Annotated in this window: 114 protein-coding genes and 2 pseudogenes (1 of these 116 running past the window's edge); 57 read left to right on the forward strand and 59 right to left on the reverse strand. The window is 47.7% G+C overall.

Going from position 1 to position 114,341, the window contains the following annotated elements; translation table 11 throughout:
* Positions 1-251: 251 nt before the first annotated feature.
* The gene (locus tag NOG12_RS13355) at positions 252-653 is read right to left on the reverse strand and encodes an integrase core domain-containing protein (RefSeq protein WP_418055302.1); all 402 of its coding nucleotides are present in this window, start codon (positions 651-653) and stop codon (positions 252-254) included.
* A gap of 52 nt (positions 654-705) precedes the next feature.
* On the opposite strand from NOG12_RS13355, the gene tnpA reads away from it, so the two are divergent.
* From tnpA to NOG12_RS05870, 4 genes are all read left to right on the forward strand, one after another.
* Positions 706-999, forward strand: coding sequence for an IS66 family insertion sequence element accessory protein TnpA (gene tnpA, locus NOG12_RS05855; protein ID WP_313932688.1), 294 nt, complete (start codon positions 706-708; stop codon positions 997-999).
* The gene (gene tnpB / locus NOG12_RS05860; RefSeq protein WP_313932689.1) at positions 996-1,352 is read left to right on the forward strand and encodes an IS66 family insertion sequence element accessory protein TnpB; all 357 of its coding nucleotides are present in this window, start codon (positions 996-998) and stop codon (positions 1,350-1,352) included. The genes tnpA and tnpB overlap by 4 nt, the downstream gene beginning before the upstream one ends.
* Positions 1,353-1,468: 116 nt before the next feature.
* Positions 1,469-3,091, forward strand: coding sequence for an IS66 family transposase (gene tnpC, locus NOG12_RS05865; RefSeq protein WP_313932690.1), 1,623 nt, complete (start codon positions 1,469-1,471; stop codon positions 3,089-3,091).
* Positions 3,092-3,311: 220 nt separating this feature from the next.
* Positions 3,312-4,712 (forward strand): hypothetical protein, encoded by a 1,401-nt coding sequence (locus NOG12_RS05870; protein WP_313932691.1) that lies wholly within the window; start codon positions 3,312-3,314, stop codon positions 4,710-4,712.
* A 129-nt stretch (positions 4,713-4,841) separates the two neighbouring features.
* Here NOG12_RS05870 and NOG12_RS05875 read toward each other — a convergent pair whose 3' ends face one another.
* Entirely contained in the window at positions 4,842-5,714 is an 873-nt protein-coding gene (locus tag NOG12_RS05875) for an acyl-CoA thioester hydrolase/BAAT C-terminal domain-containing protein (protein WP_313932692.1), read from the reverse strand.
* A gap of 495 nt (positions 5,715-6,209) precedes the next feature.
* On the opposite strand from NOG12_RS05875, the pseudogene NOG12_RS05880 reads away from it, so the two are divergent.
* Both NOG12_RS05880 and fic read left to right on the forward strand, forming a co-directional pair.
* Positions 6,210-7,140, forward strand: a pseudogene (locus tag NOG12_RS05880) (IS256 family transposase).
* 398 nt (positions 7,141-7,538) lie between these two features.
* On the forward strand, positions 7,539-8,621 hold the full coding sequence (gene fic / locus NOG12_RS05885; RefSeq protein WP_313932693.1) for a protein adenylyltransferase Fic: 1,083 nt from the start codon (positions 7,539-7,541) through the stop codon (positions 8,619-8,621).
* 64 nt (positions 8,622-8,685) lie between these two features.
* Here fic and NOG12_RS05890 read toward each other — a convergent pair whose 3' ends face one another.
* Complete coding sequence (locus NOG12_RS05890) at positions 8,686-9,192, reverse strand: YecA family protein (protein WP_313932694.1); 507 nt, start codon at positions 9,190-9,192, stop codon at positions 8,686-8,688.
* Positions 9,193-9,524: 332 nt separating this feature from the next.
* On the opposite strand from NOG12_RS05890, the gene NOG12_RS05895 reads away from it, so the two are divergent.
* Both NOG12_RS05895 and NOG12_RS05900 read left to right on the forward strand, forming a co-directional pair.
* A complete protein-coding gene (locus NOG12_RS05895; RefSeq protein ID WP_313932695.1) occupies positions 9,525-10,298 on the forward strand; it encodes a type IV toxin-antitoxin system AbiEi family antitoxin domain-containing protein in 774 nt (257 codons plus the stop codon).
* 6 nt (positions 10,299-10,304) lie between these two features.
* Positions 10,305-11,231 (forward strand): nucleotidyl transferase AbiEii/AbiGii toxin family protein, encoded by a 927-nt coding sequence (locus NOG12_RS05900; protein WP_313932696.1) that lies wholly within the window; start codon positions 10,305-10,307, stop codon positions 11,229-11,231.
* A 532-nt stretch (positions 11,232-11,763) separates the two neighbouring features.
* Here NOG12_RS05900 and NOG12_RS05905 read toward each other — a convergent pair.
* Entirely contained in the window at positions 11,764-14,379 is a 2,616-nt protein-coding gene (locus NOG12_RS05905; RefSeq protein WP_313932697.1) for a TonB-dependent receptor, read from the reverse strand.
* Between the two features lie 153 nt (positions 14,380-14,532).
* The gene (locus NOG12_RS05910) at positions 14,533-14,634 is read right to left on the reverse strand and encodes a DUF2891 domain-containing protein (RefSeq protein ID WP_258306660.1); all 102 of its coding nucleotides are present in this window, start codon (positions 14,632-14,634) and stop codon (positions 14,533-14,535) included.
* On the opposite strand from NOG12_RS05910, the gene NOG12_RS05915 reads away from it, so the two are divergent.
* Together NOG12_RS05915 and NOG12_RS05920 are read left to right on the forward strand one after the other, a co-directional pair.
* On the forward strand, positions 14,633-14,767 hold the full coding sequence (locus NOG12_RS05915) for a hypothetical protein (protein WP_313932698.1): 135 nt from the start codon (positions 14,633-14,635) through the stop codon (positions 14,765-14,767). The two genes, NOG12_RS05910 and NOG12_RS05915, sit on opposite strands and share 2 nt — an antisense overlap.
* Positions 14,768-14,860: 93 nt before the next feature.
* Complete coding sequence (locus tag NOG12_RS05920) at positions 14,861-16,381, forward strand: catalase (RefSeq protein WP_313932699.1); 1,521 nt, start codon at positions 14,861-14,863, stop codon at positions 16,379-16,381.
* Positions 16,382-16,435: 54 nt separating this feature from the next.
* On the opposite strand, the gene NOG12_RS05925 is transcribed toward NOG12_RS05920, so the two are convergent.
* On the reverse strand, positions 16,436-17,038 hold the full coding sequence (locus NOG12_RS05925) for a nitroreductase family protein (RefSeq protein WP_153827275.1): 603 nt from the start codon (positions 17,036-17,038) through the stop codon (positions 16,436-16,438).
* A 286-nt stretch (positions 17,039-17,324) separates the two neighbouring features.
* On the opposite strand from NOG12_RS05925, the gene NOG12_RS05930 reads away from it, so the two are divergent.
* The 6 genes from NOG12_RS05930 (at position 17,325) to NOG12_RS05955 (ending at position 21,015) form a co-directional block, all read left to right on the forward strand.
* Positions 17,325-17,543 carry a hypothetical protein gene (locus tag NOG12_RS05930; RefSeq protein WP_110076866.1) on the forward strand — a complete coding sequence of 73 codons (219 nt, stop codon included), beginning with the start codon at positions 17,325-17,327 and terminating at the stop codon, positions 17,541-17,543.
* Between the two features lie 225 nt (positions 17,544-17,768).
* Positions 17,769-18,119 carry an ArsR/SmtB family transcription factor gene (locus tag NOG12_RS05935; protein WP_313932700.1) on the forward strand — a complete coding sequence of 117 codons (351 nt, stop codon included), beginning with the start codon at positions 17,769-17,771 and terminating at the stop codon, positions 18,117-18,119.
* The gene (arsH, locus tag NOG12_RS05940) at positions 18,116-18,832 is read left to right on the forward strand and encodes an arsenical resistance protein ArsH (RefSeq protein ID WP_313932701.1); all 717 of its coding nucleotides are present in this window, start codon (positions 18,116-18,118) and stop codon (positions 18,830-18,832) included. Before NOG12_RS05935 ends, arsH begins: the two co-directional genes overlap by 4 nt.
* 49 nt (positions 18,833-18,881) lie before the next feature.
* On the forward strand, positions 18,882-19,904 hold the full coding sequence (gene arsB / locus NOG12_RS05945; RefSeq protein WP_110076892.1) for an ACR3 family arsenite efflux transporter: 1,023 nt from the start codon (positions 18,882-18,884) through the stop codon (positions 19,902-19,904).
* 7 nt (positions 19,905-19,911) lie between these two features.
* Positions 19,912-20,346: an arsenate reductase (glutaredoxin) gene (arsC, locus tag NOG12_RS05950; RefSeq protein ID WP_092593989.1), complete on the forward strand. Its 435-nt coding sequence runs from the start codon at positions 19,912-19,914 to the stop codon at positions 20,344-20,346.
* A gap of 3 nt (positions 20,347-20,349) precedes the next feature.
* Positions 20,350-21,015: an NADPH-dependent FMN reductase gene (locus NOG12_RS05955; RefSeq protein WP_313932702.1), complete on the forward strand. Its 666-nt coding sequence runs from the start codon at positions 20,350-20,352 to the stop codon at positions 21,013-21,015.
* Positions 21,016-21,017: 2 nt separating this feature from the next.
* Here the strand turns inward: NOG12_RS05955 and NOG12_RS05960 are convergent, their stop codons facing one another.
* The 3 genes from NOG12_RS05960 to NOG12_RS05970 form a co-directional block, all read right to left on the reverse strand.
* The gene (locus NOG12_RS05960; RefSeq protein WP_313932703.1) at positions 21,018-21,365 is read right to left on the reverse strand and encodes a DUF3024 domain-containing protein; all 348 of its coding nucleotides are present in this window, start codon (positions 21,363-21,365) and stop codon (positions 21,018-21,020) included.
* A 345-nt stretch (positions 21,366-21,710) separates the two neighbouring features.
* A complete protein-coding gene (locus NOG12_RS05965; RefSeq protein WP_313932704.1) occupies positions 21,711-22,355 on the reverse strand; it encodes a response regulator in 645 nt (214 codons plus the stop codon).
* A 32-nt stretch (positions 22,356-22,387) separates the two neighbouring features.
* Entirely contained in the window at positions 22,388-23,608 is a 1,221-nt protein-coding gene (locus tag NOG12_RS05970) for a sensor histidine kinase (protein WP_313932705.1), read from the reverse strand.
* A gap of 72 nt (positions 23,609-23,680) precedes the next feature.
* Between NOG12_RS05970 and NOG12_RS05975 the strand changes: the two genes are divergently transcribed.
* The 3 genes from NOG12_RS05975 to NOG12_RS05985 all read left to right on the forward strand — a co-directional run bounded on the left by NOG12_RS05975 (position 23,681) and on the right by NOG12_RS05985 (position 26,216).
* On the forward strand, positions 23,681-24,415 hold the full coding sequence (locus NOG12_RS05975) for a hypothetical protein (protein WP_313932706.1): 735 nt from the start codon (positions 23,681-23,683) through the stop codon (positions 24,413-24,415).
* Between the two features lie 21 nt (positions 24,416-24,436).
* Positions 24,437-25,354 carry a tetratricopeptide repeat protein gene (locus tag NOG12_RS05980; RefSeq protein WP_313932707.1) on the forward strand — a complete coding sequence of 306 codons (918 nt, stop codon included), beginning with the start codon at positions 24,437-24,439 and terminating at the stop codon, positions 25,352-25,354.
* A gap of 346 nt (positions 25,355-25,700) precedes the next feature.
* Positions 25,701-26,216 carry a hypothetical protein gene (locus tag NOG12_RS05985; protein WP_313932708.1) on the forward strand — a complete coding sequence of 172 codons (516 nt, stop codon included), beginning with the start codon at positions 25,701-25,703 and terminating at the stop codon, positions 26,214-26,216.
* 40 nt (positions 26,217-26,256) lie between these two features.
* Here NOG12_RS05985 and NOG12_RS05990 read toward each other — a convergent pair.
* Positions 26,257-26,484, reverse strand: a pseudogene (locus tag NOG12_RS05990) (hypothetical protein); the annotation flags it as partial.
* Positions 26,485-26,704: 220 nt separating this feature from the next.
* Between NOG12_RS05990 and NOG12_RS05995 the strand changes: the two are divergent.
* The gene (locus NOG12_RS05995) at positions 26,705-27,469 is read left to right on the forward strand and encodes an HNH endonuclease family protein (protein ID WP_313932709.1); all 765 of its coding nucleotides are present in this window, start codon (positions 26,705-26,707) and stop codon (positions 27,467-27,469) included.
* A gap of 20 nt (positions 27,470-27,489) precedes the next feature.
* Here NOG12_RS05995 and NOG12_RS06000 read toward each other — a convergent pair whose 3' ends face one another.
* From NOG12_RS06000 to NOG12_RS06010, 3 genes are read right to left on the reverse strand one after another with little or no spacing between them, the layout of a single operon-like run.
* Complete coding sequence (locus tag NOG12_RS06000; protein WP_313932710.1) at positions 27,490-27,654, reverse strand: DUF5655 domain-containing protein; 165 nt, start codon at positions 27,652-27,654, stop codon at positions 27,490-27,492.
* Between the two features lie 52 nt (positions 27,655-27,706).
* Entirely contained in the window at positions 27,707-28,303 is a 597-nt protein-coding gene (locus NOG12_RS06005) for a response regulator transcription factor (RefSeq protein ID WP_110076876.1), read from the reverse strand.
* Positions 28,300-29,415, reverse strand: coding sequence for a sensor histidine kinase (locus NOG12_RS06010; protein ID WP_313932711.1), 1,116 nt, complete (start codon positions 29,413-29,415; stop codon positions 28,300-28,302). The genes NOG12_RS06005 and NOG12_RS06010 overlap by 4 nt, the downstream gene beginning before the upstream one ends.
* A gap of 152 nt (positions 29,416-29,567) precedes the next feature.
* Between NOG12_RS06010 and NOG12_RS06015 the strand changes: the two genes are divergently transcribed.
* From NOG12_RS06015 to NOG12_RS06025, 3 genes are read left to right on the forward strand one after another with little or no spacing between them, the layout of a single operon-like run.
* The gene (locus NOG12_RS06015; RefSeq protein WP_313932712.1) at positions 29,568-30,293 is read left to right on the forward strand and encodes an ABC transporter ATP-binding protein; all 726 of its coding nucleotides are present in this window, start codon (positions 29,568-29,570) and stop codon (positions 30,291-30,293) included.
* The gene (locus NOG12_RS06020) at positions 30,286-31,023 is read left to right on the forward strand and encodes an ABC transporter permease (RefSeq protein ID WP_313932713.1); all 738 of its coding nucleotides are present in this window, start codon (positions 30,286-30,288) and stop codon (positions 31,021-31,023) included. Before NOG12_RS06015 ends, NOG12_RS06020 begins: the two co-directional genes overlap by 8 nt.
* Positions 31,024-31,043: 20 nt before the next feature.
* Positions 31,044-32,303 (forward strand): amidohydrolase family protein, encoded by a 1,260-nt coding sequence (locus tag NOG12_RS06025; protein ID WP_313932714.1) that lies wholly within the window; start codon positions 31,044-31,046, stop codon positions 32,301-32,303.
* 163 nt (positions 32,304-32,466) lie between these two features.
* Here the strand turns inward: NOG12_RS06025 and NOG12_RS06030 are convergent, their stop codons facing one another.
* Positions 32,467-33,264 (reverse strand): SDR family NAD(P)-dependent oxidoreductase, encoded by a 798-nt coding sequence (locus tag NOG12_RS06030; protein ID WP_313932715.1) that lies wholly within the window; start codon positions 33,262-33,264, stop codon positions 32,467-32,469.
* A gap of 41 nt (positions 33,265-33,305) precedes the next feature.
* Positions 33,306-34,133, reverse strand: coding sequence for a DODA-type extradiol aromatic ring-opening family dioxygenase (locus NOG12_RS06035; protein ID WP_313932716.1), 828 nt, complete (start codon positions 34,131-34,133; stop codon positions 33,306-33,308).
* A gap of 133 nt (positions 34,134-34,266) precedes the next feature.
* Here NOG12_RS06035 and NOG12_RS06040 point away from each other — a divergent pair, with 133 nt between their 5' ends.
* Positions 34,267-35,157 (forward strand): LysR family transcriptional regulator, encoded by an 891-nt coding sequence (locus NOG12_RS06040; protein WP_313932717.1) that lies wholly within the window; start codon positions 34,267-34,269, stop codon positions 35,155-35,157.
* 254 nt (positions 35,158-35,411) lie between these two features.
* Entirely contained in the window at positions 35,412-36,806 is a 1,395-nt protein-coding gene (locus tag NOG12_RS06045; RefSeq protein WP_313932718.1) for an amidohydrolase family protein, read from the forward strand.
* A 62-nt stretch (positions 36,807-36,868) separates the two neighbouring features.
* Here the strand turns inward: NOG12_RS06045 and NOG12_RS06050 are convergent, their stop codons facing one another.
* Positions 36,869-37,957, reverse strand: a complete 1,089-nt coding sequence (locus NOG12_RS06050; protein WP_313932719.1) for an NADH:flavin oxidoreductase/NADH oxidase — start codon at positions 37,955-37,957, stop codon at positions 36,869-36,871.
* Positions 37,958-38,172: 215 nt separating this feature from the next.
* On the opposite strand from NOG12_RS06050, the gene NOG12_RS06055 reads away from it, so the two are divergent.
* Both NOG12_RS06055 and NOG12_RS06060 read left to right on the forward strand, forming a co-directional pair.
* Positions 38,173-38,910, forward strand: coding sequence for an endonuclease/exonuclease/phosphatase family protein (locus tag NOG12_RS06055; RefSeq protein ID WP_228759506.1), 738 nt, complete (start codon positions 38,173-38,175; stop codon positions 38,908-38,910).
* 25 nt (positions 38,911-38,935) lie between these two features.
* Entirely contained in the window at positions 38,936-40,342 is a 1,407-nt protein-coding gene (locus NOG12_RS06060; protein ID WP_313932720.1) for an amidase, read from the forward strand.
* A gap of 26 nt (positions 40,343-40,368) precedes the next feature.
* Here NOG12_RS06060 and NOG12_RS06065 read toward each other — a convergent pair whose 3' ends face one another.
* Positions 40,369-41,055, reverse strand: a complete 687-nt coding sequence (locus tag NOG12_RS06065) for a hypothetical protein (RefSeq protein ID WP_313932721.1) — start codon at positions 41,053-41,055, stop codon at positions 40,369-40,371.
* Positions 41,056-41,235: 180 nt separating this feature from the next.
* Here NOG12_RS06065 and NOG12_RS06070 point away from each other — a divergent pair, with 180 nt between their 5' ends.
* On the forward strand, positions 41,236-42,285 hold the full coding sequence (locus tag NOG12_RS06070; protein WP_313932722.1) for a lipoyl protein ligase domain-containing protein: 1,050 nt from the start codon (positions 41,236-41,238) through the stop codon (positions 42,283-42,285).
* On the opposite strand, the gene NOG12_RS06075 is transcribed toward NOG12_RS06070, so the two are convergent.
* Both NOG12_RS06075 and NOG12_RS06080 read right to left on the reverse strand, forming a co-directional pair.
* Positions 42,282-44,603, reverse strand: coding sequence for a DUF2309 domain-containing protein (locus NOG12_RS06075; RefSeq protein WP_313932723.1), 2,322 nt, complete (start codon positions 44,601-44,603; stop codon positions 42,282-42,284). The two genes, NOG12_RS06070 and NOG12_RS06075, sit on opposite strands and share 4 nt — an antisense overlap.
* Position 44,604: 1 nt before the next feature.
* Positions 44,605-46,029, reverse strand: a complete 1,425-nt coding sequence (locus NOG12_RS06080) for an NADH-quinone oxidoreductase subunit L (RefSeq protein WP_313932724.1) — start codon at positions 46,027-46,029, stop codon at positions 44,605-44,607.
* A 167-nt stretch (positions 46,030-46,196) separates the two neighbouring features.
* On the opposite strand from NOG12_RS06080, the gene NOG12_RS06085 reads away from it, so the two are divergent.
* A complete protein-coding gene (locus NOG12_RS06085; protein ID WP_313932725.1) occupies positions 46,197-47,087 on the forward strand; it encodes a LysR family transcriptional regulator in 891 nt (296 codons plus the stop codon).
* A gap of 142 nt (positions 47,088-47,229) precedes the next feature.
* Here the strand turns inward: NOG12_RS06085 and NOG12_RS06090 are convergent, their stop codons facing one another.
* The 7 genes from NOG12_RS06090 to NOG12_RS06120 form a co-directional block, all read right to left on the reverse strand.
* Positions 47,230-48,219, reverse strand: a complete 990-nt coding sequence (locus NOG12_RS06090; RefSeq protein ID WP_313932726.1) for a sensor domain-containing diguanylate cyclase — start codon at positions 48,217-48,219, stop codon at positions 47,230-47,232.
* Positions 48,216-49,040, reverse strand: coding sequence for an alpha/beta fold hydrolase (locus NOG12_RS06095; RefSeq protein WP_162014515.1), 825 nt, complete (start codon positions 49,038-49,040; stop codon positions 48,216-48,218). Before NOG12_RS06095 ends, NOG12_RS06090 begins: the two co-directional genes overlap by 4 nt.
* A gap of 101 nt (positions 49,041-49,141) precedes the next feature.
* The gene (locus tag NOG12_RS06100) at positions 49,142-50,467 is read right to left on the reverse strand and encodes an NAD(P)/FAD-dependent oxidoreductase (protein ID WP_313932727.1); all 1,326 of its coding nucleotides are present in this window, start codon (positions 50,465-50,467) and stop codon (positions 49,142-49,144) included.
* Positions 50,468-50,517: 50 nt separating this feature from the next.
* Entirely contained in the window at positions 50,518-51,129 is a 612-nt protein-coding gene (locus NOG12_RS06105) for an SAM-dependent methyltransferase (protein ID WP_110075644.1), read from the reverse strand.
* Entirely contained in the window at positions 51,126-51,818 is a 693-nt protein-coding gene (locus tag NOG12_RS06110; RefSeq protein ID WP_153826587.1) for a cupin domain-containing protein, read from the reverse strand. Before NOG12_RS06110 ends, NOG12_RS06105 begins: the two co-directional genes overlap by 4 nt.
* A 72-nt stretch (positions 51,819-51,890) precedes the next feature.
* Complete coding sequence (locus NOG12_RS06115) at positions 51,891-53,066, reverse strand: ABC transporter permease (protein WP_110075646.1); 1,176 nt, start codon at positions 53,064-53,066, stop codon at positions 51,891-51,893.
* Positions 53,063-53,977 (reverse strand): ABC transporter ATP-binding protein, encoded by a 915-nt coding sequence (locus NOG12_RS06120; RefSeq protein ID WP_110075647.1) that lies wholly within the window; start codon positions 53,975-53,977, stop codon positions 53,063-53,065. The genes NOG12_RS06115 and NOG12_RS06120 overlap by 4 nt, the downstream gene beginning before the upstream one ends.
* 315 nt (positions 53,978-54,292) lie before the next feature.
* Here NOG12_RS06120 and NOG12_RS06125 point away from each other — a divergent pair, with 315 nt between their 5' ends.
* The 3 genes from NOG12_RS06125 to NOG12_RS06135 all read left to right on the forward strand — a co-directional run bounded on the left by NOG12_RS06125 (position 54,293) and on the right by NOG12_RS06135 (position 58,420).
* Positions 54,293-56,281: an oleate hydratase gene (locus tag NOG12_RS06125; RefSeq protein ID WP_110075648.1), complete on the forward strand. Its 1,989-nt coding sequence runs from the start codon at positions 54,293-54,295 to the stop codon at positions 56,279-56,281.
* 240 nt (positions 56,282-56,521) lie between these two features.
* Positions 56,522-57,727 carry an IS256 family transposase gene (locus tag NOG12_RS06130; RefSeq protein ID WP_313932728.1) on the forward strand — a complete coding sequence of 402 codons (1,206 nt, stop codon included), beginning with the start codon at positions 56,522-56,524 and terminating at the stop codon, positions 57,725-57,727.
* A 48-nt stretch (positions 57,728-57,775) separates the two neighbouring features.
* Complete coding sequence (locus tag NOG12_RS06135) at positions 57,776-58,420, forward strand: glutathione peroxidase (RefSeq protein WP_313932729.1); 645 nt, start codon at positions 57,776-57,778, stop codon at positions 58,418-58,420.
* A gap of 79 nt (positions 58,421-58,499) precedes the next feature.
* Here NOG12_RS06135 and NOG12_RS06140 read toward each other — a convergent pair whose 3' ends face one another.
* Positions 58,500-60,038, reverse strand: a complete 1,539-nt coding sequence (locus tag NOG12_RS06140) for a leucyl aminopeptidase family protein (protein WP_313932730.1) — start codon at positions 60,036-60,038, stop codon at positions 58,500-58,502.
* Between the two features lie 158 nt (positions 60,039-60,196).
* Between NOG12_RS06140 and NOG12_RS06145 the strand changes: the two genes are divergently transcribed.
* Both NOG12_RS06145 and NOG12_RS06150 read left to right on the forward strand, forming a co-directional pair.
* The gene (locus NOG12_RS06145) at positions 60,197-61,357 is read left to right on the forward strand and encodes an alanine racemase (protein WP_313932731.1); all 1,161 of its coding nucleotides are present in this window, start codon (positions 60,197-60,199) and stop codon (positions 61,355-61,357) included.
* An 85-nt stretch (positions 61,358-61,442) separates the two neighbouring features.
* Positions 61,443-63,053 (forward strand): serine hydrolase, encoded by a 1,611-nt coding sequence (locus tag NOG12_RS06150; protein ID WP_313932732.1) that lies wholly within the window; start codon positions 61,443-61,445, stop codon positions 63,051-63,053.
* Between the two features lie 73 nt (positions 63,054-63,126).
* Here NOG12_RS06150 and NOG12_RS06155 read toward each other — a convergent pair whose 3' ends face one another.
* The gene (locus NOG12_RS06155) at positions 63,127-65,556 is read right to left on the reverse strand and encodes a S9 family peptidase (protein WP_313932733.1); all 2,430 of its coding nucleotides are present in this window, start codon (positions 65,554-65,556) and stop codon (positions 63,127-63,129) included.
* 235 nt (positions 65,557-65,791) lie between these two features.
* Here NOG12_RS06155 and NOG12_RS06160 point away from each other — a divergent pair, with 235 nt between their 5' ends.
* Entirely contained in the window at positions 65,792-66,223 is a 432-nt protein-coding gene (locus tag NOG12_RS06160) for an META domain-containing protein (protein ID WP_313932734.1), read from the forward strand.
* Between the two features lie 25 nt (positions 66,224-66,248).
* Here NOG12_RS06160 and NOG12_RS06165 read toward each other — a convergent pair whose 3' ends face one another.
* Positions 66,249-66,884, reverse strand: a complete 636-nt coding sequence (locus NOG12_RS06165) for a peroxiredoxin (protein WP_470384919.1) — start codon at positions 66,882-66,884, stop codon at positions 66,249-66,251.
* A 374-nt stretch (positions 66,885-67,258) separates the two neighbouring features.
* Here NOG12_RS06165 and NOG12_RS06170 point away from each other — a divergent pair, with 374 nt between their 5' ends.
* From NOG12_RS06170 to NOG12_RS06185, 4 genes are read left to right on the forward strand one after another with little or no spacing between them, the layout of a single operon-like run.
* Positions 67,259-68,230 carry a CsgG/HfaB family protein gene (locus NOG12_RS06170; RefSeq protein WP_313932735.1) on the forward strand — a complete coding sequence of 324 codons (972 nt, stop codon included), beginning with the start codon at positions 67,259-67,261 and terminating at the stop codon, positions 68,228-68,230.
* Positions 68,230-68,553: a hypothetical protein gene (locus NOG12_RS06175; RefSeq protein ID WP_313932736.1), complete on the forward strand. Its 324-nt coding sequence runs from the start codon at positions 68,230-68,232 to the stop codon at positions 68,551-68,553. The genes NOG12_RS06170 and NOG12_RS06175 overlap by 1 nt, the downstream gene beginning before the upstream one ends.
* 22 nt (positions 68,554-68,575) lie before the next feature.
* Complete coding sequence (locus NOG12_RS06180; RefSeq protein ID WP_313932737.1) at positions 68,576-68,929, forward strand: DUF4810 domain-containing protein; 354 nt, start codon at positions 68,576-68,578, stop codon at positions 68,927-68,929.
* A gap of 2 nt (positions 68,930-68,931) precedes the next feature.
* The gene (locus NOG12_RS06185; RefSeq protein WP_313932738.1) at positions 68,932-69,615 is read left to right on the forward strand and encodes a DUF799 domain-containing protein; all 684 of its coding nucleotides are present in this window, start codon (positions 68,932-68,934) and stop codon (positions 69,613-69,615) included.
* Here the strand turns inward: NOG12_RS06185 and NOG12_RS06190 are convergent.
* From NOG12_RS06190 to NOG12_RS06230, 9 genes are all read right to left on the reverse strand, one after another.
* Positions 69,605-70,219, reverse strand: coding sequence for a 4'-phosphopantetheinyl transferase family protein (locus tag NOG12_RS06190; protein ID WP_313932739.1), 615 nt, complete (start codon positions 70,217-70,219; stop codon positions 69,605-69,607). The two genes, NOG12_RS06185 and NOG12_RS06190, sit on opposite strands and share 11 nt — an antisense overlap.
* Before the next feature lie 25 nt (positions 70,220-70,244).
* Positions 70,245-71,840: an ABC-F family ATPase gene (locus tag NOG12_RS06195; RefSeq protein WP_110075662.1), complete on the reverse strand. Its 1,596-nt coding sequence runs from the start codon at positions 71,838-71,840 to the stop codon at positions 70,245-70,247.
* Positions 71,841-71,989: 149 nt separating this feature from the next.
* Positions 71,990-72,919: a YeiH family protein gene (locus tag NOG12_RS06200; RefSeq protein WP_313932740.1), complete on the reverse strand. Its 930-nt coding sequence runs from the start codon at positions 72,917-72,919 to the stop codon at positions 71,990-71,992.
* Positions 72,919-73,149, reverse strand: coding sequence for a DUF2798 domain-containing protein (locus NOG12_RS06205; protein WP_313932741.1), 231 nt, complete (start codon positions 73,147-73,149; stop codon positions 72,919-72,921). Before NOG12_RS06205 ends, NOG12_RS06200 begins: the two co-directional genes overlap by 1 nt.
* A 40-nt stretch (positions 73,150-73,189) precedes the next feature.
* The gene (locus tag NOG12_RS06210) at positions 73,190-74,059 is read right to left on the reverse strand and encodes an MBL fold metallo-hydrolase (RefSeq protein ID WP_313932742.1); all 870 of its coding nucleotides are present in this window, start codon (positions 74,057-74,059) and stop codon (positions 73,190-73,192) included.
* Between the two features lie 156 nt (positions 74,060-74,215).
* Positions 74,216-74,926, reverse strand: coding sequence for an OmpW/AlkL family protein (locus NOG12_RS06215; RefSeq protein WP_313932743.1), 711 nt, complete (start codon positions 74,924-74,926; stop codon positions 74,216-74,218).
* A 116-nt stretch (positions 74,927-75,042) separates the two neighbouring features.
* Entirely contained in the window at positions 75,043-75,474 is a 432-nt protein-coding gene (locus NOG12_RS06220; RefSeq protein ID WP_313932744.1) for a c-type heme family protein, read from the reverse strand.
* A gap of 4 nt (positions 75,475-75,478) precedes the next feature.
* Positions 75,479-76,018: a response regulator transcription factor gene (locus NOG12_RS06225; RefSeq protein ID WP_313932745.1), complete on the reverse strand. Its 540-nt coding sequence runs from the start codon at positions 76,016-76,018 to the stop codon at positions 75,479-75,481.
* Positions 76,011-77,087: a sensor histidine kinase gene (locus tag NOG12_RS06230; RefSeq protein ID WP_313932746.1), complete on the reverse strand. Its 1,077-nt coding sequence runs from the start codon at positions 77,085-77,087 to the stop codon at positions 76,011-76,013. Before NOG12_RS06230 ends, NOG12_RS06225 begins: the two co-directional genes overlap by 8 nt.
* A gap of 149 nt (positions 77,088-77,236) precedes the next feature.
* Here NOG12_RS06230 and NOG12_RS06235 point away from each other — a divergent pair, with 149 nt between their 5' ends.
* The 4 genes from NOG12_RS06235 to NOG12_RS06250 are packed head-to-tail and all read left to right on the forward strand — an operon-like array spanning position 77,237 to position 79,734.
* Positions 77,237-77,605, forward strand: coding sequence for a hypothetical protein (locus NOG12_RS06235; RefSeq protein WP_313932747.1), 369 nt, complete (start codon positions 77,237-77,239; stop codon positions 77,603-77,605).
* A gap of 39 nt (positions 77,606-77,644) precedes the next feature.
* Complete coding sequence (locus tag NOG12_RS06240) at positions 77,645-78,598, forward strand: TonB-dependent receptor domain-containing protein (RefSeq protein ID WP_313932748.1); 954 nt, start codon at positions 77,645-77,647, stop codon at positions 78,596-78,598.
* Complete coding sequence (locus tag NOG12_RS06245; RefSeq protein WP_313932749.1) at positions 78,571-78,966, forward strand: TonB-copper family protein; 396 nt, start codon at positions 78,571-78,573, stop codon at positions 78,964-78,966. The genes NOG12_RS06240 and NOG12_RS06245 overlap by 28 nt, the downstream gene beginning before the upstream one ends.
* 48 nt (positions 78,967-79,014) lie before the next feature.
* Positions 79,015-79,734 carry a YebC/PmpR family DNA-binding transcriptional regulator gene (locus NOG12_RS06250; RefSeq protein WP_313932750.1) on the forward strand — a complete coding sequence of 240 codons (720 nt, stop codon included), beginning with the start codon at positions 79,015-79,017 and terminating at the stop codon, positions 79,732-79,734.
* Between the two features lie 97 nt (positions 79,735-79,831).
* Here NOG12_RS06250 and NOG12_RS06255 read toward each other — a convergent pair whose 3' ends face one another.
* A complete protein-coding gene (locus tag NOG12_RS06255; protein ID WP_418055304.1) occupies positions 79,832-81,925 on the reverse strand; it encodes a S9 family peptidase in 2,094 nt (697 codons plus the stop codon).
* Between the two features lie 316 nt (positions 81,926-82,241).
* Here NOG12_RS06255 and NOG12_RS06260 point away from each other — a divergent pair, with 316 nt between their 5' ends.
* Positions 82,242-84,290 (forward strand): diguanylate cyclase domain-containing protein, encoded by a 2,049-nt coding sequence (locus NOG12_RS06260; protein WP_313932752.1) that lies wholly within the window; start codon positions 82,242-82,244, stop codon positions 84,288-84,290.
* A gap of 88 nt (positions 84,291-84,378) precedes the next feature.
* Here NOG12_RS06260 and NOG12_RS06265 read toward each other — a convergent pair whose 3' ends face one another.
* Both NOG12_RS06265 and NOG12_RS06270 read right to left on the reverse strand, forming a co-directional pair.
* A complete protein-coding gene (locus NOG12_RS06265; RefSeq protein ID WP_313932753.1) occupies positions 84,379-86,526 on the reverse strand; it encodes a prolyl oligopeptidase family serine peptidase in 2,148 nt (715 codons plus the stop codon).
* A 29-nt stretch (positions 86,527-86,555) separates the two neighbouring features.
* On the reverse strand, positions 86,556-87,125 hold the full coding sequence (locus NOG12_RS06270) for a glutathione S-transferase family protein (protein ID WP_110075673.1): 570 nt from the start codon (positions 87,123-87,125) through the stop codon (positions 86,556-86,558).
* A gap of 54 nt (positions 87,126-87,179) precedes the next feature.
* Between NOG12_RS06270 and NOG12_RS06275 the strand changes: the two genes are divergently transcribed.
* Positions 87,180-87,791, forward strand: coding sequence for a DUF502 domain-containing protein (locus NOG12_RS06275; protein ID WP_110075790.1), 612 nt, complete (start codon positions 87,180-87,182; stop codon positions 87,789-87,791).
* Between the two features lie 5 nt (positions 87,792-87,796).
* The gene (locus NOG12_RS06280) at positions 87,797-88,456 is read left to right on the forward strand and encodes an alpha/beta hydrolase (protein ID WP_153826569.1); all 660 of its coding nucleotides are present in this window, start codon (positions 87,797-87,799) and stop codon (positions 88,454-88,456) included.
* On the opposite strand, the gene NOG12_RS06285 is transcribed toward NOG12_RS06280, so the two are convergent.
* Genes NOG12_RS06285 through NOG12_RS06300 form a run of 4 tightly spaced genes read right to left on the reverse strand, consistent with a single transcriptional unit; the run spans position 88,453 to position 91,406 of the window.
* Positions 88,453-89,541, reverse strand: coding sequence for a 5-(carboxyamino)imidazole ribonucleotide synthase (locus NOG12_RS06285; RefSeq protein ID WP_110075675.1), 1,089 nt, complete (start codon positions 89,539-89,541; stop codon positions 88,453-88,455). The genes NOG12_RS06280 and NOG12_RS06285 overlap by 4 nt on opposite strands.
* Positions 89,538-90,029, reverse strand: coding sequence for a 5-(carboxyamino)imidazole ribonucleotide mutase (gene purE / locus NOG12_RS06290; RefSeq protein ID WP_313932782.1), 492 nt, complete (start codon positions 90,027-90,029; stop codon positions 89,538-89,540). The genes NOG12_RS06285 and purE overlap by 4 nt, the downstream gene beginning before the upstream one ends.
* Before the next feature lie 59 nt (positions 90,030-90,088).
* Entirely contained in the window at positions 90,089-91,111 is a 1,023-nt protein-coding gene (locus tag NOG12_RS06295; RefSeq protein WP_313932754.1) for a diguanylate cyclase, read from the reverse strand.
* Complete coding sequence (locus NOG12_RS06300) at positions 91,098-91,406, reverse strand: hypothetical protein (RefSeq protein ID WP_313932755.1); 309 nt, start codon at positions 91,404-91,406, stop codon at positions 91,098-91,100. The genes NOG12_RS06295 and NOG12_RS06300 overlap by 14 nt, the downstream gene beginning before the upstream one ends.
* 136 nt (positions 91,407-91,542) lie before the next feature.
* Between NOG12_RS06300 and NOG12_RS06305 the strand changes: the two genes are divergently transcribed.
* Positions 91,543-92,091, forward strand: coding sequence for a hydrolase (locus NOG12_RS06305; protein ID WP_153826566.1), 549 nt, complete (start codon positions 91,543-91,545; stop codon positions 92,089-92,091).
* Between the two features lie 213 nt (positions 92,092-92,304).
* Positions 92,305-92,511: a cold-shock protein gene (locus NOG12_RS06310; protein WP_034733468.1), complete on the forward strand. Its 207-nt coding sequence runs from the start codon at positions 92,305-92,307 to the stop codon at positions 92,509-92,511.
* Between the two features lie 121 nt (positions 92,512-92,632).
* Here the strand turns inward: NOG12_RS06310 and cysE are convergent, their stop codons facing one another.
* Positions 92,633-93,427, reverse strand: coding sequence for a serine O-acetyltransferase (cysE, locus tag NOG12_RS06315; protein WP_313932756.1), 795 nt, complete (start codon positions 93,425-93,427; stop codon positions 92,633-92,635).
* A gap of 206 nt (positions 93,428-93,633) precedes the next feature.
* On the opposite strand from cysE, the gene NOG12_RS06320 reads away from it, so the two are divergent.
* Positions 93,634-94,908, forward strand: a complete 1,275-nt coding sequence (locus NOG12_RS06320) for a metal-dependent hydrolase family protein (RefSeq protein ID WP_110075681.1) — start codon at positions 93,634-93,636, stop codon at positions 94,906-94,908.
* Positions 94,909-94,938: 30 nt separating this feature from the next.
* Here NOG12_RS06320 and NOG12_RS06325 read toward each other — a convergent pair whose 3' ends face one another.
* From NOG12_RS06325 to NOG12_RS06335, 3 genes are all read right to left on the reverse strand, one after another.
* A complete protein-coding gene (locus NOG12_RS06325) occupies positions 94,939-95,421 on the reverse strand; it encodes a DUF2489 domain-containing protein (RefSeq protein ID WP_313932757.1) in 483 nt (160 codons plus the stop codon).
* The gene (gene yihI, locus NOG12_RS06330) at positions 95,408-95,866 is read right to left on the reverse strand and encodes a Der GTPase-activating protein YihI (RefSeq protein WP_313932758.1); all 459 of its coding nucleotides are present in this window, start codon (positions 95,864-95,866) and stop codon (positions 95,408-95,410) included. The genes NOG12_RS06325 and yihI overlap by 14 nt, the downstream gene beginning before the upstream one ends.
* 582 nt (positions 95,867-96,448) lie before the next feature.
* Positions 96,449-97,075, reverse strand: coding sequence for a c-type cytochrome (locus NOG12_RS06335; RefSeq protein ID WP_110075683.1), 627 nt, complete (start codon positions 97,073-97,075; stop codon positions 96,449-96,451).
* A 112-nt stretch (positions 97,076-97,187) separates the two neighbouring features.
* Between NOG12_RS06335 and yihA the strand changes: the two genes are divergently transcribed.
* Both yihA and NOG12_RS06345 read left to right on the forward strand, forming a co-directional pair.
* Positions 97,188-97,859: a ribosome biogenesis GTP-binding protein YihA/YsxC gene (gene yihA / locus NOG12_RS06340; RefSeq protein ID WP_110075684.1), complete on the forward strand. Its 672-nt coding sequence runs from the start codon at positions 97,188-97,190 to the stop codon at positions 97,857-97,859.
* Entirely contained in the window at positions 97,852-98,760 is a 909-nt protein-coding gene (locus NOG12_RS06345) for a DMT family transporter (protein WP_153826561.1), read from the forward strand. Before yihA ends, NOG12_RS06345 begins: the two co-directional genes overlap by 8 nt.
* A 226-nt stretch (positions 98,761-98,986) precedes the next feature.
* On the opposite strand, the gene polA is transcribed toward NOG12_RS06345, so the two are convergent.
* Entirely contained in the window at positions 98,987-101,767 is a 2,781-nt protein-coding gene (gene polA / locus NOG12_RS06350) for a DNA polymerase I (protein WP_313932759.1), read from the reverse strand.
* Between the two features lie 604 nt (positions 101,768-102,371).
* Between polA and NOG12_RS06355 the strand changes: the two genes are divergently transcribed.
* Entirely contained in the window at positions 102,372-102,650 is a 279-nt protein-coding gene (locus NOG12_RS06355; protein WP_153826559.1) for a hypothetical protein, read from the forward strand.
* A gap of 5 nt (positions 102,651-102,655) precedes the next feature.
* Here the strand turns inward: NOG12_RS06355 and aroE are convergent, their stop codons facing one another.
* A complete protein-coding gene (gene aroE / locus NOG12_RS06360; RefSeq protein ID WP_313932760.1) occupies positions 102,656-103,501 on the reverse strand; it encodes a shikimate dehydrogenase in 846 nt (281 codons plus the stop codon).
* Here aroE and NOG12_RS06365 point away from each other — a divergent pair.
* Positions 103,500-103,916, forward strand: coding sequence for a group II truncated hemoglobin (locus NOG12_RS06365; protein WP_153826557.1), 417 nt, complete (start codon positions 103,500-103,502; stop codon positions 103,914-103,916). The genes aroE and NOG12_RS06365 overlap by 2 nt on opposite strands.
* On the opposite strand, the gene hemF is transcribed toward NOG12_RS06365, so the two are convergent.
* The 6 genes from hemF to NOG12_RS06395 are packed head-to-tail and all read right to left on the reverse strand — an operon-like array spanning position 103,913 to position 108,544.
* The gene (hemF, locus tag NOG12_RS06370; RefSeq protein WP_153826556.1) at positions 103,913-104,830 is read right to left on the reverse strand and encodes an oxygen-dependent coproporphyrinogen oxidase; all 918 of its coding nucleotides are present in this window, start codon (positions 104,828-104,830) and stop codon (positions 103,913-103,915) included. The genes NOG12_RS06365 and hemF overlap by 4 nt on opposite strands.
* 2 nt (positions 104,831-104,832) lie before the next feature.
* Positions 104,833-105,396, reverse strand: coding sequence for an L-threonylcarbamoyladenylate synthase type 1 TsaC (gene tsaC, locus NOG12_RS06375; protein ID WP_110075691.1), 564 nt, complete (start codon positions 105,394-105,396; stop codon positions 104,833-104,835).
* 30 nt (positions 105,397-105,426) lie between these two features.
* Positions 105,427-105,822: a DNA topoisomerase family protein gene (locus NOG12_RS06380; RefSeq protein ID WP_110075692.1), complete on the reverse strand. Its 396-nt coding sequence runs from the start codon at positions 105,820-105,822 to the stop codon at positions 105,427-105,429.
* Complete coding sequence (locus NOG12_RS06385) at positions 105,823-106,296, reverse strand: DUF494 family protein (RefSeq protein WP_110075693.1); 474 nt, start codon at positions 106,294-106,296, stop codon at positions 105,823-105,825. It lies immediately after the preceding gene.
* A gap of 2 nt (positions 106,297-106,298) precedes the next feature.
* Positions 106,299-107,351: a DNA-processing protein DprA gene (dprA, locus tag NOG12_RS06390; RefSeq protein ID WP_153826555.1), complete on the reverse strand. Its 1,053-nt coding sequence runs from the start codon at positions 107,349-107,351 to the stop codon at positions 106,299-106,301.
* A 50-nt stretch (positions 107,352-107,401) separates the two neighbouring features.
* Positions 107,402-108,544, reverse strand: a complete 1,143-nt coding sequence (locus NOG12_RS06395) for a LysM peptidoglycan-binding domain-containing protein (protein ID WP_313932761.1) — start codon at positions 108,542-108,544, stop codon at positions 107,402-107,404.
* An 81-nt stretch (positions 108,545-108,625) separates the two neighbouring features.
* Here NOG12_RS06395 and def point away from each other — a divergent pair, with 81 nt between their 5' ends.
* Genes def through trkA form a run of 4 tightly spaced genes read left to right on the forward strand, consistent with a single transcriptional unit; the run spans position 108,626 to position 112,772 of the window.
* Positions 108,626-109,132, forward strand: a complete 507-nt coding sequence (def, locus tag NOG12_RS06400) for a peptide deformylase (protein WP_110075696.1) — start codon at positions 108,626-108,628, stop codon at positions 109,130-109,132.
* Positions 109,122-110,105, forward strand: a complete 984-nt coding sequence (gene fmt / locus NOG12_RS06405; protein WP_313932762.1) for a methionyl-tRNA formyltransferase — start codon at positions 109,122-109,124, stop codon at positions 110,103-110,105. Before def ends, fmt begins: the two co-directional genes overlap by 11 nt.
* Positions 110,098-111,399, forward strand: coding sequence for a 16S rRNA (cytosine(967)-C(5))-methyltransferase RsmB (gene rsmB, locus NOG12_RS06410; protein ID WP_153826553.1), 1,302 nt, complete (start codon positions 110,098-110,100; stop codon positions 111,397-111,399). The genes fmt and rsmB overlap by 8 nt, the downstream gene beginning before the upstream one ends.
* Positions 111,396-112,772, forward strand: coding sequence for a Trk system potassium transporter TrkA (gene trkA / locus NOG12_RS06415; RefSeq protein ID WP_110075699.1), 1,377 nt, complete (start codon positions 111,396-111,398; stop codon positions 112,770-112,772). The genes rsmB and trkA overlap by 4 nt, the downstream gene beginning before the upstream one ends.
* 21 nt (positions 112,773-112,793) lie before the next feature.
* On the opposite strand, the gene NOG12_RS06420 is transcribed toward trkA, so the two are convergent.
* Both NOG12_RS06420 and NOG12_RS06425 read right to left on the reverse strand, forming a co-directional pair.
* The gene (locus NOG12_RS06420) at positions 112,794-114,245 is read right to left on the reverse strand and encodes a TrkH family potassium uptake protein (RefSeq protein ID WP_162014511.1); all 1,452 of its coding nucleotides are present in this window, start codon (positions 114,243-114,245) and stop codon (positions 112,794-112,796) included.
* Positions 114,245-114,341: the 3' end of a YigZ family protein gene (locus NOG12_RS06425; protein ID WP_313932763.1), read on the reverse strand. Its footprint extends 527 nt past the window's final position; 97 of the gene's 624 nt are visible here — the last part of the coding sequence; the start codon falls outside the window, past its right edge; its stop codon occupies positions 114,245-114,247. Before NOG12_RS06425 ends, NOG12_RS06420 begins: the two co-directional genes overlap by 1 nt.

Consider the following 114,341-nt stretch of genomic DNA (forward strand, 5'->3'; position numbering starts at 1 on the left):
ATTTTGGTTGATATTTAAGAGCAATATGTTGTTTGGCACAATCAGAAAGCTGCGCACGATAAGGTCTGAGCATTCTAGACACCTTTTATTCTCAAGGAGAAGCTAGGCCCTCTAAAGTAGCTAAGAAAGCTGACTGGGGCCTGTCGGTTTACAACGATTAGCTGAGAAAAACTTCATGGTATTTTCTCTCGACATTCGCGACTTTGACAGGCCCCCATCATTAAAACCACTCGCTGAATGAATTGAGCTGTTCAATTTCCAACGGATGCCACAAACTGCGAGGGTGGCAGATTATTTGAAGCCCGGTGAGGGCAACTCTTGTTATAGTCATCCCGCCAAGCTTCGATTTTTAATTTAGCATCGGTTAGTGATTCGAAACAGTGGCAGTTAAGACATTCATCACGAAAACTTCCGTTTAGTGACACGATATACGCATTGTCAGTCGGCTTGCCTAGACGCGAGAAGGCTAGCTTCACTTTGTTCGCATAAGCCCAGAGGGCTATCATTTGGCCTGCAAACTCGCCGCCGTTTATGCAATAAATACGTGCTGGAGCGCCTCGCTGACGACAAAGTTGGATTAGTGTAGCGACTACATTTCCTAAACGTAATCGAGCCCCAATATCGTAACCGTAACAGCAACCACACCTAGGCATGTTTTTGCAGATGGCCTAATTTATCACCACGTTTCAACTAACGAGGTGATTTATGAGTCGTACCCATCGCAGCCATGCCCAATGGCTTGAACTGTTCGAAGCATTTGAGCAAAGCGGTCAAACCCAAGCAGCATTTTGTGCAGAACGAGATTTAAACCCAGCGTACTTTAGTAAGCGTCGTCGTGAGCTGCTCGAGGAAAACGATAACGGTTTTGTGCAAGCGCAACAAGTGATGCAGACTAACCATCATTCGCTGACGCTAAATTATGGCGGCCTAGCACTTACCTTGCCGCTGCACGTTGAGCCACATTGGTTGGCGCAGTTAGTAAAATCGCTTGCTGCATGAAAATGTTCGTAGAGCCATCGGCGATTTATTTGTACAAGCAGCCAGTGGATTTTCGGAAAAGTATCAATGGCCTCAGTGCCATTGTTGAAGCCGAAATGGAGCTGCCGGTGTTTAGCGGTGCGCTGTTTGTATTTTGTAATCGCCAGCGCGACAAAGTCAAAGCACTGTACTGGGATAAAACCGGTTTTTGCTTGTGGTACAAACGCCTTGAGAAAAACAAGTTTAAGTGGCCGCGTAAGCTCAACGGCAGTGTGTTAAACCTGTCACCACAACAGTGGCAATGGCTACTTGAAGGCCTTGATATTACGCTCATGAAAGGCCATCAACCGCTGCATTTTAACAGCACCATATGATCGCTTAATAGCCTTATAAGGATCCTGCATAACAGCTGATGATCGAACACCAATCGGTCTAAGAGAACCCTTTAAAATAGCGGTTTACAGCAGGTAGATGGGGTATAATGTGCCCCATGAAAACACACGATAAAAAGCCACTTCCAGATGATGTTGAGAGCCTGAAAAAAATGGTTCTCAAACTGCAATCTGAAAATCAAGGGTTACAGCAAAAGCTACGCCACATGATGGAGCAATGGCAATTATCGCTACAAAAGCGTTTTGCCGCGAGTACGGAAGGTTTACCTGGTCAAGGCTCGTTGTTTAACGAACTTGAAGCATTGCTTGAACCTGAAGTAGATGAAATCGCCGCTGACGCAACCATTACTTACACGCGTAAGAAAACACGCCGGCCAAGCATTGATGCTTCATTGCCGCGTGAAGACGTGCTTCACGATATTCCTGACGAAGATAAAGTCTGCGATTGCTGTGGCCATGACTTGCACCGTATGGGTGAAGAAACCAGCGAAGAGCTTGAATTTATTCCGGCGACCATTAAAGTGCTGCGCCACGTGCGGCCGAAATACAGCTGCCGCTTATGCGAAAAGCACGGCACTGAAACGACCATTAAAATCGCACCGGTGCCGCTAAGCATTTTACCCAAGAGCATTGCCAGCCCAAGTTTACTTGCACAAATTATTAGTGCCAAGTTCCAGTTTGGCTTACCGCTTTATCGCCAAGAAGCCTTATTTAAGCAGTTCGGTATTGAACTGAATCGCCAAACCATGAGCCGTTGGCTCTTAAAAGTGAGTGACAAGCTCAGGCCGGTGCACCAGCGAATGCATGACATACTACTTGAGCAACCGATGCTGTGGGCGGATGACAAAACTGTAGGAACAGTTTTGGACAGCTCTGCTGGCCCCGTGAGGGGTGAATCACATGGATGTGATTCACAAACGACGGTGAATGTGCTCGATGTCGATAAATCCAAGTGTTACATGTGGGTGTATGGTTGTGGCACCGACAAACCTAAACCCGACGGATCACCCAATATCGTTTTGTACGACTACCAAGATGGTCGTGGCAGCTCACATCCAGTTCACTTTTTGCAAGGCTACCAAGGCCCGTTGCAAGTGGACGGTTATCAAGGCTATGAGAAAACCGATGCACAGCTTGCTGGTTGTTGGGCGCATGCTCGGCGTAAGTTTATTGAAGCCAAGGCCGTACAAGGCAAAAATAAAACCGGTAAAGCTGACCAAGCGTTGAGTTTTATCCAAAAGCTCTATGGTATAGAGCAGCGCATTCGCGACTACACCATTGAAGCCAAGCATGCAACCCGGCAAGAGCTGTCGCTGCCAATCATGAATAAACTTAAAGACTGGCTCGACAAGTCAGCACTTAGCGTCAATAACCAGTCGCTGCTCGGTAAAGCCATTCATTACACGCTCGGGCAATGGAGCAAGTTACAGATTTATTTAGCCAACGGCGCTGTCGCTATCGACAACAATCGTGCAGAACGCGCCATTAAACCGTTCGTTATTGGCCGCAAAGCTTGGCTGTTCTCAAAATCACGCGGTGGTGCACAAGCCAGCGCCATACTCTATAGCGTGGTTGAAACCGCCAAAGCCAACGGCCTCATGCCGGTGGATTACCTCATGGCTCTGTTCAAGCAATTGCCACTGATAAGCCATGGCGATGATCTAGACCATTTACTGCCGTGGAATATCTCACTAAGCATGAATATGGCGGCAACGGAATAAAACTGATCCACCTCAGCGACAATTACTTGGCCGGTTAAATGGCCAACAAAATTGACCCACCCAAGAAAACAAATTACCGTTAATGTGTGCTATTAGTTACGCTTACTTTTGACGTGTCGCTATTTTTAGTGGTAAAGATGCTTAGTAGCAACGCATCGGATTAATTTTTTGGTTGAGCGGAACTCCTCCGCCATTCCACTTGAAGCAGAAAAGGAACATCATGCTCACTCACTTTCTATTCGCGGTGACCGTATCGCTCGCGCCTGTAGCAGAACACGACGCTGGACAGCAAAACGAAACGCAAAAGGAATTGCTTCAGTTCGCGACAACGACACAAGAATCACATCGTCACTTTGCCTCGGTTTGGCCAGGTTTTTGGGCCGAGAACACGCCATTTATTGTCTATAACCATGAGGGTCAAGCCGTTTTATATACGACAAAGGAGCCTATACCTGGTGAGCAAAAATTAGCAGCTAATTACTATTACTACTCCGAACGTTTACCGAATTTAACCGACTTCCCTTTCGATATTAACTACCCTCTACCAAACAACCAGGTCGCTACCGCTGTTCGCGTAGGTAGCGGGGATGACGCCACTGACCGCCGTGACACCCTTTTACATGAAGCTTTTCATGGTTATCAGAGAGCCGAGTTTGCAGACGTTGGTCGCTCTGAATTCCTTGACCCTAAACACCTTGATGAAGCTGAAATTCGCGCCATGCTTCAGTTGCAGTTCGCTCTTGCAAAACAAGCACATGAAAGCCGCGAGGAGGAGGATATCCGCGATTGGCTAACCGTTCGAGTGGCGTTAAGCGAAGTCATCGCCTCGGAAGTCTCAGTCTATCTCGGTGACGTAGAACGCTATGAAGGAACTGCGCATTGGGTGGGTATTCAAGCAAGTTCAGCAGGACATTACCGCGATAATCTCAACAACTTTTCCAACAATTTCCCAGAACTCTTTGATACCACCTTTGCAATCCGCTCTTCTGCCTATGTCACCGGAGCGCTTTTGATAGATCTTGTTAGTGACTTCTCTGATTCAGACAACAACTGGCGCGACGCAATCGAACAGGGCAAAACGCCATACGAGTTAGCCGTGCAGATATTTGGTATTTCGACCGAAGAAGCAATTGCGCGATTTAATGACGTCATCGCGCAGCATGGCTTCTCTGACTATATGGCTCGCGCGCAAACGACTACATCTGACCTCGTTACGGTAGCGGATATTGAAGCCTCGTACCCGTATCGGTTAGATATCACCCTGAGTGTGGTCATAAATGACGGTCGTGCAGAGCTCCCTATGTCTTTTTTTGGCGGTGACAAGGGCTTTCATCAACTTGAGGAGAATTTGCTGTTCCTGCCAAATGCAGAAACGTTCCAATTAACCATGCCGGACAGCATGATTGATGTTCGCAACGCACCAGTACTTGCCGACATGCGTAAACTGGGGGAGCGCGAAGTGACATACAGCTTCTGGAGTCAATCACCCATAATCACCATTGATGCTTTAGAAAGCATGAACGATTTAAAGCTGCAATTTGGTCAATCTATTATTCAGTCACCGGCGGGTTGGACCTTAGACTCAACCTCAACGAATGAACACCTTCGGATTACTTTCTAGCCTATGTCAGGTGATGATAGGTACAAGTACTCTTCACTTAATTATTTCATAAGAAACGTCATTAATTGGGATGCATAATTCATCTTAAACCACCTAACAAAACGACTTGGTCTTTATTAATGTGGCGGCTTATTCGATTTTCTCCCGTAATCTGGATGTATCGCTTGAATAACGAAAACCCTGGTCAAGTCCCAGCATCATTTCCAATTCTACGTTTGTTGCGCCACCGGCAATAATTTCTTCAACCTCTTGCCGGGTTCGTTCGGGGTCCACACTTTTATCATCTGCCGACTGCATGACGAGCACAGGCGCGTCGATTTCTCTAAGTGGTTGGAGCAAGTCTCGCGCTAGAGCATCCTTCCAGAACGCATAACCGTGACCGCTCACTTCAACCGGAAACGGCTCATCACTATTCTTTATTTGTTTTACGAATTGCCGGAAGCCGGTCAGAACCTCATCAAGGTGCTCCGTCGGAACGGTCTGTTGGATGCTAAACTCCACGTCATGTTGGAAGCTGGATGAGCATGAATTTAACGCGAGCACTGCATGGAAGTTTGAGATTTGTGAAGCGACGCCGATGGCAATGGAGCCGCCTTCGCTGCCGCCTGCTAAGGTAATTTCACGATAGGAAGACCTCAAAGCCTCAATGAGTTGAACTCCATCGTTAATTCGTTGTGCCATTGTATCGTACTGAAGATAGTCAGCGGGGCAGTCATCCCGTTCGCCGGAAGCGTAAGCTAAGCTGTCGTCGATACCGTATTTCTCTATGGTTAGTAGCGCCGAATCTGTATCGAATGCTTCCCATATCGTATTGACCGATTTCATATGGCGGACACTGTTACAGTCAGAACCTTGGAATATAACCAACAAGTTTTCGGCGTCAGCATTATCCAAATAATAACGGATTTCAGTTCCATCCTCGCGGTAATACCGCTCATTAGCGGCGGCTGCAGGAGCGCTTAAAAACGTTAAAACGACGAGCAGTAAATAGGCTTTCATCATGTCATAACTTGTATCTTTTGAATTCAGTTAGTGGCGAGCGGACAATAAAAGTTCCCACACGAGTGCCTCGAGGGGCCATGCGGTCTAAATGTAAGTTAGTTTTAATTGCCTTCGATAATTATTCTATCACATAGAACCAGGTACTTTCTGAACTGTCATTTTTAGGGTTAAAGGAGGCTTAAATCAGTATCTGGGCCGGTAAAGTTGGGTGTTTTTCTGGCTAAATGTCCATTTTGGCATAGTAAAATGTGGCAAGTTTTGCAGCGTTTTGATTTGTTACGTGGGGCAATAGGCTTGCTATCTGGCTAAATGGCCTCGTTGAAATCGCTCTGCAGGCCACGTCATACCTAATAGCACCGGTTTTTGGAGTTTACCCCGATTTAATCCAGTTTCGTGGGGGTACCCTCCGGAGGCAGAGGTCACAGGTTCGACTCCTGTCGGGTGCGCCATATAACAGGAATATCAAAGCGATAGTGTCCGCTAACTAAATGTTTTATGGGACCACATTGGGACCAGTTTATCGATCAGCTGCTTGATGGCTGTGATTCCCCAGAAGACATCTTAGGCGAAGCCGGCCTACTCAAACAGCTTACCAAGAAGGTGGCAGTGCGGGTGCTAGAGGCTGAAATGGAAGCTCATTTAGGCTACGCACCAAATGACTCAGCCGGCAACAACAGCGACAACTCTCGCAACGGCAAAACTAAGAAAACGGTTCGCAGCACCAACGGTGATGTCGAAGTTTCACCCGCGTTCATTTCTCAGGTGATCAATGCGGTGATGGATGAAGTCAAAGCCTGGCAGCACAGGAAAGCTATACCCTGTAGTTTATTTGGACTGTCTGGTGGTTCGCAGTCGTGATTCTGGCGTTGTGCAGAACGAGCTCAAAAACCGCGGCGTCGATGACATATTCATTGCCTGTTGCGATGGCCTCAAAGGCTTCCCGGAAGCGATTGAGACGGTTTACCCGAAAACTCAAGTGCAACTGTGTATCGTACATCAAATTCGTCACTCGCTGCGGTACGTAAACTAGAAACAGCGCAAGACTATTGCCGCTGATTTAAAACTCATTTATGGCGCGGCCACTCGCGCTGAAGCGGAGCAAGCGTTGGAAGACTTCGCTGTAAAATGGGACGCTGAGCATCCCACCATCAGCCGCTCATGGCGCGCGAACAGGGAGCGTTTAAGCGTGTTTTTCGACTACCCAGTCGAGATACGCAAAGCTATCTATACCACCAATGCGATTGAGTCGCTGAACGCGTCACTGCGAAAAATCACCAAAACTCGCCGTTCGTTCCCGAATGATGAAGCGGTCATGAAAGTGTTGTACTTGGCCTTGCATCAGGCTTCAAAAAAGTGGACGATGCCCATACGCAACTGGAAACCGGCCATGGCGCAGTTCGAGATTATGTACCAGGATCGGATTTAACAGTGCAACTAGCCATTTACACAAAATCTTTTACAGTCTCACCTTTGCAGAAACAATGCTGCAAATAACTACTGCAATAACACCACCAATGATCCCACTTAAAACACCAGAATCCATTTTTCCTCTCTCATTTATTTTACTTATTGTGGGGGATTATCCCCCCACATTACACATGCATTGATAAAGTGATTAGTTGTAATATTCAAGGTCATTTTAAATAGGAAATCCAGCTCCACTCCTGTGATACCCATCATCACCTACATATTCTGTACATACTTGAGAAACCCACCATGTCGATAAAGCAATAAATAATCGACAAATAAACTTGTCGTGTCGATAGAATCGACATACACTGCAACTAACATCACAGTGTGTCTAAATTTTCAAGGAATTTAAAGATGACGTGGCGAGCTGACCAACCCTATAACGATTTGCCGGTGTTACCGCCAAAATTAGAGCTCATCGAAACGCGCGATGTATTGAAAGCATGCATCTCTGCTCGCGCTGCGCTTGCCGAATTGAAACAAGCTGGCGCGCTACTCCCTAATCAAAGTATGCTGATCAATTTGCTTCCTCTGTTAGAAGCTAAAGACAGTTCGAAGATTGAAAATATTGTCACCACAACCGATCAGCTATTTCGATATGCACAACAAGACAGCGGTGCTGATCAAGCAACCAAAGAAGCGCTTCGTTATCGCACAGCACTTTATCAAGGCTTCATGCAGTTAGAGCACAAACCTCTATGTACCACAACAGCCATTGAAGTGTGTAGTACGTTGAAGACTACGGCGATGGAATTACGGAAGCTACCTGGCACCATTATTGGTAATCACACCACAAATGAAGTGGTTTATACACCACCGGTTGGCGAACAGGTTATTCGCGATTTACTCAGTAACTGGGAGCAGTTTCTGCACAGTACCGATACTATCGATCCGCTGATAAAAATGGCGGTGAGCCACTATCAGTTTGAAGCCATTCACCCTTTCTATGATGGCAATGGCCGTACTGGCAGAATTCTAAATGTCCTCTATTTGATTGAGCAGAAGCTTTTGACACTGCCGATATTGTACCTTAGCCGTTACATTGTTGCGCACAAGCAAGATTACTACCGATTACTGAATCAAGTAACTCAGAAACAAAACTGGGAAGACTGGCTGGTATTCATGTTGCGTGGTGTTGAGCAAACGTCGCTTTGGACTTGTGAGAAGATCGCTGCTATTCGAGCGTTAATGGAGCAGACTACAAACAGGATTCGCGAGCAGTTACCGAAAATATACAGCTATGAGCTTGTTCAAGTGATTTTTGAGCAGCCTTATTGTCGAATTAGTAATTTAGTGGAACGCGAAATAGCCAAGCGTCAAACCGCTTCGGTTTACCTTAAACAGCTCGTTGAAATTGGCATATTAGAAGAGACAACTTCAGGTAAGGAGAAGCTATTTGTGAATCCTCGCCTGATGAAACTCATGACATCAGCTTAAACCGCTGTTATGCGCAGCTGGAACGAACTCCACCTGATGGTTGAGTGCTTAAACTTATAAACTTTCAAACCGAAACGTTTGCACCGGCGAACTCGCTTATGCTGATATGTGTTAGGTAATCGGACGTGGGCAGTTCAGACCAAAATTCAGTGGCTTGCTTCACAATAAACGTTGGTAAATTCCCTTTCGATGTAGCTTTAAACTTACCACCGTTTTCCATAGCTACATTAATTATTAGCTCTAAGTAACGCACAACCGGACAATGGCTGAATACAGTCGGCGTCTCAACCGTACGCCCTTGCAACTGATTCATTGGCGCGTAAAGCCAATTCTGCATCAGGTTGGGTGAAAGACCACAGAAATCGTCGACAGGTTTATTATTCCGATCATTCATCATTCGCTCAGCCACTAAGTTAAGCTCATCGAGGGAAAGATTGGGGATCATGGCTAACGTTTGCTCTAGCTCGTCGTAAATTTCATTATGCTGCTTGCCTACAGCGTCTATACAGCATTTTTTGAAATTCTTACCGCTGCCACAAAAGCATGGATCATTTCTACCGATTCTGGCCATGTGATATTTGCGCATCAGGAAAACTTGAGTGCCAGTCTAACAAACATTCGGTACTTTGGAGAACATCTTTGAGTTACAGGTCTTTTGGAATAAGGTCTGTAGTGTATATACCCCGCGAAAGCATACAGCTAAATGAGCACTATTTATGTCGGCTGCACTATTTATGTCGGCTGCACGATGTTATTGAGCTCAATCAGTTTGAAAAGCAACAAATATACGTTGTTTATCGACGTGTTTAGCTTTATTGTCAAACCAAATTAGTTTGATTAATGTCGAGTTCACGTCAATAATTAACGTATATAACTAATATTGTGAACCTAAAAGAGCATCACATGCTAAATCACGAAGCAGGAAAAACGCTAAAACAAAAACTTCCGCTTGGTATGGTCGCAACGAAACGTTGGCTACAAGAGCAGGGGTTAAGTTTGCATTACATCGACAATGCCGTTCGAAGAGGAGCCTTAGTCGTAGCCGTTCCCGGTGTTTATTATCGAGATGAAGCCCGCCCGACTTGGCAGGGCGTGGTCGCTTCACTGCAACAAATGGCTAAGCTGCCTGTTCATGTCGGTGGGTTGAGTGCGTTAGCGGTAAACGGCGTAAGCCATTTCGTAAATAAACGTGGTAATCCTGTAATTAACTTATACTCTCCCGGTAAGCTCCCTGCATGGGTTAATAAGATAGATGTGGGAGCTACTTTTGCATGGCATGGCACGAAGCGCCTGTGGCCTGAGTCATTACTGCTTGATCAAAGTGTGTTTCGTCATTATGAATGGGCAAAAGGCTTGCCGGAAATAACGTATTCATGTGTTGAAAAAGCTTATCTGGAAATAATTAATGAGGTGCCTAAGCATGTAAGTTTTGAGCATGCTGATGCGCTGCTTGAGGGGTTACATAACTTATCCCCCCGGAAGTTAGATACGCTGCTAAAGAACTGTCTTAATGTAAAAGTGAAACGGTTATTCTTTTGGCTAGCGGAGCGCAATCAACAGCCCTGGTTTAAATACTTGAAGTCAGAGGATTACGATTTAGGAGCAGGTAAGAGAGTCGTAGCGGTAAATGGTCGCCTAGAAAACAAATGGCAAATTACGGTTCCCAAGGAGATGTAAATTATCATGGATAGAAATAGTATTTATTATCGCCAGGTTCAGTTGCTTATGCAGGTGCTACCATTTGTTGCTGCTCATGACTGTTTTGCGCTCAAAGGCGGTACAGCGATTAACCTATTTGTCAGAGATTTTCCAAGGTTGTCCGTTGATATTGACCTCGTCTTTTTACCTATGATGGATCGGGATGAGGCACTTCAAACAATCACAAGTCACCTAGAGCAAATAGCGGGAAACCTCACAGCAAAGCTGCAAGATGTTACTGTCATACGCTCATTTGAAGTTAAAAAGGACGCGCTCCGTTTATTGGTGGAGCGTGATGTTGGCGGTAGAAAGGTTCAGATAAAAATAGAGCTGTCACCTGTTCTTCGAGGAACGGTCTACGAATCAACCGCTTTGAGTGTTACTGAAGCGATTGAAAATGAATTCGGGTTCGCGGAAATTTCAGTGGTCAGTTTTGCCGACCTCTATGCTGGTAAAATTTGCGCCGCTCTCGATCGGCAACATCCTAGGGACTTGTTTGACGTCAAACTACTCTTGGATAATGAAGGCCTCACGGATGATATACGTAAAGCGTTAATTGTTTATACGCTCAGCCACCCGCGCCCTATTTCAGAATTATTACGACCTAAATTTAAAGATATTACCGGCCTCTATGAAGGGGAGTTTAAGTCGATGGCGGACAATGATATCCCATTAGCCGAGCTTGTGGCTGCGCGCGAGGAAATTGTAGAGCGCATGCATGCGGCATTTACTGACGAGGAGAGGTCCTTTCTTTTGACGTTTAAGTCACGCAAACCGGATTGGTCATTACTCGGACTTGCCAATGTTCAGCAGTTGCCTGCTGTTCGTTGGAAACTGAATAACCTTGAAAAAATGAGTGAGGAAAGGCATCGGCTAGCTTATAACAAACTTAAGGAAGCTCTTTCATCTTGAGCCCCTCGTACCGAAGGCTGGTTTTAAAGTTCTCGATATTTGGAACAAAGCGCTCTCGTTTGTTGCCATGAGTTTTTGTGGTTTTCATTACCATGTCCCTCATATTGAAATGATTAAATCATAGGCTACTCTACGTACCCAAAGTCCAGTTTAAAGGTGGAATTTTTTCCACCTAAAAACTCAGGTTTTTCGGAAGGTTCAAAATTTTTTGTCGCGAGGCAAAGGTCAAAAATTGAAATTTCAGAGTCGGTATCCTGTGACCAATTTTGTCATTAAACGGTCTCAAAAGTGTCGATTTCGACGCAAAATTAAAAGCCACAACACCGCTTAACCCCTTGCCACGCCTAGCTTTAACGATTTACCACCGAACCCGTGACTGCCCTCCGGAGGCAGAGGTCACAGGTTCGACTCCTGTCGGGTGCGCCACATAACAGGACTATCAAAGCGATAGTTTTTTTACTAAATAATTGACCGCGTAAGCTTAGAGAGATCTATCAACTCAATCGACTCAGATCTAGCTCGTCAATTGTGCTTAAAATTGATAGCTCACAGCTACATCAATGGAGCGGCCGCGCGCATTGTACTGAGTGATATCGTAAAAGTACGCGCCTGCTGCTGGGTCAAAGGGCGGCTGACGATCGGCTAGATTTTGTACGGTGACGCTGACCACTGTGTCCTGCCATCCCGCGTAACTGACTTTGGTATTCAATGCGGTATAGCTACTGACTTCTGGCCGCAGCCCTGGATTACTCGATGCAGTCGCAACGCGCTGTTGGTAGCTATGGGTGTAATCAGCACTGAGTGCGAGCGTCCAATGGTTCCGCTGCCACTTGGCCACGGTACGCCCTTGCCAACTTGGCAGTGCACCGAACTGGTTACTACCAGCACCATCAATCGGCGTTACACCGACCACTAATGCTTGCTCGTAATCTAGCAAATGCGACCAATTCGAGACAATTTCAGCTGCTCCACCAAAGGCTGCAAAGCGATAGCTTAAGTCCACGTCGATGCCAGATACTGTGCGCGTTCCTTGGTTGGCATATTGATTGGTAATGATCTGCAAGCGCCCTGCCTCATCGCGTTGCACACGATCCGCAAACGCTGCCTCATTGTTGATAATGTACTGGGCATTGTCTGGCGAAATAATGTCGTCTTGTTCAATTTTGAAGTAATCAATGGCGGCACTGAACGCGCGCGTCGGTGACCAGACGGCGCCAAAATTAACGTTGGTTGAACGCTCTGCCTCTAAATCAGCATTGCCGCTGCGCAATTGCGTAAAACCGCGGCGCACGCCCGGTTCAACCGGATCATTTGGGTCAATGACAGAACCATAACTAATGGTGTTACTTTGTGAGATTTCTGGCAATCCCGGAGCGCGGAAGCCGCGTGACCATGAACCACGGAACAACCATGCGTCATTGAGTAAGTAGTAGGCCGATACTTTTGGCGAAACCGCACTACCAAAATCATCGTAGGAATCTGCGCGCACGGCAGTATTCACATTCAGTCCGGCAGCTAAAGGAAGATCAAGTTCGACATAACCGGCAATCACTTCGCGTTCGCCATTTATCAAGTTAATCGCCGGGCGTAATTCGGTACCAGACAAGACCTCTTCAGATGTGCCAGCATCCATTTGCTCGTTCCGCCAATCAATTCCGGTAGCAAACCCTACGTCGCCATGTGGCCAATACGCCAAGACGCGAGAGGCCGTCAGGTTAGCCGATTGCAGTTGATAAAACCCTGGACGGCGAGTTGCGATGCGCAGCGCAGCAATCGACTCCGCACTATTTTCACCACCAAAGAAATCGTACTCACCACTGGCTAAATAGTCTTCGAACGTGTAACGATTGACAAAATTACTTGCGTATTCACGCTGACGACTCTGCGACTGCAAGACGTTCAAATTAACATCCCAAACATTTCCAGAGTAGCGAGCACCAACTAAGAAGCGGTTAAAGATCTGATGATTGGACTTCAATCGCGCACCGACATCAAAAAAGGTATGTTCAAACGGCAATGGCGCGTCGGTGGGGTTGTCAGGGTGACCCACTGGCAGCTCTACCGGAATATTCACTAAAGTGCCCGTTGCGCGGTCGTAGGCACGTAAACCTGCGCCGACGCTAAGTGGCGCACCAAAGGTGTGACTGGACTTGTTATCGCTGTAGAGAACTTCACCGACCAATTCAAGCTCACTGTTGACCAAATACGTACTTTGCACCGACAGTTGCCGACGGCTCACTTCGGGTTGCAAGGTATTGTAGGGCTGCGCATTAAACGCACAAACTTGACCGTCACGATTAGGCGTGAAATCACTCCAGTCGCGTAGCTCTGATTCACCGGGACACTCGGCAAACGGCCGTGGTTGCTGCGGATCATCCAAATAGTTGCCACCTTGGGTAGACCACCCCGCAAGACGCCCACCCGGTTGATCACGAAAATCGCCGCTACGCGTCAGCTCGCGTTCACTGGCATTCAGCTCGTCACGCTCCAACGCATCCAGACTCAGGGTGATGTTGTAACCATCAGCATTGAGCGAACCGAAACCCGTCACGATCCCCGCGCTGTATTGATTCAAGCCGCCTTCTGTGGCTGTCCCTGCCGAAGCAGAAACTTGTGTGCCCTGATGATCGCGCCGCAAAATAATGTTGACCACGCCAGCTATCGCGTCGGAACCATAAGCGGCTGAGGCGCCGTCTTTGAGTACTTCAATACGCGCCACGGCGCTGAGTGGCAAGGCGTTCAAATCGACAAAGGTATCTTGCGTACCCAACGCAAAGCCATAGTTTGACACCCGTTGACCATTCACCAATAACAAGGTGTTTTTGGGGCTCAACCCACGTAAGGCAATCGACGCTGAGCCAGCCGAAAAACTACTGGTAAATTGCTCGTCGTAGCTATTGCCTGTATTGACCGTTAAATCACGTAACACATCCGTTAACGTAACTTTTCCGCTTAATGCGATATCTTCCGCCGACACCACTTGCAACGGTGTAGCATCCTCATTGTGGGTACGGCGAATGTGCGAACCCGTGACCTGAATACGCTCAACTTTGGCTTCATTCTGATTTGCTAAAGACAGTGGAGATGCTGCTGCAGCAGCGACGCCTACAATCGACACAGCTAGGTAGGACGTAAAACTCTTAGACATTGAAAACCTCTTCTTTAGTGAATTGCGACAACATTATTAGACGTTTAGGCGTTTGGACGTCTAAATGTACATTAGCTTTTCAACTAAAGAAACCCCTTTTAATAATTTTTGTGATTAACAAATAGGGGAACAACGACGAGGCATTTTTGTGCCTCACGGTTGTAATGCCGCTTGGTTCAGCGCTTGAATCGCAAAGCTACCCAACCAATGCCCGCCTTCATAGCTATCGCCAATCAGGTTCGGGTACGAAATCATGGCACGCCTATATAGCAGTGCTATTGATGAGCAGTTGCCAGCTTCGGCACTGAAGCAGCACGCTCATTTGCGTATTTTGGTCGATGCCGAGGCAGCGGAACTTTTACCGACGCACATCAAACAAGTCGTGTAATTGAGGCGGAATTCCTACTAATTATCACAATAATGTGCTAATTCTTAACGATGCAGTTGTTGCATTGTAACCTCAACATGAAGGAGTCATGGAATGAGTGATAAAAAGTGTCCATTTGATCCTACGCCGTTAACTACCAATGCGGGTGCTCCGGTTCCGGATAACCAAAATAGCTTAACGGCTGGGCAGCGTGGTCCGTTATTAACGCAGGATCTATGGTTGAATGAAAAGTTGGCCAACTTCGTTCGCGAAGTTATTCCAGAGCGTCGGATGCACGCTAAAGGCTCGGGTGCATTTGGCACTTTTACGGTCACCAATGACATCACCAAGTACACTTGCGCAAAAATTTTTAGTGAAGTGGGCAATAAAACGGAGATGTTTGTTCGCTTTAGTACTGTCGCAGGAGAACGCGGGGCAGCAGATGCCGAGCGTGATATTCGTGGCTTCGCGATGAAGTTTTACACCGAAGAAGGGAACTGGGATTTGGTCGGGAACAACACCCCAGTGTTCTTTTTGCGCGACCCGTTAAAGTTTCCTGATTTAAACAAAGCAGTGAAGCGTGACCCACGTACTAACTTGCGTTCCGCAACCAATAACTGGGATTTCTGGACCTTGCTACCTGAGTCTTTCCACCAGGTAACTATTGTTATGAGTGACCGCGGTATTCCAGCTTCCTACCGTCACATGCATGGCTTTGGTTCGCACACCTACAGCTTCTGGAACGAGCAGGGCGAACGCTACTGGGTGAAATTCCACCTGCGTACGCAGCAAGGTATTAAAAACCTGACCGACGCAGATGCAGCAGCGGTAGTTGCGCAAGATCGTGAAAGTCATCAGCGTGATTTGTACGAAGCCATTGAGCGGGGTGACTTCCCGAAATGGAAGATGTACGTACAAGTTATGCCTGAGCAAGATGCGGAAAAAGTGCCTTATCATCCGTTTGACCTTACCAAAGTGTGGCCCAAAGGCGATTATCCACTGATTGAAGTCGGTGAGTTCGAGCTTAATCGTAACCCTGAGAACTACTTCGCTGATGTGGAGCAGGCAGCGTTCGCACCGAGTAACGTAGTACGTGGTATTGGTGTGTCACCGGATAAAATGCTGCAAGCGCGTCTGGTCAACTATGCTGACGCACAACGTTATCGGGTTGGGGTTAACCATTATCAAATCCCGGTTAACCAAGCGCAGTGCCCAGTTCATAGTAACGCGCGTGATGGCCAAGGGCGAGTGGATCAAAACTATGGTGGGCGTCCGCATTATGAGCCGAACAGCTTTGCGCAATGGCAGGAACAACCGAAGTACCATGAACCACCATTACGGATTAACGGCGATGGAGCACGGTATAACTTCCGTAAAGACGACGATGACTACTTCAGTCAACCACGCGCCTTGTTTAATTTAATGAGCGATGCACAAAAACAAGCGCTCTTTCAGAACACTGCGGCAGCAATGGGTGATGCGGAGAATTTCATCAAGTATCGTCATATTCGCTTGTGTCATCATTGTCACCCTGACTATGCCGAAGGGGTTGCCAATGCATTAGGATTAACGGTTGCCGATGCGCTACAAGCACGCGACACTGATCCGGCCAAGCATTTGGAAAGCTGCTTCTAAGAAAAAACCCCCAGTAGCTATGGGCTACTGGGGGTTGTGCGCTGTGATAAATGCTTAAGAAAAAATCAGGAAACGTTCATCATCGTTCATGAATTCTTTGGTGCCAAACTCGCCTTCATTTGAACCGAAAGGCATTTGTGCGCGTAAGACCCATGACGCTGGGATACTCCATTCTTTTGCGGCTGCTTCATCGACGACTGGGTTGTAGTGTTGCAAGCTCGCACCAACATTTGCTTCTGCTAATGCAGTCCACACCGCGAACTGTGCGATAGCAGTTGAATGTTCAGACCAAACTGGAAAGTTATCTGCGTAAAGTGGGAATTGCTCTTGTAAGCCTTTGACCACGTTTTGGTCTTCGTAGAACAGCACCGTACCCACACCCGCTGCAAATGATTTCAATTTATTTTCGGTCGCACTAAATGCCTCAGCTGGCACCAATGGGCGCAACGCTTCTTTGGTCAATTCCCAAAACTTGTCACTTTGCTCACCGAACAGAATCACCGCACGTGAGCTTTGTGAGTTGAATGAAGAAGGCGCTTGACGCACAGCTTCTTTAATCAATTGTGTTAATTGCTCTTGGCTAAGTTCAACGTTCTTGCCTAAAACATATTGGCTTCTACGCTTCGTAAATAACTTAATGGCTGAATTATCAATCATGTAAAACCCCTTTTCGTAATACATCGCCTGCGTGGCTGATGCTTCTTTAGTATTGCTTAGGATCTTAAAGCAATTACGAAAATGGTACTAGATAGTAAATTATCAACCCAACGTTCCATTTTTGGGATGCCTGAAAAGTACCGCTAATACCGTGACAAATTCTGTGTCTTTTTTGTTTACTGCGTGCTTATTCGTATTACATTATCATATGTTTACATTATTGTTATCTTCGAGAGGGATTACTTATTCCATAGTATGATTTTAGTTATAGCTGGATAGGCCGTTAATGCACAACTCTTCTGAGTTAACCAAATTGCTAATAGCATTAGATGAAAATATACCCATCGGGCTCGTTATTCTCGCGCAAGATTTAACCATTGCACACGTCAATGGCTATATAAAATCCCAACTGGGTGCGACGACCAAAACATTGCAAGGCACGCATTTCAACGACGTATTTACGCTGATCAGTAACGCCAATAGCAGCTGCTTTGCTTTAGCTTAAAAGAAATTCTACGAGTAATCTGTATTATTTTACGGGGTAGTTACAGTACCCAATAATTTAAATTTTTAAACAGTTAGGAGTAGATTGATGTTCAACCAAAGAAACAAGCATGCGACTTCGAGTTGCCGCCCTTCGTGCACATGACTTTTAGAACCATACTGATGGTTGAATACCAAACCAACACATGCAATAATCTATATATGTTAATTTGTGAATGTGTTACGTATGGATATTATTAAGTTTTATAAATGCCTCTCTGATATCAATCGGCTGACCTGCCTTTGCCTAATACATGAGGCGGGAGAGGCTTGCGTTTGCGAAATCACAGACGCGCTTCGCGTTGACCAACCAAAAGCATCCCAGTACTTAGGGCAGTTGCGAAAGTGTGGGCTCGTTACAAGTGAGCGTCGGGGGAAATGGATGTACTACCAATTGTCGCCTGAGCTTCCGAATTGGGCCCGTGCCGTCATTAAATCGACGCTCGACAACAACAGAACTGAGTTTCAGCGAGCTTTTATTGATTTTAAACAATGCCAAATATCTTCTGACACAGCGGTAAATGGACAGAGCCAATGAACGAGCAACTAGATACGCCAAATTTAAACGCTGAACGAATTCAGACACCGATTCGGCCCAACTTTTCAGCATCCGCATCTGTGCATCCACCGCGTATCCTCTTGTTATATGGCTCGCTTCGGAAACGTTCGTTCAGCTGTTTAGTGATTGAGGAGAGCGCTCGACTGTTGACCCTCATGGGAGCCGAGGTGCGAATTTTTAACCCTGAAGGGTTACCCCAGCCGGACACGGAAGACGAGAAGCACCCAAAGGTACAAGAGCTGCGTGACCTGATGACCTGGTCTGAAGGTCAGGTTTGGTGCTCACCCGAGCGGCATGGCGCCATGACTGGCATCTTTAAAACCCAGTTGGACTGGGTGCCATTGAGCATAGGAAGTGTCCGCCCAACGCAGGGGAAAACCCTTGCGGTTATGCAGGTTTGTGGTGGTTCCCAGTCGTTCAATGTTGTGAATCAGCTGCGCGTGCTAGGCCGCTGGATGCGCATGTTCACCATTCCGAATCAATCATCGGTCGCCAAAGCTTATCTTGAGTTTGACGACAATGATCGTATGAAACCTTCACCCTATTACAATCGCATCGTCGATGTTTTAGAGGAATTGATGAAGTTCACGCTCCTGTTGCGCGATAACCAGTCACTGCTTGTTGACCGGTATTCTGAGCGTGTTGAAAGTGCCGATGCGTTAAGCCAGCGCGTAAATCTGCGTTCAATTTAAGGAGTTGGTAATGACTAAAGCTTTGCAAACACCGTCTGCGTCCGAGGGCATGGGTTTATTTGAACGCTACTTATCGTTATGGGTGGCACTGGCCATTGTTGCTGGCGTGCTAATCGGGCAGTTTGCTCCAACTATTCCCGAAACACTTTCACGGTTTGAATATGCTCAGGTGTCGATTCCTGTTGCGATTTTAATTTGGGCCATGATTTTCCCGATGATGTTGCAAATTGACTTTACCTCAATCAAAAATGTGCGCCGGCAACCCAAAGGTCTTGTCATCACCACCACAGTAAACTGGCTAATTAAGCCGTTCACCATGTTCGCGATTGCCTGGTTCTTCTTCATGGTGGTGTTTGAACCTTTTCTAGCCACTGAAACTGCAAGCCAATATTTGGCGGGTGCCATTTTGTTAGGTGCAGCGCCCTGTACAGCTATGGTATTCGTTTGGAGTTATCTCACGCGGGGTGACGCTGCTTACACCTTGGTTCAGGTTGCGATTAATGACCTCATCATGCTGGTGGCTTTTGCGCCTATTGTGGTGCTGTTGCTTGGTGTTTCTAATATTCAAGTACCCTGGGACACGGTTATTTTGTCGGTCGTGCTTTATATCGTGATTCCATTGGCGGCAGCGGTTTTCGTGCGACAGGTGTTGATTATACGTCGAGGTAATCAGTGGTTTAAAAACGTTTTTATGAAGCGCATTTCTCGCGTTACACCTATAGGATTAATTGCGACCTTAGTGTTGCTGTTTGCATTTCAGGGTGATGTGATTATTGCCAACCCGTTGCATATCCTGTTGATTGCGATCCCGTTAATCATTCAAACCTTCCTGATTTTCTTTATCGCCTACGGCTGGGCGAAAAAATGGAAAGTTCCGCATAATGTTGCAGCGCCTGCCGGCATGATTGGTGCCAGCAATTTCTTCGAGCTAGCGGTCGCGGTAGCGATTGCGCTGTTTGGCTTACAATCCGGTGCGGCGTTAGCCACTGTGGTTGGTGTTTTGGTGGAAGTGCCGCTGATGCTGGCCCTTGTTCGAATCGCGAATAAAACACGCCACCACTTTCAGAGTTGAGGTTACCATGATCGTTATTCACCACAATCCCGATTGCGGCACATCCAGAAATGTGTTGCAGATTATCAAGGATGCAGGTTACTCACCCATTGTGGTCGACTACTTGCACGAAGGATGGAGCAAACCTCAGCTTTTGGCGCTATTTGCGGCCGCTGACTTAACGCCGCGACAAGCTTTGCGGGTGACTAAGTCGCCAGCAGAAGCGCTTGGCTTACTTGATGAAAACGTTGGTGACGACGAGCTAGTGTCCGCAATGCTTAAACATCCGATACTAGTGAATCGCCCCATCGTTTGCACCCCGAAAGGCGTTAAGCTTTGCCGACCCAGTGAAGCGGTGCTAACACTACTCGATGAGTGGCCTCCTGGGCCCTATTTTAAAGAAGATGGTGAGCAAATATTAGATAGCGAAGGCAACCTTATGAAACACAATGCAAATGGATAAATTATGAAATTACTTATTTTTCTTGGCAGTGTTCGACAAAGTACCCCACCAAAACCAGCGCGACTGGGCGAGCGAGTGGCTTTAGCTTGTCAGCGTGTGTTACAAGCAAACTTTCCAGACATGAACGTTGAGATTATTGACCCGCTGGATATTGAACTCGATCCGGTTTTTAAACCGCACTTTGCGTATTCAAGTCAATCTGCCCCAGAGCAATTAAGCCAGCTTGCAGATAAAATCGAAACAGCCGATGCTTATGTAATGGTCAGCCCTGAATATAATCATTCTATGAGCCCAGCATTAGCGAATCTTCTTAATCACTTTGGTGCTTCGTTATTTTCTTACAAACCCAGTGCGATCGTGACCTATTCAGCGGGTCAATGGGGCGGCGCAAGAGCATCAGTTAGTATGAGAGCCTTTTTAAGCGAGCTCGGCTGCTTACCGGTTTCGGCCATGCTTCATTTTCCGAAAGCTCAAGAGGTATTTGATGAAAGTGGCGATTATCTCGAATCTGTTAGCGATGCAGACCGTTGGGATAGTTACTTCAATCGTACTTTTTTGCAGTTGCGTTGGTGGTGTGAGGCAAGCCTCAAACAACGTGACGCACAGGATCCTCATCAGCTCATCAGTGATTTTAAGCAAGCACCCAGTCAGCGTAATGCACCAGATTAAGGTCAACCAAAAAAACAAGCGTGCTGGTCATCAGTCACAAGTTTTAAAAACTCACGAAGTTGCTTAACCTTAGGCACTGGCTCGTATGCATGCCACTTTAAGTCAGCACGCTGCCAATAGACTTTCCAGCAGTTTTGCGTTTTCACAAAGGTTGTTTTTGCTACCGGCAGTTCCATGGTTTCAGTAGGATTTTGCCATTGCGGTCTGATCTCGAAAATCTCAATACTCTGATTTTCAATTCGGTAACCAAGGTCAAGCTCTGGTCGTATGTGCACCGGCGGTCTTCGTATCGTCATGAACGCTTCAAGTTCTTTCTCACATTTCTTAATTTCGAATTCACTGAGTGCCATGGCAGATCACCTAAAGCGGGAAAAAGGAGCAGGATTTTAACCAAAAACACCCGATTTATACAGGAAGTTCAGCAGCCGATAGTCTGGCTAAATGGCCTCGTTAAAATATCGCTAAGCCCCCTATAGGACGTGGCCTGCACGGCTGGTACCTTCTCTCACCATTTAACGTCAGCCAGTCGCTATTTACTCCGGAGGCAGAGGTCTCGGGTGCGCCATCAAAGAATTTCAGAGCCGTCTGTCCGATAATACCGTTAATTAGCCGCCACCACTGAGGTATTTAAGATTAGAACTTGTTATTTTAAGGACCTAGTTAGCGACAGAGAGCAGCTATAGGTTCCCTTAGCGTTAACAAAACCCGATAAGTCCCAACTCAATAGCCCTTAAAACTGCTCGCGTCCGATCTCTCACACCAAGCTTCGCCATAATGGCGCTTACTTGATTTTTAACGGTGCCTTCTGACTTAAAAAGAGCGTCGGCAATTTCTTTATTGGAACAACCGGCGGCAATAAGGCGTAATATTTCTAGCTCTTTAGCGGAAAGCGCCTCGGGCGCGGCAAAGGCCTCAAATTCGGAATGTAAGCCTTGTAATCCGTTTAAAAGCGAGGTGGTAATGGTAGGTTGAATCATTGACTCGCCAGCGATTATTCGCTCAATACCACTCACTAGCATTTCGAGTTCTACGTCTTTAAGTAGGTACCCTCGCGCCCCTGCTTTCAACGCTTCAAGAAGCATATTATGGTCGTCAAAGGTGGTCAGAATCAAAACCGGAATTTTTATGTTTTCTGCACGCATGGCTTGTAGAAGCTGAATACCATTCATTTTTGGCATTCTTAAGTCGAGCAGGATTATGTCAATGTCGCTGCCATGGGCTTTGATCCACGCAAGTGCCTCTTCGCCATCTGCTGCTTCATGTGCTACTTCAATATGGGCTGAAAGCGACAATAAGCTCGCTAAGCCTTGTCGAATTAATTTTTGGTCATCGACTAACATAACTCGGTGCTTTTCGGGTGAGTGCAAAGTGCTCATAAACCCACCGGTATTCTAAGACACACCAAAACGCCGCGCGCTTGGCGCTCAGCAGTTACAGTGCCATTAAAGCTTTTTAGCCGCTCCTGCATGCCGTTCAAGCCATTGCCAAATTCGATCGGTTTGCTGCTTTGCCCGTTGTCTTTAACACGCACTACAAGTTCGCGTTCAGATTGCTGCACCTCAATTCCTACCTTGGTGGCTTTGCCATGTCGCACGCTATTGGTCACGCTTTCCTGCACACCGCGCAATATTGCTAGCGCTTGTTCTAAATTGAGTACCGCAACTTTATTCGGGAAAGCCAATGAAACCTCAATGCCCGGTAATTTTTCGACCAAAGCCTCAAGTGCTTCGCGCAAATTCAGTTGTTCATGTTCGCGCATTTCGCTTACGGCAACACGCACGTCTGCGAGCAGTAATTTCGAAATAGCACGAGAACGCTCTACGTCAACTTTCAGAGCTTCAGGTACCTTACGCGCCAGCACCTGGAGTTGCACCGTAAGCGCGGTAAGATGATGGCCTACAAGATCATGAATATCGCGGGCAATACGCAGCCGTTCTTCCTGCTGCGACGCCTCTTTCACAAGTGACTGCATAGCAATAAGCTCTCGATTCGCTTGCTCTGCGCGCTCTTTTTGAAATTCTGCATTACGCCTCGACTCCATCATAATGAGCGCGAACACTTTAAACGTCGTTAATAGCACTGCTGTAATGACAATGCCGTCGGGCTGCCAACGCAGAAAGTGCGTACTCCACGCAACAAAGCTCCACAGTGGCGTGAGCCAAAGCGCCCAGCGAAAAGGCATAAAATAAGGGAGCTGCGCCGACCACACCACTAATAAAATGGCACTAAACATATTGGGTGTGGTGTACATTATTGAACAAATGACTACAAATTGACCACCAATTATTAGGTGCCGGGGCCATCTTGAGAGCGGTACTTCATCGTTTGTATTGATGAAAAATGTAACCGTAAAAGTTGCATAAAGTAACGCCAACAAAGTAAGCCTTGGTGTGCTTGCGTTGGTGGTTGAGAGTAACAGCCACAAGTCGAAAGCGGCCACTACCAGCACGGTGCCAATACCGCTTAGTCGATCAGCATCTAGTTTTAAGTTTTTCAGTTCCATTGCCTGAGTATGCAAGCAATTGCGTAAATCACCAATAGGCCAAAAGTCATTTTTAAAGTTGTGACTTCTGTCACTAACATACATTTTCATAGCCACCTAAAATTTCCTCCAAGGTTTAAGAGGCCTGCTCTTTACCCCTATGTTCTCGGAGGAATGGCAATTATGTTAACCATCTATCAACTTACCGTAGCAATTCACGTACTGGCTGGAGCGCTCGCAGTCTGCCTATTTTGGGTGCCTGTACTTTCTCGTAAAGGCGGTTTAAATCACAAAAAATTCGGCAAGATTTATGGCTCAAGTATGCACGTGGTTGCGTTGACTGGCATTTTTGCTTCCGTAATGGTGTTGTTATTCAATACTGCCGTTAAACCTGAACTTGCTGCGGTTCCTCACCTTACCGAGGTGCGCCTAAAACAAACTTATATTTTTGCTTGGTTTCTTATTCATCTTGGCATGTTGATTCACTGCGCTATTTTTCACGGTAATCAAGTGCTGGAGCACAAACGCAACCGTAATGGCTTGAAAAAGCCTCTGCCTTTAGCCATCAACGGAGCGTTTGCAATCAATGGATTAGCACTTAGCGCTTTTGGACTCTTTAACAGTCTCGTTTTACTCATTGTATTCGGCGCACTTGGAGTGGTGATTGGTGTGTCTAACTTGGTTTATATCTACCGTAAAAGCGTGTCTCCAACGGCTTGGTTGCGTGAACACTTGGGAGCTTATCTCGGCTCTGGAATTGGTGCATACACCGCTTTCATTGTGTTTGGTGGAAATTCGTTACTACACGCTAGTGGCTGGGTACAAACTGCCCTTTGGTTCGCTCCTGGAGTTATTGGATCATTCTTTATCGCCAAACTCTCAAAGAAATATGACCCGCCACGCAAAGCTTTAAATTAAGGCCATAAATAAGGACCGATTATGAAACACATACTTATTCTCACAGTCGCTGCATGCACATTTGCCACTGTAAACACTTGGGCCCAACATAATTCCCAAGCTCTTGAGCCTCAGCTGCAGCAAATAGATGCACATTTGCCAAATGAACTTGGCCCTGCGCAGCGCCTAATGGAAAGGCTTCTTGAGCAGTACCCTGAGGACCCTCAGGTGAATTATTACTGTGGTGTAATTTATGGCCTACGTACGGGAGAAGGCATATTGAGCGCTATGCGTAATGCACCAAGAAGCCGTAAGTGTACTGAAAAAGCCGTGGCCCTCGAGCCAACTAATATGAAGTACCAACTAGCCGCGCTGAACTACTACTTGAATGCACCTTCTATTGTAGGCGGCGGCGAGACCAAGGCTCGGGCCAAGGCCGCTGATATAGCAACGCTCGACAACCTTCAAGGTACACTTGCGCAATTACGTGTAGTGAACGTTTTCGACGCTAACAATTATACCGCTGCATTAACCCAGGCCATGACAAAACACCCGAATGAACCCCGACTCAAACTTCGTTTGGGGCTACAAAAGCAAGCAGAGGGAGATTATGCAGGCGCTCACACCTTATTCAAACAAGCCGCTATGTTACAGGCAACCAGCGCACTCTCGGAGCATCCAGAAATTCGTGCAGCACAACTAAACGCTCGCTATCAAGTGGCTAGAAATGCAGTGTTTAGCGGCATTGATGTGCAGGATGGAATTCAAAGTATGGAAGCATACATTCTTGCATTCGACAACGACTTAGAACTTCCAGAGCTTGCTTGGGCGCATGCTCGCATGGCTCAGCTCATGAAATTGGACAACAACGAAGCGGGTGTTGAAACACATCGCCAACTTGCACAGCAGCTTGGTCAGGAGAACGACAAAGCACTGTATGAATTGCTCGACCGCCTTTAAATGCACATTTAGAAGTGCCGCAGGGCCAAGGAAAGAGAGTATTTCAATTTGCGCTGTGATTCAGGGTCATTAAAAAATAGGTACTAGATGCTTGATTTGTATTGCATTGGTATTCGGTGGTGTAGGTATCTCCGTCTCGCTCATGAACCACCGAAATAGCATCATTGACTGACGTTCAAGCAATTGCCACTGATAAAGGTTGCAAGAATATGAGCCAACCAATTGATTTAATGCATTTAATCTTCGAGTTGTCATTTGATGCAATTTGTAATTTGCATGAATTACGACTAGATTTTTATTGTGGAGTTATACTTTCACCATAAAAATTAAAAGGAATTTCAGTAAAGTGATTGAATATATTCATGAACTTGCATTATCAACTATAAACCATCGAGTGCGTTTGAACCCGTCAGATGTGTTCAAATTAGGTACTTATGTATCATTCTTTGTGGTTTCATCTATAGTCTTTTCCGGTGCTACTTATGCCAAAGCAGTTTGCAGTGCTCAAGTGATAGAGGAAGAAGGCTCCCCGACTCTCAGTCCTGGGCTGATTGATGCAATGTATGAAGCAATTAGCACTAACACGTTTGACCTTGACGAACCTTATACTGTAATAAGTAAGAAACATTTCTGTACGGGTGTAGGTAAGTCTAATATAGGATCCGAAAGTGCTTTTGACACGTTTAACAATGTTCCAAATCCTGACCCAACACCGAAAGAAGGTGATAAGCAAACAGTCACACAGACTAGAGCCGATGGAACTAGGACGTGGAGTTATACTTATATAAATGGAGTTTGGGTATTGACTGGATACAAATACACTCCTACGCCTGATGCTGATAGTCTGCCAGACGAGCCATAGTGCATAGCTTTGACCGATATGCTTACTGCAACAATAATCCTTATAAGTACAAATATCCGGAAAAGCCTGAGTTTTGAGGTGGAAGATTTTCCACATGAAAATTGCCCGAGGTTGTCTCCTCTAAAATGCCAATTTCAACGAGCTGTTTAAGGTATACAGAAGCGGTTTGACGCTTGGCTATATCGCGTTCGACCAAATTACTAGTTCGACAATAAGGCTGCTCAAAGATCACTTGAACAAGTTCGTGACTATATCTTTTGGTCAACAGCTTACGCAGGCCTTTAGTTACGACGATCGTGGTAACGTGATAAGCGCGCGGCTGTCGAGTTGAGCGTTTAGGGCAACGTCCTCTTCTTTAGAATCTCTCCAGTACTGCTTGCATACACGTTTCTTAGCGTATGCAAGACTTCAAGTGGCTACTCAACGTTACACTCAATGTAAGAAATGGCTTACACTGCGGTATTCAATGCCGCACGTGAGAATACGACATGCACTACAGCGCTTTGCAATCGACTTACACTGGACCTGTACTCAAATCGGCCATCATCTCTTTCATTTCATGTTGCTTAATAATCTTCTCAGGTGAATTGCTTGCCGAACCAGTCAAAATGAGCACCAGCAAAATTTGTCATGACAGCTCTAGTGAATATTATTCACGAACGAAAAACTTCACCGCTTTCGAAACCATCGAAGCTTGCTTAGCCGCTGGTGGAAAGCTCCCCAAAGGAAGTCACAACCACAACAAGAATGGAGTTACTAAACCTGCAAATTCTACAACACCACAAAGTTACTCCAGGAGCGCTTTCGCGCACTGGACAGATGACGATGGTGATTGCTTAAACACTCGGCACGAGCTTTTACAAGACTTATCAACTGGACCAGTGACAATGTCAGAAAATGGATGTCGGGTGCTTCGTGGACGTTGGAACGACCCATACTCGGGGAACGTACTTTTTGACTCATCGAAGATGGATGTTGACCACCTTGTGCCACTGGCGTGGGCTTGGGAACATGGTGCGGATAAGTGGACAGATGCAGAACGAAAAAACTTCGCGAACGACCCCGTCAATCTCTTTGCAGTTACAGCTAATCTTAATCGGAGTAAAGGCGCAAAAGGCCCTCGCGATTGGTTGCCTCCAAATAAAGAGTTTCGTTGTCAGTACGTTACTCGATATCTGCGTGTAATGCTCAAGTATGATTTTAATGAATCAGCTCGCGACAACATTCGTGAGCTTCGGAAGCGCGTCTGCTAGATGCGTATCTAGCGCTCGAGTCAACCTGCAGCCGTGTATGCGGCACGAAGCCAAGCCTTAACCTCGTCGTCTACTTGGGCAGCATCGGTGAGCTTCACGATGTAATGACACATTTTCCCACTACCCTGTGGCTCCAAACGCGGCGTATTATAGCCATGAAACAGGCTAGCAAATGCTCGTACCAAAAATTTGCCGCACTAACTAAGCGTTGGTCGTTTTGGTTCATGGTTGTTATCGTCATAACCAGCCCTGTTGATGAGCGAAGCGTGCGGCCTCGACGCGATTATTTGCGTGTAATTTACTTATCGCTTCGGAGAGATAGTTGCGGGCAGTTCCCTCTGCAATAAACAATGCTTCTGCAATAGCTTGTGTGCTCATTCCCTGTCCTGCAAGGCGCAGTGCCTTGCGTTCTTTCTCCGTTAGTGGGTCCTGTTGGCCGAGTGCTTGCAGCAGTAATTCATTGCTTATTACTCGCGCTCCCGCACAGACCTTGTGAAGTGAATCAATGAGTGTAGCAATCGGAGCATCTTTGAGTAAGAAGCCGCTCACTCCAGCATCAACGGCACGTTTGATATAACCCGCGCGATTAAACGTCGTAATAATGACGGTTTTGAGTGCTGGCTGATGCTGCTGTACCCACTGCAGAAGCTCAAGCCCAGAAAGATGAGGCATTTCGATGTCGGTCAAGAGTATGTCGTAGTGCTCCTGTTGCAGTTGTTGCTGCGCTGCTGCACCGTCGACCGCCTCATCAACCTCGTAGTCTGCCTCTAAACGAAGCAAGCTAGCTAACGCGGTGCGCACCATCGTTTGGTCTTCGGCAAGCAAAATTTTCATGTCGTTGCTCCGGTTACTTTGAGTATTTCATGCTTCGGCAACTGCAGGGCGACGGCACAGCCCCGTGCGGTGAAAACTTCGACGGAGCCGCCCAGCTCTTGTATTCGTTGTTGTACTCCCAACAGACCGTTACCTCTTTGAACTTCTGCATGATTACCGTCGTCGCTTACTTGCACCCGATAGACGTCGGCGCTTTCATCAAAATGAATAGTGCAGAGCTGGCCTGAACTATGACGAATCACATTTGTAACTAATTCGGTTATGGCGAGCACTAGGGCTGTTTCACGCGCTGCATCAAACAGCGGTGGCTTACCTAAGATATCGGTGCGAAAACCGGCATCCTGTAAGCGCTGTTCTAGCCGCTTCAGTTCAAGCGCTAGTCCACGATGTTTATAACCTGACACGCTTTGCCGCACTTGCGACAAGCTAATACGAGCTATTTCGCTGAGCTCCTGTAGCTGTTGCGCAGCGGCATCGTATTGCTGTTTACCAAGTTGCGCTTTGGCTAAATCAGATTTCAATACAATACTCGAAAGTGTATGCCCCAAGATATCGTGTAAGTCGCGGGCGATGCGCTCGCGCTCAACACTCGTTGCGAGGCGTTCGATTTCTTCGGCACTGCGGCGTTCTGCGGCGGCGTGGCGTTGCCGCAAGCGTTCAACTCGGCCAAAGATCGCAACGGTTACCACAATAACGGTACCGTAATGGAAAAACAGGTCCCAATGCGTACCCACACCCCACTGAAATACTGCGAGGGTAGCGATGACACCAAGCACGGCGGTTAAGGCATAGGGCCAACGATAGGCAAAACCTAAAAAGAAGCCAACGTAACTGAAAAAGGCGACAGAGCCGGGGTTCCACGGCGTGACCGCACAGGCAATAACGTACATCCCGATAATCGGCCAAAACATGCGCTGGCGCGGCAAATAGAAGCAATAAAAGTACAGAGCGACAAATACCAACATGGCGAGCGAAAGCAACACGATTTCGCTGACCGTATAGGGGAATAGCACCATCGGTAGGATGTAAAAACCTAAGTTAAATAGATAGACCCAAGCATGTTTCGCTTCTTCGTTAGAGGCCTTTTGTTTGGTTTTTTCGTTGATCATCATCTGCTTCTTTGGCTCGAAGTTACCTCATTATGGCCATTGCTAGCCCATTCGGCTAGTGACATTTGTCACCTTCAATTGCTGACAAAAGCGACTGTCGCGCGAACTCCTGTCTCCCTAAACTTGGCTCTAACATTATTTACTGGAGATCGCCCATGGCAGTCGCACACTTATCTATTCACGGCTTAAGCAAAAGCTATGGCCAGCATCGCGCGCTTTGCGATGTGGATCTCACCGCCTATAGCGGCGAGGTTCTTGCAATACTTGGCAAAAATGGTGCAGGTAAAACGTCACTCATCAATAGCGTGCTTGGCATCCACGCCTATCAAGCAGAGCAACTTGAATTATTTGGTCAACCCATATTGAACCAACATCGTTCGTTAGCAGTACGACAGCGCTTAGGCGTTATGATGCAACTCGGTACACTGGCAGCCAATCTAACTGTCTACGAGCAGTTGGACCTGTTTTGTAGCTATTACCAAAACGGTTTTCAGGTTGGTGAGCTCATAAACAAATTTAATCTTAGCAGTATCGCCAAGCGACGCTTTGGCAAACTTTCTGGCGGCCAGCGCCAGCAAGTCCTTTTCGCCCTCGCCGTGGCTGGCAAGCCCGACTTACTGTTTCTGGATGAACCGACGGTGGGCATGGATGTCGAGGCGCGTCATGCGCTCTGGCAGCATATTCAAGACTACCGCTCTGCGGGCACGGCTATTGTACTGACCACCCACTACATCGAGGAAGCCGAGCGCTTGGCCGACCGTGTCGCGATGTTGCGAGAGGGAAGAGTCATCGCTGCAGGCACTTTGTCCGAGGTGATCGCTGATCATGGTTCACTCGATCAAGCCTACCTAGCCAACATGCAGGAGCAGCGCTATGTTTAATGCGAATTTATACGTTAAAGAAGCAGGCTATGATTTACTAAGTCTATGGCGTACACCCGCGTTCTTTTTGCCGGCTATTTTATTTCCAGTCACTTTTTATATCTTTTTTGGTATCGTTTTTAATTTTAGCTCAGGCAGTAGCAAGTACATGCTCGTTTCTTATGCCTGTTTCGGTATGATGGGGCCGGCTATGTTCAACTATGCGACCGCAGTCGCCAGTGACCGCGCCCATGGCTGGCTTACGTTGAAGCGCGTTGCGCCTATGCCCTTTAACGCTTACGTAGCAGCTAAGTATGTCAGTAGCTTGGTCTTCGCCTTGTGCATTGCCTTAATCCTGTTTGTCACCGGTGGCTTATTCGCGGGAGTTGAACTCTATACCTGGCAATGGTTAGCGCTGTTGCTGGTATTGCTAATCGGTACCCTTCCCTTTGCCCTTATCGGCTTATTACTGGGCCTATGCTTGTCCGACAAAAGCGCTCCCGCTGTGGTCAACTTGGTTTATTTACCTATGGCCTTCTTATCCGGCTTGTGGGTGCCCATTCAATTCTTACCGGAAGCCGTGCAATACATCGCCTATGGCCTGCCCGCTTACCACTATGCGCAGTTGGCACATGCTGTGATTGGCACGAGTCAGGGCCATAGCATTTGGCTGCACTTGGCTGCACTTGTCGGCTTTACTTTACTACTCACTGTTGTCGTACGCTGGCGTTATCAGCGCCTTTCGCACTAATTTAAATGAGCCTATTGCCGATGAAAAACATACTTCTATTACTTGCCGCTGTTGTTGCTGTACTGGCTATCGTATTGAATTTACCAACTCCGAAAACTGCTGACGTGGCGAACGACAACAGCTTCGTGATCGGTCCGGTGAACATCTTTGACGGCGAAAAATGGCGCGATGAAAAATTCGTGGTTGTGCATGAAGGCTGGATCACTGAGCTCTCGATGCAACGACCTGACCTTGACTTACCCTACCGTGAAACCCAAGGCCAAGTGCTGATGCCCGGCTTAATCGACGCACATGTGCACGTCTGGGGCGATGCCCTGAAGCAAAGTCTGAACTTTGGCGTGACCACCGTGATCGATATGTTCGGTGACCCTAGCTTTTTGCAGCAACATAAAACCGCGCGTGCGAAGACCCAGCAAGCTGAACATGCTGATATCTTTGGTGCTGGCTACTTAGTCACTGCACCTAACGGCCATGGCACGCAATACGGTATTCCCGTACCCACGTTAAGTGATCCTAGCGCAGCCCCCGAAGCTGTCGCAAAACGCCTCGACAGTGGCTCTGATTTTATCAAAATCGTCTACATCCACGCCGAGGCGGTTTATCAACATGCACCGTCGATTTCGTATGCGGAACTGGAAGCCACCATTAAGGCCGCCCATCAAGCGCAGCAACTTGCCGTGGTGCATGTTGCCGATCACGCTTCAGCAGTGGACGCCGTCAAAGCGGGTGCCGACGGCCTGGTGCATAGTTTCTTTGACCGCCCAGCGAGCGATGAACTGGTGCAATTGATGCGCAGCAACGGGACTTTTATCATCCCAACCATGGCGCTTTACGAGGGGATGTTGCGTGGCGAAATCAACGACGAACTGCTCACCGCAGAAAACCTCAAGCTTCCAGCAAGCGCTGAGGCCAGCCTCAATCAGTCGTTTGGCAATACTGCTTTTCCTGCACACTTTTATGAAAATCTACTACTCACCACCGAGCGTCTCTATCAAGCAGGAGTGCCGATTTTAGCTGGCAGCGACGCACCGAACCCCAGCACCGCTCACGGCTGGTCATTACTGGTAGAACTCGAGCTATTAAAGCGTGCTGGATTGCCGCTCGAATCAGTGATGCACGCAGCAACCACCGCGCCAGCAAAGGCCTTTGCGCTGCCTCATCAAGGGCGCATTGCCGAGGGGATGAAAGCTGACCTACTCCTAGTTGATACCAGTGCTACAACGAACTTGCCGGCACTATTCCATCCACTAGCGATTTGGAAGAATGGCTTTGCACTCTGAAACAACAGTGGCCAAGATTAGTTGGCTACTCCCCCCCACGGGCGTGGGGAAGACTTGCGTATAACTCAGCGCTTTTCTCTGCGCTTTAATAAGTACCGCCAAGTCGGCTGCGCGCTGAGTGAGCATGAGTGAACCTCATAAATATATTCTCACGAACGGAGCTTCAGGTAATGCTTTCCACAATGCCACCTTCAACACGCAAGGCGGAACCTGTGGTGGCACTGGCCTGGGGAGAGGCGGCATAGACACAGATGCTAGCAACTTCTTCCGGTTCGGCAAAACGCCTTAGCAGCGTGGACGGCCGGTTTTCATCCAAAAACAAGGCCTCCATTGCTTTCGGGGATACTCCCCGCTCAGCCGCTAGGTCAGCCATCATGGCCTTGGCTCCTTCAGTACGAGTCGGACCAGGCAGGATGCTATTCACGGTCACACCGGTACCAGCAAGAACCTTCGCTAATCCTCGGGAGAGGCCCTGGAGCGCCGCCTTGCTCACCCCATAGTGCACCATCTCGGATGGAATATTTAACGCCGATTCACTCGAAATGAACTGGATGCGGCCCCAGCCGCGAGTCTTCATGCCGCTGGCATAATGCCGAGCGAGTCGTACACCGCTCATCACGTTTACCTGGAAAATTTCTTCCCAAGCGGCATCGTCGATATCGAAGAATGGAACGCCGCCATAAATACCTAGATTATTGACTAAAATATCTACTTCTGGCACCTGTGCAATGATGGTCTGACAACCTTCTGCGGTGCCTGGGTCGGCGATAATACCCTTGGCATCATCACGGCCGCTGATGCTAGCTATCTGAGTCAAGGCTTTATCCACTTTGGCTCGGTCGCGGCCCACGATGGTCACTAAGGCTCCCGCCTGAGCCATCCCTTGAGCAATAGCCAAGCCAATACCAGCGGTAGATCCGGTGATCAACGCATGTTTGCCTGTTAATTCAATCTTCATCATTCTGTTCCTCTAGCCATTGATTGTTGAGAAGCCCACGCCACTCAACCAAATTGAAACGCCGATAATTGAGTTTCCATCACTCGTTCTGAATAAATTTTCTTGCCGGGCTCGTCGTCCGCTGCACCCGCTGCAAGCAGCAATGGGATTAGGTGTTCCTCGTTTCCGCGCGGATGACAATCGAGAGCGTAAGGTGCCTGAAACCATTGCTTCAATCGTTGATAACGAACTTTGGAGTCACCTTCTACAGTGTCCGTCAGCCAATCATCGAACACCTCGGAAAGCGGCGTAAACCGCCTGTCGCCGTAACCACGCATATTGTGAAAGCTCATGCCACTACCGAGAATCAGCACACCTTCATCACGTAATGGCGCCAAAGCTTTACCTGCCAGCAGGTGTGCCTCGGGATCTAAGTCTTGCCGTAAAGAAAGCTGAACCACAGGAATGTCTGCCTCGGGGAACATCACTTTGAGTGGAATAAACATACCGTGGTCAAACCCACGCACGGAATCCTCGAGGGTGTACTGTTGTGCCCCACTCAGTAGACGACTCACGCGATGCGCCAACTCAGGTGCTCCCGGAGCGGGATAGGTCAATTCATAGGTGTGGTCCGGAAAACCGAAATAGTCATAAATCAGATGAGGCTGGCTGCCGGCGGTCACACGAAACTCTGGAGTACGCCAGTGAGCGGATATCATCAGGATGGCCGTCGGCTTTTCTGGCAAACGTCCACTGATATTTCGGAGGAATTCGGCCATACCGTCCCACGTATTGCGGGGATTCCAGTCCATAAAAAAGCAGGGACCGGCGCCATGGGGAATAAAAAAAACTGGTTGTTTTCTAGGCACTTTTGACTGCATAGACATCGACATACCTCCAAAGGCTTGAATAGTTCAGATATCACAATGAACAGGTTATACTGATACTGAGAAAAGGAGAATAGACTTAAACAAGGAGCTATTTTAACTAAAAGTAGGAAATAAAATGCTGGACCGATACACAAGCATGCAGATATTCATTCAGGCAGTTTCCAAAGGTAGTCTGTCTGCTGCAGGCCGAGAACTCAACATGTCGCCAGCAATGGCCACAAAACATGTGGATTCTTTGGAAACTAGACTCGGCACCAAATTGCTTCATCGCACGACTCGACAGTTGTCACTAACAGATGCCGGACGGCAATACCTACAGGCCTGTCAGCGCATTCTTCAAGATATTGAAGAAGCCGAGTCCGAGGTATCTTCGCAGCAGCACCAAGCCATGGGTCGATTACGTTTAAATGCACCGCTATCCTTTGGCACACGCTTCATAGCACCATTAATACCCGAATTTACCCAGCGTTATCCTCTGGTAGAGGTGGATCTTGGCCTGAGCGACACCCAACAGGATCTGCTGAAAGAGAACTGGGATCTGATTATTCGCATCGGACATCTCGCTGACAGCAATCTCAAAGCTCGCCGTCTCGGTAATTGCCCGATGCGACTTTGTGCCTCTCCTGAGTATTTGAAAAAACACGGAAAGCCTAACCGTGTAGCTGAGCTCTCAAGCCATAATTGCCTGAGCTACAACCTCTCCTCAGCACAAAGCGGCGGCACCTGGGCATTCGGCCAAGATGGCCAAATTCAAGTGCCCGTAACAGGCAACCTCATGTGCAACAATGGCGACGCACTTCTTGCTGCCGCCGTTAAGGGCCAAGGAATCATATATCAACCCAATTTTATCGTGTCGGAGGCGTTGGCCAGTGGTGCTCTGGTTGCTTTAGAATTGAATCACCCCCCATTGGATCTCGGCGGCTTGCATGTATTGTTCGCGCCAGATCGTCGATTACCACTCAAAGTAAGAGCGATGATCGACTATTTGGTTGAGGTTTTTGCAACCTCGCCATGTAGATCTTCGTAAGTTTTAACCTTACTTACCAAGGCTCGTAAATGCTCGTACCAGAAATTTACAGACTGCTGTAAAGCGTTGCGTCCCAAAGTTATTTCGCAAATGCATCGGCGTTCGGCATCACGCTTAATTTTTCTTCAAGATGTACTGCACGTTGGTAGTTTTGTTTCATGGTTGTTATAGTCATAACCAGCCCTTTTGATGTGCGAGGCGTGCGGCCTCGACGCGATTAATCATACCCTGCGCTAGGCAACTGAGAGTACATCATGAACACAATGGTTCGCTTCATCACACTTGTTACCCTACTAACCTTTATCGCAGCGTGCGAGCCGGCTCAACCGCCCGCACCAGAAACGTCACATCAATCACCGAAGAACTTTGCGTTTACAAATGTTGCTGTGGTGAACATTGCGCGTAACTTGGGTGAGATTGCCGAAGCTCAAACAGTTTTGGTGGTAGGCGATCGCATTACCACGGTTGGAGCAACCTCTGCCGTGACAGTTCCCAGCGGCTTTGTAGAAATTGACGGTACCAACCAGTTTTTGATGGCTGGCTTAACTGAGATGCACGGCCATGTGCCGCCGGCATCAAGCTTTGGCCAACTGCCAGAGCGCTATCTAGATGATGTACTATTTATGTATGTTGCCAACGGTATTACCACGGTGCGGGGCATGCTCGGCTACCCCCATCAGTTACAATTGAAACAGGACATTACAGAAGGTAAGCGGACAGGTCCAACACTTTATCTAGCCGGGCCAAGCTTTAACGGCAACAGCATTGAATCACCAGAAAAGGCCACTCAACGCGTTATTGAACAACGTGATCAAGGCTGGGATTTACTTAAAGTCCATCCAGGGCTGACGCTTAGCGAATATCAAGCAATGGCAAAAACTGCGCGTGACGCAAACATCGACTTTGCTGGTCATGTACCGAAAGACGTGGGTCTTGAAGTGGCATTAACAGAAGGCCAACGTACCATTGACCACTTAGACGGCTACTTGGAAGCCATCGACGCTTTAAATCGGCCTGCTAGTAAATACGAACTGGATTACCTCGTTGACTTAACCCTGCGTCACGGTGCCGCGGTGGTGCCAACCCAGGCATTGTGGGCTACGATTATTGGTGCCAGTGACATAGAGCAGCTGCGCCAGTACGAAGAAATTGACTATGTACCTGAAGCAGTGCGAGCCGGCTGGTTTAATTACTTAGAAGAGCCAAGTTTAGGGTACTTCAACGCCGAAGCGGCCGCCATTCAACAAGACAATCGCCAGCGGCTAATTAGAGCCCTATTTGACGGTGGCGTACCCATGATTTTTGGCACCGATGCGCCCCAATTATTCAGTGTTCCGGGCTTCTCAGCCTTACGTGAAATTGCAGTATTACACGACGCCGGAATTCCGCTGGCTGGAATTTTACACAGCGCAACCGTCGCAGCTGGGGAGTATTTTGCCGATAAAGATTTATTCGGTCGCGTTGCAGAAGGTCACCGTGCTGATTTGGTGTTGTTACAGCAAAATCCGCTGGAAGACCCTGCAGCGCTCGCCGGACGCTCTGGTGTCATGGTGGCCGGCCAGTGGCTTGATAGAGCAACCATCGATAATCAGTTAGAAGCCATTCGAGCTGCAGGCATGCGCAAATCAGCAAACTTCAAGCCCGAGTAGACCCAGTAAAACGTACCCGGGAGTACGTTTTACTGGGTTCAAGTTGGCTAAGGTTGCCAGCATCAGTAGCGTTCTAGCCAATGTGCATAAGGGGCTGGCAACACCCATGATGGTTTCTCCACACGCAGTGTTTTAGCTGCTTCATAAGGCCAATGCGGATTAGCTAAATGGGCACGTCCTATCATCACTAAGTCTAACTGACCTTGGGCAACTGTATGCTCGGCCAGTTGCGGAGCATCAATTCCCCAGGCCGAGGCAACTGGGATGGCTGCCGCATGCCGGATGCGTTCCGCGATAGGAGCCATGAAGCCGGGTCCCCAAGGAATAGATGCGGTTGGGGTAGAAAAGCTGATACTAACGTTCAAGAAATCCAAGCCTTCGGCTTTCAATAGGTTGGTCAGTGCGATAGCTTCTTCAAGTTGCTGTTCATCGTTGCCGTCAAATTCAATCACGCCTAAACGTGCGGTGAGCGGTAAATTATCTGGCCAAACTTGCTTCACAGCTCGCACAGTTTCTACCAAAAAGCGTGCACGGTTTTCGAACGAACCGCCATAGTTGTCGTCACGCTGATTGGCGTGAGGCGACAAAAAGCTTTGTCCTAGATAGCCATGGGCAAAGTGTAGTTCTAACCACTGAAAACCAATATCACGGGCTCTTTCGGCTGCAGCGACAAAGTCGTGTTGTACCCGTTGGATGTCTTCGAGGGTCATTGCTTTAGGCATCCGGGATAAATTAGCGCCAAATGGAATAGCAGAAGGCGACAGGGTTTGCCAGCCTTTGGTATCTGCTTCGGCGATATGATCGTCGCCATCCCAAGGACGATTTGCACTGGCCTTACGCCCAGCATGCCCAAGTTGAATACCTGGTACTGCGCCAGCGGCTTGAATAGCTTCGACAATAGGTACAAACGCTTGTGCCTGCTCATCATTCCAAAGCCCGGTACAATTTGGCGTGATCCGACCTTCTGGTGAGACAGCGGTTGCTTCTACGATGATTAGACCTGCACCACCACGGGCCAAACTGGCGTAATGGTTAAGATGCCAATCATTGGGCACACCTTGTTCTGCCATATATTGGCACATTGGTGGAACTGCAATACGATTACGTAGTGTTACGTCTTTTAATTGAAAAGGCTGAAAAAGTGCAGACATGTAAAGTGTTCCTTATTGGTTCATTAATGCCATGGGTTGCATTATTCTACCCTTCTTTGCCAGCGCCGTTGTTGAATAAAATCTATCGTGGCAATCGGTTTTTACAGCTTAGTTAGTATCCAACTAAGATAGAAACAAGCCGAACCAAAATGACTAGAAGAAGGTCTACTAGAAGGTGGTACGATGTGCCAAGACAGAACCTTCGGAGATCCCGTTTGCTTAAACCTAAAGTTTTGGTTCCTGAGCAGTTCCTTCACGAACAACCTATTCGTCATGGCGAAGAGTTTGGCGTGTTGTGTTGGAATACGCAGAAACTCACAGATACACCCGAGTTTCAGCGCACTCTTACGCGCCTTTTAGCGCAGTTTCCTTGCCTATTTTTACTACTACAAGAAGCCAAGCTTAGCTCTAAAACCAATTGGCTCTTACCGCATTGGTCTTACGCTGTCGCACCAAATATGCAAATGCGGCGTTCTACTTATGGTGTGCTCACAGCCAGTCAGTATGCGTTTACCGAAGCACAAGCTCGATTAAGTAGAAAGCGCGAGGGTATGTTCGCTACCCACAAAAGCTACATGCTTTCTTATCACACACTAGCAGAAGGCGGTGCGCTGTTAGTGGTAAATATCCATGCGATTAACTTTGTGCGCACACAGCAATTTTCACAAGAAATTGAGCTGATTAAGAACGAGATTTTAGATCACAAAGGGCCGCTTATTGTTGCTGGCGATTTTAATGTTTGGAGCCGCCAACGCCGCCTTCGTTTATTACGCTTCTGTCGCAGCATCGGCCTCAAGCATGCCATTATGGCCGATCCTCATCATATTAAAACCTATCGACAACACCCGTTGGATTTTATTTTCTACCGTAATTTGTCATTGCAGCAGGCAGCGGCACTTGATACCAGTACAGTATCTGACCATAATCCGCTCTATGCTCGTTTTAAACTATAGCGGCAACTCACAGCAAAAGGCATCGATGAACTATTTATCAGCAACGACCATAGCGAATGCGATTCAAGCGGGCGACTTAACGTCTACCGCGATTACTGAGCACTATTTAACTCGTATTGAGCAACATAATCCAAAGCTGAATGCCTTCATAGATACCTATCGCAACCAAGCGTTGGCGCAAGCGAAACAGCGCGATGACAACGCCAACCGTCTAGGTCCGCTGCATGGCGTTCCCATTTCTATTAAAGAGTGCTTTTTGTATCAGGGCACTGCAACGACGCTCAATTATCCGCCGTTGAAGAATTACCAAGGTTCGCAGACGTCCCCCTTGGTTCAACGCTTGCTTGATGCTGGAGCCGTCATCCTCGGCAAAACCAATGTGCCGCAATTACTTGCTGATAGCCAAACCTTTGGGCCGCTATACCCGACCGCGAATAATCCCTTTGACATCACCCGAACTCCGGGTGGTAGTACGGGTGGTGGTGCCGCAGCGTTAGCAGCTGATCTATGTGCTCTTGAACTGGGCAGTGACATCGGCGGCTCCATTCGCAATCCTTCGGCCTACTGTGGCTTATTCGGATTAAAGCCTACCGAGAACGGTCACAGTCATGATGGCCATGTCCCCCCTTTACCCGAACATAAGCTTGGGTTTAGTGTGATGAATTGTACGGGGCCACTCGCCCGCGCCCCTGAAGACTTAGAGCTGGCGTTTAGAGTACTGTACCCACAACAGCAGCTCCAACTTGAAAGTAAGCCCTTGAGCGGATACACCTTTGGTTACTTTGACACCTTGCATGGCTTAACCGCAGGCCAGTCGGTGCAGTTGGGTTTAGACCAATTAAAACAGTTAATCACCACTCAAGGAGCCACGCTTAAACCCGTTACCATAGATAACCAATTGGCTGCACAAGCGATGGAGTTGTGGGCAGAGTTATTCGGCTTTTCTATTGCCCAAAATTTACCCTGGCTGATTCGTAAAATTTTCTACATGAAGTTTCGTCCTGCCCTCAAAGATAGCTCATTGACGCTCATTCCCGCGCTAAAACGTGGTTTAAGCCTAGACTTCAAACATTTGAGCAGAGCGCTGTATCGACGCCGTGAGGTGATTGCAGAACTCAACCGAAGTTTTGCGGCTTGTGATGCGGTTCTCAGCCCCACCGCCTTAGGCCCAGCATTTCAGCATAATCATCAGCATCAACGCATAGCTTTAGATGGAGAGCAAATACCTTACATGGATTATTGTTTCCCTTTTGTAGCCTTATATAACTTAAGCGGTCAGCCGGTACTTACCGTCCCCAGCGGATGTGACGAGCTAGGGTTACCAATTGGTATTTCTATCAGCGCCCCTCATCATCATGAAGGGCGCTTACTACATATCGGTCACCTACTGGCTCAAAACGGAGTGAGATTTAGTCCTCCTGAACTTGTTTAGAGCCAGAAAGGTAGGAGCTAAAGGGATTACATTCCTGGTAATTGCATCGGCTTTGCTGGCAGCTCAAAGTAACTTGCGGGCGGCGTGGTGGCAGAGCTCTTGGTAATTACAAACTCACTGCCTTGCCGCAACACACCATAACCTTGGTCTAGAATCTGCTTTTCCATTTTAGTCACGCTGGGCGGTAATTGACGACCGCTAGCCGTAATCATCAATTTAGTCATGGCATTCATCGCTCGAGCTAGCGCAACGATATGATCTTCTTGGCTAAGAACCATGGTGCTGGTTTGCTTTTGTCCCTGTCCATCAACATAAGTCATGGTGAAAACCTCACCACTAATGCCTGCCCCCATCTCAGATTTGCCCGTATTACTTAATTCGAGCACATCCTGAATTTCTTCATCCCAAACGCTTTCCTGATCAAGCATCTTATTCATTGAGTCTATTGCTGCGGTTAAGTCAAAAACCATCGTCTGACCACCTTGCTGCATTACGGTGTACATTTTGTTATCACGCATGATCATGTAGCCGTCATCGGAGTCAGAAGTGATTCGTAACTTATCTGTGCCTGAATATTCTATCTTTATCCGCTCACCATCGTCTATCATGACTGCACTACCACCTTGTGCAGCCACGGCATAGAGCGGGGCCAAGAAAACGGTAAATAGCCCAAGCGTTAATAGAGCGGTGAAAAATCTGTATGGTTGCATCATGCTTCTCCCTAATGTGTTGCTATCCTCTTTCATCTTAAATTTTAGACCTTATTGAGGGTTCTGCCAGTAATAACCACATGCGATTCAATAAGGCGGGTTAGAGCAAAGATTCGAGCCGCTAAAAATGCTAAGCTCAGGGCAACTTACACATCGTTGGATACGAATAGCAGAGGTGGCAGCATGCACGGAGAATTTAAAGTTCCTGGCGGTAAGCTAGTAGTGGCAGATATTGAAACTAATCAAGAGGTTATTACCTCAGCTAGTATTTCTGGCGATTTCTTTTTGGAGCCTGATACGGCACTAGAGCATATTAACCAAGCGTTGGTGGGCCTATCCATTGATGCTAGCCATGCCGTTATTAGTAAGGCCATTACCGCCGCCCTAGCGGACGATGTGATGATGTTTGGCTTCTCTGCTGAGGCAGTAGCTACGGCGGTACGACGCGCTTTAGGCAAAGCCAGCAGCTGGTTTGACCATGACTTTGCTGTGATTCCACCTGTCACCTTACCAGCGATACAACATGCGGCGCTAGATGAAGTGCTTGCGACCTCTGTTGCACAAGGTACGCGCGGACCAACCCTCAGGTTTTGGGATTGGGATGATTCGGTTGTGGTTATTGGCTGTTTTCAATCGGTTAGAAATGAAGTAGACATGGACGCAGCCAAGGCTGCTAATATCAATGTTGTTAGGCGCATTACTGGTGGCGGCGCCATGTTTATGGAGCCAGGTAACTGTATTACTTATTCGTTAACCGTGCCTAGTTCTTTGGTAGATGGCATGAGTATCGAAAAATCCTATCAATTTCTTGATACTTGGGTGTTAGCTGCACTAGCTGAAGTGGGAATTAAGGCGCACTACGTGCCATTAAACGATATAGCCTCAACCCAAGGTAAAATTGGGGGTGCTGCACAAAAACGTTTTGCTAATGGGGTGATTGTGCATCACGCCACTCTCGCCTATGACATTGACGCCGACAAAATGCTCAAAGTACTCCGTACTGGGCGCGAAAAGCTCTCTGACAAGGGCACAAAAAGTGCTAACAAGCGGGTCGACCCCATGCGCAGTCAAACCGGTTTACCGCGAGCCCAGATTATCGACGCCTTTATGGAGCAGTTTACCCAGCTTTATCAAACCCATACTGACAATTACAGCGCGGCAGAGTTAGCGACATCAGCACAGCTTGTTGCTAATAAATTTCGCTCTGAACAATGGCTCTATAAGGTGATTTAGGTTTTAGGTACCGCTACCCACCCGGTAGCGGTGCGTTGTTGCAACGTTGCTGTTGATGGTTGCCACTGCCATAGCCACAGCCATTCGTTGTCAACCAGTTGTTTGACGACCGGTTGCGCAGCTATCACCTGATCAATTGCGACCGTATCTGCTGCAATCACAACGGTAAGTCGCAACGGCTCATGGTACCAATCTTGTCCATCATGTACCGATTGGCGTGCTAAGCCAATACGCAGATCTCCCCCATTCCCCTCAAAGACACCCAACCCATCAGCTACAACATTGTGCAGTAGCTTATTACCACTGCCAAACTGCTGCGGTGCCACCGTTGACGCGTAATATTGCATATTGATCCAATGAGCCACCACCATAGGTGCCGTTAACAACTGGGTTAATAGGCTTTGGTCTTGATCGTGCTCGGCGACATACTCGTGTAAAAAAACACGACCATCCAAGTTCAAGCTGCGAGTAACACTGCGCGGTGCAAAAATAATGGCCGCATTACGCGCGAGGCCCCATTCTGGACGAACTTCTGCCCAGCTTCCTGCCCGTTGTCGCAACAATTGCTGGGGGGGGATTGTGGCAACCTGCTGCCCCAATAATCGCTGGGCTTGTTCTTGTTGCGCTTGGGTATTTGCAGCTGCTATCCAGGTAGCCACATCTTCAGGGACATCTGCACTTAAAAGCTGTAGCTGCTGTAATGTGGTGTTATGAAGCGCTGCAATAAAGCGTGTCTGAGAGGGAATGCTGATCTGATGGTGTTCAGTTAATAGCTGCCGTACTGAAGGCTCATTAAGGATTTGCGCCAGCACTTGCGCATTAACTGCGCCAGACTGACCGCCACAAGCGCCGCACTCCAAACTAGCAGCATGTGGATTATTATGAGTTGATGCTGTGTGGCCTATCAGCAACACTGACTCGGCAAAAGCTTCGGTGAGGCTCATACCCGTTAGCACTTGCGCAGCAACTTGGGCTAACTCGCGGTTACTGACCGGTTGTTGATGACGAGTGATCAGCCACGGCCCAGTATTCACCAAACTTGCCGCGATACGCTGTTGAGGCTGGTAGGTTAAGGTTTTCTTAAGTAATTTAGCAATCTTTGCTAAGCCACTCATTTCAACCCAACCGTAAGCCCCTGCAGGGCTCTCGTGAGCACGGTGCCAACTGGCGGAACGCCAGATTTTACTCACCTGCTCACTCGTATCATGATGACCGGATAACTGCACCTGCCACTGAGGTGCCAGTAAAGCCGGCAATTGGGGCTTGCTCAATTCTGCGCTTACTTGATATTCAACCGGTAACCCAAAAAAGCCGGCAAAACCTATGGTCTGAATCCCCTCATGCTGCGCCTCTAGCGCTCTGCGCATAGGTTCAGAGCGAACGTCTATACAGCATACAGCTTGCAGCTTTGGCGGTTTACCCAGCGTGTTCTCGGATTGCTTTGTCGATGGCGTCATCAATTGGGTAGTTAACTGCTGCTGATAGTGCTGCTCGCGTTTTGATTGCTGTTGCCACAGCGGTTGTAGCTGTATAGCGACCTGTTGCTTACGCTCTAAATAATGACTCCAGGTTAGCTTGAATTGTTGCTGTAGTGCCTCATCGGAGCTTTGCCAGCAAACGAGGTCCCAGGCCAAGCGAATCGCTAGTAGCTGATTAAGCTCGTCATTAAAATCCTGCTGCTGGGTTAACTCTCGTTGCCAACGCCTTTGGGAAAAAATACTCGCCCAACCATACAGATCATGCAGCAGTACCTGCAGATAGATTGGCCACTGTGCTGCTGTTAGTGGAAGCTGATGTAAGGCTATTTGGTAAAGCTCGAAAATATCCTCTGGCAAGTTCTCTAAATGCTGTTGTATGTTTTTATGATTCAACAACAATGCGATGCCACGGTCTTGCCGCACCACCTTCAGCCATTGTTTAAACATACGTTGATTGATGTCATGGTGCTGTCCCACTTGCGCAGGATAATTAACCCATAATGCACAGAATTGGCTCATTTGTTGCTGAATTTCAGTTAACCACGGTAAGGTACGCAGCTTACGCTGAGCCTGTGTCGCATCGTAAGATGCCGCCACGCTGCCATGAAACCTCCCTTCAGACAACAACCCTTCAGCTCCTTTTACAAGCGGTATGTTAAACCATGCTAGTTGCTCTGCCGCAACCTCGTGAATTGATTCGGTACGCTGTTGCCACCAAGGATTAACAGCAATACTTCGGTCTAGTGGCCATACCGGAGCGACCGTAGCTGTCGCTTGTTGTATCCAATTGGCCAAGCGGGTCACGTCTTGTTCTTGTTTAGAATGGAAGTTTGTAAACATACTAACGGGGTACTCCGGTAGTTGCAGAAGATACTCGTAAAGGCCAAAGCGTTAAGGTGAGGCGAGTAGCCCATTCATCCAGGTACAAGCCTGCATTCAACATGATAAAAAGTTTACTGCTATGGGCTGCTTGGGGTCGGTACAACAACCATAAGTAAACTCCCGTAATAGCGATTAAGACACTAGATACCCACAGATCCAGCCCAACGACAAGCGGAGCCTCAACAAACTCTAGATGCAGCTTTAATAACCACAGCGCTGCGCCATAGCAACTCAGCCAAATCATGGCGATAGCCATTGCTGGTATGAACTCAGCCCACGCAAAGCGTTCAAAATAGCTCGCTAGCCATAAGCTCAGCGCTAAACTCACCGCCAACCAAGGCGCGACATACGTAAGCAAATCCAACTCAATAACTGTGATCAGTACTAAGCTGCAAACACTGACTAACGTAACAATAACGGCGCTAAACGGTGGTAACGCTAGTCCGACAAAACGCTGCCGCTCACGCAACTCGACTGCGCTACCTGAACTTAAAAAGGCATAGGCTTTATAACAAGAATGTGCCAGTAAATGCAGGACAGCCAAGGTGTAGTAGCCTAAGCTGATTTCAACCAACATCAGCGCCATTTGCGCCACAGTAGACCAAGCCAAGCGTACTTTGATGCTAATCCGGGTCATGGTGACTACCGCTGCAACTAACATGCTCAATCCAGCAACTAGGGCCAATAACCACCGCGCTAGAGGAGCATCGCTAAGTACTGGTGCAAATTGTAGCAACAAGAATCCGCCTAGATTAATAATGCCCGCATGCAGTAAGGCTGAGACTGCCGTTGGAGCTTCAACCACCTGCAATAACCAACCATGTACAGGAAGTTGCGCGCATTTAAGTAAGGCAACCAGTACCAGCAGCACCGCAGGTACCTGTTGATTCATTAAGGAGCCTTGCTCGGTTAGTTGACTGATATGGGTGGTACCCGTGTGATACCACAGCCAAATAAGCGCCGCCCCCAGCAATAACTCTGCGATACGCGCAAAGATAAATTTTTTATGGGCTGCTAGTTGTGCTCGAGGTCGCTGAGGATAAAATAACAGAAGCTGGTGCAAACTTAAGCTCACGGTCACCCAAGCCAACCAAAATAGCAGATAATGATCCGCTAACGCCGTGGTCAGAATGGATACCAACACCAACACCAACCAGCGATGAAACCGGTGCTCTTCTTGCTCACCACGCACTTGAACCGTGGCGAAACGCAACACAACCCAACCGATAAAGCAGATCATTGCGGCAAATCCAGTGCTCAGGGTTGTTAACGCAAAACCAAAGGCTTTAACCTCTGTCCAACCCGTGCTACCTATGAGCAAACTGGTGATCAGAAAGCAACCACATAGCAGAGCAATCGTAGCGGTACTAATGCGCCAGCGCATATGGCCTCCAAAAGTTATCCATTGATGTTGAGATTAATGCAAGTGGCGGCATTGTGCGTGATTCAAATACATTATAAAAATACATATATTTTATTTATTCGTTCGCTAAAATAGAACGATCGATTTATCGTGATTCTTTCTTTAAGACAAACTCGGGAGTAAACCTCATGGCACGACTTAACTACCATCACCTTTATTATTTTTGGCGGGTAGCTAAGCAGGGCAACCTCACCGCAACCGCTTCACAACTGGCACTATCTCAATCGGCTTTATCTGCTCAAATTAGCCAGTTAGAACATACCATTGGCCAACCTCTGTTCAATCGTGTCGGTCGTTCTCTGGTACTTACCGAATTAGGCCGTACGGTGCTGAATTATGCTGAGGATATTTATCAGCGCGGCGAAGAGTTGCATCAATTACTAAGCCAAGGAACACCTACCGTGCCTAGTTTAAAGATTGGGGTGCTATCCAGTATGTCACGCAACTTTGTCGATGCTTTTATCAAGCCTTTAACCCAAGGCTTAGATGTTCACTTTCAGCTCATTGCGCGACCGCAGTCCGAGCTAGAACAGTTATTGGCACACCATCAACTTGACGTGATTCTTACTAACCGAGAGCTTGCTAGTGGTGATGATGTGGGGTGGCAATCTCAGCTGTTAGCGCGCCAAGCCTTGAGTGTTATTGCCCCGAGTCGCCTTGCCCATTTGCCAGCGGAAGTAGACGCTAGTTATCAACAACAGCGTTGGGTGGTACCAGGTGCAGCATCGCCCCTGCGTGCTGCATTTGAGTTTTTCTGCACCCAGCATCAATTGCGCCCCGAAATTATCGCAGAAGTTGACGACATGGCCATGTTGCGGTTGCTCGCTCGCGACAGTGGCGCCCTCGCTGTCATGCCTGCAGTAGTTGTGCGCGATGAGTTGCAAAGCGGACTCTTAGTTAAACGTTTTGACCTACCCAATGCTTTTGAAAACTTTTATGCGGTGACGCTAACTCGTAAATACCAACACCCGAGGCTAGCCGAACTGCTGCAAGCATCGTACTTTGGCACATTGCGCTGATAGCTAGTGCCCAAAGCACTAAGGTAAGTGGAATGTAGAATAGACCCGCACCCGCTGGTCCTTTTCAAGATCAGCAAGCTGTTGAATTAACTCTCCGTTTCGCACATGCACCTCTAAGGCGTTGTTATCAATACTCTAGTTCTTAATTCTCAGCAGAAACTTCAACGCGGTTACGGCCCTTATGCTTCGCCTCATAAAGAGCTCGATCAGCACGTTGCAAGACCGCTACTAAATCATCCTCTACAAGCATACTGGTCACCCCAATACTCATGGTGACCTGACCATGAGCCCAACCAGTCTGTTCAACCAGTTCGCGAATGCGCTGTGCGGCTTGTTCAGCTTCAGCCAAACTTGCCCCGCTTACAATCAATGCAAACTCTTCACCACCAATGCGGGCAACCGTATCGATAGCACGCGTCTGCTCGGCTAAGACTTGTCCCATCCGCCGTAACACAACATCGCCCTCAGCATGCCCAAAATTATCGTTTATCGATTTAAAATGATCGATATCCATCACCAGCAACGCAGCACTGGCATAGCCACGTTTTACCTTTTCCAACTCAAGCTCTAATTGCTGCTCAAAGGTGCGTCGATTTGCCAGTTGGGTTAATGAGTCTGTGGTTGCTAAACGTTCTAACTGTTTATTTAGTTCAGTTAATTGCTGATGTTTGTGTTCTAGTTCAACCCGCGCACGCTCTAATTCTGCCACCACCAGTTGCTTCTCTCGTAGCGCACGCTCAGCTTCCTTTTTTGCTGCTACTAGCTGGTCTTCAAAGATAAAGCGCCGGTGAATCGGCAGTAACACCATAACAAAGCCATTGTTCGCTGCGGGTAATTTGACGGCGTTCACTAATACTGGCAATTCATTATTTTGTTTATCTTTTAAACGAAGGTACATCTCTTCAACGGTACCTTGATGCTGCATCAGCGGAAAAACATGCGTCAAAAAAAACAGTTTCCCAGCACCCGAGAACAGCTTATCAATCGACTGCCCCATTAGCTCATTTACTTGGTAGGCAAGTAACTCTAATAAAGGCTGGTTGATATCTACTATTTGGCGCTCGGCGTTGATTGCCAATAATCCTACTGGCACCTGTTGTGGATTAAAAAAATCAGACACAGTACTTGTCATCTCAAGAGGCACTCAATGATCTTATCGCGCACTAATTGCGGTGAACTAACATGGGGATAGTGGCCACTGCAGCCGATTTTTGCAGTATCGCAATGGGGAATTCTAGCTGCCATATAATCAATCACAGCAGTAGGTACAATCACATCAACGTCGCAATATAAGATACTCACGGGCACGGTAATTTGTGGTAGTAGTGAACGGTTGTCACTCAAAAAAACCAATTCAGCAAAGCGTCTTGAGATTGCTGGATCGGCGTTAGCAAAACTCTGTCGCAATTGCTCACTCAATTCTGGTCGGTGACTATTTTTCATCACAATCGGCGCCAAATAGCCAGCCCATTCAAAATGATTACGCTCCATTAAACTCAATAGCTCGTTAATCTCATCTAACTTGAAGCCGCCCTGATAATTATCAGTATCCAAATAGCGCGGAGAAGGCCCAATCGCAATAATCTGGCGAAATAAGTCAGGTCGCTTGATGGATGCGAGCATGCCTATCATGCCACCAACGGAATGCCCGACATAATGAATAGGGCCGCACTCAAGCGCTTCAATGACTGCAATAAGATCGTTGACATAGCCGGTGAAACTTGAATAGGTTTCAGCATCATAATAACTAAAGTCAGAACGACCGCAGCCGCAAAAATCAAAGGTAACGGGGGCTATTGATGAAGGTAATTCGGCCAGCAGCGGGGTCCAAATAAGCTGATCGCAACCAAAGCCATGCCCGAAGAGCACCCTGGTGGGTACCGAGTCATTAGGGTTTACCTGCTGGACATGTTGGGTAACGCAGTAACGTGACAGTATCTGATTCGCGGGCATTGGCAATCTCTTGTCGATAACTTTATGTTTAAACATAGAGTTTTATGAGCGAGATTGCCAGTTTAACCTGTACTAGCTGAGTAGCAAGCACTCAACCCTGATTAATGTAGCTTCAAGCGCGGCCGCAACCGTCGACTTAAGCCCTTGATCAGCATAAATAAGAAGGTTTTAAAATAGCCATGTACCGCCACTTGATGCATACGATACAAACTCTTGTACATGATACGCGCCAACCAGCCCTCAACCTTCATGGCACCTTTGGTTAAGTTCCCCATCAGACTACCAACTGCGGTGTAGCTTGATAACGACACCAATGAACCATGATCTTTGTAGACAAAAGTACGTAAGGGTTTATGCTTTTGCTTAGCAACAATATTGGTATAGGCGGTGGCCGCCATCTGATGCGCAGACTGTGCTCGTGGTGGAACCCTAGACCCATCAGCTTGGGTAAATGCTGCACAATCACCTATCACAAAAACATCGTCATTGGTGCTGGCTTGCAAGGTCGGCTTAACCACTATCTGATTGGCTCGATTGGTTTCAAAACCTGGTAATTTGGCAAGAAAATCGGGGGCCTTTACACCAGCTGCCCATACTTTAATACTAGCCTCGATGAGTTCGCCTGATTTAGTGACCAAGCCTTGGTCTGTTACTTCAACCACTTGCGTATTATCACAAATACGTACGCCTAATTTTTCTAGCTCCTGTTGCGCAGCTGCGGCAATACGCTCCGGTAGCGCCGGTAAAATACGTGGTCCGGCTTCAACCAAGGTGATTTGCAGTTTATTTAACTCAAAGTCAGCAAACCCATACGACCTAATCAGTTCTGCTGATTTAAATAACTCAGCAGAAAGCTCAACTCCGGTCGCTCCACCGCCCACGATGGCTACTTTTAAAGGACGTGGATAGCGCTCAGCTTGCAGCGATAAGAATTTATTCATGAGGCGATGGTGAAAACGCACCGCTTGTTTGACACTATCTAGGAAGTAACAATGCTGACCGGCACCTTTGGTACCGAAATCATTGGTGACGGAGCCAATGGCTAATACCAGTGTGCTATATGGCAGCTCACGGGCAGCAACGATTTGCTGTCCTTGATCATCAGTAATAGCAGCGAGTTTAATTAAACGTGCGGTTGTATCGATATCATTCAATTCACCTGGTAAGAAGTTAAAACCAGCGTGAGCAGCCTGAACCCGATAATCGACACCATCAATGTCTGCATCAAGCGCGCCCGCTGCTACTTCATGAAGTAGCGGTTTCCAGACATGGGTTAGATTGCGGTCGATTAAAGTGACCGAAATCTTTTTATTATTACGGTACTTCTTGCCAAGTTTGGTGGCTAACTCGAGGCCGCCGGCACCACCACCGACGATAATAATATGCTGGGTATCCATGAGAGCTAATAAGGCTAGGAACAAGTGCATAAATTATACGCCTGTTACTAGCCCAATATAAGCGCTTTTATTGCCCTATGTTAAGCAGGTTTAAAAGCAATAAACTGACACACCGCACCAGCACCTGTGTGGCCAGTTCCTTCATGTAGCGAACGTACTAGCTCCTGGCTATGGGTAACCTCAAAGCTTTGAAAAGCTTCATAAAACTCTGCTGCTGTTAGCATAAGGTCTGCACTTGGTGGGCCGCCTGTACCCCGCCCTAGCTGAGCAGGAGTGTAACATTCGGCCAGAAACCAACCGCCGGGCTTGAGAGTTTTTGCTATCTGCTCGTACAAGAAAGGACGATGGGCACGGGGTAAATGACAAAAAATCATGACGACACCATCATATGCCTGTTCTGGAAGCTCTGTTTTACTCAAGTCAGCCCACTCAGTGGTAATGGTAACCTGCTCAGCTTGCGCCAAGCGCTGCGCTTTCTGCAAACCAACTTGTGAAATATCTAAAGCCGTTGCATGAGCACCTAACTTAGCTAAATAGACACTGTTACGCCCCTCACCATCGGCTAAGCAAAGGATGTTAGCTGGCTGTTTTCCATGCTCCAATAGGCTTGCGGCATGGTCTCGTAAAAAGTCATTCGGTTCGGTACCGTAGTGATAATCTTCTTTACTGTAACGTTCATCCCACTGATTCATTCTAACAACCTCATTGCTGTAACTTTTGCTGACTCATCAGCTAAGGGTAAATGGCCCGTTTTAACTAAGATGATGGTTTCTTGCTCAACAAAAGGCGTGTGTTGGCTCATGTGCGGGCTACGCAGCCAGCAGCCCGCTGGATAGCGACCATGTTCATCCATAAACTCTCCGGTTAATACGAAAATTTCTTCACCACCAAAGTGACGATGAGGTTTAAACACCTCTCCCGCTGGCCATTTGACTAAAGCTGTGTGCTGCGTGGCAAAACTATGTAGTGGCATCACCTTTAAGCCGCCTTGCCCTGGCAACCATTGCCCAGTTTGGGTTTGAATTCGCACGGAGGCGAGATCGGCAGGATCAAATTGATGGAGTTTTACCAATAAAGTACAGCCCTGCTCGCTGTAGGGTGCATGAGCGGACCCTGGCGGATTACGAATGTAGGTACCAGCTGGGTAATCTCCGTTTTCATCTGAGAAGACACCCTCAAGCACCAGAATTTCTTCACCTAATGGGTGTTGATGAGTATTGAAACGCGCCCCAGCAGCATATCTTACAATGCTGCTGGCTCGCCCTCGTTCAGCTTCTTCGCGTTCTAGTAATTTCCGTTCCACCCCTGCGGCTGGACTTGGTTGCCAAGCCTGTGCATGGGTATCAATCACCACGCGTTGCGAAAAATCCATGTGTAACATAACCAATAACTACCTTATACCGGTTGCGATGTTTGCGGTAGCTTCAATATACCCTGCAACGGCGGTTTAAGATCAGCGGCCGATAAGCGCTCGACCCATGGATCGCCACGATGGTTCTTTGCCGTACATGGTAATGCCTAACGTAAATAATCTTACTGCTGCTGAACGAATAATATAGGTGGTTAAGAACAACACCACTAAACTACCGCTCCATTCCCACCAAGCAACACCGCCATCAGCGACACGAATAGGCATCACCGCAAAGCTCGTTAACGGAAACCAACTTAAGATTTGTGCCAATAACCCTTGCGGGGTATCCATCACACCAAAGCCCGCACCAACGAACAACGCAGGAATCAGCATCATGGCGCTACGCCCTGAATGATTAGGATCATCAATAGTAGCGGCAAAACCTGCCATCATCGCATTAATCATAGCTAAGCCTAGCAGAGCAAATAACGTCGTAGCGACAAACAACTGCCAGCTCACTTCTGGATACGTCATCGCATCGCCAGCCACCACACTCATCACTAACACCACCAACACAATCAAGATTAAAATTGTGGCCATGCTTTTCAAACAGTGCAGCGTAATACCAAGAATCTTGCCATCCATCCATTGGCTCGGGGTAATTAAGGTGAGCAACTGTTCAGTAACACGCTGTTGTTTTTCTTGCGTAATGGCCGTCATCATCAGACCAAAACTACCAAATACAGCAACCATGATGCTTACCAGAATTAGCGTGGGTAAGGCTTTATTGGCAGAGCTTCGCGCCCGATCTTGGTTTTGCACTGCCACCACAAAACTTGGCGGTTGATTTAAAAAGGCGATCTGCTCCTCATTCAAAGCGAGGTCATTGAGCTTCTGCTGTTGCAAATAACTACTTATGGCCTGACTCATACGGTCTTGCCAACCAGCGTTACTTAATACTGCCAACTCAGCGAGGTAACCTTGCTCGGCATCAGCGGTTATTGTCAGTACCCCAGCATAAGTTGTTCCCAGCTCTGTCATAGCTTGACTGGTGTTCGAGGCCGGCACCCAAGTAATGTTCTCTAGTTCTGGCATGGTCAGAGGCGCCACGACTGCAACTTGATGGGTCTCTTCTAAGGCAACTTTAAGTTGTCCCCAACCTATTGAAATAGCGAACAGCACTCCCATCAATACTAATGAAAAAACCTCTTGCTTCCATTTAAAGAAGCGCCGAAATTCAAATCCGCCAATGCGTAAGATATGTTGCCATCGATTCATGCTTGCACCGCCTGAAGATAAAGTTCGTGAAGGTTTTGTTGCTGCGGACTAAATTGTTTTACTGGCGCCAGCTGTTGCAGTTGCTGTAGTAAGTCTGCAGCAACCAGCTGCTCGGTACAAACCAAGCGATAGCTGTATTCATCCACTTGAGTTACTTGGGTCACACCTACCAAAGCTTGTAATTGAGGGATAGTGACCGGCTGGGTAAATGCGACCTCTAGACTATGCTGCTGCTGTAATTGCTTACGCACTTCTGCCAAGCTGCCTTGAGCGATCACTCGGCCTTTGTTCATCAGGACTAATTTATCGGCCATGCGCTCTACCAAAGCCATTTGGTGCGCGCTAAGAATCACAGTACAGCCCTGCCGTTTGAGTTCGTCTAATACGGTTAACACAAATTCTTGGTTAACCGGATCCAAACCCGAAAAGGGCTCATCCAGTACAACCAATTTGGGGTGATGCAACAAGGTAGCGATTAATTGTACCTTCTGCTGATTTCCCTTCGATAACTGACGCATGGGCTCTTTGGCCCGCTCAGTTAAACTGAATCTTGCTAACCAGTGATCAATGTTTGCTGCCGCGGTAGCTTTAGGAAGCCCGCGTAAGCTTGCTATATACCGCAAGTTATCAAGCAAGGTGCGATCTTGATACAGCCCTCGATCCTCTGGTAAATAGCCAAAATCGCTGGTTTGTAATTGAGCTGCTTGCCCGCGATTAGCATCGCTGAAGTAGTGAATGCTACCACTATCTGGCCGGGTTAATCCCACCATCATTCGTACTAAAGATGATTTGCCGGCCCCGTTGGGCCCAAGTAACGCGAGAATTTCGCCTCCAACTGCGGTTAAGCTGACTGCATCAACCGCTCGCACGGTTGCATAGTCTTTAACCACTTGTTCCACTTTAATTTGCATGTAACAGGTCCTTGCTTTGGTGAGCAACTTATTTTTATAAGAATGATGGGTTGTCATCAGTAAAGTACAATTATTCCATATTGCTGCAATGCTGCTATCAATAAAGCTGATTAAACTGTGTGCAAATGTTTCTAAAGTCATTAAAACTCAACGTGGTAAAAAGAAGAGTGGTAATGACTATAACTGCTAGCAAAATTATTCGCATTAATTTACTAAGATGGCGATTCAACTATACTAAAAGTGCCGTTCGCAATATCACTAAGGGTGTCAGCGAGAACAGCAAGTATTTCTATTCAGTAAAGGAAGGAATCCGTAATGGCTAAAAAGACAATTGCGAAATTTGATATCTCGGCAACCGCACCAGAGGGTTTTGAACATGAGCCTGACGCAACAGGCGGTTTTTGGTGCCATAAACCGCTTAACACTTTGCCACCGGGGGATTTTATATCGCCCTATTCGCGTCATAAAACCTTACCAACTCCAGGAGTCGAAAAGCGTAAAGCGTGGATAATTGGTGGTGGTGTCGGGGGGCTTGCCGCGGCATTTTATTTAATTCGCGATGGTCATATGCCCGCCGAAAATATCACTATTTTAGAAGAAATGAGTGTAGAAGGCGGCTCTATGGATGGTGCGGGTAACCCCGAAGACGGTTACATCATTCGCGGTGGTCGTGAAATGAACTGGAACTACGACACCCTCTGGGATCTATTCCAGGACATTCCCTCCCTTGAACTTCCCGAAGAGTATTCTGTTCTCGATGAATACCGAATGATAAACGACAACGACCCAAATTACTCTAAGGCCCGTTTAATTAACAAGTCCGGCGAGATCCTTGACTCAGAAGACATGGGGCTGAGTAAATCTCAGCAATGGGAACTTATCCGCTTAATGCTGAAACGCAAGGAAGAGTTAGACGACACAAGCATTGAGGAATATTTCAGTGAAGGCTTTTTACAAAGCAACTTCTGGTTTTTATTCCGTACTATGTTTGCTTTTAAAAACTGCCACAGCCTGTTGGAAACCAAGCTCTATTTGCATCGTTTTCTGGACTCAATTGACGGCTTTGGTGACATGTCTGTTCTGCTTTTCCCTAAATACAATCAGTACGACACCTTTATAAAGCCACTGACCAATTTTCTGCGTGAAAAAGGAGTGAAATTTACCTTTGAAGCCAGAGTAGATGACCTTGATATGAGCTTTACCGGAGACAACAAGACGGTAACCGGAATTCAGGCCGTTGTTAAAGGTGAAGAGCAATATATTGAAGTTGGCAAGAATGATTTAGTGTTCGCCCTCACCGGATCAATGACTGAACAGACGGCTTATGCCGGTATGGATGATGCCCCGGAGATTAACTGTGAAAGGCATGACCCGGGTAGCGAAAGTGGCTGGAACTTATGGAAGAACCTCGCCAAGAAATCTCCTGTTTTCGGTAAGCCAGAAAAATTTTATGGTGACGTAGACAAGTCTATATGGGAGTCGGCCACCCTTACCTGCAAGCCCTCCCCCCTTGTCGATAAACTGAAAACCTTATCAGTAAACGACCCATACTCCGGTCGAACCGTAACCGGCGGCATAGTGACTTTTACTGACTCCAACTGGCTGTTAAGTGTTACCTGTAATCGCCAACCTCACTTCCCCGACCAACCAGACGATACCTTAGTTTTGTGGGTTTATGGTCTATTGATGGATAAGCAAGGCAACCGTATTAACAAAACTATGCCGGAATGTACCGGCAAAGAAATTCTGACCGAGCTTTGCCATCATCTGGGTATTGAAGACCAGTTAGATGAGGTTATAGCCAACACCAAAATACGCATTGCGCTTATGCCTTACATTACCGCCCAGTTTATGCCCAGAGCAGCAGGCGACAGACCCAGAGTAGTGCCTGACGGCTGCACCAATTTAGGCCTAGTGGGGCAATTTGTAGAAACTCGCAATGACATAATATTCACCATGGAAGCCTCCATTCGCACCGCCCGTATTGGTGTGTATAAGCTGCTGAATATTCCCAAACAGGTGCCGGATATAAGCCCCACCCAATACGATATTCGCAACATTATAAAAGGTGCCAGAGCGCTCAATAGCAATAAGCCTTTTATTGGCGAGCGTATGTTGCATCGCTTACTCGACAAAACCTACTTTGCCCACATACTGCCGCCGCTGCCCGAACCGGAGGAGAAAAAGCAAACGCACTTTGAAGAAGAGCTAAGGGAACTGCTGGGTAAAGGCGGTGACTTAATACATAAATTTTCAAGCTGGGTTAACTCGCTGAGGGAGAATTTTTCGAGCAAAGATAAATAGCGGGTTAGGTTTTGTTTTTTGCACAAAAAAGCCGCTCGAATGAGCGGCTTCTTATATGGAATTGGTGGAGCTGTTTATAAAAGCCTTTTGTAAACAACCGATCGATCAGGAATACAAAAGGTTTAAGGAATGCGAGCGATAACTTTTATTTCAAAGTCAAAACCGGCTAACCAAGTCTTCACGCAGTAGTGTTCAGAATTCTGTGTCATTTCGTTAAACTAAACAAAAAAGAGATGACATATGACCAAAACCAATTTCGACATGGATGCCGCTTTAAAGCAGTTGCGTGAAGGCAAAGACCTCACCGGCAAAGACGGCATCCTGACACCGCTTATCAAACAACTCACCGAAGCCGCGATGCAGGCTGAGCTTGAAGAGCATCTCAGTGATAAAGAGCAATCTAACCGCAAGAACGGTTCGACGTCAAAAACAGTCAAGAGTCCTGCCGGCAGCTTTGAATTAGATACGCCCCGCGACAGAGCCGGCTCGTTTGAGCCGCAACTGGTTAAAAAACATCAGACGCATTTAACCGATGAGCTGGAGCGTAAAATTATTGCATTGTTTTCGCTTGGAACCAGCTATCAAGACATTCGCATGTACATTGAAGATCTGTACGGCATTCATGTCTCAAACGGCACCATTAATACCGTCACGGATAAGCTTCTGCCGGAGCTTCAGGCATGGCGTGAACGGCCTTTAGAAGCGGTTTACCCCATTGTATGGCTCGATGCCATTCACTATAAAATCAAAGAGAATGGGCGTTTTATCAGCAAAGCTGTTTATACCATTCTTGGCCTCAATATTGACGGTAAAAAAGAGCTTCTGGGGCTTTATTTATCCGAGTCAGAAGGCGCTCATCACTGGCTAAGTGTGTTGACCGATCTACATAATCGAGGCGTTCAGGATATTCTGATTGCCTGCGTAGACGGCTTAAAAGGCTTTCCCGAAGCCATAGAAAGCATCTACCCGAAAACCGAGGTGCAACACTGCATCATCCATCAAATTCGCAACTCGATGAAGTACGTTGCCAGCAAAAATCAGAAAGCCTTCATGGCCGATTTGAAATGCGTGTATAAAGCCGCGACACTATCCGCTGCCGAGAGCGCGTTGGATGATTTAGAAGCCAAATGGGGGGATAAGTATCCCATCGTTATTCAATCCTGGCGCAATAAATGGGCGACACTCTCAGCGTATTTTAAATACCCCGACTATGTTCGGACCGTTATCTACACAACCAATGCCGTTGAGGCGGTACACCGCCAGTTCAGAAAACTGACCAAAACCAAAGGCGGTTTTAGCAATGAGAGCAGCTTGCTTAAGCTACTGTACGCGGGTATGTTAAAAGCAACTGAGCGCTGGTCACATCCGGTGCAGAACTGGAACCTGACATTGTCTCAGCTAACCATCCACTTTGAAGGTCGACTGGATGGCCACATAGATTTATGAAAATTTGGCTGACACAGAATATTGAACACTCTCTTGGAGTTACAGGTTATGGCAATTCGTCTAAAAACAGCAGTAAAAGGGGTATCTCTTGCCATTGCAGGAGCTGTCGTGGGTGCCGTGGTGTTATTTGCGCTACCGGGCGAGCCAGCCAAACACATCATTCCTAGTGCTCAAGCAAGTGACCAGTTTAGTACAGGGAGTGACGGCTGCTTAGCTGTGTTTAACCATGAGCTGCGTGGTTTACATAGCAAGAACTCTCACGACTTGTGTGAGTTAACGAAAGATAAAGTGGTGATGGTGGTTAACACCGCTAGCAAGTGCGGATACACCGGCCAGTTTGAAGATTTAGAAGCCTTATATAAGCGCTATAAAGACGAAGATTTCGTGATCCTTGGCTTTCCGTCAGATAGCTTTATGCAAGAGCATAATGACGAGGCTGAAACTGCCGATGTCTGTTTTGTGAATTTTGGCGTTACTTTCCCTATGATGGCTACAAGCCCGGTACGCGGTAGTGATGCTAACCCGGTGTTTCAAGCCTTAAGTGCTGCCGCACAGCAAAGCCCACAATGGAATTTTCATAAGTACATCGTGGCCGCTGATGGCAGCCAAGTATCAAGTTTTGTGAGCAAGGTAACACCTACCGATACGAGTATCACAGACGTGATTGATAGCTATCTAGATGCGCAAAAATAGCTTACGCAACATACCTAACAGCGTCTTGGTTTAACAGGACGATAAAAAAAGCCACTACTTTTCAGTAGTGGCTTTCAGATTATTCAGCTATATCGGCGTAGATTTTTACCCACTCAGTCAGTAGGCGCACACCGTAACCATTCCCGCCAGCAGGGTGGATGCCATTCGCACTCGTGCTATACGCATTTCCTGCCATATCAATGTGAATAAATGGGGTATCTTTAGCAAAGTGTTGTAAAAATACTGCACCCGCCTGAGCACCCGGTGAACCGACGTTGGCAATATCAGCTAGGTTACTTTTAATGATCCCTGGATATGGCCCTAGGGGTAATTGCCAGACCAATTCTGCGGTTGCTTCACCGGCTTGTTGCATACTACGCAAAACATCGTCTTGCTCCGTAAATACAGCTGAATAAGCTGTGCCTAAAGCGCCCACTTTCGAGCCGGTTAAAGTAGCAATATCCGCAATGACGCGAGGTTTGAACTTATCACGCGCATACCAGATACCATCAGCCAAAATAAGTCGACCTTCGGCATCGGTGTTAGCAACTTCAATCCGAGTACCATCACCTGCGGTAACCACATCACCCGGTAACAGCGCTGATCCTGAGATTAAGTTATGCGATAACGGCACCACCGCTACAACGTTTACTGGAGCTTTCTGGCCCGCTAACGCCATCACCGCACCAATCACTGCGCCGCCGCCCGCTTTATCGGTTTGCATCCGTAAAATAGATGCTGATGACGTTTTTAAGTTATAGCCACCCGTATCAAACGTGTTCCCTTTACCCACCAAGGCAATAGGTGCATCTTTGCTGCCCTGCCATTGTAGAGCCAGCAGATAAGCCTTATGCTCACTCCCTTTGCTTACGCCGTAAAGAGCTCCCATGCCGGCTCGTTCAACTTGACGAGGATTAAGCACCGTCACCTTAATTCCTAGCGGCTTGACCGCTTTTTCCACCATCTCAGCGATGGCCTGTGGATAACCATCTCCGCCAGGCAAGTTGATGATGTCACGAGCCATGAATACGCCGCCAGCGATAGCCGCATAGTCAGCGTAATGGTCTGCTACGGACGGGACTTGGTTTACCGCCCATTGCACGTGTCTAACTTCGGTTTTTGCAGGATTGCTTTTATAGCGATCAAAACGGTAATCTCGCAGATCCATGCCATGTGCGATAGCGGCAACTAAGTTGGCATTGTTGAGCAACCGAGCATCCACGCTCACGGCATGCTTTGCATCAGCGGTTTCAGGTAAATAGCTCCATAAGGCGGCTCCAAGCTTCTCGGCGGCAACGCGGTTAAAGCTCTCGCTATCACCCACTCCAGCAACTAGTAAACGCTCGCTGGCTAAACCAACCGGTGCAAGTATCTCAACGATTTGCTGTGGGGCTCCGGTAAAATCTTTAGCTGCTAATGCAGCACTAACCATGGCTTGCGTATCCGCACTCCAGCCTGTCACCTGTGCCGTTTGATTGGCGCCAACCAGTAACACTGACACTTTGGCATCAGCCTTGGTTTGCGCAGTAAACTGATGTTTGATGGCAGCAGGACTGGCCTGAGCTACCACGCTTATAACCATTGCACTCATCAGCGCAAGACTTTTTAACCACTTCATGATACATCCTCTTAAGGTAGACATGATTGTCATTCTACTCAGTGCAGCTAATTACTTAACTCGGTTCGGGTAAATCGTCTAATTCATGCGACAAGACTGGGTTTATTAGTTGCAGCAGAATGGTTAGTCTGACCAATCGAATCCAAAGGAGAAAACTCATGACTGCCAGTGACGCTTGGTTAACCCAACTTACCACGCCATTGTTGCTTATAGATGAGCGCAAGTTAAACCGTAATGTGCGGCGCTTGCAGCAGCGTATGGCAGCGTTAGGTTGCGCATTGCGGCCACATTTAAAGACACTAAGGTCGTTGCCCGCAGCTGAGCGAGTGGTCGCTAACCCACAGGCTCCTATCACGGTATCGACTTTAGCTGAAGCAGAAGCCTTTGTTCATGCCGGATATACAGATGTCCTCTATGCGGTTGGCATTACTCCGCTCAAATTAACCCGAATTGCCAACTTAATTCAGCAGGGTGCTAAGGTACATATTCTGCTAGATACCCTCGCACAGGCAACTGCGGTGTATCACTACTCACAGCAGCATCAAGTTGATTTTTCCGTCTTTATTGAAATTGACTGCGATGACCACCGCGGTGGTTTGAGCCCTGAAGATCCGGCGCTCATCGCCCTGGCGAACTACCTGGTTGCCCATCCGGTTAATCGACATGGCCCAGCAGTCACTGGGCTTATGACCCACGCAGGCGGCTCCTACGACACTGATTCGGTTAGCGCCATTAAACAGGTTGCTGAAGCTGAATGCCAAGCAGTACGCACAGCTGCTACTAAACTTGCCACAGTTGGTATCGAACCACTCATGTTGAGTGTAGGCTCGACTCCTACCGCACATTTCGTTGACGACCTCACTGGTATCACTGAGGTTCGCGCAGGGGTATACACCACCTTTGACTTAGTGATGCAGCAGCTTGGAGTATGTGCGCTAGACGACATAGCGATGAGCGTTGTTACTGCAGTTATTGGTTACAATCATGAAAAAAACTGGCTTTTAATCGATGCAGGATGGATGGCGCTCTCGCGCGATCTAGGCGCAACTCGTAACGCACAAGAGCCATCTTATGGACTAGTTTGTGATATTGCAGGCCAGCCCTTAGCTGCGGATCAACCCATTGTGGTTAATGGAGTTAACCAAGAGCATGGGGTGATTGTACTGCCAGCGGCTATCCGTTGTGAGCAATTTGACATAGGTCAGTTGCTGCGCATTTTGCCGAACCATGCCTGTGCCACAGCTGCCATGCATACCCACTACCATGTCGTCACCGAAACACAAGCGCACGAGGTTTGGCCACGCATTCTTGGATGGTGATGGCTGGGGATGGTAATGGCTGGGGCTGGTAAAAACAGCTTTGGCTGATAATAAACTTTTTTGATAATGAGATAGGATGATTTTAATGAAGCAAATGTCTGTTGTTAAACTATCCCAACAACTGAAGCCAACGGTTTTAGCGTTGGCACTCCTTATGATGCCGAGCCTGAGCAGTTATGCCCAAGCTACCGATACACTTGTGAACACCGCTGTTGAGGCAGAAAAGCCAGCTTTAGCCGAACATATTAGAGCATCCGCTGCCGCTAGCTTACCTGCGTTTAACGTACCTGGTATGGCGGTAGTCGCGGTGCATCAAGGCAAAGTAGTGCTAGCTGAGGGTTTTGGCATTCGCGACCTAGAATCTCAGCTGCCTGTTACCAAAGAGACCTTGTTTGGGGTTGCCTCACACACTAAAGCCTTTACCGCTGCCGCTATGGCAACCCTAGTTGATCAAGGCAAAGTGAGTTGGGATGATCCTGTAGTAAAACATCTTCCCGAATTTAAGTTGGCTGATGCTCAGTTAAGTGCGCAGCTAACGCTACGTGATTTGCTGAGCCATCGCACCGGCTTAGGTTTAGGTGCTGGAGATTTGATGATTTGGCCAAATACCGATAAAACCACGGCCGATCTACTGGCGGGATTGGCTCATGTCCCTATCGCCCACGGCTTGCGTGAACGCTTTGACTACAACAACCTGATGTTTATTGTTGCCGGCGAAGTTATATCTCGTGTTAGCGGAATGAGTTACGCCGACTACCTTGCAGAAACATTCTTCAACCCGCTAAACATGAATAACACTCACGTTGGGTTTTCAACGATTCCAGCCACTAACAAAAACTTTGCGGTGGGCACGATTGAAGCACAAGGGCAGCTCCATCGCTTTGCGCTAGATTATTTAGAAGACTTTGGCGCAGCCGGTGCGATTGCCAGCAATGCTGAGGACTTTGCGCAGTGGCTGCTAACCCTTCTCAATCATGGTGTTAGCCCCACCGGCGAACAGCTGATAAGCGAGCGCAGCTTTCAAGCCATGTGGCAAGTAGCCACACCTCTTGGGGTACCACCAGCAGCTGCTGCTCAGGGCACCCACTTTCGTGGCTACGGACTCGGTTGGTTTGTCAAAAATTACCACGGAGTGAAGCATGTATCTCACAGTGGCGGTATTTTGGGCATGCTCTCACTAACCACTCTTATTCCTGAACATGATTTTGCTATCACTGTTATCAGTAATCAGCAAGCTTTCGGCGCTTTAACAGCCGTCACTGAAGAAGCACTGGAGCTCATTCTCGATTTACCTGATAAAGACTGGCTGGCTAGTGAACAAGCTAAATACGACGATATGATCCAAGCTAAAGCCGAATTTACCTTGCCGGCACCGAGTAGGACACGTGCGGCCTTAGACCTAGCCTCGTATAGCGGCACTTATCGGGATGCTTGGTACGGTGACGTCAACATTAGTGTTAACGACGATCAATTAGCCATTAGTTTTGCGCACACCCCCATGTTGCAGGGCCAGCTAGAACATTATAGCGGTGATACTTTTGTGATTCGTTGGCATGAACCCTTGCTAGAAGCCGATGCCTTTATCGATTTTAGTGTGAACCGGGAGCAACAGGTTACTGGCGCGAGTTTAGAAGCGGTTGCTGATTTTACTGATTTCAGCTTTGATTTTCATAACTTACGGTTAGTGAAGCAATAAACGTTAGTGATATTGTGACAAGCAAGCACAAATAAAAAAGCCCAGCATGGTTGCTGGGCTTTTGGTTTGGGTTCTACTCACCCTTAAGGTGTTCATCTAACCAACGAGTTTGCTCCCACAGCATGTGTAATACTGACTCGCGAGCTCGGTAGCCATGTGATTCATGAGGTAACATCACCAATCGTGCGGTGCCACCAAGTCCCTTGATGGCTTGATACAGACGCTCCGACTGCATCGGGAAGGTACCTGAGTTGTTGTCGTTGATACCATGAATCATTAACAAAGGTTCGTTAATTTTATCGGCATGGAAGAACGGTGACATGCGAATGTATAAGTCAGCATCATCCCACACGGTGCGCTCTTCGCGCTGAAAGCCAAAGGGTGTCAGGCTACGGTTATAAGCGCCGCTGCGAGCAATACCTGTCTTAAACAGATCACTATGCGCAAGCATGTTAGCAGTCATAAAGGCACCGTAAGAGTGGCCACCTAATGCGACTCGCTCTGGGTCAGTCACACCTAGTTTGGCACCAGCATCAATCGCGGCTTTACCGTTCATTACCAACTGCTCAATAAAGGTATCATTTGGTTGGGCATCGCCCTCACCCACAATAGGCATAGTAGCAGCATCTAGTACGGCATAACCTTGGGTTGCCAAGTACTGAGGAGACCAATAGCTAATGCGAACAAACTCATAAGGTGATCCTGAAATTTGTGCTGCTGCTGCTGAGCTCTTGTATTCACGCGGGTAGGCCCAAACAATCGTTGGTAGCGGGCCATCACGATCTTTATCGTAGCCAGCCGGTAAATACAGTTCAGCCGACATCGGTAAACCATCGTCCCGCGTATAGGTAATTTGCTCGCGGGTAATGCCTAAAGTATGCGGCATCGGATGCGGTGTTTCAGTTAACGCCGTGAGCTTATTATCATCAATATCTCGAATAAAGAAATCGGCAGGATCGTTCACCCCTTCTCGCTGTGTTAAGAAGGTCATGGCTTCTGCATCGATCAGTTCTCGAGGGGCTTCATAATAAGGCGCCTCACTGCGCCATAAGCGCTCACTGCTCTTATCCATCAGGTTATAGCTGTCGATGAAAGGCCGATCACCTTCATCCGATGCTCCACTACCACGCAGTAACAAGTTACCGTCCTTCAGGTACAACAGCGTTCGCCCCTCATCGGTTTGTACGGTGAACGGAGCGCCTGGATCGTTATAGCGGTCTTCCCATGAACGCTCCCATACCAGCTCGGTGCTGCGCTTACCTGATGCATCCACCAACCAAAGTTTCTCGTCACGGTCTGCCCACCAGCGCTCCCAAATGAGAAGATGCTCGTTATCTGCAGCAAGCAAGCCGCTGAAACGCTTACTCAAATCGGCTAATTTTTGCGGCTGGCCCTTAAATGGAGCAGCTAACTGGAACACTTGGTCGCGTACTTCAGTAGCAACCGCCGGGTCACCTTGGTCTGCGGCTTCAGCCCAAACTAGAGTGGCATCCGCATCATTACGCCAACTAATCGAGCGACGTCCCTGCACTACGGCATCGAACGCAATCGGTAAGTTATCAGCTAACCCCTGCTCTACCACTTGATAAACTAACTTACCCGTTGGTGACCAGACTTCCGTAGTTTCAGGAAAACGATAATGAGGGACTGCGTAAGAATAAGGACGCTTAAGCTGGCTTACCAAAAGATAGTCATCACTTGGAGCCACACTCAGGCCATTGTAAACCGCAGGTTCACCGATGACACGCTCTTTACCTTTCACACTAAACAGCTTGATTTGGCTCGTAAAATAATAGTCAAACAAGTCTTCATCATGTTTGTTTTGCAACAAATCTTGGTAGGTGCGCCCAGGTGCAGTACGGCCTTTGCTTTCAGTGATGACCGGCCCGGTAGGGACAACTTTTGCAGCAGGTTTGGTTAATCCGTCAACCACCGTGTAACTGTACACACCGGAGCTATCGTGCAACCACGCTAAGCGCGCGCCCCATACCGCATTGAGTGCGGTTTTTGACCAGCGTTTTGCTTTGGCCTTGGCAACATCCACCAGCCATAACTCCACGTGCTTTTCTGTCTGCTGTGCCAAAGCTATGTAGCGGCCATTAGGCGCCCAGCTTACCGCTAACGCCTTCAGATCAGCAGGCAGCCCTTGAATGGATTGATTGTTACCGGTAGCTACATCAACCAGCTTTAACTCACTGATATATCGCGCTTGGCTGACCGTGTAGTTGGCCGGATTAATACGACGACCAGCCAACTTCAATTGGTCTGCAGCCATATCATAAATATCGGGTAAGGCAGGATAGCCGGTTACCAACAGTAAGGAGCCATCTGGGCTTAAGCTAGCCCCAGGTGATGGCGCTGCATCAACAATATCAATGATGTCTTGGGCTGGTTGTTGGTAGTTAATTTTAACCGGATTAGCTGCTGCCATCGGAGCGGAAAGTGCGAGTACGCCTGCGGCTAAAACGCTTGCACAAGCCGATAAGGGAAAACCTTTGATCATAGCCTTTACCTTGTTGATAGTTATAGTAGATAGCTTCTAAGCTAACACAGCCGCTAAATTTCTCCAGCCAATCATCCCGTGGCAAGCGATATACATGCCTAAAAAAGAGATGAATGCAGAATCCTTTACGTAAAGCTTGCCAAACTGACTTATTTTGCTACATAAAAAGAGGGGGTGTTTGGCTATACTAGATCTTCTTGTTGTGCTCATTCTTTTGTCACCTATGAGGTCAGCTATGCAGTCCGTCAAATCCGTTATCAGCCGTCTAGGCTTAATTATATGCGCCACGTTACTCGTCAGCGCCTGCGCAGAGCCAAGCAGCGCCAACCTGCAGCAAGCATGGCAGCTACAAGGGAGCTCATTAGAACAGCCACCGACCATTGAGTTTAATCAGAAAACAGAAGTGTTTGGGTTGACCGGCTGTAATCGTTTCCATGGTACCTATACTGTTGGAAAAAACGGCAGTGAACTTAGCTTTAGCCCGATAGCAGTTACCAAAATGATGTGCGCACCCGATCAAATGGAAGCGGAGCAAGCATTTTTAGAAGCTTTAAACCAAGTGCAAAGTTTCAATATTGAGGCTGATACGCTGCATTTGTTGGGGCGCAATACAACCGCTGCGCCTTTGATGAGTTTTACTGTAGTGACAAAAAAGCAGCTCGATTGAGCTGCTTTTTCACTGAGGTAGGCACTTACTTGTTAACGCTGGTAAAACGTAAGTAAGGCTTCACTGTTTTAAACCCTTGCGGGAACTTCTTCTCGGCATCTTCCATCGATACACTTGGTGGAATGATAACATCACCGCCTACTTGCCAATCAGCTGGGCAAGCCACGCCAAATTGATCACCGGTTTGTAAGGCATCAATCACACGAAGAATTTCGGTGAAGTTACGGCCAACGCTCATTGGGTAAGTCATGGTTAAGCGAATTTTATGGTTCGGGTCAATGATAAACACTGAACGTACCGCTGCAGTTTCGCTCTCACCTGGGTGAATCATGTCGTACAACTCAGCGATTTTCTTATCTTTATCTGCAACGATAGGAAATTCCAAGGTGGTATTCTGAGTTTCGTTAACGTCTTTAATCCAGCCTAAATGCTCTTCTACGGTATCAGTCGATAAACCTAAAGGTTTGACGTTACGCTGAGCAAACTCGCCAGCTAACTGTGCCGTACGACCCATTTCAGTAGTACAAACTGGAGTGTAATCAGCTGGGTGGCTGAAGAAAAATACCCAAGAACCTTGCGACCAATCGTGGAAGTTAATCTTGCCTTGAGTGGTTTCAATTTCAAAATTTGGGGCGATATCGCCAATACGTAATCCCATCATATTCTCCTAGTTCACTTTGCTTGTTTAGGTTGTGGCAGCCAACTGCTTGAGGTGTCGACCAGAATAACAAACATCTATGCAACCGGCTCTATTTCGTAACTTTCTAAAATATAGTCAATCCATTCGAAAATGGCCAGTTTTGTAAATCGATTAGTGCCATCTATTTTATCGAAACTGTTCGCTTGTGCTTAGACCACTTTGCTCTAACATATGTTCCATTAACTCAAAGCCTTTGTATTAGCAATGAAAGATTCAGCGTTAGCATGACCAGATGATGACACTTGTTTACAATTTTGTTGTTTAATCCATGCGTTATTGTTAGCCCGTGTGATATTCTACGGAGGTTTGTAGAACAATAATCAACAAGGTCCTCCATGAACAAAGCACATCTTTTAGTACCAGCTGTGGCGGCTTTAGCCCTAGCTGGCTGCGCTAGCCAAGCGCCGCAACCCACACCAACCAAACCGCCAGTCAATCAGCAACAACAGCTGGCGGCACAGGCGCAGCAACAGGCCGAACAGCCCATTGAGTTAGGCCTTAAGCGGAAGCTGGCGGTGGGTAGATTAACCAATGAAACTAACTACGGACGCAGCCTTCTGCGCGAAGCCAGTAGTGGTCAGCATGACCAAAAAATATCCGATATGTTTACTCAGGCCATCGCCAATACCAATCGATTTTTAGTGTTTGAACGCCCCGATCTCAATGCGGTAACAGCAGAACAGCAACTTACTGGGCAAGCCAATAACTTAGTGGGCGTAGATACCTTAGTTATCGGCTCACTCACCGAATTTGGTCGCTCAACTACCGGTGAACGCGGCTTTTTATCGAGTAGTTCGAAGCAGGAAGCGACTGCTACCGTAGACTTACGTTTGGTCGACACCAATACGGGCCAAGTGATTGCCTCGGTATCAGGAAGCGGAAACTCAGCCTTAGAGCAATCTCGCACCATGGGTTTTGGCTCGGTTGCTGGCTACGATGGCAGCTTAAATGACCGAGCTATTGGTGCTGCCGTTAATGCTGCGGTAGAGAAAATGCTGGAATTGATTCTAGCCAAACCATGGTCTGCTGATGTATTGGCGAGCGAAGACCAACTGGTGTTTATTAGCGGCGGCGAAAAACAAGGGGTTAAGCCGGGTATGGTGTTTGATGTGCTAACCAAAGGTAAGGTAGTGCGCTCACCCACTACCGGTGGCAATATCACGTTACCAGGTAAAAAAGTGGCTGAACTTACCATTCAAAGCTTGTTTGGCAACACAGATTTAGTCCAAGGCGCAGCAGGTACTATTACCTCTGGCAGCATTGCGGACCTAGACCTTTCAACCCTCGAAGTAAGAGAGCAACAATAATGAAGAATCTCAGCTTAGCCCTAACCGCAACCCTGTTGGCGTTAACCTTAGCTGTTGGTTGTGCCAAACAACCGATTCGTACCACCACCATTGCCGATACGGCTCCGCAGGTAAGCTTTAAAGTTGCAGATGCTGCGGGCTTAGAATTGGTTGTTGACGGCGTCAGCTATGGTGACCTTGCCCAATACACCTATCCAGAGCGGGCAGTTCAATTGGTTCCTGGGCAGCATTTGATTATTGTGCGCCAAGGGGAGCAAGTGGTCTACCAAGAATCACGTTACTTTAGTGAAGCAACGCAAAGCACCATAACCATCAACGAATAGTACCTAACGAGAACTGGCATACATGAAATTAAAACTCCTTTGGGTTGTTTTAGGCAGCCTACTGGCATCTGCCTGTGTCACCAATAATAATCTTTACCAATGGGGCAATTACGAAGAAGCGCTTTTTGTTTATTATCATGAACCTGAAGTTAAAGAAGAGATTCTGATTGATTACTTAGAATTTATTGAAACGGCCCAGCAAAAGCCAAAGCCTGTTGCTCCTGGCCTCTTTGCTGAAGCTGGTACTTTTTTACTAGAGCAAGGTAAACGAGCTGAGGCGATTAAGTTTTATCAACTAGAACATGACACGTGGCCTGAGAGTCAGCTGTTTATGGCCGCCCTGATTCGTAACCTGCAAACTCAACAAGGACAATAATCATGACATTACTCCAACGTGTTAGCATGCTTGTTACTGTCCTTGTGTTGGGGGCTTGTGCGAGTGCTCCAGATACCACGCACCTCGAGCCATTGCATCAGGCTAAACTGCAATCGATTTTAGTGGTGCCAGTAAATAACAACACCATTGATGTGCAGGCACCAACCTCGGTGTTAGCAACCTTACCCTTTATGCTCGCCGAGAAAGGCTATTACACTTATCCGGTCAATACCGTAAAAATGTTACTTGAAGCGGAAGGCTATTATGAAGCGGCTGAAGTGCATGCAGCGCCAGCTGATAATTTAGCTGCGTTGTTTGGCGCTGATGCGATTTTGTATGTCACCATTCACGAATGGACAGCCCAATACATGGTGCTTGCGACACATACAAAAATCGACTTTGAATATCGTTTAGTTAATGCTCAAGGGCAATTATTATGGCAAGCACGCAAAGAGTTGGTTTATGCACCGCAGCAACAAAATAGCTCAGGTAACCCATTGGCGGATTTAGTAGCGATGGCTATCACTGCGGCTATCGAACGTGCTGCTCCTAACTACCTGCCATTAACCCGAACTGCCAACGGTCAAGTCTTTTATGGCGCAGAAACGGGATTACCACCAGGTCCTTACCATCCCAAATATGCTGAGTATTACCAAAAATTAGAGCAACCCAAGGCTACTCAGTAAGCTGGTTGAAATCTACCAGTCGCAGTTTTTCAGCGGGTAAGTCAGGATGATATATAGCCAACTGAAAAACTGCTACCTGGTGCCAAGTAGCAGCTGCTTGATAAACGTCAAAAGGCTGCTGCAAGGTACGCATGAGTAACCCTTGCTGATATTTAGTCACGGCTTCAGCTAGGGTCCAGCGCCGACTAAATTCAGAGGTACTGACGGTAGCTGATAACCCGGCCAAAAAGCCATCCGCAAAACGTTTCAATAATAACGGTAGCTGTTTAGGCGCTCGGCTGCGTTCAATATCCACCCCCATGGCATGGCTAGCACTGACGCCAACCAAGGCCGCACCCTCAGTGTGACTAATGGAGCAGTGCCAACGCTGGCCTTGCACCATGAGTTCCGGCGCGCCATTACTAGCACGTACAATCACAATATCCTGATTAGACACTTGAGGCTTGAGCTGTGTTACCGCAGCACGAATTAATGCCCGGCCTGCTAGAAATTGCTGCTGACGTTGTGGTGCGGCGTATTGAGCGGCTTGCTGCAGTTCATGAACAGATAGCCCATGTAGCTGTTGGTCAGCGCACAGCACGGCAGCTAGGTCCGTGCTGTACACAGCTAATAGTTGTGGTAGCTGAGGCTTAGCCCTGCTGCATTTGTTGGCGGAGGTAATCATCGTAAGTACCAGAGAAATCACGCATGCCTTGGTCGGTTAATTCAATAATGCGAGATGCTAACGATGACACGAATTCGCGGTCATGGCTAACAAAAATCAACGTACCATCGTAATGTTCTAAGGCCAAGTTTAATGCCTCGATAGACTCCATATCTAAGTGGTTGGTAGGTTCATCCATGATCAAAATATTAGGCCGCTGCATCATCAATTTACCGAAGATCATACGCCCCTTTTCACCACCCGATAAAATGGTCACCGGCTTTTTAATATCATCCTGAGAGAACAGCATCCGCCCCAACACACTGCGTACAGCTTGCTCATCATGGTGCGGCTGCATCCATTGGCTCATCCATTCAAACACGGTAACTTTATCTTTAAACCAATCGGCATGGTCTTGGGCATAGTAACCAATATTGACATTTTCAGACCATTTGATGATGCCGCTATCGGGCGTATGTTGCCCCACTAAGCACTTCAATAACGTCGTTTTACCGATACCGTTTGCACCCAGAATTGCGACCTTCTCACCCACTTCGATCATGGCGGTGAGATTTTTAAGCACCTGCAACTCGTCAAAGGACTTACTTAAGCCTTCTATTTCAAGGGCTAATCGGTACAGCTTCTTCTCTTGCTCGAACCTAATATACGGACTGATTCGGCTTGAAGCTTTCACTTCTGCTAACTGAATCTTCTCAATTTGTTTAGCTCGAGAGGTTGCTTGTTTTGCCTTAGAAGCATTTGCTGAAAAACGACTCACAAACTGTTGTAGTTCTGCGATCTTCTCTTTCTTTTTAGCATTTTCGTTCAGCAGCTGCTCACGCGCTTGGGTGGCCGCAAACATATACTGGTCGTAATTACCTGGATACACACGCAATTCGCCGTAATCAATGTCCGCCATATGAGTACAAACACTATTCAAAAAATGACGGTCGTGCGAGATGATGATCATGGTAGCTTGGCGGTCATTCAGTACCGTTTCTAGCCAGCGAATGGTGTTAATGTCTAAGTTGTTGGTCGGTTCGTCTAACAACATAATATCAGGGTCAGAAAACAGCACCTGCGCCAATAACACCCGCAGCTTTAGGCCCGGAGCTATGTCACTCATTAAGCCATAATGCGCTTCAAGTGGTATCCCTACTCCTAGCAACAACTCACCTGCTCTTGATTCAGCGGTATAGCCATCAAGCTCGGCGAACTCGGTTTCTAAGTCGGCTACCCGCATGCCATCATCTTCGCTCATTTCCGGTAAGCTATAAATACGGTCGCGTTCAGCCTTGATTTGCCAAAGCTCGGCATGACCCATAATCACCGTATCAATAACCGTGTATTGCTCGTAGGCAAACTGATCTTGGCGTAACTTACCTACGCGTAAGTTCGGTTCTATGGACACGTTGCCCGCAGACGGCTCTTGCTCACCACTAAGAATGCGCATAAAGGTAGATTTACCGCAGCCGTTAGCGCCAATCAAGCCGTAGCGATTACCTTCACCGAACTTAACAGAAATGTTTTCAAAAAGAGGTTTTGCACCAAATTGCATGGTGATGTTTGCAGCAGAGATCACGATAGTACACCCGAACAAAAATTAGGCGCGTAATCTACGTGGTTTCGCGCCAAATTACAAAGGAAGTTTCATTAAAACGCGATAATCATAGGCCAACATCGCGTTAACCCCATGGAGAATTAACTTAAGGTAAATGAAGTTGGCTTCTATTAACTCGCTAGTAACAACCAGGCTAAAGAACCAGCGCCAATCAACAACCACAGCAACACGGCTAATAACAGGGCTGCTCCGCCAGCGGCTTTGAGCTTAGTCCAACTCATGCTAGCTCCAATCAAGAACAAACAAACCACAAGAAGTTGTTTACCGCCATGAAAGAGGAGGTCATAAGCAGGAGTAAATTGCGGCCAAACATAATGCACTAACATGGCCAGCACATAGCCTACAATAAACCATGGCAAACTTACCTTAACCCGCCCGGCGTTCGGCTGCATCCGCTGATACCACCATGCTGATAACAGCGCTAGCGGCACAATCCACAGAGCTCGTGCTAACTTAAGGGTGGTGGCGACCTGCAGAGCCTCATTACCATAGGCCTGCGCAGCCCCTACTACCGACGAAGTATCATGAATAGCAATGGCAGCCCAAACGCCAAAGGTATGCTGGTCTAAATCAAGGGCATGGCCGATAAGCGGAAACACCACCAAGGCCACCGCATTCAGCGTAAAAACTGTTGCCATAGCTAACGCCAGTTGGTCGGCTTTAGCATGAATGGCAGGCCCAATAGCGGCAATTGCACTACCGCCACAAATAGCTGTACCAGAGCCAATTAAATAACTGGTGGTGGGGTGAACTCGAAAGGCCCTACCAAGCAACCAAGCTGCGACTAACGTCAGTACAATTGAGGCAACAATCAGCCCCAAATAGCTCCCCGTTAAGCTAACGGCCGCTTGTAACTGCACGCCAAACCCCATAGCGACAATGGCTATCCCGAGTAATTGCTTAACCCAGCTGGTTATTGCTACAGGGCCTGGGTGTAATCCCAGTGCAGTTGCAACAAACCCCATAACTAGCGCGACGGGTGCACTCATCCATGGGGTTAAACAGCTCAATAACAGTAACCAAAAAATGGCAACTTGCATTAGTCAACGATCAACTTGGTCAAGCGTTTTACAATCGGCAATAAAATTAACAATATCGGAAACGCCACCAACCAAGAAATAAGCCAAGCCTGTGACCACAACTGCATAAAGTTATCAGGCATTTCCACCGCTCGAATGGTGCTAACCGATGACACAATAAAGGTCATTAAAATGGACAATATCAGCGGCATGACTTTGGTTTCATACTTAGCTGGCAACTTCTTGGCCATGAATGCTCTCCGTTAAAAGATTAGGATAACCCTATTGTTGCTACAGCTGATCAATGGGTAGCTTTAAGTAGACTTTGCCATTGTCATCAGCTGGGGGCATTTTACCGGCGCGAATATTCACCTGAATTGAAGGTAAAATCAACCGTGGCATCTCTAACGTTGCATCGCGTTCTTCACGCATTTTCACAAACTCTGCTTCGCTCACGCCATCATGCACGTGTTTACTATGTTTGCGCTGATCAGCCACTGTGGTGCGATACTCGTGGCCACGACCTGCTGGTGGGTAATCATGACAAATATAAATATCCGTCGTTTCTGGCAACGCTAGTAACTTTTTGATCGAGCGATATAACGTTGTGGCGCTACCACCAGGGAAATCACAACGAGCCGTACCCACATCTGGCATAAACAGGGTGTCGCCAACAAAAGCCATTTGCTCATCCACAATGTATGCTAGGTCTGCTGGCGTATGTCCCGGAGTATGCATAACCCGCAGTTGCATGCTACCTACTTGAAACTGCTCGCCATCAGTAAATAAATGATCAAACTGGGTACCGTTGGGTAAAAACTCTTTTTCAAGATTAAAGATCTCTTTGAAAATCGTTTGCACTTGTTTGATATGCTCACCGATACCTATCTTGCCACCTACGTTTTGTTGGATAAACGGGGCTGCTGACAAATGGTCGGCGTGCGCATGTGTTTCTAAGATCCACTCTACGGACAAGTCGTTTTGCTTAATGTAATCAACCATGCGCTGCGCGCCATTGGTTTTAGTGCGGCCAGATTTATAATCAAAATCAAGTACAGGGTCGATAACAGCTGCAGCTTTTTCATCGGTGCGGTGGATAACGTAGCTAAAAGTTTCGCTATCGTCGTCTAAAAAAGGTTCAACATGAATTCTAGTGCTCATTGTAGGGCTCCTGTCGTATTTAGCTAAAATGGCCTTGTTAACTATAATACGAACTCATTCGTACTTCGGCTTATCCTAAAATACATGATTTTTCACCAACTGCAACCATAAAAAAAGGCGACCGAAGCCGCCTTTGTATCGATAAGTTTCCATCGCTTAGAAACGATAGCGAATACCAGCCATCGCTACATACGGGTCGATATCTACGTTAACACGCTGCGCGGTTGCGTTGTTAATACGAACATCGGCATCGGTGTCGATATCCATTTTACTGACCATGAAGTGTAAGCCCCAATTGTCACTAATTGCAACGTTAACACCTGCTTGCAAGGCATAGCCCCAGCTGTCTTTAAGAGCTAGAGTAACGCTATCTGACGCGGTGACTGCACCTAGGCCAGTTAACGCACCTACCAACTCAGATGATGCTTGCTCATCAAAGAAAGTAGTGTAGTTCACGCCAAAACCAACGAACGGGTCAATCGCATCATTTGCAAGATCAAAATGATATTGAGCTAACAATGTAGGTGGCAATTGCTTTACTTTACCTACTTTTAAACCAGCTAAAGCTCCGGTTGCATACACATCATGGCTAAATGGTGTTGCCGCAACTAATTCTAAGGTCCAATTGGTGTTTAACTTATAGTCAAAAGTTAAACCTAGCTGAGTATTGGTATTGACGTTTACCCCGGTCGTGCCTGCGGGCAAGCCTGCTAAGCTTTCGACAACATTTAATGAGCTGCTGCTATCGTCAGGCATAACACTGATCGCACCAACATTAACGCTGAAATTGTCAGCGTTGAATTCTGCCATTGCTGGAGTTGCTAAAAGGCCTAAAACGACACTGGCTGCGATTGCTGATTTTTTCATACTGCACTCCTTGGTTGATATACCCTAAAGTTTATAAGGTTATTGGTGCGCAGATGTTGATCAGGATCAATTTTTTGCGTCAAGCCACTGTACTAAAAAGGCGCCGCGCAAATCACCTACGGCAAAGCCGGTAGCTTGATCTGCGGGATACTTCGCTTGTACTGCTTGCGCAATTTCTGGCTAACTGAGCCCCCATGACAAGCAGCACATTGCGGTTGCATTACAATCGCTTTCATATAGTACTGGTTGCCGTCACTTGATGAAAACATCAGTTCTGGTGCTGTTTCGCCTTGGTTCATCTGCGCTTGAAAGTACTCTAGCACAGCGCGCTGTTCGGCGGTGGGGGCATTGTTGGTATTGCGTACCCTCAAAGCGGTACGCGAAACTACCGCCTTTGTATCGCCTTGATTCGCAGCATTAACGGCTGCAGCGATGACGGGTGCTTGTTCATTGCATACTTGGATACCATGCACCGGGCCTTGTTCTTGCATGGCCTTCATGAGCGTAGCACTTAGTTGGCTTCCGAGTGCCTTACTCATGGCTTTCATACTGTTACTCCTTAAGGGGTGAATACTTACCTAATTTGCGTTGTAGCGTACGCCGGTGCATCCCTAAAGCTCGGGCCGTAGCGGAAATATTACCGTCGTATTCTTGCAGGGTGCGTTGAATATGCTCCCACTCTAACTGGGCAGGGCTTAGGTGATGTTCAGCCAGCTCTGGCAGTTCATCCGCATGCGAGCTCTCTGCATGTTCTAAACTTTGCAGTAGCGTCTGGGTTTGAATCGGTTTTGCTAAATAGTCTGTAGCGCCAGCTTTGATAGCAGCAACCGAGGTTGCAATACTGGCATAGCCGGTCAACACTACTAGGTGCCTAGGTTTAAATCGTTGCTGTAATGGTTTTATCAGTTCTAGGCCATTGGCATGGCCAAATTTTAGGTCCAATAGGATGTTGGCAATTGGCGACACTGTGATCTGCTTCAATTCATCTTCGCTGGCCGCCGTCATCACCTCGTAGCCATAGCGCTGCATACGCGCAGCCAGGGTTTGTAATAAAGTAATATCATCATCAATAATCAAGAGTCGTTCAGTCACTGTAGGGCTCCGTCGGTAAACGTATTTCAGCCACCACTTGAATCAGGTTCTCTGCACTACTAATGAGTTCGCGGCGCCAGCTGACTCGACCTTGAAACCTTTCAATGGTGGAATAACTAAGCAAGGTGCCTGCGCCTGCACCGCGGCTGCTGGGTAACAGCTGCTGGCCTAACTGAGGGGCCGGTGGTAATTCATCAGTGCTGCCGGTGTTGCTGATGGTTAATACCCAATCGTTACCATCTAAGGCTGCTAGCACCTCAATCGCTAGCGGATGCGCTAACGGCTCGGGCTCGAGTTGCTGTTGCGTTGCTTGCGCGGCATCGGCTGCGTTGTGCAATAAACTCAATAAGGCGGGTAATAAGGTTCGATCAGCACGCACAGCAACGGGCTGTTGTACTTGATCGTGCCAATTAGCGTGAATATCAGGTCGTGCGATAAGCAAAGCATCTTGGAGTTGCTGCAGTAACTGATGCACCTCAAACGGCATCAGCCGATGGGTACGAACATCTTCAGCAACTTGGCGCCAATCTAACAGTAAATTATGAATACGTTTGACTTGTTGTTCCGCTAATTGCAAATCTGCATCGTTGGGGTATTGCTGGCGAGCGTCTTCTAATAAGAACTGGATGGTTTGAATAGGGCTGGCTACCTCATGACTAAACTGAGCTGCGGCCGTACCTATCGATACCAACTGTTCATCACGATGTTGGCGTTGTTGCAATGAGCGAATCGCTTGTTGTTGGCGCACAATACGCACTCGCAGCCAATGTAACGTCACTCCCAGCAGCAGCGCAGCAAAAACTTGGCCATAAACCATTGCCCGATAATGGGTATCCATCTGATGATGAGTGGGTAGCTCGGCTTGCAGCTGCCACAGCTGCCCTGCGATGCCTAATCCCATCACCAGCCAGGCCAGCCGGAACGGCAGTAGTAGCATAGCTGCGGCCATTGGCACCAAGGCTAGCACCGCATAGGGGTTAGCCGCAGCACCATGCTGCCAAATCACTACACTTGCCGTTAATGTAATAAGGAGTAGCAATAAGGCTACGATGCTATCTCGTTTCGTCACTATCACCCACCTCTTTTTAGATACCTCTTAAGTATGCATGCAAATGGCAATAAATCCAGCTGCGACACTTTGCCACATCGGTATAATTTTCAATAGGTTGATAATAGCGCACACTATGACACAGACCATTGTTGGGTGAGGTATTTACCATGTTCGCAAAGTCAGCTCTCGCATTATTTATGGCCACTTTAGCAACTGCAGCTATAGCCAATGAGCCAACTCAGGATGAAACCGACAAAGACCTAGAGCGTATTATTATTACTGTGGTAAAGCCGCTCAACAGTATTGAATTAGCAAAAGATACTAAAGCGCCACAGCAACCAATACCGGCACATGATGGTGCTGATTATTTGAAGTCGATTCCGGGCTTTTCAATTATTCGTAAAGGTGGCACCAGTGGTGACCCCGTGTTCCGCGGTGCGGCTGGCTCCAGACTAACCATAGCCGGTGATGACCAAATGATCTTGGGTGGTTGTAGTGGCCGGATGGCCCCTCCTACTGCCTACATTAACCCATAGAATTTTGACCGCATTCGAATCATCAAAGGCCCTCAGAGCGTGCTGTATGGACCCGCCTCTGCCACCGTATTGTTCGAACGCGAAAATTATCAGTTTGATGCCAGCCAAAGCCCTGGCCAAGTAAGCTTGATTGGCGCCGCTTACGGTCGCCGCGAATTTAATGCCGACTACGGTATCGGCAGCGAGCTTGGTTTTATGCGCTTAAGCGCCACCCACAGTGAGGCTGATGCTTATGAGGATGGTAATGGGGTGGCTGTGAATAGTGCCTACGAGCGCTGGGGGACCGATTTACAGTTGGGCTGGACCCCGTCTGCCGATACGCTACTGATGGTAACCTTGGGCAATAGTGGTGCAGAAGCTGCCTATGCTGACCGGGCGATGGATGGCTCAGTTTTTGACCGCGACAGTGCCAGCTTGCGTTGGCGCCAAGCGTATCTCACCGATTGGTTAGCTGAGTTTGATGCACAAGTCTATTACGGCTATGTCGATCACGTGATGGATAACTACAGTTTACGAGACTTTCGGCCAACTGGCATGATGCCGAACCCAGCGGCGCGTAACCCCGACCGATACACTCGCGGTGGCCGTTTAGTTGCCACCATCGATAGCGAGTTTTGGTCTGTGCTAAAAGTCGGTTTAGACCATCAATATCATGAACACCGCAAACGCGTTAGCATGAACCAACCGCTGATGCCCTATGAAGAAAAACCAAGAATTGCGGATGCCATTTTTGAGCAAACTGGGGTTTTTGCGGAAGCTAGCTATGCCCTGACAGACCGCACCTTGCTGTTATCGGGAGTACGCTTTGATCAATGGCAAGCCCTTGACCAACGTCAGCAACTAGGCACTATGATGAGCCCAGTTGTGAACCCTACTGCCAATGCCGCGCGCGATGCTGATTTAGTAAGTGCGTTTATGCGTGCAGAAACTAAAGTTGGTCTGATAACCTATTACTTGATGCTTCGGTGGCCTACACTCATGGTAGTAACTTAACCGACCATCTTGCCTTAGCCCAACAGCCGCCGTTAGAGCTTAAGTTTGGAGCCGAATATCAGTTGCAAGATTGGACCTTTGCCGGCTTGTGGCGGGTGGTTGATAATCAACATCGTGTCGCCATTGGGCAAGGTAATATTGTTGGCAACGACTTCAAAGCGACTGCTGGTTTTGGCACCTTAGCCATCAACGCCCATTGGTCACTAAACGAGCAATTGAAGCTAAGTTTTGGCATTGATAACCTGTTGGATAAAGCTTATGCGGAACATCTAAGCAGTGCTGGAGCCATGGTTGCAGGCTTTGAGCAGATAACTCAAGTTAACGAACCCGGACGAATCTGGTGGTTTAAACTGGATTATCACCTGTAACTCAGTTTAAAATTGCGCCTTTCTAAAAAAACAATAGCGAGAGCAATTATGGGTCGTGCCTATCAAAACCGCAAAGAGTCGATGGCCAAGACTGCTGCGGCAAAAAGCAAAGTTTACAGTAAATATGGCCGCCAAATTTACGTTGTAGCAAAGCAAGGTGGGATTGATCCAGTCGGTAACTTGCAGTTGCGCAGCTTAATTGACAGTGCCAAGAAAGACCAAGTGCCAGCCCACGTTATTGAAAAGGCCATCGATAAAGCAAAAGGTGGTGCGGGCGAAGATTATGCGCCAGCCATCTATGAAGGTTTTGGCCCTGGTAACTGTATGGTGATGGTGGAGTGTTTAACGGATAACCCTAACCGTACCATCGGTGAAGTGCGTAACTGCTTTACCAAAACTAAATGTAAGTTAGGGGCTCCGGGCAGTGTGGCGCACATGTTTGACCATTGCGCCATTTTGCGCTTTGCTGGCGAAGATGAAGATGCCGTGCTTGAAGCCTTAATGATGGCTGATGTCGATGTGACTGATGTTGAGGCTGAAGGCGGTTTTATCACCGTATTTGCGCCTCATACAGAGTCGTACAAAGCTAAGCAAGCATTATTGGATGCGTTTCCTGAACTCGACTTTGAAGTTGACGAAATTCAGTATCTGCCGCAAGTGAGTACTACGCTTAGCGGTGACGACGATATTGCGTTGATGGAGAAGTTTTTAGACATGCTGAATGACTGTGATGATGTGCAGAACATTTATCACAACGCAGAGTTTTAAGATAACTGCTAACCCCTTAGCATAGAAAATAAAAAAGCCAGTAAGTTAGTACTTACTGGCTTTTTCTTATTGAAGTTATCGCAGGTTTAAATCGAGTCTACTTGGCTTCAAGCAAATTCAAGATAAAAGCATACTCTTCCGCAATTTCTTTCATTCGCGCAAACCGACCTGAACTACCGCCATGTCCAGCAGTCATGTTGGTTTTGAACATCAGCGGGTTAGCATCGGTTTTGTGTTCCCGTAATTTAGCGACCCATTTGGCTGGCTCAAAATATTGCACCTGTGAATCGTGTAAACCGGTTGTAACCAAGATCGCTGGGTAGTCCTGGACACTCACTTGATCGTATGGAGAATACGACAACATATAATCGTAGTAAGCTTTTTGCTTAGGATTACCCCACTCATCAAACTCGTTGGTGGTTAACGGAATGGTTTCATCCAGCATAGTGGTGACCACGTCCACAAAAGGTACGTGTGCCATCAGCCCGCGGTAATGTTGTGGAGCCATGTTGGCTACAGCACCCATCAGCAAGCCACCAGCGCTACCGCCCATCGCAAACACTTTATCTGGATGCGCATAGCCTGCAGCTACGAGGTGCTCGGTAACATCAATAAAGTCAGTAAATGTATTGATTTTATTAAGCAGTTTACCGTCTTCATACCACTGCCGCCCCATTTCTTGGCCACCACGAATATGGGCTATTGCATAAACAAAACCGCGATCTACTAGGCTAAACACCGTCGAGCGGAAGTACGGATCTGAGCTAGAACCATAAGAGCCGTAGGCATACTGATAAAGGGGCGCAGTACCGTTTTTGCTAAAGCCCTTTTTGTACAACAAGGTGACTGGCACCATGGTGCCATCATCAGCTTTAGCCCAAGTGCGCTCAGTGCTATATAAACTCGCGTTGTAGTTAGGTACTTCCGTTTGCTTGAGCTGTTGTTGTTCACCACTAGTCATGTCATATGCGTAAATAGTCGCTGGCGTGGTCAACGAGCTGTAGGTGTAACGTAGAGTATCGGTAGCTTGCTCGACATTACGCTCGAACGACATCACGTAGGCTTGCTCATCAGCTGCAACTACTTGCGCGGCGGCTGGGTCTTGCCAAGGCACAATGCGAATTCGGCGCAAACCGTCACTGCGCTCGTTAAGCGCCAGATAATCGGTAAACACCTCATAATCTTGGATAAAGACGTCATCGCTTGGCGCAATCAATGGTTGCCAGTTAGCTTTATCACCAATGTCAGCATGACTCACTTGCATCATTTGGTAGTTCGGAGCATCCATATCGGTGCGAATGATCCAGCGCCCATCAATATGGTCAGCACTGTATTTCAGATGGCGCTCACGCGGTGCAAACAAGGTAAATTCAGCATTAGGTGTGTCCGCATCTAAGATATGCAACTCACTCGATACCGTCTGGGACAGGCTGATGGTAATGTACTCACCATCTTTGGTATTACTAACGTACATATAGAAGGTGTTATCGGTTTCTTCATAAACCAATTCTGCTTGTGCCGCAGATTGACCTAAGTTGTGCTTCAATACCCGAGTTGATAGTAACGTCTGCGGATCGTTTTCAATCACAAACAAGGTTTCGTTGTCTTTAGCCCAAGCTATAGCGGAAGATAAGCCTTGTAGCCGGTCAGGGAGGTCTTCACCGGTGGTTAAATCACGAATACGTAGCTCGTATTGACGACGACCGGTTGGATCCACCATGTAGGCTAACAATTGCTGATTTGGGCTCACCTGCATATTGCTTACTTGCATGAACGCTTGCCCTTGGGCTAACTCGTTCACATCCAGCATCACTTCAGGCTCAGCATCAGCAACACGCAAATCGCGACGCTGGTAAATAGGATACTCTTTACCTGCTTCGTATACCGTTGAATATTCGTAGTCGCCTTTCACATAAGGCAATGAGCTATCGTCTTGTTTGATACGACCGATGATTTCTTGTTCAACCGTGGCGGTTAAATCAGCATAGCTACTGCGGTAAGCATCGTAATAAGCATTTTCTGCCTCTAAATGAGCGATCATAGCCGGCGCCTTGCGCTCATCATCACGCAACCAATAATATGGATCATTACGGTCGCCATGAGGTGATTTAACCAAGTACGGGATCTTCTCAGCGACAGGCGGTGTCGCTTTTAATTCTGTCGCCGCATCATTGCTGCAACCAAAAATCATCAGTGTTGATAACGCTAAGCCACTGATTATAAATTTATTTCTTAAAGCCATGTGTGATTCCTTCAAGGTAAACACGAAACTGTAAAGATATATTTTCACTGCAGCACTATAACTTGAATTGGCTGACAGGCAAATTTTCATTGTTTCGATATGTAACCATTTGTATCTTTGTGGTATAACAAACGGCTTGATTACAAACAATTAACACTACAGCATATAAGCGGTCATAGCGGTTATTCAACGCATTTGTCTGTCACTGGCCCAACCAGTGCGATAAGGTGCTCTTAATAACCCAAGAAGAACAGCGGGAGAATTCATGGTTCGGTACATTCATGCGGCTACTTTGAGCATGCTTTTATTGGTGGCATTGACCTTTGCCAATATGAGTTATGCAGACATGCTTCCGCCGACGGATGCTGCAATAGAAGAAGAGCTCGAAGGTCTCTTAAATGAGTCTGATTATGAGGCCTCGCTGGTTCGTTTACTTGAGCTGCATGAGAGCACCAGCGAGCAAACGCCGGTCATGACTCGCATTCGACTGCTTGGTTACATCGCCTCTAATCATCATTACAATAAACGGCCCGAGCAGGCGCAAGACTATTTACAACAAATGAAAGCACTTGCGCAGCGCAGCGGCCTACCCGATGCCTTAGCTGAAACTGGTGGCACCGAAATCTATATTTTACTGTTAGATAATAAAGTTTCTGAGGCGTTAGCGATTCTTAATGACGCGTTAGTGCCAGTTGAACAAGCAACCATGCCTCGAGTTAAGTATTTTGTGCATAATCTTGCTGCTTATGTGTATTCAGCTCGTAGCCAATTCGCAGCAGCGCTCGAGCATCTTATCTATGCCCTAGATGCCATTAGCGGCACCAATACTGAGCGCACTATATTGCGCCAAGCTAGTCTCAAGTTGCGCATCGCCAACATTTATAATCAGCAGAAGAGCTATGACCTTGCGCTAGAGCAATTGGATGACCTTGAGGTTCGTACGGCAGAGCTTCCTAATGCAAAAGCCTATTTGGTAGAAGTCACCTTCCAGCGTGGCGTCATCGAAACAGCCCGCGAAAATTATGATGCAGCCTTAGCTCATTACGCCCAAGTAAAAAAACTTATAGCTGACGACACCGATTATCAGAGCACTTATTTAACGGTGCTTAATAATATTGGTGATATCGATATGAAGGTGCGTGACTTTGCCGGAGCGCGCCAAGCTTTCGACGAAGCCTATGCTATCGCTAACTTAAATAACGATGAGTTTAACGAAACCATCATTCGTTTTAACTTAGGTTTTATTGAAGTTTACGAAGGCGACTATGCTAACGGTCTGAGTAAGATGCTTGAGATTGTCGAACTAGCACGAGCTGAATGGGCGCCCGTAGACACTGAAGTCTTACTTGGTGAGTATGCTGAAGCCCTTGGAATTGCCGGCAACTATCAAGAAAAGGCTGCTATCCTGCTCGAGCAACGAGAGCTACGCGACCAAATTTATAAAGCGGAGCAACAGAAAAGCGTTGCCGAGTTACAGAATTTGTACGATAGCAAAGATAAAGCTCAGCAAATTTTGCTACTAGAGCAAAAAAACGAGTTGAACCAGCAGCTCATTCAGAACCAAGAGCAAAAACGTACGATTCTTCTACTTCTCGTAGTGGTGGCACTGTTTGGCGCAGTCTTAATCTTTATGTTGTACCGCTCAGCGCGTCGCTCTAACCAAGAACTTAAAGTGGCGAACGTAAAACTAGCTGAACAATCTATTCGTGATCCTCTTACCGGGCTGTTAAACCGCCGAGCCTTACAAAATAAGTTAAACGACCAGCATGATGCGCACGGTGATGCGATGATTTTGCTCGATATCGATCACTTTAAACGCATCAACGACAATCTTGGCCATGCCGTGGGTGACGATGTGTTACTTGAGGTTTCAAAGCGCTTATTAGAGGTTTCGCGAGATTCCGATCTGGTGGTACGTTGGGGTGGTGAAGAGTTCTTAATTTATCTTAGCAACACCGAACAGAAGCGCTTACCAGCCCTCACCGCAAGATTACTGGCTGCCATTAGCGAAAAGCCAATCCACTCTGGTGATAAAGAGCTGCATGTTACCGCGACGGCAGGCTTTATCAGTTATCCATTTGCGGATTTAAACGAGAATCAAATGGACTGGGAAGATACCTTACAGCTTGCCGATATGGTGCTCTACGCCGGTAAAGTGCACGGCCGTAATCAAGCCTGGGGCGTCATGGCGTTAACTGTACCTTTTGCTGAGGCTCAGCCGCTGTTAGAAACAGACCTGCCAGCGGCAATCGACCAAGGCATGTTGAGTGTTGAAGTGGTACATGGCCCTAAAGTTCCTAGCTATAAAGCCTAGTATTGATTAGCACCCAAACCAGTTATTACACGTACTAAAAAGCCCTTGCTGGATAAACCAACAAGGGCTTTTTTCATGCACTTATGGATTACTCTTTAATCCCCATGTTCCACAGGGTAAAGCCGTAAATATCAGCATATTGCTCAATGGTTTTTGATACCGGAGTACCAGCACCATGACCGGCATTGGTCTCAATCCGAATGAGCTGAGGATTGCTACCACCGGCTTTAGCTTGAAGCTCTGCGGCAAACTTAAAGGAGTGCGCAGGTACGACGCGGTCATCGTGGTCGCCCGTAGTGACCAAGGTGGCTGGATATTCCACACCAGACTTGACGTTATGCACTGGCGAATAGCCATAAAGATACTCAAACATCTCTTTGCTGTCTTCTGCAGTGCCGTAGTCATAGGCCCAACCAGCGCCAGCGGTAAAGGTATGATAGCGCAGCATATCTAGTACCCCAACGGCTGGTAAAGCAACTTGCATAAGTTCTGGGCGCTGAGTCATCACCGCACCTACTAACAAGCCACCATTAGAGCCACCACGAATCGCCAAGCGCTCACTTGAGGTAAAGTCTTCAGCAATTAAATACTCGGCCGCAGCAATAAAGTCATCAAACACATTCTGCTTTTGTAACTGGGTACCGGCATCATGCCATGCTTTACCGTACTCACCGCCACCACGTAAGTTAGCTACGGCATACACACCACCAAGCTCTAACCACATGGCATTCGCCATACTAAATGAAGGCGTGAGACTGACATTGAAGCCACCGTAACCATAGAGAATGGTCGGGTTGCTGCCATCGAGCTCTAAGCCCTTTTTATGAGTGATGATCATAGGTACCTTGGTACCATCTTTTGAGGTGTAAAAAACCTGTTTTGATTCATAATCATCGCTATTAAACGCGGTTTGTGGCTGTTCATACACCTCAGATTCGCCCGCATCTGGCTCATAAGCATAGATGGTGCTTGGTGTGCTGTAGTTGGTGAATGAATAGTACAAAGTCTCTTCATCACGCTTACCAGAGAAGCCGCCGACGCTCCCTACCCCAGGTAACGCAACTTCACGTACCTTGTTACCGTCGTAATCGTATTGCTGTACTTGGGCAATTGCGTCCACCATGTATTCAGCAAAGATATAGCCAGCACCCGTTGAGGCACTTAACACATAATCAGTTTCGGCAATAAAATCTTGCCAGTTAGCTGGTTGCGGCGCACTGGCATCAACCGTCACGATTTTTTGATTGGGCGCATCACGGTTAGTAACTAGGTACAGTTTGCTACCCTCGTTATCTAACAACCCAGTATCGCTATCCGTGTCACCCACGATCGTCACTAACTCGCTCTCTGGTTTGGTTAAATCTTTAATAAACAACTTGTTACCAGATGTAGATACGGATGCACTAATCAGCAAATAGTTGTCATCTTCCGTGACATAGCCACCCACATAACGGTGTTTTTCAGCTTCAGTACCGCCAAAAATCACGGCATCGTCAGCTTGTGCAGTACCTAGTTTATGATAATACAGTTTATGCTGGTCGGTTTTCGCTGATAATTCAGACCCTTCCGGCTTATCGTAACTCGAGTAATAGAAGCCTTCGTTGCCATACCAAGAAATACCGCTGAACTTCACGTCGACCAGCACAGGTTCAAGCTGTTCTTTGGTTTCGACATCAATCACAATGATTTTACGCCAGTCACTGCCGCCCTCAGAGATCGCATAAGCAGCAATCGAACCATCTTTTGAGAAGCTCAAGCTAGCCAAGCTGGTGGTGCCATCTTCGCTGAAGGTATTGGGATCAAGAAAGACTTCCGTGTTCCCTTCTGCATCGGTACGGTAAACCACGTATTGGTTTTGTAACCCATCGTTTTTGTAGAAATAGGTGTAGTTACCCTCTTTAAAAGGTGAGCCTACTTTTTCATAGTTCCACAGCTCAGTTAAGCGGTCTTTGATCTTCGCTCGTAATGGGATTTCATTTAGGTAAGCGAACGTTACTTCGTTTTGAGCTTTCACCCAAGCTTCAGTTTCTGCGCTACGATCGTCTTCTAACCAACGGTATGGGTCAGCTACGCTCGTACCAAAATAGGTATCAGTGACGTTGCCTCGAACCGTAGTTGGATAAGTGATAGACGACGGTACGGATGTCTGCATGGAAGCCTCCGTTGAGGTCTCTTCTGGTTGCGGCGAGCAAGCACTTAAGAGTGCCAAGCTAGCCACCGCGGCGATATATTTCATAGGTCAATAACTCCCTTCGATTGTTATTATTAGCTCAGCGCTGGGTGTGTGTTAGCAAACCAAGGCTGACCATTTAGTGCCAATAAAAATTGTTGTAAATTCGGGTAATGCAAAATATCTATTTGCTGCCGAAATTGGGCCCAGCTCAAATAGCAAGCCAACCGTAACAGCCCATCTGATAATTGCTCGGGCTGTTCTGGTAGGCTCCACGTACGTTGATTCAACAACGCTAAAATGGCCTCAATGCGCTGCTGCTGACGCTGCAAGTAGGCACTATGCTCAGCTGTTAAGCCATCTCGTTCAAGCAAAAAGAGATTAATGGTAGTGTCTAATGCGGTGTTCACCATGCAAAACAGATCATAGTCCGCTGCATCTTGACAAAAAGCTTGTCCAGCTTGCTCACGTAGGTAACGAACAATAGAGGCAGAGTCATAAAAGGTCTGCTCATTATGTTGTAAAAAGGGCACCCGATACGTAGGTGAATGCTGACCACTTGCTTGTTGATCGGTCATAATAAATTGGTACGGTTGCTGCTGTAATGCCAACACAATGCGGCAATGCCGTACATAAGGTGAGGTATAACTGCCAAATAACTTCATAATCGCCCTCAAAAGACGTTAAGCTATAGAAACATGTCGCTAGAGATTATCACAATGAAAACCGCCATACAGTATTTACTCAAAGGCTTGGCTATTTTGTTGCCGCTGGTGGTAACAATCGCTTTAGCTCATTGGTTATTGGTGACCATCGAAACCTGGTTAAGCCCGATCTGGAAAGCCTTGCTTGGGGATAAGTATTATTTGCCCGGGCTGGCTTTTGTCAGCTTTTTGGTGTTGGCCGCAGCGGTCGGCTTTAGCTCGCAATGGACAGCACTGAATAAGCTCTGGCAGTTGCCAGGAAATATTATGGAGCGGATGCCATTACTTCGCAGTATTTATGGCACCATCAATGATGTTTTTGATCTGATGTCGGGCAAAAGTTTCTCCGACGAGTCGGTGGTGCTGGTGCATTTGCCCGGCGGCGATATTCGTTTGATTGGCATCGTCACCAAAAAGAGTGGAATTAAAGGCGATCGCCTGTCAGAAACTTTAGATGATGACCACATTGCAGTGTTTCTCCCCATGAGCTACAACGTGGGCGGGTACATGATCATGGTACCGCGTAGCGCCGTGACTCCCTTGGACATGTCGGCAGCTGACGCCATGCAATTAACTATCAGCGGCGGTTTAGGTAAAAACCGCAGCAACAACAAATCTGGAGAATAACTCATATGTCGTATTTAGCTTGCGAGCAAATTGAACCTCAGCAGCCCGCAACTCATGCCATCATTTGGTTACATGGCCTTGGTGCCGACGGTCATGATTTTGTACCCTTGGTGCCTCACCTGCAGTTACCTGCGGGGGTGCATGCACGCTTTATCTTCCCCCATGCTCCGCACCTGCCAGTAACCATTAATGGTGGTATGCGCATGCCCGCTTGGTACGATATTCTGAGTATGAGTATTGAGCGTGAGGTCGATGAACAGCAGTTGCGTGAATCCGCAGCGCAAGTACAGGCACTGATTGAACGTGAGCTAGAACGCGGAATTAAACCTGATCACATTGTTCTTGCAGGCTTCTCTCAAGGCGGTGCGGTAGTTTACGAAGCAGCTCTCAGTTATCCCAAGCGCCTCGCCGGGTTGCTGGTGCTATCAAGTTACTTAGCGACACATCAAAGCATTCAACCACACAGCGCTAATGCTGATCTGCCCATTTTAGTGCAACATGGCAGCCAAGATCCGGTCGTCGCTGAAGCTCTTGGTAGACATGCCCAGCAATGGCTGGCTGAGCATAACTATCAAGTGCAATATCAGACGTTTCAGATGCAACACCAGGTGTGTCCAGAACAGATAGCCGCCATTAGCAAATGGCTGCAGCAGGTATTGGCTTAATCAGCCAAGACCTGCAACTTATGCGCCCATTGGCTCACCCATTGCTGGGCCGTATCACGATTGGCTGTACGAATATTGACATGACCAACCTTACGGCCCGGGCGAGCTTCTTTGTTGTACCAATGACAATCGGTATCGGCATGGTGCCACAATCCAGCTGGAATTTGTTCGGCACCAATCACGTTTAACATCAGCGTGGGCGTTAATCTTAATAACGGCAATGGCATGCCAGTTAGCGCCCGAATATGCAGGTCAAATTGGCTACTATTGGCGCCGGTCATGGTCCAATGACCCGAATTGTGTACGCGCGGGGCAATCTCGTTTACCAACAACTTAGTTTGTTGCTGTTCTTCCACCACAAAAAATTCAATCGCAAGCACACCGACATAATTTAACGCATCTGTAAGACGTTTAAAGCATGCCTCAGCTTGCTGCTGCAATGCATCTGACACAGGGTCTATCGCACCTAAGCTATAACTTAAAATACCGCGCTCATGAACATTGGTAATCAGTGGATAGCAACAAATACTACCATCCTTACTGCGCGCTCCTACCAGCGATACTTCGCGCTCAAACGCTATCATTTGTTCAGCGATACCGGGCGCTTGGCCGGCAGCAGCAGCTACTTCTGCTACCTCATCAGCCACCCCAAAACGCCACTGCCCTTTACCGTCATAGCCGCCACGAGCTGCTTTAAGAACCAACGGCTGCTCCGCCTGCTGGAGGATCTTGGTTAGCTCATCGGCGTTGTGGTAAGTTTGCCACGGAGAGGTTGGCACTTGGCAATCATCAAATAATTTCTTCTCGGCGCGGCGATCGGTAAGGCTCTTAATGCGTGCGGGGTCCATCAAAAATTTATCATGCGCTGCAGCGATGATATCCGCCGGAATATCCTCGTGTTCCCAGCTAACCACGTCCGCCCAAGCAATAGCTTCGGCTAAGCTCATGCTCAAGTCTAGTTGTGCACTCAAAGGTTTAACGGTGTTACTACGGGTACTAAAAAGTAGACACTCATGGCCATGGCTAATCCCGCTCGCGCCAAGCATCTGACCTAGCTGGCCGTCACCGATAAACAGAATTTTCATGCATCTAACTCCAGCTTAGACCCTTGTAATACTTGCTCACGCTGGTGGGCTCTAAAAGCCTGAACCTTAGCGCGTACGGTGGGCTCAAACGAACCGATAACCTGAGCCGCCAACAAACCAGCGTTTGCGGCACCGGCGTCACCAATCGCAAGAGTACCTACGGCTACACCTTTTGGCATTTGCACAATAGATAGCAAGCTGTCTAAACCCTTAAGTTGTTTGCTCGGAACTGGCACACCAAAGACCGGAATAGCAGTGAATGCGGCTAACATTCCTGGCAGATGCGCAGCGCCGCCGGCGCCAGCAATCACCACGGGCACCCCATCTTGTTCAGCTTGCTGCATCGTGGTTTGCAGTAAATCGGGAGTACGGTGGGCAGAGACCACTTGCGCTTGCCAAGCAACGCCTAAGTCTTCCAACATTTTTGCTGCGTTCTTCATTACGGGCCAATCTGATTTCGACCCCATTAAGATCAATACCGGTGCCATGCTAGCTGCTCCTGTTTTAAAGGAGCGAATTGTAGCCATGCTGTCCGCTCGGTGCAAATTTATTGCGCAATTCTAAGCCGATCTCGACCTTGGCTTTTCGCTGTATCCATAGCATCGTCGGCCTTTTCTAACAGTTGCTCCCAGCTTTCGCCGGGACGCCATTGAGTAACCCCAGCGCTGGCCGTTACCCGCCCCATCATGCTTTTGATAGCAAAAGGTTCATGGCGTAAATTATCCAGTACACAGCCACTGTACTGCGCGGCCTCCCGTAAACTGGCATTAGGAAAAATCACAATAAACTCTGCGCCATTGCCGCGAATAAAAATATCATCTGGACGACAGCAGTCGCGAATACGGCGAGCCGTATCTTGCAATACCGCATCGCCAAACATATAGCCGAATTTATCGTTGACCGCTTTAAAGGCATCTAAGTCTATTAACATCAAACACAAAGAGTGCTGACGCTGCTCAGCTTGTTGTAGGTGGTGTTGCAGTAATTCATCTAAATATTCGCGTTTGTAAAAACCAGTGAGAGGGTCTGAGGTGGTCGCCTTAATCAGATTACGCTGCATGTTCAGCATCATCACTAGAAAGGTTGCGCCAACCGCAATTAGAACCAACATGGAGAGACCGATGCGCCACGCGTAGTCGAACGGTAAAAACTGATACATTGCCGCGGCAAAAAGCGCGTACACCAGCATAATGACCAGAATGAAGATGGTTTTATCGAACATAAAAAAGACCATCGCCAATACCGGGTACATCCAGTACACCGCCATCATGCCGGCACTTTTCATGCTAAAACTAACCAAGGCGCCTAGCGCACAAACAAACACGAAGTTAATCCACTGTGGGGCCAAGTGCTGTTGATATCTCCACCAGGTCACCACAAAGGCACCGCCCACCAAAAGTAATACCAATGCTTGCCACCAAGCCTTGTCCATGGCTGCTAAGACCGCTAGCATGAGCAATATTGCTCCTACGCCAAAGTAGATGGTGCGCATCGCAACTAAGCGAAAACGCTGCCAGACGTTCGTTGGCATGATTGCAGCGGTAGGCATAAAGGAGCTAAATTCGGTCATGGGTTGGCATTCCTGTCGGCACTTGACTCACTTGATTACGACCCTGTTTCTTGGCTTCAAGTAAAGCAGTATCTGTTTGATTAATCCATTGGCTCCAAGTCATTTCTGCTGCCAATTCTGCCACCGCCGCGGCAATAGCTCCGGCCACTAGAATCATCAAAGTTTGCCACCAGTGCCCCATCCAGCCTTGCACTGCAGCCAACAACAGGGTGGTGCCCGCAATAAACCAGACGATATTGCCGGTTACCTTGTTTCTAAACTCTTGCAGCACCGCATCAGCGGAAATCGGTTGCATCTGGACCGCATCCTTGTGATGTTCTTGTTTAAATTAAACTAACAACTTACTATGGTTTCTATCAAACTATAACTAACCTCTATTAAACGCAATAGCTTTTGGCTGACTTGTATTACCTCTAGAAAAGGAAGATGACATGTTACTTCGTGCTGAAGATACAGTTGTACTTATCATTGATGTACAGCAGAAACTCGCTCCGGTGATTCACCAAAGCGATAAAGTAGTGGCAAGAGTGCGCTGGTTAGGTGAAATTGCTAACGAGCTCAATGTTCCGATTCTGGTCACTGAGCAATATCCTAAAGGGTTAGGCATCAGTGTTGACGAGTTGGCTGGGGTGATTGAAAACGCCCAGGTTATCGAGAAAATGCATTTTAGTGCCATGCAAGAACCTAATTTTACCTCTGCTTTAGCCGACATGGATCGCAATCAAGTGGTGTTGATGGGGATGGAAACCCATGTCTGTATTCTACAAACCGCCATCGACCTCATTAGTACCGGCAAGCAAGTGTATGTGGTGGAAGATGCCGTGAGTTCTCGCCGCGATAGCGACAAACAAGCCGCTCTGCATCGTTTACGCCAAGCCGGTGCCATCATCATCACGTCGGAGATGGCTGCTTACGAATGGCTACACCGTTCCGGCACAGATACTTTCCGCCATATTACTAAAAACTGGATTAGGGGCTAAGTTGGCGGTTAAGCAATAAACAAGCGTTAATAAATCTTTAATTGACTCTTTAGGTGATCAGCGTATACTGGCGGTCGCTAGAAAAAATTCGGCTGTCTAATTGTGGCCTGTTACGAAGTCTATTGCTGTACCTCGTTTTGTAAGTCCCAAGTAATACACGTATTTTTATTAGCATTACCCTAGATTTTCACATGCAATACGAGGAATCACGGCATGTCTACAGTAACTGGTAAAGTAAAATTCTTTAACGAAGCTAAAGGTTTCGGTTTCATCGAGCAAGAGCAAGGCGCAGACGTATTCGTACATTTCAGCGCTATTCAGTCTGACGGTTTCAAAACCTTAGCTGAAGGTCAAACTGTTCAGTTCACTATCGCTCAAGGTCCTAAAGGCCCACAAGCTGAAAACGTAGTACCTATGTAAGACGTTGCCTTAGCAACGCATTTAGCGAAACGCATTCTAAAAAGCCGCTCAATGAGCGGCTTTTTTTCGTCTAAAGACCCATATTCAAAGGCGCCGATCCAAAGGTGCCGATCCAGAGATGTTAGTGCTGTTCGCGCTTGCGCTGCTCTGCAGCTGCTTTTTCAGCATCAATAAAATCTTCATCGTCCAGTTGCACTTGGGGTATTTCTTCGCAGACATTACCACCTAGCTTGTTTACTGCGCAGCATAGGTCACTAACCTTCTGGTCCAGTACATGCACATGGTCGAGCATGCGACCAATGGCGGTTGCTACTGGGTCTGGATTATCAGCTGAGATGGCGTAGGCATCAAAGCCGTATTGCTTAGCCATTTGTTCGCGCCGCCTGGTGACTTCAGCATTAACTGGAGAGCCTGCCACTCGCGCCGGGATGCCGACGACGGTATTTTCAGCTGGTACATCTTTTACGACCACCGCATTTGAGCCAATCCGCGCATTTTTACCAATGGTAATAGGCCCTAAGACTTTAGCCCCTGCCCCAATCACCACCCCATCGGCTAGCGTTGGGTGACGTTTGCCTTGGTTCCAACTGGTACCGCCCAAGGTAACCCCATGATAAATGGTCACATCGTCACCAATCTCAGCGGTTTCACCAATCACCACACCCATACCGTGATCAATAAAGAAACGGCGCCCAATGCGTGCACCTGGGTGGATTTCAACGCCGGTAAGCCAGCGCGCTAAGGTAGAAATAAAACGCGCTAACCAATAGCAACGCCATCCCCACAATTTGTGCGCCATACGGTGCCACCAAATAGCGTGTAAGCCTGGATAGGTCGTCAGAACTTCAAAACTGTTGCGTGCCGCAGGGTCGCGAGCGAAAACACTGCGAATATCTTCTCGAATACGCTTAAACATAGGGTTGTGGCCAGTAAGAATTAAACGACGGCTAGTATAACAAAAGTTGCTCTTTAGCGTTACCTTAAGCAAGTGCTTTTGTGGGACTGTTGTCTAACATTTGACCTAACCCCCAAGACAGCGCTATGGTGAAAGTCAGCCGCCGCTCAGGCAGCACTGGCGCACCTGTTGCACCAGCAGAACAACAATAACAGCGAGACTACAGCATGCGTACATTACTATCAGCTTCAATCCTTTTAGCTCTATCAGGCAGCGCCTACGCGGACACCTTGGTCTATGCGGGGACCTTAATAGACGGCACCCAAAATAAACCACAGCAACAAATGACTATTGTTATTGATGAGGGCCGTATTATCGGCATAGAACAAGGCTACAAAACCGCTACCGCTGATGATCTCGTCATCGACCGTAAAGACAGTACTGTTATGCCAGGGTTTATTGATATGCACACCCACCTTACCTCGCAGTTGGGTCCTGGCAGTTACATGAATAAGTTCACCAAAAGCGCGGCGGATGTCACGCTAGATGCAGTGAGCTATGCCGAAAAGACGCTGTTAGCAGGTTTCACCACAGTGCGCGAGCTAGGTGACTCCTACAATGCCAGTATCGCCTTAAGAGATGCTATTCAGGCTGGTAAGGTGCGAGGTCCTCGTATCTATTCAGCGGGTAAATCCATTGCGACCACAGGCGGCCATGCAGACCCCACCAATGGTGCCAAAGAAGGCTTATATGAACAACCAACCCCAGCGGATGGTGTCGTTGATGGCCCCTATGACGCACGGAAAGCGGTCAGAGCTCGCTATCAAGATGGTGCGGATCTGATCAAACTAACCGTAACCGGTGGTGTCTTGAGTGTTGCAAAAAGTGGCCACAATCCACAGTTCATGATGGATGAACTGCGCGAAATTGTAACAACTGCCAAAGACTACGGCATGAAAGTCACCGTCCACGCCCATGGTAAAGAAGGCATGTTACGCGCCATTGAGGCCGGGGTAGACTCTATTGAGCATGGCACCTACATGGATAAAGAAGTGATGCGTGCGATGAAGAAGAATAACGTCTATTATGTGCCAACCATCACCGCCGGACGTTCGGTAGCAGACCGCGCCAAGATAGACGGTTATTTTCCCGAGTTAGTGCGACCTAAAGCTGCCGAGATTGGCCCTAAGATTCAAAACACCTTTGCTGAAGCCTATAAATACGGTGTCAAAATAGCTTTTGGTACCGATGCGGGGGTTTATGACCACGGCGAGAACTATCGTGAGTTTCAGTACATGGTTGAGGCTGGCATGCCACCTCTTGAGGCCATTCGCGCTGCTACGGCTGAAGCTGCTACCCTACTCGGAGTAAGTGACATTGGCACCCTTAAAGTGGGCAATAAGGCCGATGTGGTTGCTGTCCCAGGTAATCCACTTGAAGATATCAGCTTGATGAGTGAGATCAATTTGGTTATCAAAGACGGGCAGGTCTATAAGCAATAACGTGTTTGGCAAACTGCAGGACTTTGCTAGTTAAGCAAAGTCCTTCAGTAACTGGCGTACATCATTCAAAATCTGCTGCTCTAGCTCCACTTCATAGCCTTCACGCTCGCGATCCATTTTACGGATCTCTTGCTTTGGATACTGTTTACGGGCGTCATGAGTAGGCATGTGCTTAATACGTTCATACATATCATGCAACGCTGGGTAGCGCTCAGCATACTTGGCTGTATTGGATTCGACCCGCAAATCAAGCAGCACCACTAATCGCAGTGCGCCCTCAGAATGCGGACATTGCCCCTGCTCCATGGCCTTGGCAATGGTCACAATGCTTTCTAGCAGGCGCTCATTACGTCCCGCTAGGGCTTCATCGCGACGCTGATCCAACTGACGCCGCTGAAACTTGACTTGCGCAATCAAACGTCCAGCATAAAAAGCTAAGCCGGCAATGATCAGAACCCCAGCAACAAGTATTAGCCAACCCCACCAGGGCATGTGTGCATCAATCATCATCATCCTCATCGTCGTTTAGATCTAAGCCCAATAGCTCTGCTAGTTGCTCAAAGCGCGTGGTACGTTCATCTACATAACGAGATTCAGCTACAGATAGTTCATCGCCTTCATCTAAACGGTCCAATAGATCCTGCAACCGCTCATCATTTTCTATGGCTGCGAGTTCCGCCATAGCTGCTTTACGGTCAAAACTTGGTACTACGGGTGCCACTGCATCTGCAGCCATAAGGGTGATGGGTTTTTTACTACCTAACCGTGGATCATGGACATTAGCCTGAGCCGTTGCCTGAGCTTTACTGGCTGGTGCAACGTTGAATCTACTCCCAGGTTTACGACCTTTACCAGCGTGCGCGCCTGAGGCATCGGATTTACTCTTTTCCCACTCGGGAATAACGCGTTTTGAAGGGGCTAATGGCCCTGTTTTGCGGGTTTTCTTACGGCGTGTCATATAGTGCCATTCCAACTGTGGAAGTGAATAAACTGGCTACTAGTTTACCTTATCTTGGCGGCAATAAAAAAGGCGATGTTGCCATCGCCTGATTTATTCTCATCTTTCCACACAGCGCACGTGCGATTTTCGAGAACGGTTGTCACTATCTTCCTTGTTTTTAATTATAACGTCCCTGAGCTTTTTATTATTATTGTTATTATGTTAAGCGCATTAACCGAGCTCTGTTATTTTTATTGTGCTTGGTTAAAAGGTGGCCTCCTGGCCGTGTTGTTATTCCCTGGATTATTATTCTTTTCTACGTGAACCTTTTTGGGTCATTCTTGCCTTAATTAATAACCCGCTTGATTCTCGCTACGCCACTAATCACGTGGGCTTGCTTGATTTCAATGGCATTCAGACTACTGATTCACAAAATTTAATCAATGACTTTTATGTTATAAGAAAGGTATTTCATATAACCATAATTGACAAATCGTTATTTTACGCGGGTTTAACAGTCATTCGGATGCAACAAAAAAATAAAAAGGGCAGCTATCAAGCTGCCCTTTTTGCTCATATTTTGTGCGTTATCCGCTAGGCTTAGTACAAGCCTTGGATGTATTGAGACAAAATTTCAATATCTTTATCGGTCAGTTTACTGGCAACGTCACGCATCATATTGTTCATATCGTTGGCACGTTCACCGCTGCGGAACAATTCTAACTGTTGTTTCGTATAAGCCGCATGCTGACCAGAAATATCTGGGAAATTAGCTAAACCCATGCCATCGCCACGCGGACCATGACAAGCTGCACAAGCTGCAATACCACGAGTTTCATCACCAGCGATAAATAGCTTTTTACCGGCAGCAATGACATCTTCAGGTGCTTCGCCACCGCTCATGTCTTTACCAGCATAGAAAGCCGCCAAGTCAGCCATGTCTTGCTCACTTAACATCATTACTTGGCCCTGCATGATTGCGTTAGCACGGCCTTGCGAGCCGCCGGTTTCAGCAGCTAGCTTATAATCTTTTAATTGTTTAAACAGGTACCCTTCATGCTGACCCGCAATTTTCGGGTACATATCCGATGGAGCATTACCATCAGGTCCGTGACATGCGGCACATACGGCGGCTTTTTGTTGACCTGCTTCGGCATTACCAGTAGCCGCCATGGCAAACCCGGTCAAACCAACGTAGAGGCCTACGAACAATGCAATTTTTTTCATGATCGATATCTCTGCTCTGGATGTTGTAACAGACGCTATTTTACACAAAAGTTGTAAGGATTAAACGCCTAATCATGCTAGTATACGCTTTCTATTGAGGTCTGGCACGTCTATGAGCACCATATTAAACTTTCAACCAACAAAATTTATCACCAGCGCAGCCGATATTCGACAATTACCTGATGACTCAGGGGTCGAGATTGCTTTTGCTGGGCGTTCTAATGCTGGTAAATCTAGCGCATTAAACACTATCACACGGCAGAAGGCGCTGGCTCGCACCAGTAAGACTCCTGGCCGCACCCAACTAATCAACGTATTTGAGGTACTTCCGGGTAAGCGTCTTATTGACCTACCTGGTTATGGATACGCAAAAGTACCGATTGCGATCAAAGAAAAATGGCAACAAGCGCTAAGCGAGTATTTACAAAAGCGTCGCTCGCTCAAAGGCCTCGTATTATTGATGGATATCCGTCACCCCTACCGTGATGTCGATCAAGAATTATTGCATTGGGCCACCGAGAGCGAAATCCCGGTGCTGGTGCTGCTTACCAAAGCGGACAAGCTTAAACCAGGAGCCCGTAAGTCAACCTTATTACAGGCACGCGAGGCCGCTATGGTGTTTGGTGGTGACATCACCATTGAAATGTTCTCATCGCTGAATCGCTTAGGCCTGCCAGCAGTTGAGGCAAAACTGAGTGACTGGTTAAATCAGCCCGTCGTTGACGAAGCTGTAGAGCTTGATGACAGCTTGGACACGGAGTCAGTATCACCGGATCATGAATAGCACACAGTCTCCTGAGGTACCGCCATTAAAGGCTTGGTTGCTGCTGTTACTTTTGGCCCTGATTTGGGGCAGCTCGTTTTTGTTGATCAAAAAAGGGTTGCTCACTTTTAGTCCAGATCAGTTGGCTGCGTTGCGAATTGCCTCAGCTGGCTTGGTACTGCTTCCGCTCATAGTGAAGCGAGTGCATAATGTGCAGCGTCATCATTGGCCCAAGCTCATAAGTGTTGGCTTGGTTGGTAGTTTTATTCCAGCCTTTCTATTCGCCTTCGCTCAAACTCAGTTACCCAGCGGCGTTACCGGCGTCCTCAATACCTTTACTCCGCTTGCGACCCTTGTGATAGGGGTCTTTATTTTCAAGCAAGTAGCAAAGCCGCAACAATGGTTAGGTATTGCTATAGGTTTAGTAGGTACGACGCTACTCGTAACTGCAGGAGAAGCCGGAGCGTTTGCGTTTAATCAGTATGGATTACTTATTCTTGCTGCCACCGTGTGTTACGGCCTCAATTTAAACCTCATCAAACACCATATTCCTGATCTTAGTGCGCTAACCATTACTGGCGTGTCGTTATTTCTAGTAGCGCCACCAGCCTTGTTGTATCTGCTGTTTGCCACGCCATTCATCGCCCAAGTGAGCGATTTTGAGAGCGTTCAGCTATCCTTGGCGGCGGTATTAGTGCTGGGTATTGTAGGTACGGCAGCAGCTCTGGTTATCTTTAACACGGTCGTGAAATTAACCGACACCACCTTTACTAGTTCAGTCACCTACCTGATTCCGATTGTTGCCCTCATTTTAGGCGTACTTGATGGTGAGCCGTTCTTAATGGCCCATGGGTTTGGTATGGCTGCTATTTTATTCGGTGTTTGGATTGCCAATCGTCGGTCGCGTAAAAAGCCGCTTTAACCTCGCTTAGAAAAGAAAAAGCCCGGCACAAGGCCGGGCAAAAGTCATACTACAATCCAGGGAGAGAACATCTCTGAAAGGTTAATCAAACGACACTTAAAAACTCGTTTAATGCGCCTTTCACTAATTCAGACTGGCTAAATTTTGATAAGTTCCAAAAACCTGAATTTTTTTTGCATAATTTGCCAATAAGTTCATAACCATTTGTTTTTAAATACTTTAAAAATTAATGCGCTTCATCCCAGTTGTCGCCTACCCCAGCTTCGGCAATCAATGGCACTTGTAGTTCCGCGGCTTGCTCCATCACTGCTACCAGCTTAGCTTGATAGTCTGCGACCTTGTCGGTTTTTACTTCAAAGACCAATTCATCATGTACCTGCATGATCATTCGAACATCGTCAGTCGTCGCTTCTGTCTCGATAAAATCAGCCACCGCTATCATCGCACGCTTAATAATATCCGCAGCAGAGCCCTGCATTGGGGCGTTGATCGCGGCTCGCTCAGCGGCCTTTCTACGCATCGCATTTTGAGCTTTGATTTCTGGCAAGTGCAGTCTACGTCCGTAGATAGTTTTCACGTAACCATCTCGTTTGGCTTGTTCGCGGGTTTCTTCCATGTACCGCAGCACTCCAGGAAAACGGTCAAAATACTTATCCATGTACAGCTGAGCTTCATGACGCGGAATATCCAGTTGACGGGCTAAACCAAACGCCGACATGCCGTAGATCAAGCCAAAGTTAACTGCTTTGGCGCGACGCCGCTGTTCGCTAGTGACAGCATCTAAGGCGACACCGAAAACTTCTGCGGCTGTGGCTTTATGAATATCCCGACCTTTAGAAAACGCCTCAACCAAAGCTGGGTCTTGCGATAAATGAGCCATAATACGCAGCTCAATTTGACTGTAGTCGATAGCCATAATGGAGTAACCCGCAGGCGCGGTAAAAGCTTTACGAACTCTCCGCCCGGCTTCATTTCGAATAGGAATATTCTGCAAATTAGGGTCACTTGAACTCAAACGACCGGTGGCAGTTACCGCCTGATGGTAAGAAGTATGAATACGTCCGGTACGGGGATTCACCATCTTAGGTAGCTTGTCCGTGTAGGTTGATTTCAGCTTACTTAGGCCACGGTGGCGTAGAATGATATCTGGTAGCGGATAATCTAAGGCTAGTTCTTGCAGCACGTCTTCAGCGGTCGAGGGGGCACCCTTGGGCGTCTTTTTCTGCACTGGAATTTGCAGTTTCTCAAATAAAATCGTCTGGAGTTGTTTGGTAGAGCTTAAATTAAAAGTCTCGCCCGCAATCTCATAAGCTTGCGTTTCTAACTGCTGTAATTCTTTAGCTATCTCATGACTTTGTAGCGCTAACTGCTGAGCATCGATTTGCACGCCTTGTTGCTCAATAGCCACAAGGATTGGCACGAGTGGCAGTTCGATGGTTTCTAACACCGACTTAAGCTCGGTCACATCAGCAACTTGGGGCCACAACTGTTGATGCAAGCGCAAGGTGACATCGGCATCTTCAGCGGCATAAGGTGCGGCTTGCTCTAAAGCAATTTGATTAAAAGTGAGCTGTTTGGCACCTTTACCAGCAATCTCTTCAAACGAGATAGACTTATGACCAAGAAACTGCAAGCTTAGGCTGTCCATATCATGGCGCGATGCCACACTGTTCAAGACGTAACTATTGAGCATGGTATCGTTCTTGATACCCGCTAATTTAATCCCGTAGCGGCGTAGAATATGGCTGTCATACTTCAGGTTTTGGCCAATCTTTTGGGGCTTTGTGTCTTCTAACAAAGGTTTAAACAAAGCTAAGACTTCGGCCCGGTCAAGCTGATCTGGGGCCCCAGGGTAATCATGAGCAAGCGGAATATAGCAAACCTCGGTTGCCGAAGTCGCAAAAGACATGCCCACCAGTTCGGCTTCCATATAATTCAGACTGGTCGTTTCAGTATCAACCGCAAAATAGTCGGCCTGCTGTAATTTCTCCAACCACTGCTGCAACTGGGGCATGCTAGTGATGAGCTGATATTGGTCCGGTTGGAATGGCGCTCCTGCTGTTGGTGCAGCAGCGGCCGCAGCCGGAGTTGCAGCCAATCCGAGCGCTTGGTCCGTGCTAGCACCTTCAGCTAGGACCTCAGCTAACCAGCGTTTAAATTCATATCTTTGATACAAGCTTACCAACTGCTCCTGATCGGCCGGCTTGATCGCTAGTTGATCTGGAGTAAAATCTAACGCCACATCAAGCTTAATGGTAGCTAATTCGCGCGAGAGCTTTAGAATATCGCAATGCTCACGCAGCTTGTCGGGCATGGTCTTTGCCCCACGAAAACTTAGTTGTGCTAGCGCATCAGGGTCGGCCAGCATCGCATCGATCGAACCCATGCCAGTTAACATGGCTAAGGCGGTTTTTTCACCTACTTTAGGTAGCCCCGGAATATTATCTGAGCTATCACCCATCAAGGCCAAATAATCGATGATTTGTTCAGGTTCAACCCCGTATTTAGCAACGACACCGGCTTGGTCTAATAAGGTATCCGTCATGGTATTAATCAACATGACATGGTCATTCACCAATTGCGCCATGTCTTTGTCACCGGTACTGATCAAGGTAAAACGCCCCTCCTCGCCGGCTTGACGAGCAAGGGTACCAATCACGTCATCAGCTTCTACACTATCAATGCATAACAAGGGTAATCCCAATGCCCGTACTATGTCGTGCAACGGCTGAATCTGCTGACGTAGGTCATCAGGCATAGGTGGCCGGTTCGCCTTGTACTCAGCATACATATCATTTCGGAACGTGGGCCCTTTGGCGTCAAAAACAACGGCCATATGCGATGGCTGATATTTCTTCAATAAACTGCGTAGCATATTAACGACACCATAAATGGCTCCAGTTGGCTCCCCTGCTGCGGTGGTAATATGCGGTGGCGCATAATATGCGCGAAATAAATAAGATGAGCCATCAACTAATATGAATGGATTCTTTGGAACTTCAGCCATGATGTGTCTCTACTTGAGCTTCGTTGCTTTAGGGTGCATAGGTGTTATGCCAGTCGTGTTGCTAGGATGCCACAGGCGCCGTTAAGACGCCAGAATGATACCTTAGCTCAACTTGAATACAAATGTGGACAACCTGTGCATAAGTCTGTGTGCAACGACCTATCGCACCAGCTAAAGGTAATCAACCTCTGGTGTGCATTTTTGAATTAAGGGCTTTTAAAACAAGGGGTTACGAACTAGAAATCCCCATAACTGCGTTTTATTTTTATTTTTCTTTCAGTTGTGGAAACTGATTTAAAGCTACAGCCAAATGGGCGCTAAGCTTATGCGGTTTTTTGCTAACCGGTCTGAAAGACTACCATAAAGAAAATGGAATACCAGCCTAATTTTTGATCTTTTTAGATCATTTTTTAACCTTGCTGATTTCCTTATAAATTTAAAAGGAATCAACATTTGCTTAGTTTTCGTATATACTCACTGTCATAGTTCGGCGATATCTGATCTATACTATTGTTTTAAGATGACAGTGGCCAAAGCTGATCAACCTATCATCCATAGGTTATACTTGCGCCAAACTTGGGTAACTAGCTACGCACGTGGTGTTATGGAAACTGAATCAATGAAACTCAGCACAGAAGAACTTCGGCAACTTGAAGATTTTGAGCGCCGACGTATTGCATTGAATCAGTCAGAGTGGTGGGAACGCCTCTCGATGGACCAGAAATTTGGTGTCTACCAGTTACAGAAGTTTGGCTATGACCTCGCCTTTATTCGCAACACCGAGGCAGGTCCGCTTGCTGTGGTTAGGCGCGGCAGTGAGTTTGCGACCGTAAACCATGAAGGTGATGTCGATTTAAGCCCCAATATTGTGTTGCGTGACTAATCCTATCATTGTTGCAATTGTTGCTGTAAGCGCTGATGTACCAGCCTAGTATCAAGTTCTATCCCCTGATGCCATAACTGAAACGCCAGGCCCGCCTGCTCAATCAACATCCCTAGCCCATCAAAGGTGCGTGGTGCTCCTGCTTTCTGTGCTTGCCGGCGAAAAGGCGTGAGCAGACTAGGATTTGAGCTATAACTCATATCATAACAAGCCGTTGCCTGGGCAAATATCGCGGGCGCTAAGGCCAGTTGATCACCATGAAGACCAGCACTCGTCGCATTGATTAACAGATAGGGTTGCTGTAAGGGTTCTAGCTGGTTCTCCAGTTCAGCTAAGCTAGCAACACTAAGGCGCGCATGCTCAAGGCCTTCCACGCATTGCTGAGCCTTACTAAGTGTTCGATTAGCTAACACTAAGGTAGCCGCGCCAGCATCTAGCAAAGGCTGTAAGCAGCCACGGCTTGCTCCCCCCGCACCGAGCAGCACGATAGTTAGCTGGGTCAGATCAAACCCTAAGCGCTGTAAGTCACGCACCAATCCGTAGCCATCCGTGTTATCTCCCAATAATTGGCCATGTCCGAGTGCAACTATGGTATTCACCGAGCCAGCACTGGCCGCTCGAGCTGTAACATGGGTCACCAACTGATAGGCTTGTTGTTTGAACGGTGACGTTACATTGGCTCCTGCGCCGCCACTGCGAAAAAATGCCGCAACAGCTCGTGAGAACTGTGCCGGAGATGTTAAACTGCGCGAATAGTTGAGGCTTACTTGCGCTTGTTCAGCAAATAATTGATGGATTTGTGGCGATAGGCTTTGTGCAATTGGATTTCCAAATACGGTAAAAAGCGCCATGTTTAATTTTCTCCGTTCGCAAAAGAAAGCAGCCCCAGATAGTAGTTTCTATCATCAGCTTGGCGGTGAACACGCAGTACGAGCTATGGCTGAGCGTTTTTACGATATCATGGAAACAGACCCACGCGCAGCTGAACTGTTGGCCATGCATCCACAACCCCTCACCCAAATTCGACAGAAATTTTTCGAGTTTCTTAGTGGTTGGCTGGGTGGCCCGGCACTCTTCGAAGAAAAATATGGGCATCCTCGGCTACGGGCACGGCACCTGCCTTTTCGCATAGACGAAGCCATGCGCGATCAATGGTTGATGTGTATGTATCAAGTTTTAGATGAGCAAGTGCAAGATGATTTACTGAAGATGCAGCTAAAAAGTCGTTACACGGCACTGGCTCATCACATGATAAATACCGATTAAAGTTCGGCGAGCCAATCGCGCGGCCTAAGGTAATCCTCATAGAGCCGAGCTTCAGGTGAGCCTGGTTCTGGTTGATAGCCATACTCCCAGCGCACTAACGGTGGCATCGACATTAAGATAGATTCGGTTCTACCGCCGGTTTGCAAGCCAAACAAAGTACCTCTATCCCAGACTAAATTGAACTCAACATAGCGGCCACGACGGTAGAGCTGAAATTGCCGCTCGCGCTCGCCATAAGGCATGTCTTTACGGCGGGAGATAATCGGCAAATAGGCCGCTAAATAGGCATCGCCAACGGCTCGCATGATGGCAAAGCTCTCATCAAATCCTCGCTCGTTCAAATCATCAAAAAACAAACCACCAACGCCGCGTGTTTCGCCACGGTGCTTCAAATAAAAATACTCATCACACCATTGTTTATAGGCTGGGTATAAATCATTACCAAAGGGCTGCAAGGCCTCATATGCAACTTGATGCCAATGCTTAATATCTTCATCGTTGGCGTAAAACGGAGTTAGGTCAAACCCGCCTCCAAACCACCATACCGGTTCTGCATCCGCTTTTTCGGCAATAAAAAAGCGCACGTTAGCATGGCTGGTAGGTACGTAGGGATTACGCGGGTGCATCACTAAACTCACCCCACAGGCATTAAAGTTACGACCGGCTAACTCAGGTCGATGCGCCGTAGCAGATGCTGGCATTTGTTCGCCATACACATGCGAAAAGCCCACCCCGCCTTGTTCTAATACGGCACCATCACGTAACACCCGCGAACGCCCACCACCGCCACCAGGGCGTTGCCAGGCGTCCTCGGTGAATTGCCCGCTTCCATCTGCCTGTTCCAATGCTTCGGTGATCTGGTCTTGAAGATTGGTTAAATAGGCTTTTACTTGCTCTAACATCGAATCTGGCATGATTAATCTCGTATTACCTGCTGGGTTAAAGGGTCGATGATACGTGACGGCTTACTTGCTCCGCCCACATCCGCAGGCATCACCCACGCCACTCCCTCACCAAACTCTGCTGTTACTTGCGCAGCTGTGGTTAAGGCTGGCTGCCCGGAGCGATTGGCGCTGGTCGAAACGATTGCTGAGCCGAGTGCCTTACATAACTGCCGCGCTGGTTCATGTGCGGTTACACGTACCGCAATTTGATTATGGTCGCCACGCAGCCATTCTGGGACATTAGCGGCTGCCGGCAATAATAGAGTGACGGCACCTGGCCAGTTTGAGAACACCGCAAACCGCTTATCCTGTGGAATCGCAAGATCATCAACATAGGGCACCAACTGACTGTAATCGGCAGCCAAAAGAATCAAGCCTTTACTTTCAGGGCGCTGTTTTAAGGCAAGTACAGCGCGCACTGCACTTTCATTACGAGGATCACAACCTAACCCAAATACGGCTTCAGTAGGATAAGCCAACACCTGCCCAGCTTGAAACGCTTGCTTGGCTGCTAGCCATTGTTCACTGTCTAACATGTTCTTTCTCGCTAACGCTAAAACTGCGGATTATTTTACTGGAGATTTGTAGTCGCAGGTATCTTTTGCGCAAATTAGGCGCTCACCCGCACTGGTTTTTTTGCGTAATAACAACCCGTAACCACAACTCGGGCAAATTTCTGCCACCGGCGGTAACTTCACGGAATAACGACATGAGGGGTATTGATCGCAAGCATAAAAGGAATGACCGAAGCGGCTAGTTTTTTGTACCATCTTACCTTGCTGGCATTCAGGACAGCGGGCATCGGTACCGGGATCGAAATCTGCGGCAGTCATGTAATCACAAGCGGGATAACCACTACAACCAACAAAAAGGCCATAGCGGCCTTTTTTGAGTTGTAAATCTCGCTGACACTTGGGGCAAGGAACTCCGAGTGCTTGGGGCTCTAGAAAGTTGTCACTCATTTAATGCAATAAACCATCTGGCTCTTCAAACAACAAACCTTCCATTTGATTATAGGCATCTTCATGGCCGGGCACGTTGAACAACACCATCAACACCACCCACTTTAAATCATCTAGAGTGAACTCTTTTGCATCGAGCTCCATCACTCTATCGATGACCATTTCTCGGGTAGCAAAATCCAACACCCCAAGATTTTCTAGGTACATGATAAAGCCGCGGCTGGCGCAATCAATTCGAGCTACTTCTTCTGCTGTGTAAGCCCGCGTCGATTTGCTTTGACTACGATTCAGACCCGCCTTCAGATCGCTTTCTTGCAGATCAGCTAAGCGCTCTAACCATGCTAAAGCTTTCTGAATTTCTTGCCGATGAAATCCCGCCCGAGTTAACTCATCGGTTAACTCATCATGATTCACGACTACTTCCATATCAGAATGAATGTAGTTTTCAAATAAATACATGAGGATATCAAACATGGTTAGCGCCTCCCCACTTTTATGTAGCCGCCGGCAACAGAAGTCACTCTCCCTTCTAATTCAAGCAATACCAGTTGCTCTGATACAATCGCAACTGGAAGTTTGCTGCGCGCTACTATGGTATCTATTGAAGTGACCTCATTGCCCACATTAGCCAACAATTGCGTGTTTGCCAAGCTCGGTTGCGAATTAATTTCGTCCTCTGCTGAAGTAGATGGGGGCAAACTTGGTAAATTCAATTCTTGCCGCACATCATTAATCGACATCGCTAACCCTGCACCTTGTTGCAATAACATCAGACAGCCCCCCATTCCTTGGTCCCAAATGCTTCCGGGCACGGCAAAGAGGCTACGATTTTGCTCAAGGGCTTGTTTTGCTGTATTCAGCGAACCGCTCCGTGGTTTGGCTTCTACCACCAACACCAACTGAGCTAAGGCGACGATAATACGGTTGCGACGGATAAAATGATCGCGCTTACTTGGTACTCCGGGCGCGAACTCTGAAACGAGTAAGCCCGCTTGCGCGATCTGTTGTTGTAGTTGCCGATTTCGGGCTGGGTAGTAAACGTCTGGCCCACCCGCTAGTACCGCAATGGTGCGGCCAGTCGCCAACGCACCACGATGGGCGGCGGCATCTATCCCCATGGCGAGCCCACTAATAATCACTACCTGACTACTCGCTAAACCACGGGCAAAATAATCCGCTGTATGTTGCCCGGTAGGGCTAGCATTGCGGCTACCGACAATAGCAACAGCGCAGCACTGCAACAGCGCCACATCTCCATGACAAAACAACACTAATGGGGGCTGACTTACATAGCGTAGAGCTTCAGGATAGGAGGCGTCAAAATAACTCACAACCTGGGTTTGCGGTAATTCAAGCCAACGCTCTAACCTGGCCACGTGCGCCGCTTCAATGACCACGTCAGCTGCGTGCGGTGACCTCTGCGCCAGCTCGATGGCGTTAGTAAATGAGCTGGCTTTGCGACATTCTCGTCGGAGCTTACCGTTGCCAAAAGCGAGTAATAAAATACCGCGATGATCCTGTGCCATCATTGCTTTGCATCCTTGCAATTGAAATTGTAAAAAAGCGAGCTAAGCCCAGCTTAGCGCTGCATTGCAGCCACCTGCATGGGTAAAAAGGTAGCCCCAACCCGCAACCATTCTGGTGCCCTCAACACAATGGCAAAGCTGCTATGCTCCTGCACTTGCAAGACCATCAGCTCAGCGGTTTGTTGCAGCGGCAATTCAGCGGTGGTTCGCCACAGCGATGAAATAGCGTGGCTGGGTTTATAAGGGTTCACTAAACTGATAGATTCGCCATCGACAAACACCCGAGTACCCGCGCGTACGGCACGATACATTTGTCCGGTAGTAACACCTTCTGCTCGGCCTTGGTCTAACACCACCAAATCAAACTTACCTTGCTCACGGCGCTCATTTAAAGACCCGATAATATGCCCCATAGGGACGGCTCCATTACTAGGAACTATCAGCTCGGGTAGCTCGGTAGGCGTTAGCGGCAGGAGCACATCGCCGCGGCGAATTTCGCGTTGTAACTTACTAACCTCCCCTTGCCAGTAGCCATCTTGCGGATGGGTAATTTGGACGTTGGCTACTAGGCGTAACAGTTGCCCCTGGGCTAACTCTGCGACCGGGGTGAAGATAGCATATTCTTGCTGCTCAAGTTGTCCAGCAGCAGCATCGATAAAGACTGGCGCTAAGCCGTTCACTCGGGGGGCACCGCGATTGTCGCCGACAATCACCGGTAGCTGAGCCAAGTGTTCAGCACTTACCAAGCGATGTTCCGTAAGTAATGGTTCTAACATATCGCGCGCAAAGGTTGGAATCGGCTGTCGTTTTGCTTGTACTGTACCCTCAGGTAAGAGGGTCCGCTGCGGTTTGCGAGTAAGCTGAGGTCGCCCATCTACCCATACCAAATACAATTTGTCGCCTGGGTAAATGAGATGTGGATTGGCGATGTCAGTATTTATCCGCCATAACTCGGGCCATAGCCATGGATCATCAAGAAAGAGTGCTGAGATATCCCATAAGGTATCGCCTTTTTTCACCACGTATTCGGTTGGTGCGCCTTGCTTAATTTGCACCAGCGTCCCCCGACTTTCAGCCCCCACAGCGGGCTGTGGTAGCGGTTGTGAATCAACCAGCGGTGCAGAAGCTAACGCAGAATGGCAACTAAGGCTGAAAAAGCCGATAGCCGCAATCGTACAATAATGCTTCTTAGTCATGGGGAGCTCCATTGTAAAACCGTGTGTTTAACCTCAAATTACGTTAAAATTAGCCAATATGAAACAAGCGAATGACAGGTTATGACTAAATTAACAATTTTAAAATATCCCGACGAGCGTTTACGCACTGTCGCACAGCCTATTGCGCAGGTAGATGATGCCCTGCGTGCTGACATCGACAACATGTTTGAAACCATGTACGAATCTGAAGGCGTTGGCCTAGCTGCTACTCAGGTGAATATTCACCGCCGTTTGTTTGTGGCCGACTGCAGCCCAGATCAGAACGAACCCCTCGTCTTCATTAACCCTGAGATTACAGCACAAGAAGGCCATTTTACCAATCAAGAAGGCTGTTTATCCTTTCCTGGAGTCTACGCCAATGTTGAGCGTGCCGGCAAAGTAACAGTGCAAGCGTTGGATAAAAACGGTGAATCTTTCAGTCTTACCGCTGAAGGCTTGCTAGCCATTTGCATTCAGCACGAGATTGACCATCTTGATGGTAAATTGTTTGTCGATTATCTATCGCCGTTAAAACGTGATCGCATTCGCAAAAAATTAGAGAAAGAAGCTCGTTTATATGGCCAATAAGCTGCGCGTAGTTTTTGCTGGTACGCCAGATTTTGCAGCGCAACATCTGGCGGCATTACTTAAGGATGACACCATCGAGGTGGTGGCTGTTTACACTCAGCCAGATCGCCCGGCTGGGCGTGGTAAGAAATTACAGGCCAGCGCCGTCAAAGAGTTAGCGCTAGCGCATCAACTGACGATTGAGCAGCCGCAATCTTTTAAATCAGAATCAGCAAAACAAACCTTAGCAGATTATCAGGCCGATGTGATGGTGGTGGTTGCCTATGGCATCATCTTGCCCCAAGCTGTGCTTGATTTACCACGCTATGGCTGCATCAATGTGCACGGTTCCTTGTTGCCTCGTTGGCGTGGTGCAGCACCTATTCAGCGGGCCCTATGGGCTGGCGATAGCGAAACTGGCGTTGCTATCATGTTGATGGAGGCGGGTCTTGATACCGGCCCGGTATTACTCGAACGACGGTTACCGATCCGTCCAAGCGATACTTCCGCGTCCTTGTATGCCAAGCTGGCCGAGTTAGGGCCGCCGGCGTTGTTAGATACCCTACACCAACTCACTGACCTGCTGCCACAAGCCCAGGTTCAAGATGCGCAATTAGCCACTTACGCCACCAAGTTAAGTAAAGAAGAAGCTCAGTTGGACTGGCAGCAACCCGCCGCAGTACTAGAGCGTTGGGTGCGCGCCTTTAATCCGTGGCCCATCTGTTGGCTGCTTGCCAGTAACAACGAAGTGGTAAAAGTTTACCATGCCACCGAGGTACCCTTTGAGCAATCAGAATCTATTGCACCTGGCACCGTGATCAGCGCAGATAAACAGGGTATCGTGATTAGCACGAGTCAACAGGCCTTGTGCCTCCAAACGTTGCAGCCATCCGGCAAAAAACCTATGCCTGCAGCAGATTTCCTTAACGGTCGCAGTGATTGGTTTCAACTAGGGAGTCGATTAGCAGCTCCGCATAAGGTATCCCATGACTGAGCTTCGTCCTGGTGCAGCAAGCCGCGCCGCGGCAGCCCAAGCTGTATTTCAAGTGCTTGAGCACCAACGCTCGTTAAGCACTGCGTTACCGGTGGCAGCGAGTAAACTTTCTGCGCGCGATCGTGGCATGGCTCAAGCTCTCGCATACGGTGTTTTGCGGCATCTACCGCAGCTTAACTTTATGCTAAGTAAGCTGCTTACCAAGCCTCTCAAAGGTGAATTACTAATCTTAAACTCACTATTGTTAGTGGGCGCTTACCAACTTGTCTACATGGGCGCAGCCTCGCATGCCGCGGTATCCGCCACCGTTGATGCAGCCATTACTTTAGGTCGTAATCGGCAAAAAGGCTTAGTAAACGGTGTCTTGCGTAACCTGCAACGGCAACAGTCTGAGTTACTAGAACAAATTGCCGCCCGCGCCGAGTTAGCCCATGGCCATCCTCGCTGGCTGGCTGAACTTATTCAACATGCTTACCCACAACACGCAGAAGCTATTTTAGCGGCGAATAATCAGCAAGCGCCCATGTGGCTTCGTGTCAACCAACAGCATCACACGCGCGAGCAGTATCTGGCATTATTAGCTGACGCTGGCTTAGCGGCAGCCTCTGATAGCCCACTAGCTTCGGCAATTCGCCTAGAGCAGCCGGTAGATGTGCAGCAGCTACCAGGCTTTGCACAAGGCTGGGTTTCGGTACAAGATGTTGCTGCGCAGCATGCAGCTAGCCTGTTACAACCTCAACCCCATGAACGCATTCTAGATTGCTGTGCAGCTCCTGGTGGTAAAACTGCTCACCTATTAGAGACAGCTCCTACGGCCGCGGTCTTGGCATTAGATGCCGATGCCCAACGCTTGCAACGGGTGCATGACAATTTGGCGCGTTTACAATTAACAGCCGTTGTGAAACAAGGTGATGCTACTAGTGCCGACTGGTGGGATGGTCAACTGTTTGACCGGATTTTACTTGATGCCCCCTGCTCTGCCACGGGCGTGATTCGTCGTCATCCTGATATCAAATGGCTACGCCGCGCGAATGACATTAGCGCCCTAGCTGAATTACAGGCAAGGATTCTTGATAACCTCTGGCCAATGTTAAAGCCAGGCGGTACCCTAGTTTATGCAACCTGCTCAGTGTTACCTGCAGAAAACAAACAACAAATAGCAGCATTTTTGACGCGCCATGCGGATGCCAAACAAATAGCTATAGGGCCTGGTACCGAGCTTGATTGGCAGTGGCTTCCGGGTGAGCAACATGGCGATGGTTTCTATTATGCAAAACTGGAAAAACGCACATGAAAATAATCATCCTCGGTGGCGGTCAAGTAGGCGGTACACTAGCAGAAAACCTAGTGGGCGAAGACAATGATATTACCGTGGTTGACTCAGATATTGGGCGTTTAAATTATTTATCAGAATTGCATGATATTCGCACCATAGAGGGCTATGCTTCGCATCCTCGGACGCTACGCCAAGCCGGCTGCGAAGATGCTGACATGCTGATTGCGGTAACGCCAAGCGATGAAACCAACATGCTGGCATGTCAGATTGCCTACACCCTTTACAAGACTCCCAAACGCATCGCGCGCATTCGCTCAGAAGAATACAGCGATTACAAAGATAAGCTTTTTCATAAAGACGACATCCCTGTTGATCACCTCATTTCACCCGAACAAGAAGTGACCGACTACATCAAGCTGCTGGTGGATTACCCTGGCGCTTTGCAGGTGATGGAGTTTGCTGGCGGGCGCGCCAGCCTCGTCGCAGTACGAGCCTATTACGGTGGCAAGTTAGTTGGCCATGCTATTTCTACTTTGAAAGACCATATGCCTAATGTCGAAACCCGAGTCGCGGCAATTTTCCGGCAAGGGCAAGCCATCAAGCCGATGGGAACAACCATCATTGAAGCCGGCGACGAAGTTTTCTTTATTGCCGATACCAGGTATGTCCGCATGGTTATGGAAGAAATGCAGAAGCTTGAGCATCAGTATCGCCGCGTCATGATTGCCGGAGGCGGTAACATAGGTGCGGGATTGGCGCGCCGTCTGGAAGAGAATCACCATGTAAAACTCATTGAACGCAACCGAGATCGTGCCCTCATGCTCAATGAAAGCCTGCAAAACACCACCATTCTTGAAGGTGATGCATCAGATCAACGGCTACTGATTGAAGAGCATATTGAAGATATGGACGTGTTTATTGCGGTTACCAATGATGACGAAGCTAATATCATGTCCGCCATGCTTGCAAAGAAAATGGGCGCGAAAAAAACCATGGTGTTAATTCAGCGCCAGGCCTACGTCGATCTGGTGCAAGATAACGTCATAGACATTGCGATATCTCCGCAACGAGCGACTATTTCGGCACTACTATCACTGATTCGTAAAGGTGATATTGTTAATGCCTATTCACTGCGTAAAGGTGCAGCTGAGGCTATTGAGGCGATCGCTCATGGCGACGAAAACACCTCTAAAGTTATCGGTAAAACCATCAGCGAAATTAAGCTGCCTCCGGGCACCACCATAGGTGCTGTCGTGCGCGGCAATGAAGTGCTTATTGCTCACGACGACACTGTCTTACAAGCCGATGACCACGTTATTTTGTTCTTGGTAGATAAAAAGTACATTCGCGAAGTGGAACGCTTATTCCAACCTAGTGCGTTATTCTTTTAGGGCCTAGTTCAGGCCCTATTGCTAGCTGCGCCAGAATGTTGGGGTGAGTAACACTAAGATGGTAAAAACCTCTAAGCGCCCAAATAACATGGCAATCACCAATAGCCACTTGGCCGCGTCCGGGATGTCAGCGTAATTAGCTGCCACCTCACCTAAACCTGGCCCTAAGTTATTCAAACAGGCTGCGGTAGCCGAAAAGGCTGTCACATCATCTAAACCCGTTGCCAGCAAGCCGAGCATGATGACCACAAAAACCAAGGCGTAGGCGGCAAAGAAACCCCACACTGCCTCAACCACTCGTTGCGGCATAATGCGCTTACCTAGTTTAACGGAATAGACCCCAGCTGGATGTACTAAGCGGTTGAGTTCACGCACCCCTTGCCGAAACAGCAACATCACCCGCACCACTTTTAAACCACCCGCTGTTGAGCTGGCGCAGCCACCGATAAAGCTGGCAAAGATAAGCAAAATAGGTAAAAACAACGGCCAAGATGAAAAGTCTGTGGTCGCAAAGCCGGCTGTGGTGCTAATTGAAACTGCCTGGAACATCGCTTGATTAAAGGCCTCTTCGGTCGACGAAAACAGGTCGTGTACCAGCACCGTAAGAAAGACCAGAATAATTAACGCAACCTGAATCAACACGAACGCCCGTGCTTCAGGGTCACGGAAATACCCAGTAATTGAACGCCCTGTTATGGCCGCATAATGCACCGCAAAATTTATCGATGAAATGATCAAAAACACCACACAAATGGTGTTAATGGTGGCACTGTCAAAGTAGCCCATGCTGGCATCGTAGGTACTGAAGCCACCTACCGCAATGGTTGAAAACGCATGGCCAATAGCATCAAACCAGCCCATACCCGCAAGCTTATAGGCAATAGCACAAGCGGCGGTTAAAGCCACATAGATGTACCAAAGATGTTTCGCAGTATCGGCAATTCTAGGGGTCATTTTGGCATCTTTAAGGGGCCCCGGAATTTCCGCTCGATACAGCTGCATACCCCCGATACCAAGCATCGGTAAAATTGCCACCGCCAAAACGATAATCCCCATCCCGCCTAACCACTGCAACTGCTGACGGTAAAACAAAATACTGTGGGGCAAGTGTTCAATGCCGGTCAAAATGGTAGCGCCCGTGGTCGTTAAACCAGAGAAAGACTCGAAGGCAGCATCGGTAATACTCAATGGAACTTCGGCGGTGAACCACAAGGGCAAAATACCCACGGCCCCTAACACCGTCCAAAACAGGACGGTTAGCAGAAACCCGTCTCGAACTTTAAGATCAGAACGCTCGTGACGGTTCGGATACCAGACGCAAAAGCCAACCACTAAGCTCACCACAAAAGCCAGTAAAAAGGCTACTCCACCACCATCTTGATAGATTAACGCAACTACGCCTGGGGGCACCAAGGTAATGCTGAACAAACAAATAAGTAGCCCTAAAATTCTGAGAATGCCGCGAAAGCGCACTAGCCTGCCTCTTTTAGAATAATTAACTCAAGTTGACCTTGAGTGGAGTTTTTTAATTGGGTTGCAAGCTCTGTTGCTGATGCGGCAACCACTGCT

Source organism: Pseudidiomarina fusca, from assembly GCF_032227045.1.
Lineage (GTDB): Bacteria > Pseudomonadota > Gammaproteobacteria > Enterobacterales > Alteromonadaceae > Pseudidiomarina > Pseudidiomarina fusca.

Coding starts and splice junctions, on each gene's coding strand:
- NOG12_RS13355 (WP_418055302.1), bottom strand. CDS start 653: ATGCCTAGGTGTGGTTGCTGTTACGGTTACGATATTGGGGCTCGATTA.
- NOG12_RS06105 (WP_110075644.1), bottom strand. CDS start 51,129: ATGAATCAGTGGGATGAACGTTACAGTAAAGAAGATTATCACTACGGT.
- NOG12_RS06185 (WP_313932738.1), top strand. CDS start 68,932: ATGACATTACTCCAACGTGTTAGCATGCTTGTTACTGTCCTTGTGTTG.
- NOG12_RS06335 (WP_110075683.1), bottom strand. CDS start 97,075: ATGAAAAAAATTGCATTGTTCGTAGGCCTCTACGTTGGTTTGACCGGG.
- tnpC (WP_313932690.1), top strand. CDS start 1,469: ATGAAAACACACGATAAAAAGCCACTTCCAGATGATGTTGAGAGCCTG.
- NOG12_RS06255 (WP_418055304.1), bottom strand. CDS start 81,925: ATGATTTTTGGTTGCAGCAATGATGCGGCGACAGAATTAAAAGCGACA.
- NOG12_RS06160 (WP_313932734.1), top strand. CDS start 65,792: ATGCAGTCCGTCAAATCCGTTATCAGCCGTCTAGGCTTAATTATATGC.
- NOG12_RS06110 (WP_153826587.1), bottom strand. CDS start 51,818: ATGTTACACATGGATTTTTCGCAACGCGTGGTGATTGATACCCATGCA.
- NOG12_RS06265 (WP_313932753.1), bottom strand. CDS start 86,526: ATGAAATATATCGCCGCGGTGGCTAGCTTGGCACTCTTAAGTGCTTGC.
- NOG12_RS05905 (WP_313932697.1), bottom strand. CDS start 14,379: ATGTCTAAGAGTTTTACGTCCTACCTAGCTGTGTCGATTGTAGGCGTC.
- NOG12_RS06070 (WP_313932722.1), top strand. CDS start 41,236: ATGCACGGAGAATTTAAAGTTCCTGGCGGTAAGCTAGTAGTGGCAGAT.
- NOG12_RS05870 (WP_313932691.1), top strand. CDS start 3,312: ATGCTCACTCACTTTCTATTCGCGGTGACCGTATCGCTCGCGCCTGTA.
- NOG12_RS06220 (WP_313932744.1), bottom strand. CDS start 75,474: ATGAAAGCCATGAGTAAGGCACTCGGAAGCCAACTAAGTGCTACGCTC.
- NOG12_RS05930 (WP_110076866.1), top strand. CDS start 17,325: ATGCACAACTCTTCTGAGTTAACCAAATTGCTAATAGCATTAGATGAA.
- NOG12_RS06145 (WP_313932731.1), top strand. CDS start 60,197: ATGACTGCCAGTGACGCTTGGTTAACCCAACTTACCACGCCATTGTTG.
- arsC (WP_092593989.1), top strand. CDS start 19,912: ATGATCGTTATTCACCACAATCCCGATTGCGGCACATCCAGAAATGTG.
- NOG12_RS06275 (WP_110075790.1), top strand. CDS start 87,180: ATGAAAACCGCCATACAGTATTTACTCAAAGGCTTGGCTATTTTGTTG.
- NOG12_RS05920 (WP_313932699.1), top strand. CDS start 14,861: ATGAGTGATAAAAAGTGTCCATTTGATCCTACGCCGTTAACTACCAAT.
- yihA (WP_110075684.1), top strand. CDS start 97,188: ATGAGCACCATATTAAACTTTCAACCAACAAAATTTATCACCAGCGCA.
- NOG12_RS06050 (WP_313932719.1), bottom strand. CDS start 37,957: ATGTCTGCACTTTTTCAGCCTTTTCAATTAAAAGACGTAACACTACGT.
- NOG12_RS06140 (WP_313932730.1), bottom strand. CDS start 60,038: ATGAAGTGGTTAAAAAGTCTTGCGCTGATGAGTGCAATGGTTATAAGC.
- NOG12_RS05980 (WP_313932707.1), top strand. CDS start 24,437: ATGAAACACATACTTATTCTCACAGTCGCTGCATGCACATTTGCCACT.
- NOG12_RS06155 (WP_313932733.1), bottom strand. CDS start 65,556: ATGATCAAAGGTTTTCCCTTATCGGCTTGTGCAAGCGTTTTAGCCGCA.
- NOG12_RS06310 (WP_034733468.1), top strand. CDS start 92,305: ATGTCTACAGTAACTGGTAAAGTAAAATTCTTTAACGAAGCTAAAGGT.
- NOG12_RS06020 (WP_313932713.1), top strand. CDS start 30,286: ATGTTTAATGCGAATTTATACGTTAAAGAAGCAGGCTATGATTTACTA.
- NOG12_RS06320 (WP_110075681.1), top strand. CDS start 93,634: ATGCGTACATTACTATCAGCTTCAATCCTTTTAGCTCTATCAGGCAGC.
- NOG12_RS05960 (WP_313932703.1), bottom strand. CDS start 21,365: ATGGCACTCAGTGAATTCGAAATTAAGAAATGTGAGAAAGAACTTGAA.
- tnpB (WP_313932689.1), top strand. CDS start 996: ATGAAAATGTTCGTAGAGCCATCGGCGATTTATTTGTACAAGCAGCCA.
- arsB (WP_110076892.1), top strand. CDS start 18,882: ATGGGTTTATTTGAACGCTACTTATCGTTATGGGTGGCACTGGCCATT.
- NOG12_RS05955 (WP_313932702.1), top strand. CDS start 20,350: ATGAAATTACTTATTTTTCTTGGCAGTGTTCGACAAAGTACCCCACCA.
- NOG12_RS06395 (WP_313932761.1), bottom strand. CDS start 108,544: ATGACTAAGAAGCATTATTGTACGATTGCGGCTATCGGCTTTTTCAGC.
- NOG12_RS06215 (WP_313932743.1), bottom strand. CDS start 74,926: ATGAAAAAATCAGCAATCGCAGCCAGTGTCGTTTTAGGCCTTTTAGCA.
- NOG12_RS06235 (WP_313932747.1), top strand. CDS start 77,237: ATGTTCGCAAAGTCAGCTCTCGCATTATTTATGGCCACTTTAGCAACT.
- NOG12_RS06100 (WP_313932727.1), bottom strand. CDS start 50,467: ATGCACTTGTTCCTAGCCTTATTAGCTCTCATGGATACCCAGCATATT.
- NOG12_RS05895 (WP_313932695.1), top strand. CDS start 9,525: ATGCTAAATCACGAAGCAGGAAAAACGCTAAAACAAAAACTTCCGCTT.
- NOG12_RS06300 (WP_313932755.1), bottom strand. CDS start 91,406: ATGCAACCGATTTCCGCTGATGCGGTGCTGCAAGAGTTTAGAAACAAG.
- fmt (WP_313932762.1), top strand. CDS start 109,122: ATGGCCAATAAGCTGCGCGTAGTTTTTGCTGGTACGCCAGATTTTGCA.
- NOG12_RS06025 (WP_313932714.1), top strand. CDS start 31,044: ATGAAAAACATACTTCTATTACTTGCCGCTGTTGTTGCTGTACTGGCT.
- trkA (WP_110075699.1), top strand. CDS start 111,396: ATGAAAATAATCATCCTCGGTGGCGGTCAAGTAGGCGGTACACTAGCA.
- NOG12_RS06380 (WP_110075692.1), bottom strand. CDS start 105,822: ATGAGTGACAACTTTCTAGAGCCCCAAGCACTCGGAGTTCCTTGCCCC.
- NOG12_RS06250 (WP_313932750.1), top strand. CDS start 79,015: ATGGGTCGTGCCTATCAAAACCGCAAAGAGTCGATGGCCAAGACTGCT.
- NOG12_RS06165 (WP_470384919.1), bottom strand. CDS start 66,884: ATGATGGGATTACGTATTGGCGATATCGCCCCAAATTTTGAAATTGAA.
- NOG12_RS06280 (WP_153826569.1), top strand. CDS start 87,797: ATGTCGTATTTAGCTTGCGAGCAAATTGAACCTCAGCAGCCCGCAACT.
- NOG12_RS06015 (WP_313932712.1), top strand. CDS start 29,568: ATGGCAGTCGCACACTTATCTATTCACGGCTTAAGCAAAAGCTATGGC.
- NOG12_RS06005 (WP_110076876.1), bottom strand. CDS start 28,303: ATGAAAATTTTGCTTGCCGAAGACCAAACGATGGTGCGCACCGCGTTA.
- polA (WP_313932759.1), bottom strand. CDS start 101,767: ATGGCTGAAGTTCCAAAGAATCCATTCATATTAGTTGATGGCTCATCT.
- NOG12_RS06010 (WP_313932711.1), bottom strand. CDS start 29,415: ATGATGATCAACGAAAAAACCAAACAAAAGGCCTCTAACGAAGAAGCG.
- NOG12_RS05890 (WP_313932694.1), bottom strand. CDS start 9,192: ATGGCCAGAATCGGTAGAAATGATCCATGCTTTTGTGGCAGCGGTAAG.
- NOG12_RS05975 (WP_313932706.1), top strand. CDS start 23,681: ATGTTAACCATCTATCAACTTACCGTAGCAATTCACGTACTGGCTGGA.
- purE (WP_313932782.1), bottom strand. CDS start 90,029: ATGGCACCGGTATTGATCTTAATGGGGTCGAAATCAGATTGGCCCGTA.
- dprA (WP_153826555.1), bottom strand. CDS start 107,351: ATGATGGCACAGGATCATCGCGGTATTTTATTACTCGCTTTTGGCAAC.
- NOG12_RS06115 (WP_110075646.1), bottom strand. CDS start 53,066: ATGAATCGATGGCAACATATCTTACGCATTGGCGGATTTGAATTTCGG.
- NOG12_RS06080 (WP_313932724.1), bottom strand. CDS start 46,029: ATGCGCTGGCGCATTAGTACCGCTACGATTGCTCTGCTATGTGGTTGC.
- NOG12_RS06045 (WP_313932718.1), top strand. CDS start 35,412: ATGAACACAATGGTTCGCTTCATCACACTTGTTACCCTACTAACCTTT.
- rsmB (WP_153826553.1), top strand. CDS start 110,098: ATGACTGAGCTTCGTCCTGGTGCAGCAAGCCGCGCCGCGGCAGCCCAA.
- NOG12_RS06175 (WP_313932736.1), top strand. CDS start 68,230: ATGAAGAATCTCAGCTTAGCCCTAACCGCAACCCTGTTGGCGTTAACC.
- NOG12_RS06030 (WP_313932715.1), bottom strand. CDS start 33,264: ATGATGAAGATTGAATTAACAGGCAAACATGCGTTGATCACCGGATCT.
- fic (WP_313932693.1), top strand. CDS start 7,539: ATGACGTGGCGAGCTGACCAACCCTATAACGATTTGCCGGTGTTACCG.
- NOG12_RS06325 (WP_313932757.1), bottom strand. CDS start 95,421: ATGATGATGATTGATGCACACATGCCCTGGTGGGGTTGGCTAATACTT.
- NOG12_RS06355 (WP_153826559.1), top strand. CDS start 102,372: ATGGAAACTGAATCAATGAAACTCAGCACAGAAGAACTTCGGCAACTT.
- NOG12_RS06120 (WP_110075647.1), bottom strand. CDS start 53,977: ATGCAAATTAAAGTGGAACAAGTGGTTAAAGACTATGCAACCGTGCGA.
- NOG12_RS06125 (WP_110075648.1), top strand. CDS start 54,293: ATGGCTAAAAAGACAATTGCGAAATTTGATATCTCGGCAACCGCACCA.
- tsaC (WP_110075691.1), bottom strand. CDS start 105,396: ATGTTAGACAGTGAACAATGGCTAGCAGCCAAGCAAGCGTTTCAAGCT.
- NOG12_RS06385 (WP_110075693.1), bottom strand. CDS start 106,296: ATGTTTGATATCCTCATGTATTTATTTGAAAACTACATTCATTCTGAT.
- NOG12_RS05935 (WP_313932700.1), top strand. CDS start 17,769: ATGGATATTATTAAGTTTTATAAATGCCTCTCTGATATCAATCGGCTG.
- NOG12_RS06345 (WP_153826561.1), top strand. CDS start 97,852: ATGAATAGCACACAGTCTCCTGAGGTACCGCCATTAAAGGCTTGGTTG.
- NOG12_RS06060 (WP_313932720.1), top strand. CDS start 38,936: ATGAACTATTTATCAGCAACGACCATAGCGAATGCGATTCAAGCGGGC.
- aroE (WP_313932760.1), bottom strand. CDS start 103,501: ATGGCGCTTTTTACCGTATTTGGAAATCCAATTGCACAAAGCCTATCG.
- NOG12_RS05965 (WP_313932704.1), bottom strand. CDS start 22,355: ATGTTAGTCGATGACCAAAAATTAATTCGACAAGGCTTAGCGAGCTTA.
- NOG12_RS06305 (WP_153826566.1), top strand. CDS start 91,543: ATGTTACTTCGTGCTGAAGATACAGTTGTACTTATCATTGATGTACAG.
- NOG12_RS05915 (WP_313932698.1), top strand. CDS start 14,633: ATGGCACGCCTATATAGCAGTGCTATTGATGAGCAGTTGCCAGCTTCG.
- arsH (WP_313932701.1), top strand. CDS start 18,116: ATGAACGAGCAACTAGATACGCCAAATTTAAACGCTGAACGAATTCAG.
- NOG12_RS06205 (WP_313932741.1), bottom strand. CDS start 73,149: ATGGCCAAGAAGTTGCCAGCTAAGTATGAAACCAAAGTCATGCCGCTG.
- NOG12_RS05875 (WP_313932692.1), bottom strand. CDS start 5,714: ATGATGAAAGCCTATTTACTGCTCGTCGTTTTAACGTTTTTAAGCGCT.
- NOG12_RS06135 (WP_313932729.1), top strand. CDS start 57,776: ATGGCAATTCGTCTAAAAACAGCAGTAAAAGGGGTATCTCTTGCCATT.
- NOG12_RS06095 (WP_162014515.1), bottom strand. CDS start 49,040: ATGCCCGCGAATCAGATACTGTCACGTTACTGCGTTACCCAACATGTC.
- NOG12_RS06170 (WP_313932735.1), top strand. CDS start 67,259: ATGAACAAAGCACATCTTTTAGTACCAGCTGTGGCGGCTTTAGCCCTA.
- NOG12_RS06130 (WP_313932728.1), top strand. CDS start 56,522: ATGACCAAAACCAATTTCGACATGGATGCCGCTTTAAAGCAGTTGCGT.
- NOG12_RS05910 (WP_258306660.1), bottom strand. CDS start 14,634: ATGATTTCGTACCCGAACCTGATTGGCGATAGCTATGAAGGCGGGCAT.
- tnpA (WP_313932688.1), top strand. CDS start 706: ATGAGTCGTACCCATCGCAGCCATGCCCAATGGCTTGAACTGTTCGAA.
- NOG12_RS06150 (WP_313932732.1), top strand. CDS start 61,443: ATGAAGCAAATGTCTGTTGTTAAACTATCCCAACAACTGAAGCCAACG.
- def (WP_110075696.1), top strand. CDS start 108,626: ATGACTAAATTAACAATTTTAAAATATCCCGACGAGCGTTTACGCACT.
- NOG12_RS05900 (WP_313932696.1), top strand. CDS start 10,305: ATGGATAGAAATAGTATTTATTATCGCCAGGTTCAGTTGCTTATGCAG.
- NOG12_RS06075 (WP_313932723.1), bottom strand. CDS start 44,603: ATGTTTACAAACTTCCATTCTAAACAAGAACAAGACGTGACCCGCTTG.
- NOG12_RS06065 (WP_313932721.1), bottom strand. CDS start 41,055: ATGATGCAACCATACAGATTTTTCACCGCTCTATTAACGCTTGGGCTA.
- NOG12_RS06210 (WP_313932742.1), bottom strand. CDS start 74,059: ATGAGCACTAGAATTCATGTTGAACCTTTTTTAGACGACGATAGCGAA.
- NOG12_RS06295 (WP_313932754.1), bottom strand. CDS start 91,111: ATGACCGAATTTAGCTCCTTTATGCCTACCGCTGCAATCATGCCAACG.
- NOG12_RS06090 (WP_313932726.1), bottom strand. CDS start 48,219: ATGACAAGTACTGTGTCTGATTTTTTTAATCCACAACAGGTGCCAGTA.
- NOG12_RS05995 (WP_313932709.1), top strand. CDS start 26,705: ATGCACTACAGCGCTTTGCAATCGACTTACACTGGACCTGTACTCAAA.
- NOG12_RS06035 (WP_313932716.1), bottom strand. CDS start 34,133: ATGTCGATGTCTATGCAGTCAAAAGTGCCTAGAAAACAACCAGTTTTT.
- NOG12_RS06085 (WP_313932725.1), top strand. CDS start 46,197: ATGGCACGACTTAACTACCATCACCTTTATTATTTTTGGCGGGTAGCT.
- NOG12_RS06270 (WP_110075673.1), bottom strand. CDS start 87,125: ATGAAGTTATTTGGCAGTTATACCTCACCTTATGTACGGCATTGCCGC.
- hemF (WP_153826556.1), bottom strand. CDS start 104,830: ATGCCAGATTCGATGTTAGAGCAAGTAAAAGCCTATTTAACCAATCTT.
- NOG12_RS06365 (WP_153826557.1), top strand. CDS start 103,500: ATGTTTAATTTTCTCCGTTCGCAAAAGAAAGCAGCCCCAGATAGTAGT.
- NOG12_RS05925 (WP_153827275.1), bottom strand. CDS start 17,038: ATGATTGATAATTCAGCCATTAAGTTATTTACGAAGCGTAGAAGCCAA.
- cysE (WP_313932756.1), bottom strand. CDS start 93,427: ATGTTTAAGCGTATTCGAGAAGATATTCGCAGTGTTTTCGCTCGCGAC.
- NOG12_RS06285 (WP_110075675.1), bottom strand. CDS start 89,541: ATGAAAATTCTGTTTATCGGTGACGGCCAGCTAGGTCAGATGCTTGGC.
- NOG12_RS06260 (WP_313932752.1), top strand. CDS start 82,242: ATGGTTCGGTACATTCATGCGGCTACTTTGAGCATGCTTTTATTGGTG.
- NOG12_RS06200 (WP_313932740.1), bottom strand. CDS start 72,919: ATGCAAGTTGCCATTTTTTGGTTACTGTTATTGAGCTGTTTAACCCCA.
- NOG12_RS06180 (WP_313932737.1), top strand. CDS start 68,576: ATGAAATTAAAACTCCTTTGGGTTGTTTTAGGCAGCCTACTGGCATCT.
- yihI (WP_313932758.1), bottom strand. CDS start 95,866: ATGACACGCCGTAAGAAAACCCGCAAAACAGGGCCATTAGCCCCTTCA.
- NOG12_RS06040 (WP_313932717.1), top strand. CDS start 34,267: ATGCAGATATTCATTCAGGCAGTTTCCAAAGGTAGTCTGTCTGCTGCA.
- NOG12_RS05970 (WP_313932705.1), bottom strand. CDS start 23,608: ATGAAAATGTATGTTAGTGACAGAAGTCACAACTTTAAAAATGACTTT.